This is a genomic window from Niabella drilacis (genome assembly GCF_900101395.1).
In the GTDB taxonomy this organism is placed as follows: Bacteria; Bacteroidota; Bacteroidia; order Chitinophagales; family Chitinophagaceae; genus Niabella; species Niabella drilacis.
Genome location: NZ_FMZO01000007.1, coordinates 1 through 115,343, shown reverse-complemented (window position 1 = coordinate 115,343; position 115,343 = coordinate 1). Strand labels below are relative to the sequence as shown.

The window sequence follows — 115,343 nt, the reverse complement described above, 5'->3', positions numbered from 1 at the left end:
GGTTTCACCATTGGTACCGGTGCAGCTAAGATCAAAAATAGTTTTGCGGTAATGCTTTGCCGGGCCACTGTTCTCCTGCGGGTTATACACCAGGTCCTTTATCACTTTCCGGCCTTTGAATAATTCGTTCAGGAACGCGATCAACAACTCTTTATTGGGTTCAGACCCGAAGATCCTTTTAAAGCCGAAATCTGTTAACGGATCGATAAAACGACCCATGGAGGCCATTTTTGTGTTTTTCATATTAGCCATACTTAAAAATACATATTTTTTAAAATATGACAATTGTTATTTGTGCATCAGGTTGCAACGAAATATCCACGCAGAACGTCTTACCATCCAAAGGGTTGAAAGCTCCGTTATACCCTGTAAAAAACATAACAAATCCTTAAAATAGCGGGCTTTTACAGCCTGCGCAGCCACGGGAAACCGGATTTTGTAAACTTAGGCATTTGTTTTGTTGTTACCGGGCGATATACGGATCTTATTTTCGCAGACCCGTCATTGTTTAATAGAATCCATTTTTATGAATCGATTATGTCTTTTACCGGTTGGGTGTATACTTGCCGCTTTGTTTTTATCCGGTTGCGTCAGCAATAAAAAATTCACGACCCTGCAAACCGATTATCAGAACCTGAACCAGCGCTACCAGGCCAGCCAGGTTGATCTGGCAGAAAGTAAATCAAGGGTTAAAAGCCTTGAAGAACAACTGGAGCAGGAACGGGCCAATAATGCCTCCCTGAAGAAAGCGTTGGCCGCCCTCCAGAGCTCGCTTGACAACAGTATTAATCAAAACACACAGGGTAATGTAAATATTTCCAAACTCGTGGATGAGATCAACTCTTCTAATAAATACATCCAGCACCTGGTAAATGCCAAAAACAAGAGCGATTCGTTGCTGATGGTATTAACCAATAACCTCACGCGTTCTTTAAGCCGGGATGAACTCCGGGATGTAGATGTGAAAGTCCTGAAAGGCGTGGTCTATATTTCACTGGCAGATAACATGCTTTATAAATCCGGAAGCTATGAAATTTCAGACCGTGCAGGGGATATCCTCAGTAAGATCGCCAAGATCATACAGGATTATAAAGACTATGAGGTACTGGTAGAAGGGAATACCGATGATGTGCCGATCAACCGTCCCAATATCCGCAACAACTGGGACCTGAGCTCACTAAGAGCATCGTCGGTTGTGATTGCCCTGCAAACCCAATACGGCATCGATCCCAAACGGCTTACTGCCGGCGGCCGTGGAGAGTATAATCCTGTTGCAGATAACACTACAGAAGAAGGTAAGGCCCGCAACCGCAGAACACAGATCATCATCACGCCGAAACTGGATCAGTTCATGGAGCTGATTGACAAGGCCCCGGAAAAAAGCAAAGATACAACACAAACCGCTGCACCGGGAATATAATAAGCTGACATAGATGCGTTATAAAAAATGGTTGTCCTGTTTGGGGCAACCGTTTTTATTTGGGAGTAGTCAGCTGGCAGTTTTCAGTGATCAGTTATCAGTGTACCTTAAACAGCATTCAATCAAATTCAACAATGTTCAGCCACATCAAACGGATTTAGCGTTGAACTTTAAGCAAACACAGGCTTTTTCAGCGCCCTGTGTCAGAATTTGAAAATGCGTGTTTAATATGGAGTATGGAAATGACGCTAACCCAAGCGTTAAACGGATACCTAAATCAGTGGTGTTTTCCCGGTGCCCTGGTAGTATTCAATTTTTGAAAGGAACATTGCGGCCATTTTATCGGCGCGCCATTTTGCTTCTTCCGCAAGAGGGCCATAAAAATAAGCGTCCAGGGTTTCATACCACAGCTTCAGCCAGGTATTGAAATGCTGTGCACCGATCAGGAGTTTCGCATGCGGGGGAAAGGGACTGCCGAAATAGGTATGATTTCCGAGCAGCACGGTTTCCCAGAAGGTATACATTTTTTCCAGGTGCCGGGGCCATTGGTCGCGGATCACCGCATCAAAAACCGGTCCTACCAGCTGATCCTCCCGGATCCTGGTATAAAACTGGTCTACAAGCAGTCGTATATCCCCGATAGTTGTGATCTCCTTTTTTCCTTCTGTCATCTCTAATTCATTGAAAGATATCGTATCAAATAATATAAGGTCCATGCGGCAAACGTGATGATCAGCACCCATATCCACAGCGGGATACTTTGCGGCGTTTCACTCCCTTCGATCAGAAAAGAGCGGGAATCACCTTTGCCATAAGCGTGGATCATCACCGGCAGCACCCCGTCTACCACTTCGTGCTCCCGGATCCCCTCTACTGCTATCGCCGGCCCGTTCCGGACCACAAAGGGTATCTTCCGGATCCCCTCTTTCCCCGAGGGATCCCTGCTTACGATTTTCAGCAGGTGCTCCCCGTCTGCCAGTTTATGCGTATCCAGTTCAAAATTGACGGGCGCTTCCAGTTCCAGTACCGGGTTGGGCGCTTCATCAATAAAAACATAAATGGTACTCTTGTCCATAACAAAGCTACTTATTTAAAAATTGAGCGTTTAATATGATCAGCAGAAGTTTCCCCCGGCCGCAGGATCCACTTCACAGAAAAGAAAAGCGAAACGGCCACAACAGCCGCCACCACTGCTACGATCCACAGGTCCCAGCGGCTTTCCGGACCAGCGCCATGGCTAATGCCCCGCAATAGTTCCGGTTGCCTGCGTTCACAAACCGTGCAAGCCATGGCAATGCTCCCGGGTCCGAAAAAATTACAAAACAATAATATGCAGCGTTTCATTCAACTATTTTTTATTTTACGCTGGCCGGATGGAACCTCCGATGCTTGAAATTTACCCTGTAAAAAATGAAAATTCCAGGCAGACCGGCCTCATGGCGTTTTTAATTTTAACAGGTCAATGATCTTTTTTACTTCTTCAGGTGTTACTTTTTTCCCCTGGTTGCCCCAGCTGCTCCGTTCATGGTTGATAATAGCAGCTACTTCATTTTCGGTAAAACTCATATTGGTGCCTACTGCAGGCATTACCCCGTATTCCGCCCGCGCATCATACCCGTCCATGATAATACCAACATATTTTTCCAGGTCATCACCGGTTACCACCGGGCTTCCTTTAAGCGGCGGAAAAGCACCGGGAAGCCCCTCCCCGTTCTCCTGGTGACAGGTTTGACAGTTCGCTGCGTATAATGCTTTGCCATCCGCCGCCGGAGCTTCGCCCCCTGCCGCTTTTTTGAGTTCCTTCTTATATAAAAATTCAGGGCTCACGGTATTTTGCGGCAGTGCCGCCTGTTTAAGCGACTGCAGGTAAGCCAGCAGGTACAGGGCATCCTTTGTTGCCACCACCTTCTCATCCCCGTTCAGGTAAGCAGCCGGCACATTAACGATCACATCCGATTTCCCCGGATCTTTCTTCCGTTCAAATAACCAGGGATAAGCAGGCATCACCGACTCTTTTACCACGATACGGGGATTGAAGAGGTGCACCAGGTTCCAGTCTTTGCCCGGTTGCCGGACGCCCACATTGGTCAGGTCCGGCCCGGTGCGTTCTGTTCCCATTAAGGTAGCGGTATTGCGCCAGAAATCGGTACGAACATTGGCGGCATAGTCTGCTGCCAGCCCGGGGCGGTCGCCCCATATCCTGTCCATATCAATGTTCCGCACCTGCTGGGTATGGCAGGCCACACAGCCGTTGGCAATATAGATCCCTTTGCCGATGCGGGCTTCCCTGCTCAGCGCAGGCGCACCCGGCAAGGGCCGGTTCCGTTCCTGATTAGAAAGGGCAGGAATGACCGCCACCATTATAGTAAGCCCCACAAAAAAAAGGGCCGCATTTGAAAACAAAATTTTATGATTATCGAGCATGCTCATCTTACCTGGAATTAAATATTATAAAATCATGAGGCCGCCGCCTCATCTCTCAACCGGCTCAGGGCCGCATCCCGGACATCCGGAAGGGCATTCCCCGGCACATACATCCGGTACATATTATAGGCAAAAACAAGATGGGAGCCCCACATGAGGCTTCCGCCCACCGCCCGCCATACCCAGTACGGCGCCATTCCCTTTACCGTTTCAATAAAAGGCACGCCATTCAACCACGCAACTCCCCTGAGTGTACTTCCATACATTAACGGGATGATGTAAAACAAGAGGCCGATCAGGGCCAGCCAGAAATGGATACCCACGCTGATCTGCGGGGGTTCTTTTCCCGTAAGCCTTGGCACAATGGCATAAATAGCCGCCCAGAGGAAAAAACAAATGATCCCGTACATGGTCATATGTGAATGCGCTACCGTAAAATCAGTAAAATGCCAGATCAGGTTAGTGGTACGGAAAGCCTCCGCCGTTCCCTGCAGGGAGCCGGTGAAATAAAAGATGATCCCGACCAGGAAAAAAGGAAGCGTATAACTGGAATTCACCTTACTCCAGGCTCCCTTAAAGGTCATAAGGAAGTTGGTAGTACCGGCAATAACAGGGATGGCCATACCGGCGCTCCCCACAATGGCCACGGTTTGCAGCCACCAGGGAATAGCACTGAATACAAAATGGTGGGTACCAATCAGCGTATAAAACAGGATCTGGGTCCAGAAGGCCAGTATCCCCAGGCTGTAGGAATAAATGGGCTGATTTAATTGCTGGGGCAGGAAGTAATAAACAATACCGAGGGTGAACAGCATGAACCACATACCCACTCCCTGGTGCATATAGTAGCCCTGTATGATCGTTTCGCCCAGGCCGTTCTGCCAGATGGGGATATAGGCTACCAGCACGATCGTGATCGCAAAGATAACCGAAGCCACAATATACCAGTTGGCAATATAAATTTCCCGTGTGGTACGATGGGCGATGGTCTGGTAAAAATTCCACAGGGTAAGGATCAGCCCCAGGGCAAACAGCGCCATCACCGGCCAAATGTATTCCCGGTACTCTCCCCCGCCATTATTGACCCCCGCCATCAGGAAAAGGGTTCCCGATACAACAGATGCATTGATCAGCCAAAGAGCATACCAGCCGGTTTTTAAACTATACAGTTTTACATTACTGACCCGCGGTACTACATAATACCCCAGTCCCAGCATGGCCAGGGAGGCCCATCCCCAAAACACCGCATTGGTATGCACGGGGCGCAGGCGTCCAAAACTCAGCCAGCTGACATGATCTGCATCCGGCGCAATAAATTTAATCCCTATATACTCGCCCACACTGGTGCCAAACAGCAGCCAGAATACAGAACACCCCAGGTACCACAATACCAGTCTGGAAAGGGCCGGATCAATATCCGGGCGTTTTTGCGCCCTTTTTTTTGCCGCCACGATGGGCAGGCCGCCGGGGTCGTTGATCTGCAACAGTCCCCTCCGGTCCTCGGCAGGACCTGCACCGGAAAGCAGGGTTTCCTCAGGCAAAGGGCCCGGTTCCGGACCGTGCTTTTCCAGGAGCTGCTCCAGGCTTTCTTCCGGCAGATCTTTCAAATATGCCGCCAGGCGGTCTGCATCCTTTAGCCGCTGTTTGTTCCGGAACTGCCGGAGCACCCTTTGCATCTTCACATATAAGAGTACCAATCCCAGCAGCACCGGTAATGCCAGCAGCAGGATCGTTATCATAACACCGGTTTCGCTGAGCAGAGAGCTGCTGCCGGTTACATTCTGTGCAGAAAGACCCGCCGGGGCCAGCAATGCGCCTGCCAATAATACCAGCAGACAGGACATGCTGCCCTTCTTTTTTTTGAGTGCAATGAGCTCCTGCAACTGTTCCCGGGTAAAACGCTGCAGCCAGGCTTCGGGACGGACCCTCTGAGCCTCAGACGCGCCGGGGCGGGAGGCTGCCCGGATCTTCCGGATCTTTTGCCGCATGAGCAATGCGATACCCAATAATGCCAGAACGATAAACAGCAGCAGGGCCGCCCATACCGATGGGTCAGAAAAGGAAAAGGAATAGGGAAGCCCGCTATCGGCGCTTGCAGCCAATGGCGCTGAAATTAAAAAAAGCAGGGATAGTCCCAGCCAACCGAAGACCGGCATCTGTTTCATAAACGTCAATATTAGATATAAATACCTTTTTATCTTTTATAGATCAAAAAAATCATCCCCGCCTCAGGAAGGTTTCATTACGATCCAGCTTTTCGATAAACTCACCCAGCTTTGCATTTTCCAGCATCGTCTGTATTTCCTTGCGTACTTTTTTGAACTTGAAATGAATGGGACATGGATTGGTTTCCGAGCATTGCTTTAATCCCAGTCCGCAGCCCAGGAACAGCTGATCACCATCCACGATCTTCACAATATCGGCCAGGGACCGGTTCAGGGATGCTTCTTCCAGGTAAAACCCGCCTGTGGGACCTTTCATGGACTCCACCAGCCCCTTGCGGCTCAGCTCCTGGAGGATCTTTGCAATAAAATGCTCAGGGGAATCAATACCAGCAGCGATCTGCCTGATGCCCACGCGACTTCCATTCCGGGTTTGCTGTGCAATGTAGATCATTGCCCGTATTGCATATTCGCAGGTCTTTGAAAACATCTGTGCTGCAAAGCTATGTGATTTTAATAAAAGATAAAAATATCTTCTATTGTTTTTTGTATCTTTAGACAGCCGTTCCGATCTGAGCCCGCGTAAAATACAGGATGGATGGCTCCCATCCCGGCCAGAAGGATCATCCAGGCAGGAATAAGCGCAGAAAAGAACCTATCAACGGGGATCCATCGGCAGGTTTACCCGGCGGAATGCAAAAGTCAGTACCGGGAAAGTGCTGTTTAAAAACAGCTTCCCGGGCGGGATCAGGAGCAGGGATGGAAACACGGTTTTGTAACAAAGTTCCCCGCTGATGCTGCCGGCAGAACACCTGCTAAAATAAAAAATTATGCACGCAACGATTACCATCAAAAGAGTGTATGAAGCACCGGCTGAAAATGACGGTTTCCGGGTACTGGTAGACCGCCTTTGGCCCAGAGGCATCAGGAAAGCGGATGTGGCAATAGACGAATGGCAAAAAGAACTGGCCCCCTCTACGGAATTGCGGAAATGGTTTAACCATGATCCTGAAAAATGGACGGGCTTTCAAAAGAAATACGAAGCAGAACTCCGGGACAACCCGGCGTTGGATTCTTTTTTAAAATCGCTGGGCAAGCACAAAAAGATCACGTTGCTGTATGCAGCAAAAGACGAGCAACATAACCAGGCGGTGGTATTGCAGGAGGTGTTAAGAAAACATCTTTAGCCTTCCAGGTTCCAGGCCTGATCAGGTTTTATGCCCATGGCGCTGTTCTTCATTCAGGTTCAGAGTTCAGGCTTAGCTTTTTTTGTACTGAAAGATTTTGCCCTTTAAACCTATTGTATCAGCAGCAACCAACCTCTATTCCTGGCAACGGGTATTTTTTCCCCCACCTTAAAGCTCCTGGCATCCTGGAACTTTTTAACAGCAGGCGCGGTAATGGTTGCTTTGGCGGGGTCGATGCCCAGTTGCTCCCAATTAATCTTCAACAGCACATCTGTATCCGTTTCAGCCCAGCTGGCAATAGATACCAGTGCCTTTCCATTTCTTTTATAAACGGTGGCCTTTACTGCGGCCTGATCCGTTTTTACCGGGCTGTTGCTGACCCAGTAACCGATCATTTTTGAGCCCTGCATACCGAAATCATCCCAGAGCTTCCAGATACCTGTAGGATCAGCGTTCTCCGTCCAGGGGATCCGGCAGGTCATACCGTATACCATGCCCCGCCAGGCATTGCCGCCATCCTGCAGCATCTCTCCCATTAACCCAAAAGGGATGCCGCTCACTTCTGTTAAAAAGAAATCCGGACTGTTATTTTCATAATCGAAATACTCCCCAAACCACAAACGGTTCAGGTAAGGAAAATGCTCCATATACAGATTGGCACTGTTAATGAACCCATCACTCTTATTGTATTGATTTGCGGAATGCAGGTCGATGATGCCCGGGTGTCCGTTGGCGGTTAAAACACGTTTGATCCGCTTCATGGTGATCCGGTCAAAGGCCACGTCATCCAGGTAGATGCCATCGATCCCTACCTTATTGGTGAGCCAGTTCATACCTTCCACATAATAATTATGCCAGCGGCTCATACCACTGTTGATGATGGCCGCATCCTTTACACCGGGAACAAACCAGGCTGCGATATAGTCGGCCCCCACATGCTCCTGTAACCAGCGGAATCCGCCGCCCTTACCGGGCGAATATACCTCATGTCCCAGGCTGCGTAAGGGGAACAGTTCATATGCGTGATTGGAAAGCTCCCGCACCGTATTGTATATCTTTACCTTTAAACCATTTTCATGCGCCTGGTCGATATAGCGCTTCATCTTCTGCCACTCGATAAAAGGATAGTTGATCCAGGGGTTGATGGCATTTCCATGATGAATGTTCACTACCGTAGCGCCGATATCCTTTATTTTGCTGATGCTGTCATAGCGATGATAGAACCGGGTGGCCCATTGAAAATCGGTATTCAGTGTATGAAAGGGAGTGATCAGCAGGTTAAAATTGAAATAAAGCGTATCACCTTTTTTCATGCTGCGTGCCCCGGTATAATTATCGGCAAGGATCGACTTTCCTTTTTGTGCGATGATGATGCCGCCTTTATGATCGTTGCCCCAGGACGCCGGAAGCAGCAGGGGCTTCTGCAGATAAAAATTCGTATTCAGCGGGCGTACATAGTTTTCGTCGCGCAGACTGTATTGCAAACCTGCATTGACCGCACCTACCCAAACACCATCCTGGTTTTTATTGGCCACGTCCCAGTTCCAGGAAAGACTGTCGGGCCGTAAGCGCCCTTTTTCCCCAAGGCCCATCAGGTAGGTAGCCGCTTCCCTGGTAAAAGGGATGTGCAGGTTGATGTTCCTGAAATCCACATCCTGCAATGCGGTTACTTTTACCGTATACGAAAGGAACCCGTCAAACTCAAGGGAGGCCGCTATATCCATTTGAACTGAAGGGCTTACGTTGGTTGCCGTCCAGGCCACGGTACCAGGCTCCTGCCGGGTATAGTGCACTCCCTTGCTTTTAAATTTAAGGTCCTTGCCGTCTGCTCCCGTAAAATGAAAATGCAGTGGTTCTGTAACAATATTATTTGGCTCCGTCTTCAGCTCCGTCATCTCCTCTGTAAAAAAAGTTTGCAGCTGTGCAGGAAGACCCGAGGAATCAACAATTACCCGCCGCCCCAGTAAATCGATCCGGTTATCTTTCACCGCCAGAGGTGTATAAGGGGCAATTACCGTGTTTTCCTGGGCCAGTGTTGAGTTGAGCCAGTGCAGGCGTGTTTGCTCCCACGGTTCCCCGATATTGCCTTCTTTGGCCCTCGCAGCGGCAACGGTCACCTGCACGGGAACCCGGGTTTCTGCAGCACCAGCGGCATTTACAACCGCCTGGCCCCTGTATACGCCGGGCCTGCTATTCGCAGGTATCTCTACAAGACACCAAAGGGGCTGCAGGCTGTCTTTAGCAACCTGCACCATTTTTGTGAACGGTTTTCCTGTGTAATCCACCCCCCCGGTATTGATACAACTCATACCGGAAGCGGGAATTACATTGCCCTTTCCGTCCTTCAGATCGGAGAAATGAACCGTAAGGTCCTCCAGGGCCTTCAGGGCATACACAGCCAGCTGAAAGGAATAATGCTCACCCTGCATTGCGCTGCCTTTAAAGTCTTTTACGGCGCCCCGCTGTACCCAGCGATAAGGCAACTGTGCAAACAGCTTAACAGGATATTGCCGGTCTTCCGGAAAAACCACGTAGTCGGACCGGCGGTATTTTCCCAATAAAGTACGGGTTTCAGCAGCCGTTGCCGTAACCTCCATCGGGTAAAAGCTGTTAAACGCATCACTTGATTCAAAGGCCACTACCGGTGCATTTACCGCAAGCTGCGCCGGAAGTGTGCGCAGCCATGCCGCAGATGCTGTTTGCTCCGGTTCCAGGTAATGAACAGTAGGATAATTAGGCGAACCGGAATTTTTTGAAACGAGGTAATACAGATAGTACCGCCCCTTGCCGGAAACCGGTTCAAAAAGAAGCGTTCCTTTTTCATTATTAACCGTCACTACTTTTACATTGCGGACCTTTGCACCCGTGCGTGCATCCTGTACAATGATCCTTTTCCCTTCAGGATTGAGATCCCGTCTCCGCCATTCCACTGTTGTTTTGGCTACGTTTCCCACCCCGTTAAATTGTACAACCACCCGGTGATCACCCAGAGAATCCGTGTTCCAGCTATTATTTCCGGAAATATATTCAGGCCGCTGGGCATCCACGCTACCAAAAGCAAGGATCGCAAGCAATAACAGACAATACTTCATGTGTAAGCACTTTGATCTGACAAATCTATAAAAAATGCGATACCGCTACCCATTCTTTTTTGCGCAACCGTTTGTGTAGGATGCCACTGAGACTCAGAAACACTGATTTTTCATTTCCCTTTCCCCCCATCCACAACTGCGGAGGATCAGGAACAGAAGTCCAACGCCTTTTGTGTTTTGTTTGAGCCCGGTCCGGTTTATATCCGGTGTGAATGTACATGCTCAAATCTTCAATTGCGCAAATTCCGAAGCGGTGACATCCGCCCGGACGACAGCTCAATTTTTATTGACAAAATCTTTCAGGTAGGAGCAGCGTGTAAGTGTTTCCTTATAAAACCGGGTATCCGCATATTCCTTTTGGTACTGTACAAAAAGAGGATTCTTTTTAAATTCCCTGTAATATGCTTTTAGTTTCTGATCGTAGAGATCATAGTTATAGTTAAAGTCTCCGTATTGGGGCTTCCGTAATTCCTTCTGGCTGCATTTAGCCATCATGAACAGGCATTTTGCTTTTAGTTCCGGGTCCGTGGCCATTTTCAATGCCTTTTCAAAACAGTCCTTTGCCCGGTAGCAGCCATAATAATCTTTTTCAAATGCTGTTGCCTGCGGCGGAACCACGTACCCGTCTGCACCGCTCCTGTAAAAAGTAGCCAGTTCCCATGCGTAGCCGTAATACGTAATATTATAATACCCCAGTCCCAGTTTATACAGGGCCTGCGCATCACCCGGCTGAGCCAGCAGGCTCTTCATTGTTTTTGCATAAGCCAGTTTTGTAGTGGTTACCCCATCGCCGGGCAGGCGCTCTTCCTGGTCGTACAACAACTCCTTAAACGGATCTTTTTCGATAAGCGTACGCTCCTCTTTACCCAGCCAGCCGATAGCTTTATCGTAGTTATACTCCCGCAGGTAAGCCGTACCGATATAGTCCGCCACTCCCTTACGGTTGAGTGTATTTATCTTCAGCAGGAACGATTCAAACGGAGTGAATTTTTCCCCGGTAAGAAAACCATACAGCGCTTCTGCCTGTGGAATGCTGAAGGAGTCTCTTACGTAATTAATAGCATCCGGGTATACCCAAAGGGCCTTATCCGCAGCACCATAAGCCAGTACCATCCGGTTGGTCTGGCCCTGCGCTGCATAACGTGCGGCTATTACATCCACCATTACGTTCTTAAAGAAGTTGCGCCACTGATATTGCTCCAGGCCCGTTTCTGCCTGTTGCTTCTCCTGCTCTGCCTTCTTCCATAGCCATTGCAATGAAGACAATACCTTCTGCTCAGCAGCCGCATCCAGCCGGGCGTTTTCATTGATCGAAACCAGCAGGCTGGTCAGCATCCATTGATCTTCCAGTTGCGGAGATCGTTTTATTTTTTTAGCCGCGGCTAAAAGACGGTTGGCATTTTTATAGTCTTTCAGCATGCAGGAAATATATGCTGCGCCGATGGGATATAATGCATGCTCCCGGTATTTCCGGTCGCCGGCAATATCCTCAAGGGTTTTTACAAATGCCTCCAGCTCCTCGGTCTCTTTGGGAGAAAAGGAGCCCAGGGTTGCCCGTATCCCTTTTTGCTGCACGGCAGCATTGCTCATTCCAAAGGGTTGCAGAAAAGCCATTTCTACCTTATTGATCTCACGCACCACGAGTGCAGGCATTATCTCCATCCCCGGATTGAGCTGGTGGATCTCCGACAAAACGGCAATATCGGGCGCGTCATTATTCAGGCTGTATAAAGCCAGCATCCCGGCTTTTTCCTTACTGTTCTTACAAAGTGAAAGATAGGTTTTGCGAAACCGGGCTTCATCAGGAACCGCCCAGGCGAAGCTGTTAAAATTGGCAATCTTTTTTATATCCGTTGCATTAAAGATCTGTGAAAAGATATAGGCCGCCTCCGGCCTGCGGCCGAGCTGGTAAAGCGCGCCGGCTTTTAACCCGAGACTCAAAGATTGCAGCACACCGGTGGTTGGATTCTTACTTACCAGCTCATCATAGTACCTGATCGCATCTGTATACTGATGATTATAGTGTGCCAGCCGTACCACCTGGTACCCGTATTTTAACTGGAACAGGGGCGTTTTGGCTGCTTTAAACAGCTGCACCCCGTTTTTCAGCAGCCCGTTCATTTTGATGCTGTCCCTGGGTGTGGCATCCCAGCTGTTGTACTCCCGCGTTACATAGGGCTCCACCTGCTTTGCATACATCAGGTACCCCAGCGCCTCCAGGTCTTTATGTTCCAGGAAGAACCGGGTCATCCCGTTGTTTTTAACGGAATCGGGAAGCGTGAGGGGTTTGCCTTCCTCTATATGGTAATAGAGTGCCGACAGGTCCTTACGGTCAAATTGCATCACAAATGCATGGGCCTCTTTCTGTGTAACACGGTCGCCGGTAAAGGCACACCACTCTTTTACCACTGCTTCAGCCGTGGCAGGCCGTTCACTGTCATCCCTTAGAAATTGCAGATCGGCAAAATAAAAAGGTGCATAATTGGGCGTTTCTGCTGCATACCGGTTAAAAAAAGAAGTAAATGAGCTATAAGCATCTTCCACATCTGCGCAGCTGAATATATTATTGGGAACCATAAGGAACAAACAGCTAACGCAGGCTGTTATAGATGCTTTCCAGTTCATACAGGGAATATTTATTTAAAGTTAATGAATCGAGATGATACAGGGCTACGCTCAGCTTCCGGCCGCCGAGCTTTCCGGATAGCAACCGCCCCACGGCGTTTACTGTGGCCGCATCGCTCCGCTCCGGTCTAAGGAACTGCCCGGTTTTTATAAGCCGCCCTCCCAGCAATGTATCTTTTAGAACACGGTACCCCGTTCCGGATCTTTCCAGGGCGGGAGCGCCGCCGGGTGATATATCCGCATTCCGGATCAGCCCTGCATACGCTCCTTTATCAAAGACAACCACCCAGGAAAATAACGGCAGGCCGGCATCCAGCGGCAGGGGGTAGGTAGCAACACGCTGAATATAGCGCCGGAATTCCTGCGCATCGATGATCGAGTTCTTTACAGCTGCCTGTTGCAGGTCACCCATATTATAGCACATCAGCAATCCCCTGTCAACAGGAGGAACACCGGAAGATTGCCGGTATTTTACCTGGTGCAGGCGGATGGTGGCCGCTATCCTTTTGCCCCTATTCAGCTCCCTGACGGTACGAAGGAACTGAAAATAACGGTCGCGGGTAGCGCCGGACCAATCGCAGTCGACCTGTAGTTCGGGGTAGCTGCCAAACCCGTTTTGCTCCGCAAGTTTACCCGCCAGGCTGGTAATATTTTTTGCCAGCTGAACGATCTGCATGCTATCCTGTTCATAAAAACATTCATTGGTAATAAACACTGCGGGTATGATCTTTTTTTGCAGCAGCCAGGCCGTATCCTTTACCAGTAACCTGGCGGCCGGCTCCGGGGCCTTGCTGGTTTTATTCCATACCACATCAAACAGTTTGAGGTAAAGCGTGGTAACGCCCAAACTATCTGCACGTCGTTTTTCATAGGAGGTAGGAGCAAAAATGCTTTTCCAGTAATAGAAAGCCCGCTCCGTTTCCCGGTGTTGACGGCTGTTCTTGCAGGCTGTAAAACAAAGCGCCAGCATGAAAAAAAAGGCTATGGGTTTCCACATGCTACTTCCAGTTGCTGCAAATGTAGGGAGATTCGGCATGCCGGCGGTCTGCAAGCAGCTCCTGGCATTCAGCGTTTAGCCGGCTGCCAATGGCAGATAACGGATGGCTGATGGCCGAAGGCCGATGCTATCTTTCCATTTATAACCAATAATCGCCATTTGCTTATTTTCAGCAAAAACCGTGGCTTTATTAGTTAGCTTTGCGCTATGTTTTCAGGCAGGCAACGGTACTGGTGGTTCCAGATGATCGGATGGGGAGGGCTCTTCCTCATTCACCTCTTCTTTGCCTGGTTCTATGGAAAGTTTGACACTCCGGAGGACCGCATCCTGTTTTTTACCCGTGCCCTCAGCTTTGTGGTTATCGGGGTGATCCTGACCCATCTGATGCGCATGTTTATCCTCCGGCTGCATCTCCTCGGGCATAACTGGGGGCTGCAATTGCTCAACTTTATCCTGCTTTCGATCATTACTGCCTCTATCTGCAGCATTATCGAACAGCAGGTCTACAAACAGTTTGAACTGTTTACACAACGGGAAATTGATGTATTAAAGCGCAGAGGGATCTGGCTGGTTTCTTTCAACAATATGATCTCCTGGTTTATTTACATGTTTATCTGGAATGCGATCTATATCATCTATCATTATACCCGCGATTACCAGCAGCAGCAGATCGATACCCTTCAGCTTAAATCACTGGTGCGCGAACTGGAGCTTAAAACTATTAAATCCAATATCAACCCTCATTTTATTTTTAATGCGCTGAACAGTATCCGGGCGCTGGTAGATGAAAATCCCGGCCGTGCACGCGAGGCGATCACCGAACTGAGCAACATCCTGCGCAGCAGTATCACCATGCATAAAACAGAATCGGTAACCCTCAAAAACGAGCTGGCTATTATTGAGGATTACCTGGCGCTGGAGCAGGTCCGCTTTGAAGACCGGCTGGCAGTAAGTTATGATATTGACAGCAACACCCTCGAAAAACAGATACCGCCGATGATGCTGCAAATGCTGGTAGAGAACGCCATCAAACACGGCATCAGCCGCGAAGTGCAGGGAGGCCTGGTCTATATTGCTGCAAGGCTCAGCAATAACCTTATTGAGCTTTGTGTACAGAACACCGGTAAGCTTACAGCAGAGAAAGAGGACACCGGCTTTGGCCTGAACAGTATCCGCGACCGGCTAAAGCTGCTATATCCCGGGCGCAGCGGTTTTGAGATCCGCCAGCTGAACCCGGAGACCGTTGAGGCAAAGATCGAGCTGCCCGCTTAAATAATAAAAGCAACCTCAATTATAAAGAAACAGGATGAAACATATGCGTACCATAATCATTGATGACGAGCGCCTGGCGCGTACCGAGTTAAAAAAGCTGCTGCACGAATTCCCGGAGATCGAGGTGATTGACGAAGCCGGCAACGCAGAAGAAGGTATGCGCAAGATCAATACCCAACAGCCGGACCTCATCTTCCTGGACATACAGATGCCCGGCAAATCGGGTTTCGAAATGCTGGAAGAGCTGGAGTACACACCACTGGTCATTTTTACGACCGCATATGATGAATACGCCCTGAGGGCCTTTGAAGTAAATGCGCTGGATTACCTGTTAAAGCCGGTCGATTCAAAACGGCTGGAAGATGCCATAAAAAAGCTGAACCTGCCGGACTATGAGGAGAGTGAAGCCGCTTCTTTTACCAACCACGAGGTCCTCAATGAGAACAGCCAGGTATTTGTGAAGGACGGTGACCGCTGCTGGTTCGTACGCTTAAGCGATATCCGTCTTTTTGAAAGCGTGGGCAACTATGCCAAGGTCTTTTTCGGAACGAATAAGCCGCTTATCTTAAAATCGCTGAACGCGCTTGAAGAACGGCTCGATCCCAAAGCCTTTTTCAGGGCTAACCGGAAACATATCATTAACCTCCGGATGATCGAAAAAATAGAACCGTACTTCAATAACGGCCTGCTGATCGAATTAAAAGACGGGGAAAAGATCGAGGTTAGCCGGAGACAGGCCGTAAAGTTTAAGGAGATGATGAGTCTTTGAATAGTTCCAGGTTCAATGTTTCAGGTTCAACGTTAGATCCGTGTGCGTGCCTCAATGTTTTATTGATATTATGTTCTAAAAGCTGAAGACTGATCGCTGAAAGCTGATCACAGGAAACCGCTCCTCCGGCAGGCTGTACAGGCCAAGGAAATGATGCGCCTGTAAACGGCTTCAGATCATTTTCACATCTTCAAATTTTCACATTTCACCGAATGCACGGCATCACTGATCTCTTTAATAAGGGAGGGCGCTTTTTCAATAGCATTGCCTACTACGATCACATCTGCCCCGGCCCTGCAATTGAGGCAGGCCTTTTCGGGGTCGGTGATGCCGCCTCCCACGATCAGGGGCACTTCGATATTTTCCGCAACAGAACGGATCATGGATTCCGTGATCGGGTTCTTTGCCCCGCTTCCCGCATCCATGTAAATCAGCTTCATCCCCAGCATTTCACCGGCCATAGCCGTGCAAAGCGCAATATCGTTTTTATCAGCAGGAACGGGTGCGGCATTACTGATATACGAAACCGTGGTGGGGGCGCCGCCATCCACAACAATATAGCCGGTAGGTATTACTTCCAGCCCGCTCTTCTTTACAAAGGGCGCCGAAACCACATGCTGACCAATCAGTAATTCGGGGTTCCGGCCGGAGATCAGGGAAAGATAAAGCAAGGCATCTGCAAATCTGCTTACCTGTGAAGGGCTTCCCGGAAATAATACCACGGGGATCCGCGTAAGGGATTTGATCTTGCGGATCACTTCATCCAGGTGCGTAGAAAGGACCAGGCTTCCTCCCACAAAAAAATAGTCTACCCCTGCGGCCTCCGATAGATCCACCAGGCTATTCAATGAAGAAGGGTCTACAGCATCAGGATCCAGCAACACTGCAAAAGACTTTTGCAGGTTCAACTTCTTTTCCACCAGGTCACTATAAATATTCATCTTCATCAGGAAGGAGGTTTCTGCAAAAATGCAGAAGTTTTTTCAGAAAACGCCACTGAAGCGCTGAAACGATGAATCACGGTACAATTCTGCAGCAATTTATAGATAGCTTTCCAGTTCCCCCGGAGATGCAATCACCCGGATCTTTTCCCAGGGATCTTCGTAGAGGAAACCCTCTTCATACATTTTCCGGATATGCATCAGCAGGTGGGTGTAATAATCGCTGGTGTTCAGCACAAAGAGGGTCTTATCATGAATGGCCAGGTTATTCCAGGTGATCATCTCAAAAAACTCATCCAGGGTACCGTAGCCGCCGGGCAGGATCACCGCAGCATCACAGAGCTCATACATCTTCCTTTTACGGGTATGCATGTCCGGCACAATTTCCAGCTGGGTAAGGCCCTTGTGCGACCGTTCCCGGTCGGCCAGCAGCTGGGGAATGACCCCGATGGCCGTTCCTCCGCCCGCGAGTACCGCGTTGGCAATGGTACCCATTAACCCTACATTTCCACCACCATAAACAAGCGTTAAACCACGGGCCGCCATAATAGCGCCCAATTCCGCTGTATGCGTTGTAAACAGTGGATCCAGCCCCTCTTTTGACCCGCAAAAAACCGCAAGCGATTTTATCCCCATGATTCGATACTTTTACTGCAAAAGGAACTCAATTTTCCCTATCTTCAAAAATAAATTTAGGTGAACCCAGGCATATACAGGATACCGCCTTGTTTGGTTTTTGACAACTTGACAAGAAAAACATAACTTTGTTTAAAAGACCGGTATGGAAACGATGAGCGTAGGAGATTTTAAAAGCCGTTTTTCAGAAGTGCTTAAAAAAGTGATGGCTGGAAAAGAAATAGGTATTGCGTATGGCAAGAAAAAGAACGTGGTTGCCAAACTGGTACCTGAAATCGAATCAAAACAAAAAAGAAAGATTGGTATCCTCGAAGGGAAAGCAACGGTTACATTTACCAAAGATGCAAAATTATCTGAATCCGATTTTATAGGTCTATGACTTACCTGCTGGATACACACTACATACTCTGGGCAATTGCCGAAACAAAAATGATACCGGCCCGTGTTAAAACGGTACTCACAGACCCCAAAAATACGATTTTAGTAAGCGCCATTAGTTTTTGGGAAATAGCACTTAAATTCCGGCTGGGGAAATTAAAACTGGACGGGGTCCGTCCGGAAGGCATTCCTTTGCTTTGTGAACAAATGGGGTTTGTATGTATTCCGTTAACTGCAGCTGTAAGCAGCGGCTATCATCAATTGACAGAAGACTATCATAAGGATCCATTTGATCGCATGCTGATATGGCAGGCGATCGTTAATAATTATATTTTAGTGAGCTCCGATAAAGAGGTCAAAAAATACAGCCATGCGGGGCTGAAGATCTTATGACTTACAGCTGCCGTTTAAAAATAAATTTTTAGTTCAACACAAGCATTATCAATGAGCGCAGGTTTTTTATTTTCGATCGTTATCGCCTACTTTATCTTACTGCTGGCAGTAGCCTGGAAAACCAGTAAGAACAGTAACAATGAATCGTTTTTTATCGGCAACCGCAACAGTAACTGGATGCTGGTGGCCTTTGGGATGATCGGTACATCCCTGAGCGGTGTTACCTTTGTAAGCGTACCCGGCGCTGTTGGCAGGGATGGGTTTGGCTATATGCAGGTAGTGCTGGGCTATATGATCGGTTACCTCCTGATCGCCTATGTGTTGCTACCCCTGTATTACCGGTTAAAACTCACTTCCATTTACGGATACCTGAAAACCCGGATGGGTATGCTATCCTATAAAACCGGAGCCTGGTTCTTTATTATCTCCCGGCTGGTAGGGGCCACAGCACGGTTATACCTGGTGGTCCATATCCTGCAGATCACCATTCTCGACAGCTTTGGCATCCCCTTTTGGGTGTCAACCCTTATTATCCTTGTAATGATCATCCTTTATACTTTTGAAGGGGGCGTAAAAACTATCGTATGGACCGACACGCTGCAAACCTCCTGTATGCTGCTGGGATTGATCATCTGCACTATTTACCTGCTCAATCATATGAATATGGGGGTGGGTGAAAGCCTGGAAGCCATGCGCAGCAGCGGGCTTTCCAAAATCTTTAAGACCGATCCCTCCAGAAGTGATTTCTTTGTGAAACAGATCCTGGCCGGCGCCTTCATTACGCTGAGCATGACGGGTATTGACCAGGAAATGATGCAAAAAAGTATTTCTGTTACCAACCTGAAGGACTCAAAAAAGAACATGGTTTCACTGGCCTTTATTATGGTTGTGGTTATCGGCCTGTTCCTCTATCTTGGAGGCTTATTACATTTGTTTGCGGCCCAGGAGCATCTGACCTCCAAAGGAGATGCCCTGTTTCCGGATGTTGCGGTGAATCATATGCCGCCTTATATTTCGATCATCTTTATAGTGGCATTGATCTCTGCCCTGTTTCCCAGTGCAGATGGTGCCATGACGGCCCTTACTTCTTCATTTTGCATTGATATTGCCGGTTTACAGCGCCGTACCGATATGAACGAAACACAAAAGAAACGGTTCCGCCAGAAAGTGCACCTGCTGGTGGCCCTCTCCTTCCTGCTGCTGGTACTCATGTTTTACTGGATCAATGACAACAGCATGATCGGCATCATCCTGAAACTGGCGGGGTATACTTACGGCCCGCTGCTGGGTCTCTTCGCCTTCGGTATTTTTACAAAGCGCCGGCCGGATGATCGCTGGGTACCGGTTGTTTGTTTTATAGCTCCCATTATTTGTTTTTTTATTGATTATTACACAAATGAAAAAGGCCTTTTCGGAGATTTCAAAATAGGGCTGGAACTGATAATAATTAACGGTGCACTTACGTTTATAGGACTGTTGACTATTTCGAAGCCCGTTTCAGATCTTTCACAGCTGGAACAGGATTCGGTTCACTAATGACCAATAAACAGGGATGGAATTATTACCCATTGAATTAGAGCAGTTTGCATTAAACTTTTCGACGCCCCCCGATCCTTTGCGACAGGAAGTGGAAGCTTATACCCGGCAAAACCATGCAGAACCGCATATGCTGAGCGGGCCGGTACAGGGGAAGCTGCTGGAGATGATCAGCCATATGATCCGCCCGCGGCGTATCCTGGAGGTCGGAACCTTTACAGGTTACAGTGCGTTGTGCCTGGCCGAAGGACTAACAAACGACGGTGAGCTGCACACCATTGAGTTCCGGGAAGAAACGGCAGCCATTGCACACAATTTTTTTCAAAAATCAGCGTTATATCCCAAAATAAAACTGCACGTGGGCAACGCGCTGAACATTATTCCGACCCTGAATGAATCCTGGGACCTGGTCTTTATCGACGCCGATAAACCGGGCTATATCGATTATTTTAAGCTCGTATTGCCTGCCGTTCGGAAAAATGGCTTTATATTAGCGGACAATATTTTTTTCCACGGGCAGGTTTTCACCCAGGTTCCAAAGGGAAAAAGCGCAAAGGCCATCAAGGCGTTTAACGATTTTGTCCATCACAATGATGACATTGACAAGCTGGTTCTGACCATCAGAGACGGGCTTTATTTATTGCGAAAATTGTAATTGATTTTGATGATGCGGAAATTATTTTTGGCTGCGGCCCTGTTCATAACGATTACTGCTACTGCACAACAATCAGATAAAGTTGTGGCCTATATCCAGCAATACCGGGGTATTGCCATGCAGGAAATGCAGCGGACCGGTGTACCGGCAGCTATTAAACTGGCCCAGGCCATCCTGGAATCCAATGCAGGCGACGGAGACCTGGCCCTGCGTTCCAACAATCACTTTGGCATTAAATGCAAAACCGGCTACACAGGCCCCTATGTATTGCATGATGACGACCGGCCACAGGAGCGTTTCATAAAATACGAGCATCCCGAAGCCTCTTTCCGCGACCATTCTGATTTTTTAAAAGGGCGCGACCGTTATGCGTTCCTTTTTGAGCTGGACCCAACAGACTATAAGGCATGGGCCAATGGTTTAAAGAAAGCCGGTTATGCCACCAATCCCAAATACCCGCAACTCCTGATCGGGTTGATCGAACGTTATAACCTGGAAGACTATACGCTGATTGCGATGGGTAAAAAAGAAATGCCCCCGGAGCTGAAGGCAACATTTGCCGTAGTAAATGAAGCGCGGGAAGAAGCGGTACCGGTAAAAAAGGCCAAACAGTACCCCCAGGGCGATTTTATGATCAACCAGACAAAGGTGATCTTTGCTAAACAGGGCACTGCTTTTGAAGCCATTGCCACCCGGTACAATATTCCGCTAAACCGCCTGTTCCTTTACAATGACCTGCAGGAGCACCAGGCGCCGCAACAGGATGCGCTGGTATTTTTGCAATTGAAAAGAACGGAGAGCCCCAAAGCCTTCCATGAAGTAGAAGCGGGAGAAACCCTTTACGATATTGCCCAGGAAGAGGGCGTTCGCCTGGAGTCATTGCTCAAATATAATAATCTTACGAAGTTTGCCTCCCCGGCAATCGGGTCTAAGCTATATTTGCAGGATATGGGTACCGGCAAAAATGCTGTTGCCAAAAACAATCCGTAGCGCATGGCAGATATTACCGTACACGACAAACGTTTCTCCGTTTACCTGTCGGAAGCAACATTACAAGAACGCATTCAAGAACTGGCAGCCGCCATTAATACGGATTATGCCGGGCAAAAGGTCTATTTCCTGGCCATCCTGAATGGCTCCTTTATGTTTGCTGCTGATTTTTTCAAATACCTGACCATCGAAAGCGAGATCTGCTTTATCAAGCTTGTTTCCTATAAAGGTTTAAAATCTACGGGGGATGTTACTACCGCCATCGGGCTGGAGGAAGACCTGCACGGGAAAAACGTGGTGATCCTTGAAGACATTATCGACACCGGGAAGACCCTGCATTTTTTCCTGCCACAACTCCGGCACCAGCAGCCCAGCTCGCTGAAGATCGTGGCACTGCTGCATAAGGCAGAAATGACCAGATACGAAGTCCCCATTGACTATACAGGTTTTGTGATCCCCAATAAATTTGTGGTAGGTTATGGCCTTGACTACGACGGGCTGGGAAGAAATTACAAAGATATTTACCAGCTGGCGGAAGGATAATGGAATGCTTTTCAGGCCACAAAGAAGGCATTAAAGCTCACAGAAGGCACAGATTTACACAGATGATCTTAAACCGGCAAACAATATTTTCTGTGATAATCCGCGTAATCCGTGCACACAGATCCCAACATCTCCCTGACCTGCATAAAAAGACCTTCGTGCTTCTTTGAGCCTCCGTGACTTTATGGCGGAACCCACCCACTATTTATTTGCCTGCTGGCGGAAAAGTAATGGAATGCTTTTAGGCCACAAAGCAGGCATTAAAGCTCACAGAATGTACAGATTTACACAGATGATCTTAAACCGGCAAACAATATTTTCTGTGATAATCCGCGTAATCCGTGCACACAGATCCCAACATCTCCCTGGCCTGCAAAGAAAGACCTTCGTGCTTCTTTGAGCCTTCGTGACTTTGTGGCGGAACCCACCCACTATTTATTTGCCTGCTGCATAGGATTGGAGCCGGTGCTTTGTCCGCGCGCGGCACCCGCTTTCTGTGCAAAGGCTTTAAATCTTGTTGGGGCAGGTATCTCGTTCCAGACATTATTGCTTTCATTAATATCTGCCGTTTCCCGGAACGGATCAAGCCGTATACCGCTCACTTCTTTGTTTTTTACAAACAGTTTACTTACTGTTTTTTCGTTATGCCGCCAGACCTGGGCCGGGATACGATCTACCTGCCGGGTCCCATCTTTAAATGTCCATTCAACAATAATGGGCATCACCATTCCCCCTTTATTGGAAAATACCAGCTCATAAAAATACTTACCTGCAAATCGTTGTTTTGCCTCGGGACTAAGCACATCCACGGTTGGCGCGGTTTCTACGGTAAACGTCCTGGTAGAGTCATAGGGCTCCTGCCCCCGTACATAGCGCCAGTAAAAATCGCGTGCCTCCTTATCCTCATCGGTATAAAAAGTGATCCTCCGGTCTTCCCGGTTGCGTATTTTCGAAATATCATCAAACTCCGGTGCCTGGGGAGCGTCGGGCTTTTTTACCTCCTTTTTTGTCTTCGGCACCGCTGCGTCCACATCGGCCCTTGCAAACTTAACAGAATCGAGGGAGATGTCTACCGGGTCAATGCTGTAGAACCATCCTCTCCAGAACCAGTCAAGGTCTTCGGCACTGGCATCCTCCATCGTGCGGAAGAGATCTGCCGGCGTGGGATGCTTAAAGGCCCAGCGGCGGGCATATTCTTTAAAGGCAAAGTCAAACAGTTCCCGTCCCATAATGGTTTCACGCAGGATATTTAACCCTGTGGCAGGTTTTGCATAAGCATTGGGGCCAAATTGCACAATGTTTTCAGAATTGGTCATAATGGGCTCCAGCTGGTCCTTTGGCAGTTTCATATAATCGACGATGGTCCAGGCCGGCCCGCGTTTGCTGGGAAATTTATTATCCCATAATTCCTCCGTCAGGTATTGTACAAAGGTATTCAGGCCCTCATCCATCCAGGTCCACTGGCGTTCATCACTGTTTACGATCATCGGGAAAAAGTTATGCCCTACCTCATGGATCACTACGCCCAGCATTCCATTTTTTGTGGCCTCGCTATACGTTCCATCCTTTTCGGTGCGTCCGTAATTAAAGCAGATCATGGGGTATTCCATCCCGTTGGCAGCCTCTACACTCTGGGCTACGGGGTAGGGATAGGGGATGGTAAACGCGGAGTAGGTCTTTATCGTATGTGCCACGGCCCGGGTCGAAAACCTGCGGTAAAGGCCATAGGCTTCCTTTCCATAAAAGCTCATGCACATGATCTTTTTACCGTTCACCAGCTGCGGCATGCCATCCCAGATGTATTTCCGGGAAGAGGTCCAGGCAAAATCCCGCACATTATCGGCTTTAAAATGCCAGGTTTTTGTTTTCGTACTCTTTGTTTTTTCTGCCGCCTTTGCCTCTTCCAGGGTCACAATTTCCACCGGTTCTTTGGCTACCGTTGCCTTCTGGTACCGCGCCAGCTGTGCAGGTGTCAGCACCTGTGCATAGTTCTGGCATTCGCCCGTGCTGCCTACGATATGATCTGCCGGTACAGTCATCTGCACATCAAAATTACCAAAGGTCAGCGCGAACTCCCCCCTGCCGGTAAACTGGTGATTTTGCCAACCCTGGAAATCGCTGTACACACATACCCGGGGATACCATTGTGTAATCGTATAGAGACTGTTCCCGTCTTCGGGAAATAATTCGTATCCGCCCCGGCCGCCCAGCGTTACCCGATCCGGTATCTTATAGGACCACTCTACCTTAAACTGGAACCGCTGGCCGGGTTTCAGCGGTACCGGCAGGTCCACCCGCATCATCGTTTTATTAATAGTATAAGGCAGCGCTTTCCCGGCCATATCCGTTATGGAGCGGATCTTGTGCCCATACCCGTTGTCCGGCCCGGAAGCTTCCTCCAGCGCGGTCAGCGACTTGTCGGTAAGGGTTGCCGGAAGCGTGCTTTTGCCCTGGTAATTGGCATTATCCTTATTGCTGTGTTCGTTTTCATCCAGCTGCAGCCACAGGTAGGTCAGCACATCCGGAGAATTATTGAAATAATTCAGGGTTTCATTGCCCGTAAGCTTTTGCGCTTTTTCATCCAGTATACAACGGATGGTGTAATCGCAACGCTGCTGCCAGTATTTGGGCCCCGGCGCACCACTGGCCGTGCGGTATTCATTCGGGGTAGGAAGGATGGTTCCCAATTGCTCGAACTTGTTCCCGTGATTGCTGCCGGGATTGTTCCGGATATCCTGGGCAGGGCTGGTTACAAATGAAAAACAGGCAACAACAAACAGAATTCTTCTCATGTAGGTAATTTATGATAATGACGGAACCCGCTCCAGCGCCATCTTTAATGAAAGGATGAATACCAGTGCGGATACTGCGAAAATATATATTCTTTGCGGAATTTTCAGACCCCCTGTCACCAGCTTTGTCAGCAGCAGGACCACCAGCACCACGATCACCTGCCCGGCTTCCAGCCCCAGGTTAAAGCCCAGCAGGCCGGTCCCAACCGACTCATCACTGGCCAGCATCATCCGGATGGTATTGGCAAATCCCAGGCCATGGATGAGTCCGAAAAACAGGGCCAGGAAATAATTGGCATTGATTTGCCTGGGTTTGTGCTGCCGCAGGACATTCCACAAGGCAGTTAATACAATGGTCACCGGTATTAAAAATTCTACCCAGGATGAAGCAACCCTGATCACATTGAAAACACTGAGCGCCAGTGTTAATGAATGACCTATGGTAAAGGCTGTTACCAGGATCAATACCCGCTTCCAGTCCCGGAAAGTATAAATAACAGCCAGGGCGATGATGAATAGCTGATGATCCAGCGCGTCCTGGCTGATGATATGCTTCCACCCCTCTGTAAAATAAAACCAAAAGCTGCTCATACGGATCCGCAAAAATTTTATGCTGCCAACCATCAAATATAATTTACCATCTTCACATAATATCCCTTTATTTGTATTAATGGCAAATACCCCCTATAAAAGGAACAGCATCCTGGTACTGCTGGCCGTTCTGCTGCTGACGGGCTTTGCCCGGGCGGTATGGCACCCTTTTCATGTAAGTGCTTCAGAAATCGAATACAACAGCAAAACAAAACGCCTGGAGATCAGTACGAAGATCTTTACCGATGATTTTGAATCCGTGCTTGCCCGGGTTTATAAAACACCCGTGGACTTCAGCAACAAATCCAGGAAATCCGCGCTGGATGAGCTGGTGGCCAGATACATCACCACTCATTTAAGCATCCGGAGTAACGGGCAGGTGCAGCGGCTGAAGTTCTTTGGCTGGGAAGTGGATCATGAAGCTGTTTATGTATATACTACCGCAGACGCCACCACCTTCAGCACCCGTAATATCACTGTTGAAAATACCATCCTTTATGATCTTTTCGGGGACCAGGTGAATATTGTACACTTTATTGTGAATGGCACCCGGAAAAGCAATAAACTGGCTTACCCGGAACGGAAGCTGGAGATTCGCTTTTAAAACGATCAGCAGTCTGTGATCTGCTTTCAGTTGATCTTGCAAGTGTAAAATGGACCTGACGTCAAACCTTGAACATTAAGCCTTAAACAAATTTTGAAACTGCTGTCATTAATATTCTACCGCTGATCCCTGAGCGCTGATAAAAAAGCTGATGGCTGACCACTGATGGCTAATTGCCAAAAGCGTGTTACATTTGGGTCCTAAGTACAGGTACATGAATGTAAAGAACAGTTCCGGTTTATGGGTAGCCCTGCTGGGTGGTGTTTTACTATGGGCCGGCTGGCCTTCTTCTCCTCTTACGTTGCTGCTCTTTGTTGCCTGGGTGCCCCTGCTGCACCTGGCGGAAACAACCAGCTCCTGGAAAAGATTCTTTGGGTTATCCTATATCAGTTTACTGATCTGGAATATACTTACTACCTGGTGGATAACCAAAGCCAGCATTCCCGGCGGGATCAGCGCCTTCCTTGCCAACAGCCTTATCATGTGTCTTCCCTGGCTGGCTTACTTTTTTACCCGGAAATTTCTGAACCGGCTTATTGCCGGGCTGTCCCTGATCGTTTACTGGATGACCTTTGAATGGATGCACCTGAACTGGGAGCTGAGCTGGCCCTGGCTTACCCTTGGAAATGCTTTTGCCCTGCATCCCAACTGGGTACAATGGTATGAATATACCGGCGTTGCCGGTGGCAGCCTCTGGATCCTGCTCAGCAATGTGCTTGTGCACAACGTATTCCTCCGCTACCAGGAAGAGGGCCGTAGCCCGGGTTATTTTAAGCTGGCTGCCGCCTGGGTGCTTACCTTAGGGGTACCCGTCATCCTTTCTGTACTCACCAAACAAAACCTGACGCTCGAACATAATAAATACAATGTTGTAATCGTCCAGCCTAACTATGATCCATGGGACACCAAGTTTGCCGCGGGAAAGGAGGAAATGCAGCTGCAGGAACTCATTGCTTTATCGCAAAAACAAATGGACGCTAACACCGCGCTGGTCGTATGGCCGGAAACCGCGGTTCCCTATGCTGTACTGGAAGACCAGCTGAAAGAAAACCGGTTCCTGACGCCGCTCTGGGCATTTTTGAGGGATTACCCGCATATGAACCTGCTGACAGGTCTTGAAGGCCGCAGGTTGTTTCCCACACGGGTTAGCCGGTATGCCCAGAAGCTTCCGGATGGCGGCTTTGTTGAAGGATATAACAGCGCCGCTCTCTTTGACAGCGCTACAATACAGATCTACCATAAATCAAAGCTGGTGCCGGGACCGGAAGTCCTGCCCGCCTTTCTTGGTTTTATGGGGCCCCTGTTTGAAAAATTCGGAGGTACTATGGGAGGCTACGCCCGCGATACAACCGGGCGGGTGCTGCAAACAGCCAACCATACTTTCAATATTACACCTGCCATTTGCTATGAAAGCATTTACGGGGGGTATCTGTCAACGTTCAACCAGAAAGGCGCCAACCTGATCTGCGTGATCACCAATGACGGATGGTGGGGCAACACTCCCGGCTACCGGCAACACATGCAATATGCACGCCTGCGTGCTATTGAAAGCCGCAAATGGGTGGCCCGCAGTGCCAATACCGGTATCAGCTGTTTTATTGACCCGTACGGCAATATCATACAACAGCTCCCCTGGAACCGGAAGGGAGTGCTGAAACAGACGGTTGCGGCCTTTGTATCAGAAACTTTTTATACCCGGCACGGAGACTGGCTTTTTTGCATGGCCGCAATAGCAGCCCTGGCATTCTTATTGTTCCTTCTTTATAAAACATTTTTTCGAAAAAGACAATCCACTCAAAAAACTTCCTGATGGGTACAAAAACAATCCATATTAATGACAGCATTATCCATTACACCGTTGAAGGGATCGGACGCCCGGTGGTGCTGCTGCATGGCTTTGGCGAGGACGGCACGGTTTGGGACAACCAGGTCGAATACCTGCGGCACAACTACCAGGTGATCGTACCGGACATTCCCGGAAGCGGCCAGTCCGAACTGACCGATGATGTCAGCATGGAAGGTATTGCCGATATGGTCCGGCAGATCATAGATGCGGAAGAACTTGAATCAGTAGTGCTGATCGGGCATAGTATGGGAGGATATGCCACGCTGGCTTTTGCAGAACGCTATTCCCATTTGCTGGACGGTTTTGGCCTGTTTCACTCCACCGGCGCAGCCGACACAGAAGAAAAAAAAGAAACACGGCGCAAAGGCATTGTATTTATTGAAAAGAACGGGGCTGATGCCTTTCTGAAAACAACGATCCCCAACTTATTTTCGGAACGTACAAAAAATACGGATCCTGATCTTGTTAAAAATTTTACCGCTGCGCTTCCTTCTTTCTCAAAAACGGCTTTAAAAAGCTATTATGAAGCCATGATCGCAAGGCCTGAACGGATCGACCTGTTCTCAAAGACCGAGTTGCCCGTATTATTCATTATCGGTGAACAGGATTCGGTCATCTCTTTTGAAGATATCCTCAAGCAGGCGTCCATGCCCAGGGTCTCCTGCATTCACATCCTGCATCAATCCGGTCATATGGGCATGCTGGAAGAAGCGGGGAAGGCCAATGCGGCCATTGAAGCGTTCCTGATGGAGCTGAAGCAGTGAAGAGGCAATAGTGAATAGGGAGCGGATCGTGCAGGTATAAACCAACAAATATGAATAAAACCGTTTTTATAACAGGCGCAACGGCTGGCTTTGGTGAGGCCTGCGCAAAGAAATTTGCGGCTAACCACTATAACGTTATCATTACCGGCCGGAGAAAGGAGCGCCTGGAGCAACTGGCGGAATCGCTGGCCACCGCACACGCTGTTGAGGTGTTGCCCCTTACATTCGATGTGCGGGATCGCGGGCAGGTGGCCGCGTCCATCAGCACGCTGCCCGATGCATGGAAACGGATCGACGTATTGATCAACAATGCGGGCCTGGCTGCAGGAAAAGACGACTTTGACAAAGCCAGCCTGGACGACTGGGATACCATGGTGGATACCAACCTGAAGGGATTTGCCTATGTGGCCCAGGCCATCTCCCGGCTGATGATCCCGCACAAGCGCGGACATATCATTAACCTGGGATCCGTGGCAGCCAAACAGGTGTACAGCCAGGGCAATATGTATTGCGCCACCAAACATGCCGTAGACGCGCTCTCCCGGGCCATGCGCATCGACCTGCTGCCCCACCATATTAAGGTAACCGCCATTCACCCCGGGGCGGCGGATACAGAGTTCTCTATGGTCCGCTTTAAAGGAAACCGTATTGTCGCCGATAAGGTATATGACGGGTTGATCCCCCTGGTTGCCGCCGATGTAGCGGAAACTATTTTTTACTGTACCACGCTTCCGGATCATGTTTGTATCAACGACCTGGTGATCAGCTGCACACAGCAGGCCGACTGTTTTTATTACGACCGGGAATAAGACTTTAGCCGGAAACCGTCGGCTTTCGGATATCAGTCCGTTACCAGGTATTAGTGCGATGCCCATCCGGCATGAAACCGCGCCGGACCTAAAACGTTAACAGGTCTGACGGAAACACTTCCCCAGCATTCAGTACCTTTGCATATTAAACATTTATTCTATTGGCAATCAAATTTGGTGTAGCGGGCAGTGGCAGCTGGGCAACAGCGCTGGTAAAAATATTAACCGATAACGGGCATAAGGTAAACTGGTGCCTGCGCAGTGAAACAGCGATCGGGTTTATCAAGCAGCGGCATCACAATCCCAAACACCTTACATCCGCTGTACTCAATACAAGATCCCTGTATTTAACAACAGATCTGCCTGCGGTCATTGAACGCTCGGAAGTGCTCATTCTTGCCATGCCCTCTGCCTACGTGGCGGAAAGCCTGCAGGAGCTGGGCCCCGGTGCGCTCAAAGGCAAAAAGATCCTCTCTGCCATAAAAGGCATCCTTCCCGGGGAGAACATCCTGCTGAATGAATACCTTGAACGGTATTTTGATGTTTCCCTGAAAGACTATTTTGCCGTGCTGGGCCCCTGCCATGCAGAAGAAGTAGCAGCTGAAAAGCTCTCTTATCTTACGTTTTCCGGTGTGGATGAGCTCATGTCTGCAAAGATTGCCGGGCATTTCAAATCACCATTTATCAATACGGTGGTCAATACCGATATCCTGGGGGTGCAATATGCCGCAGTATTAAAAAACATTTATGCACTGGGGGCCGGTATTGCACACGGGCTGGATTACGGTGATAATTTCCAGAGCGTATATATTGCCAACAGTGCGGATGAAATGGCCGGCTTTTTAAGAAAATTCGGGGCAGAACACATCGTGGTAGGGGAGCATACCGATGTTGATGACCCTGAAAAAAAATACGCCAATTATTCGGCTTCCGTATACCTGGGGGATCTTCTCGTAACCTGCTACTCGCTGCACAGCCGGAACCGTACTTTTGGCAACATGATCGGGAAAGGATACAGCGTGCAGGCAGCACAACTGGAACTGCGCATGGTAGCCGAGGGCTATAATGCGGCCAAATGTATTTATAATACCAACAGGTCGCTGAAAGCGGAAATGCCGATCGCCGAAACGATCTACAACATCCTATGGGAGGGCTTACCCCCTGCAAAAGGGTTCGAAAAAATTGAAGGTTTTCTTATCTGATTCTTTTTGCCACTGAGGCTCAGAAATATTGCTTTTCTTATTCCCTTTTCCGGGCATATATCGCAATGGAAACCTAAAAGTATCCGTGCTTCAGTGGCAATCCCCCAGGCCTTGGCAAACTGCGCGATTTTCATTATATTGGCAAAGCATCCGATTGTTTATTTTAATGTTTTGCATATGTCTATGACGGTATTTCCAAACGGTTTTGACTCCTGGCAGAAAACCCATTTTGAGGTTGTGGAAGCTCTTTGTTACCTGCGGGATATTGAAGAGCCCAGCCAGCATAAAAGTTTCAGCGAAATGCTGAACCGCAGCGCCACGGAAGAATTGTACCAGCTGGCCCGCGAGCTGACCGATAAATTTGAAGAAGCCACGAAAGGACAACCCCGGGACCGGACGCTTTTTGAAGAGATCGAAGAATTTGTGGCCAGGGAGGTAAAAGAGCGGGCCGGTGAAAGATAAAATACCGGATGAGATGTTAGACGTTAGATATTAGACAATGGACAAGAAGCCGTTTTGAGCAGGTCAATAGTCAAAGGAGCCCCATCATAAAATAGTGGTCATTCTCCGGACCCGTGAAAGATAAAATACTAAATAAGGAATCAATCCCGGAATGCGCCCGAATGTTCGGGAAACCATCGACCATTGACTATTGACCATTAACATTGGTTAGATCCGTATTGCTTGCGGGATCTCATTTCCTTTTCAAATTGAATATGCTTCATTGCTTATTTTATTTCTTAAAGCAATAAGCCCCGGCAGATAACTACCGGGGCCACAACTATAAACTATACACCCAAACTCCGCTCCCGTATTACAACGGGATTGAATTTTCACAGGAATCAGTCTGGTTTTTTACCATCCAGGAAGGTGTTAATGGTATTGATCTGACCCTGATTTTTATCATCGGAGCTCACTTCAAACTTACTATAGTAGCTTTCGATATGATTGGAGTTGTCCTGCAATTCCATGTTACGGCGGATATAGGCCGGTACCGTTTCATATTCGTTGTTGGGATCACTGCCGTTCACATTAAAAGAAAGGTTGCGTAGCTTTTGCAGCCGCTCTACCTGTTTGCGTTTCTGCAATTGCATTTCTTCCTCCGGGCTCAATTGTAATTGCACGGGTTTTTCTTTTTCGAAATGGTTCACCGGCATTGCAACCTCGTCCCGCTGCAGGTCTGTTTTTTCCACCAGCTCCATTTTTTCTTCAACAGGATTGGATACCGGCGTATTTGCTACAGGCTCTTCTCTTTTGGGCTCGGCATAAATATTAGAAGGCTTGGCCAGGTAGCTGCGTATACCTACCCCTGCAGAATGATCCTGTTCGGGTCCGGTGGCTGCCACCGGCTGCTCCAGGACCCGGTCTTCGCTGGGCATTGCGGGGGAAAGGAACGCCTGCTCCTCTTCTGCCACAATCTCCACGGTCACTTCCTTAACCACTTCCGGTTCGGCTGTCGCTCCTATTTTTTCATTGTCCTCTGCCGACAAAGTGTAGTGCACATCAGCAGTCTCTTTCCCAAAACCCAGGTCTGCCATATCTTCCAGCGTTGGCATGGGTGCATCAAAAAACTGCGGCTCGTCCACCAGCTTGGGCATCATGGGATCCACCTGCAATCCCAGGCTTTTTTCGGCTTCTTTCAGCTCATGTTCCGCTACTTCCGGAGCTTCTACTCTGGGAGCGATCTTCGGTGCGGTGTTTTCCTGTGGTGTCAGGGTCATTACGATCTTTCCTTCGTCCTGTTCTTCTTTTTTCAAAACCGGTTTTACGAACGGGTCTTTATTTTCAAAACCGGTTGCGATCAGTGTAATACCGATCTCATCACCCAGTGAATTATCGTAACCGAGACCCAGGATCACATCGGTGTTTTCCCCGGCCTGGCTTAATAAATGAGCCTGGATCACTTCCACTTCGTCCATCGTAAATTCCGAATCGCCTTCTGCAGAATTGATATTGATCAGGATCCATTTAGCCCCGCGAATATCATTGTCATTCAGCAACGGAGAGTTCAGCGCCTCTTCAATCGCGCGCTGCGCACGGTTTTCGCCGGAAGAGGTAGCGCTACCCAAAATAGCAACCCCGCCGTTCTTCATCACCGTGCATACATCCGCAAAGTCTACGTTGATCTGCCCGGTGCTGTTGATCACATCAGTAATACATTTTGCTGCGGTTGCCAGAACATTATCTGCTTTTTCAAAAGCTTCGCGCATTTTCAGGTTGCCGAACTGGTGCCGCAATTTATCGTTGCTGATCACCAGCAGGGTATCTACATATTGCTTCAGGATCTTGATCCCTTCCTCTGCCTGCTTATGGCGTTTTTTACCCTCATAAGCAAAGGGCATGGTCACAATCCCAACCGTAAGCACCCCAAGATCCTTACAGATCTTTGCGATGATCGGAGCACCACCGGTTCCGGTACCTCCACCCATTCCGGCCGTAATGAATGCCATCTTAGTATTTACTTCCACGATACGCTTGATCTCCTCCAGCGACTCCTCGGTTGCCTGGCGGCCGATCTCGGGGTTGGCACCGGCTCCCAGTCCGGATGTAAGCTGCGGGCCAAGCTGGATCCGGTTCGGGATCTGGCTGTTTGAAAGTGCCTGGGCATCTGTGTTACAAATAATGAAGTTTACTCCGTCGATGTTTTGACTGAACATGTGGTTAACAGCATTACCGCCGCCGCCACCTACTCCGATCACTTTGATGATCGAGGACTGTTCTTTAGGTAGATCAAAATGTATCATCTTTTAAAAATTTGTGGTTTCCCTTCCATGAAAACCTGTTTGTAAATGGGTTAATTATAGTTGTTGTTTGTTGTTGTGCTTATAAATGGCCGTCTTCTTCTTCCTTGAAGATATCGATGATGCCATTTTTAAATTTGTCCCAGAAATTTTTCAGGGGTTGTCTTTTTTCTACAGTAGCCGCCGCCACATTTTCTTCCGCCACCAGTACTTCAGCTTCCATACCTGCGGCAGGTGCTCCCTGCTTGATCAGGTCCTGTGGCACAGGAATATTGATGAAACTTTTTTCAAACACCTTCCGGTTGTTTTCAAAATCATCATAGCCTTTAAGGATCAGCCCCAGACAGGTAGAGTAGGTGGGTTTAGCCAGTTCTTCGATATGCCCCGCTGCCAGGTGCTCATTGGGCAGACCGATCCGCGCCGGCAGGCCAGTAACATATTCGGTCAACTGGATCAGGTGGCGCAGCTGGGATCCGCCACCGGTCAGCACGATCCCCCCATTTAACTGGCGGTTGTCCATACCGATCTGTTTCAGGTGGTAGGTTACAAAGTCCAGGATCTCGCTCATCCGGGCCTGGATGATATTGGCCAGGTTCTTGACACTGATCTCTTTTGCGGGCATTCCGCGTAACCCCGGTATGGTAATGTAAGCATTGGCCTTTGCTTCATTGGCCAGGGCGCTTCCAAACTGGGTCTTCATTTGTTCTGCCTGGCTTTTTAATACGCCCAAACCGGTTTTAATATCATTGGTGATATTTTCTCCGGCAAAAGGGATCACAGCCGTATGACGCAATACACCGTCTGCGAAAACGGCCAGGTCGGTAGTACCTCCGCCAATATCCACAATGGCCACGCCTGCTTCCAGGTCCTCCTGACCCATTACTGCTGCGGCAGATGCCAGCGGCTGCAATACGAGGTCTTTGGTGTATAAGCCTGCTTTTTCCACACTGCGGTTAATATTCCGGATGGCGTTCTTATCGCCGGTAATGATATGGAAGTTGGCCCCCAGTTTTACGCCGCTGTATCCGATCGGCCGTACAATATTGGGCATGTTATCAATCGTATATTCCTGGGGGATCACATCAATGATCTGGTCACCTGCAGGAATATAGGTTTTATACTGCTTGCTGATCAGCAGATCCACCTCCGCCTGCGAGATCTCTTCTTCCTCGCTCTCGCGCACGATATCGCCGCGGGTCTGTAAACTTTTTATGTGATGACCGGCAATACCTACATAGACCTCGCCGATATTCAGGTTCGGGTTTAACGATAAACAGTTCTCCAACGCCATTTTAATAGCCTTGATCGTTTCATCGATATTCAAAACCTGGCCATGTTTTACCCCGTTGGAGTTTGCTTTACCAAAGCCAAGGATTTCCAGTTTTCCAAATTCGTTTTTGCGCCCGGCAATAACAGCAATCTTGGTGGTTCCAATGTCCAGTCCTACGATAATGGGTTGTTCAGGATTCATATATTTCGTTTTTAGTTGTTCTTTTTAGCGGATGTTTTCTTTGTTGCAACTTTTTTCTCAGCGCTTTTTTGCTTTGACGGTGCTGTCTTTTTTATAACGGCCTTGTCCCTGGCTGTTGTTTTTTTGTTATCCGCAGCTTTCGATACGGGTTTGCGGGAAATGTCTTTTTTAACAGGCTGCTTTCCCCCTGTTTTTGCTGCCGGTTTCGGATCTGCGCTGTTCCTGTGCGTTTCTTTTTTGGCAGCAGGAACTTTTGGACCGGCCACTTTTTTTACAGCTGCGGGAACGGCAGCAGGGAGTGCCGCTGGCTTTACGTCATCTTTTCCGGCCATTGCCGCCAGGGTATCTGCCCCCTCCTCATCACTGACCGGCAATGCATACAGCCCCGCTGCATCGGCAGAAGTATCGGCAGCCGGCAAACGGAGGCCCGGTACTACCTGTGCCACCTCTATCAGGTCATTGGCCTTGCGCGACTGCTGCAGCAACTCCTCAATATTTTTGCGAAACTGTAATGAATCCAGCTTCGAGTCATCTCCTCTGACCCCCACTACCTGTCCGTTGTACTGCACATCGATCCGCTTATACTTATCAAAGCCGGTCCGCTTCAGTACCTGGTCATAAAACAGGTACAGGCGGTGAAATTTGGAGGCAATATCGCTGCCATCGCCCAGGTCAACCCGGTGATTCCCCACTACCGGTATCATTTCCATATTCCAGCAGTCGCTGCCGCATTTGCGGATATCGATCTGCGACACCTGGGATACCCAGAAAGAATCGGTGTTAATAAAAGAGGCTGCAGCGATCATATTTTCAAGCAGCGTGCTATCCGCTGCCTTCATAACTTTCGGATTCGGATAACCGGTAAACACCGGAACATCCAGAGAGGTCTTATCCGAAAGAGGGATCTGCTTTCCTGCCTCATCCATATAGAACGACTGGCCGTTAGCCGTAAATACCCGCGCCAGTGGTTTGCGTTCCGTAACGTTCACCCGGAGGATATCCTTATTATCAAAATACAGTTCTGCATTGTATACCCAGGCGCTCTGCTCCAGCAGGTCTTCAATACGGGGGAGGTTAAAGCCACTTTTCCGTTGCCCCTTTATGGTCCCTCCCGAAGCTTCTTTCAAAAGCTTTACGATCTGCTCTTCGGAAGTAAACAAACTTCCCCCGCCCTGCGCTCCGCGGATATGGATCTCGTATCCCCTGCAGTTGCTTCCATCCTGCGCACGCATGGCAGCAGCGATCAGTGTAAACATACCGGCCCCCACACCCAGCCACATGAGTGTCAGCAACATTCTTTTTATAGCTCTTTTCCTGCTCACTTTCTATTTAATAAACGATCTTTTACAGGTGCCACCATCTTATCAATATCACCGGCTCCTGCCGTAATGATCACTTCGCCAAACTCCTGTTCCCTGTTTTTTGAAAAATCATCTTCCACCCATTTCAGCAATGCCTCCTTTGTCATCAGCACAGGATCTGCCCCCTCCATCAATTCAGCAATGGTATTGCTTTCGACTCCGGGTATCGGTTGTTCCCGCGCAGGATAAACAGGCAGTAAAACCGTCCTGTTTACCGTGCTCAAAACAGCAGCAAAATCCTGGGCAAAATCCTTTGTACGGCTGTACAAATGCGGCTGGAAAATTAACGTACATTTCTTTTGAGGAAACAGGGTTTTTACACTATTTATCAACGCCTTCAACTCCTCCGGGTGATGTGCATAATCATCGATAAAAACAAGGTTTTTTTCTTTGATGATGTATTCAAACCGGCGCTTTACCCCTTTGAACGACGCTACTGCTGTTCTTATCTTTTCCGGGTCAATATTTAAAGAGCCTGCCACTGCAATTGCGGCTACCATGTTCTCAATATTATGCATGCCGCCCATGTTCAGCTGCAGCCCCTCTATCAGCTGCGCCGGCAGCACTACATCAAATACATACCCGCCATCCTGTATTTTGATATTGGCCGCATAAATATTGGCGCTATCGTTTTGCAAACTGTACTGCCACATCCGCTCGGCCTTCAATTCCCGGCCAATACCAAGCTTCCGGATCAGCAGCCCTCCTCTTTTTAACCGCTGTGCAAAATCGGCAAAGGCCTGCCGCACCTGCTCTGCAGAACCATAAATATCCAGGTGGTCCGGATCAATGGCGGTCACTACGGCAATATCCGGGCTGAGCTTTAAAAAGCTGCGGTCGTATTCATCCGCTTCAATCACACAAACATCCTTTTCGCTGCTCCAGAAATTGGTATCGTAGTTGGCCGAAATACCGCCAAGAAAGGCATTGCATCCATACCCGCTGTCGCGCAGTAAATGCGCGATCATGGTAGTGGTCGTCGTTTTACCATGCGTGCCTGCCACACATATATTGAAAGAACTTTCTGTTATCTTTTGTAATACTTCACTCCGCTTCATTACCGGGTATCCGCCGGTCTTATAATTGTTCAGCTCCTGATGATCCGCCGGTATCGCGGGCGTAAACACGATCCAGTCTGCATCCCGGGGCGCCCGTTCCGGGTTGTCTTCATAATGTACCGGTATGCCCTCGTTTACCAGGGCCTTTGTCAAGGCCGTTTCCGTTTTATCGTACCCGCTTACAGCGATGCCCTTTGAATGAAAATAACGTGCAAGGGCACTCATTCCAATCCCCCCGATCCCGATGAAGTACACCCGTTTTATAGTTTCTATTTTCTTTTCCTGCACGTTATATGGTTTTTAAAATTTCGTTGGCAACCCGCTCGTCTGCATCGGTAACCGACAATGTTGCCAGCACCCCGCTCATATACTTGCGGGTAGCTTCATCCTTTGCCAGTTCGATCACCTTGCCAATGGCCGTATCCTTTGCCGCCTCATCCTTTACCAGCCAGGCTGCGCCTTTGTTCACCAGCTGCAGCGCATTCACTGTCTGATGATCCTCCGTTGCAAAAGGGTACGGCACAAAGATGACGGGCTTTTGTGCCACACAGATCTCCGCAACGGTCATAGCACCGGCCCTCGCCATGATGATATCGGCTGCCGCATAGGCATACTGCATTTCCGTTATAAATTCATTTGCCCATATCTCCTTATGCGCTACAGCGATCTCCATGGCTTCTTTCGACAATGTTTTCCCTGTTTGCCAGATCAGCTGCAGTCCTGCCTTCAGCAGTTCATCCACATGGGCTGCCACAGCTTCATTAACAGAGCGTGCCCCCAGGCTGCCCCCTACCACCAGCACGGTGATCTTATCCGGCGACAATGAAAAGTACTGTAATGCCGTCTCCCGGCTGATGTTCATGGTTGCAATAGACTGCCGCACGGGGTTACCGGTGATCAGGATCCGGTCGGCCGGGAAGAATTTTTCCATACCGTCCGTTGCCGTAAATACTTTTGTAGCATTTTTACCCAACAGGATATTGGCCTTACCGGCAAATGAATTGGATTCATGAATAAATGTGGGGATCCTTTTAGACTGGGCGTATTTCAATACCGGGAAGGTAGAATATCCCCCCACGCCAATGACTGCATCCGGCCGGAAGGCTTTAAAGATCTTTCTCACCTGGAAGAAGCTCTTCACCAGCTTGAACGGCAAGGCTATATTTTTTATCAAAGAGCTGCGGTTAAACCCCGCTATATCCAATCCCTCGATAGCATAGCCGGCCTGGGGCACTTTCTCCATTTCCATTTTCCCCTTTGCGCCTACAAACAGGATCTGTATCGACGGATCTTTCCGCTGCAGGGCATTGGCAATGGCAATGGCAGGGAAAATATGTCCCCCCGTTCCACCACCTGCTATGATCAATTTCTTATGCATCTGTTTTTTCTGCAATAGCTACTTCCACTACTTCTTCCGGGGCTTCCTCCACTGCCGGCCGGGGCCGGTCCAGGTTTTCCACGTTCCGGGATACGCTCAAAATAATTCCAATGGCCAGGCAGGTAAACAGGAAACTGGACCCGCCCATACTTACCAGCGGCAGGGTTACCCCGGTTACAGGGAACAGGTTTACCGTTACCGCCATATTGGCCACCGCCTGAATGGCCAGGGTAAAACTCAGCCCCAGCGCCAGGAAGGCTCCAAAGGCAAACGGACATCTCTTAAAGATCCGTATGCAGCGATACAGGAATACGATATAAATGAAAAGAATAAACGCCCCACCGATCAGTCCATACTCTTCAATAATAATGGCAAAGATGAAATCATTATATGCCTGGGGAAGATAATCTCTTGTAGTGCTGTTACCCGGTCCCACACCCACAAAGCCGCCTTTTGCAATAGCGATCTTGGCCTGGTTTACCTGGTACATTTCATCATTGTCCGCTTCCTTGCCTCCGTAAATAAAATTTTCAACACGCCCGATCCAGGTATCCACCCTTGTGGTCAGTCCGCCGGTGGCTTTTTTTACAGCCTGTGTGGTTTCTGTGGTGTCAATATCTTTGCCGCTCTTGTGCCGTACCATGGCCGCCATAACCAGCATGATCATCGGTATCAATGCCAGGCCTACTACCAGCAACAGGTGCTTTACACTTGCCCGGCCGATGAACAATAACATCATGCAGCTGGCGCCCAGCAACAGGGCGGTTGATAAATTGGCCGGTGCAATCAGCAAACAGGTGATCCCGATGGGGATGACAACCGGCAGAAATCCTTTTTTAAAACTCTTGATCACCTGTTGTTTCCTGCTCAGCAAACGCGCCAGGTACATAAACAACGCCAGCTTTGCCAGGTCGGAGGTCTGCATGGTCATATTGATGAGCGGCACCCGGATCCACCGGCTGCCTTCATTCATTTTTACCCCGAAGAATAAGGTATAAGCCAGCAGCGGGATACTGAGTATAAAAAGGATCCGCGCTACTTTTGAGTAGATGGTATAGTTGACCCGGTGCGCAAAATAAACCGTAGCAAACCCCGCCAGGATAAAAAACACCTGTTTAAACAGAAAGAACTCCGTGTTTCCCTTATAATTTTTATATGCGAGGGAACCGGTGGCGCTGTATACCGCCAGCAGGGATACCAGCGTAAGCAGTACCACCAGCGCCCAGATCACTTTATCGCCCCGGGCATGCTGATCCAGCCCACCCTTCCAGCTCCTGCTAACGGCTGCTTTTTCTTCCGTTGCTATTTCCGCGGTTGTATCCATTTGCCAAATGCAATTTTATAATTCAATTACGGCACGCTTGAACTGCGTACCCCGGTCTTCATAATTCTTAAACAGGTCAAAGCTGGCACAGGCAGGGCTCAATAATACCACATCACCTTTTTCTGCATGGGCAAAAGCAGCGCCCACAGCCTCTGCCGCGCTGGCCGTATCAATGATCACCGGCACGCTTTCCTTAAACGCCGCATGGATCTTTGTATTGTCCACACCCAGGCAAATGATGGCTTTTACCTTTTCTTTTACAAGTTCTTCCATCAATGCATAATCATTTCCCTTATCCACACCGCCCAATATAAGCACGGTGGGCTTTTCCATACTTTCCAGCGCATACCAGGTGGAGTTCACATTTGTGGCCTTGCTATCGTTGATGAATTCAACCCCCCTGATGGTGGCTACATGCTCCATGCGATGCTCCAGGTTCTGAAACGTCTGTACCGCTTCCCGGATCTTTTCTTTCCGGATATCCATTGTTGCTGCTGTAACGCATGCCGCCATAGTGTTATACTGGTTGTGTTTACCTTTTAGTGTAAAGTCATAAATACTCATATTCATGAAATCTTCACCCGTTCTTACATACATATCGCCATCCTTGATAAAAGCCGCGTTATTTTCTCTTTCCATGCTAATCGGTAGTTGAATTGATTGAATATTGAATTTGTCTGTTGATTCCTTGGTTACCGGGTCATCTGCGTTGTATATGAAATAATCTGTTTCCAGCTGGTTCTTTACAATGCGGAACTTGCTCTTTATATAATTTTCGAATTTGTATTCATAGCGATCCAGGTGATCCTCTGTAATATTGGTCAGCACGGCTATATGCGGCCGGAACCTGTCAATATCATCCAGCTGAAAACTGCTTACTTCCACTACATAAACCGGCCTGGGGTCAATGGCCACCTGTTTTGCAAAAGAGGTGCCGATGTTACCCACCAGCGCAGCATCCAGCCCTCCTACCCGGCAGATATGGTGGATCAGTGAAGTGGTGGTTGTTTTTCCGTTGCTTCCCGTGATGGCAATGATCCGGCTATTGCCCGCAAACCGGTAAGCCAGCTCTATTTCGCTGATCACCGGGATGGCGCCGGCCCTTATTTTTTTTACCAGTTCATTCTTCTCCGGTATACCGGGGCTTTTTACCACTTCATCCGCAGCCAGCACCCGTTCTTCGGTATGTCCGCCTTCCTCCCATTCGATGCCAGCCTGCTGCAGTTCGCTGCGGTATATTTCCTTCAAAGAACCACCATCGGATAAAAAAACGGCATACCCCTGCTGTTTCGCAAGCAACGCTGCTCCCACACCGCTTTCACCACCGCCCAGTATAACCAGTTTTTTTGCCATTGCTTACCGCAGCTTTAGGGTTACAATACATACTACCACCAATAAGATCTGCACGATCCAGAACCTTGTTACGATCTTTGCTTCATGATAACCCAGTTTCTGGTAATGATGGTGCAGCGGGCTCATCAGGAAGATCCTGCGCCCCTCTCCATACTTCTTCTTGGTATATTTGAAATAGGTTACCTGCAATGTTACGCTCAGCAATTCCACAAAGAACACCCCGCAGAAGATCGGGATCAGCAATTCCTTATGAACAATAATAGCGATGGACGCAATGATCCCTCCCAGCGTTAAACTGCCGGTATCGCCCATAAACACCTGGGCCGGGTAAGAATTATACCAGAGGAAGCCCACACAGGCCCCGATCATGGCCGCCAGGAAAATAGACAACTCACCCAGGTTGGGGATATACATAATATTCAGGTAATCCGCAAAATTGAAGTTTCCGCTGGCGTAGGCGAAGATCCCCAGCAACACACCAATCAGCGCGGAAGTGCCCGTAGCCAGCCCATCCAGCCCATCGGTGATATTGGCGCCATTGGACACCGCCGTAATGATAAAGACCACGATCAGTATATACAACACCCATGCGTAGTCCTTCAGCGCCTTGGGTAAAAAAATAGCGTAGTCAAGTTCATGGTTCTTCACAAACGGGATGGTGGTAATGGGCGCTTTGGTGGCTACAAAATGCTTGGTCCGGTTGTTCACGGTTTTGGTAATCACTTCCGTCTGAGCGGCATCGGGGGTTCCTATATATTCCCGCCAGATCTTCACATTACTGTTAAAGTATAATACGGAGCCTACGGTAATACCCAGCACTACCTGTCCAAAGATCTTAAACCATCCCGCCAGGCCGTCTTTATCCTGCTTCTTATAGGCCTCTCCTTTTTCACGGGCAATACGCTTGGCCCTTAGCTTCAGGTAGTCATCCAGGAAACCGATCGCTCCCAGCCAGATCGTTGCAAACAACATCAGCAGGATATAAACGGTATTCAGCCGGGCAAAGAGCAGGGTGGGCACCAGGATACCAAGGATAATGATCACACCACCCATGGTGGGCGTTCCCTTTTTTGCCTGCTCACCGGCCAGGCCCAGGTCCCTTACAGATTCGCCCACCAGCTTGCGGCGCAGCATATTAATAAGCCGTTTACCAAATATCAAAGTGATGGTAAGCGCCAGCAACACCGCCATCATCACCCGGAATGTGATAAACTCCATCAGGTTCCGACCGGGAAAGTTGATGCCGTTTTGCTTAAACCACTCAAATAAATGATATAACATACTTAATTAATGTGCTAATTTGTTTGTTCGAAAACGGGTCAATGTCCAACACAAACCCTTTAACTGTTCCACTTACTTCTCCAACAACTCAAAAACCTCCCGTAATACCTCCCGGTCATCAAAGTGGGTCCTTACCCCGCTTGCCTCCTGGTAGGTCTCATGCCCCTTGCCTGCCACCAGCACAATATCTGATGGGCTGGCAAGACTGATCGCGGTTTTGATCGCTTCTCTTCTGTCTGTGATGGACAGGCATTTTCTCCTGCTGCCCGCAGGCACACCGGCCTCCATATCTTTTATGATCTCCTGCGGATCCTCATTTCTCGGATTATCACTGGTAAAAATGACCTTATCGCTATACTCGCAGGCCACCTCTGCCATTACCGGCCGTTTGGTCCTGTCCCTGTTGCCCCCGCAGCCAACTACCGTAATAATCTGCTCAAACCCTTTTCTTAATTTCTTAATAGTTGCCAGCACGTTCAGCAATGCATCCGGTGTGTGTGCATAGTCCACGATCCCGATCACATTCGACCGGGGGGAGATCAGGTATTCAAACCTTCCGGCGGCACCATTCAGAACGCTCAGGGCCTGCAGCACGGCTACCTTGTCCTCCCCCAGGCAAACCGCCGCGCCATATACTGCCAGAAGGTTATAGGCATTAAACTCACCGATCAGGCGAAAATGCACTTCCTGCTCGTCCACCATCATGTGTAGGCCCATGATACTGTTATCCAGGATTTTTCCCTTGAAATCGCTGGTGGTTCTCAGGCTGTAGGTCTTTACGGAAGCCCGGGTATTTTGTACCATCACCATGCCCCGCCTGTCATCCACATTGGTCAGAGCAAATGCCTCCTTCGGCAATTGATCAAAGAAGGATTTTTTTACCCGGATGTATTCATCAAAAGTTTTATGATAATCAAGGTGATCATGTGTAATGTTGCTGAAGAGCGCTCCTGCAAACTGCAGCCCCCCGATGCGGTGCTGGTGAATGGCATGTGAGCTCACTTCCATAAATGCATAGTCGCAGCCCTCCTCTACCATCCTGCCCAACAGGGCGTTCAGGCTTACCGGGTCCGGCGTGGTATGCGTGGCCTCAAGCGTTGCCGCACCAATACGGTTCTGAACCGTGCTGATCAAACCGCAGGCAAAACCCAGGCTGCTGAACAACTGGTACAGCAGGGTTGCAATGGTCGTTTTTCCATTAGTACCTGTTACACCCACCAGTTTCAGCCGCGCAGAGGGCTGCCCATAAAAATTATGGGCTATAATACCGGCCGCAGCCGCACTATCCGCCACCTGTACATATACAACACCCGGGCTCCGCTGTTCCGGAAGGGTTTCACAAACCACTGCAACGGCGCCGTTCTGAACAGCATTGTCAATGAACCGGTGCCCGTCGGATCCGCCCCGCACCGCCACAAAAACCGCCCCGGGCTTTATATTCCGGGAGTCGATGGCTACCGCATTTACATCCACAGCCGTACTGCCCTGTACGGCCTGCAATGGGGTCTTATATAATATATCCTGTAACTGCACCTGTTTTATTTATGCCAGATTTAAAATCACTGCCTGTCCTTTTGCAAAAGAAGATCCCGGGGCAATCGACTGCCCCTGTACCTTTCCGTTACCCTGTATCTTCACGCGCAGCCCCATCTGTTCCAGCAGATGGATCGCGTCCCTGAGCCCCATACCCTTTACACTGGGCATAACGTTGGTACGCACCATGTTACCGGCGATCACCGGCTTAAATTTTTTCGCATACATCGTTGCCCAACGGCTGGCCTCCAGCGAATCTACAAAGGGTACATTCAGGATCCCCAGCACATTCTTGATCGCCTTTGCGCTGCCCGCATAAAAGTAGCTGGTGCTGTCCTTTGTACCTTCATAGCTTTTGGGGGTCTTACGCTCCACATACATGGAGTATACTTTTGTAGCGATCTCCCGGAATACCGGGGCCGCCAGCTGCCCGCCATAATACAAACCTGCACCGGCCCGGGTCCGGATCACCACAATACAGGTATACTGGGGATGCTCTGCCGGGAAATAACCGGCAAAAGAAGCCTGGTAAATGCCGTGGCCGTACTTGGTATTTCCGTCGGCCACATGCGCCGTTCCCGTTTTGCCGGCAATCTTAAAAGGTACCCCTTCAAATACTTTTTTACCGGATCCTTCGGTAACCACCAGTTCCAGGCTTTTTTTTGCGGCCTTTATTGTAGAAGGTTTTGCTATTTCCTCCTCCAGTACCCGGGGCTCCATCTGTTTTACAACCACTCCTTTATTCCGGATGCTGTTCACCAGGTAGGGGCTAACCATCTTCCCGTTATTGGCAATGGCATTGTACAATGTCAATAATTGCATAGGGCTGATCTGTATCGCATAGCCAAAGCTCATAGTGATCAGGTTCATCAGCCCGCCATGATCCTTTTGCAACGGGGCAATACTGGGCGCAGGAACAGCACTCAGATCAATCGTCGATTTCTTATCCAGGTGGTATTTGGCCAGGTATTGTTTAAATTCTTCCGGGTCCTTCCCAAAGGCTTTCATCCCCACTTTTCCCATCCCGATATTGGAACTGTGCGCAATGCATTCCTCGATCGTCAATACCGGCCTGGGCATAGCATGGGCATCTGTAACGATCCGCGGCCCTACCTGCATGCGGGCGGCGCCCCCTACCTCAAACAGGTCTCCGGGTTTTGAAGTGCCTTTATCCAATGCCGCCAGGAACGTAGCTATTTTAACCGTGGAGCCGGGCTCTGTTACCCGCAGCGCGTAATTATCATTTTCCCAGTAGGTAGTGTCATTTGCGTTCCGGCCCAGGTTGGCAATAGCCTTTATCTTGCCCGTTTGGGTTTCCATTAAGATGGCAGTGCCATATTCTGCATGGATCGACTGTAACATCCGCAACAATGCCGTTTCGGCAATATCCTGCATGTTCACATCCAGGGTTGTGTAAATATCCCTTCCGTCTTCCGGTTCTACCTGAAAGCCTTCCACCGGTACTGCTCCGCCGGAGATATAGCGCACTACCCGCTGGCCGTTCTGACCGTTCAGCAGGCTATCATAGCTCATCTCCAGGCCCACGTTCATCTTTTTTACCTTTCCCTCGCTGTTCACATATTCGCGGCTGAGCCCGATGGTCCGGTTGGCCAGCAACCCAAAAGGAGCGATCCGTTTACTGGTCTCTTCCACAATGATGCCGCTTTTATTCTTTCCCAAACGGATCAGCGGAAAGCCACGCAATGTTTTATAATCTTCAAAGGAGATCTTCTTTTTCAGCGAATAGTAGCGACTTCCTTTTTTATACGCCTCATCAAATTCCTTCCTGTATTGCCTGGCCGTTTTGTCTTTAAAATAATCAGCCATGGCTGTTGCAAAAGAATCGATGTTTTCTTTATATACTTTTCCATCCTTCAGGCGCAGCCCCTCAGCCATAAAGTCCATATATATATCAAACTGCGGCAGGGAAGTGCTGAGCATCTGCCCGTCCTCACTAAAGATGGTGCCCCGGTCAGCGTTGATCTCTACGATCTTCTGGTGCATACTATCGCCCATGCTCCGCCAGTGCGCCCCCTGCACCTGCTGGATAACGGTAGCCCGTCCCAGTACCAGTATACAAAGCAGCACGATCCCTATAAAACAGAGATACACCCGCCACAATATGTCTTTCTTGATCTCCAATGCCTCTTAATATTTATGTATGGTTTGCATATATTCTTCCAGTGAATCCTTCAACACATAAGGCGACTCCTGTAGCTCGTTCAACCCAAGCGGCTGTAATGCCTTTGCCAGTTCGCTGGGCTTACTGCGGAACATCACCTCGCTCTTCAGACTCTTGTATTCCCATTGGAGCTCCTTTACCTCTTTTGCCGTAGCATTGATCTTACGAACCGTTTTATCGGCCATATGCCCGTTATAAATGTAAACGACCGCCAAAAAAGCCAGGTAAAACAGGAAGGGCACCTGCTTTACAATGGACTGGTAATTCAGCAACTTCTTCCAGTTCCACCTGGATTCTTTTTCTTTCTTTTCTGTCAATTTTTATTTTTTCAGCTTTTGTACTTCTATGATCTTCCTTGTGTCACTCCCTTCAGGGCCTGAACCAGTTATGAGCTATCAGGTTTCAGCTATCAGTTATCAGATGCTGTGTTAAACAATGTTCAATCTCCTTCACCCGTCAGTAGTCAGTGAGAAGTGAAATGGAACAGTGTCAACCTTAAACTCAACCCTGAAACATCAAACTTCAAATCCGCCGGTTAGCAGTGAGAAGTGAGATGAAACGGCGTCAAACCTCAAACCCGCTCGGCCACCCGCAGCTTTGCACTTCTTGATCTTGAATTATTCTTCAGCTCTTCCGCACCGGCGGTTACCGGCTTACGGGTAATGAGCCGGAACACTTTTTCGGTGGTGTGCTGCACAAACGGGTTTTCTTCTTTTTCTTCAAAACTCCCATCCCTGAAAAACTGTTTTACCAACCGGTCTTCCAGCGAATGAAAAGTGATGACCGCAATACGACCGCCCGGTTTTACTACTTCTTTTGCCTGTTCCAGCAGTTCTTTCAGCGCCTCCAGCTCCTGGTTCACTTCAATACGCAGAGCCTGAAAAACCTGGGCAAAATATTTGTTCGGGTTCCCTTTTACCACCGGTCGCAACGCATTTTTAAAGGCATCAATGGTTTTTAGCGATACCTGGCCTCTTACTTCAACAATGGTGCGGGCAAGCGTGCGGGCATTGGTAACCTCTCCGTATTTTTCAAACAACTTGTGCAACTGCAGTTCCGTATAGGTTTGCAGGATGTCAAAAGCTGTTACCGGCTGCCGGCGGTCCATCCGCATGTCCATGTCGGCATTGAACCGGATACTGAACCCCCGTTCCGCCTCATCAAACTGATGGCTGCTTACACCCAGGTCGGCAAGCACCCCGTCAACCTCATGGATATCATGAAGACGGAGAAAACGTTTCAGGTGCCGGAAATTCTGCGGAATGAACAGCACCCGCGGATCATCCGGTATATTCTGAACTGCATCAGCGTCCTGGTCAAATGCCACCAGCCGCCCGTTTTTCCCCAGTTGCTGTAAAAGGGCCGCCGAGTGACCACCGCCACCAAAAGTGGCATCCACATAAGTGCCGCCGGGTTTAATATCGAGCCCCGCGATGGTTTCATGCAGTAATACAGGAATGTGATAGGAGTCGTGCTGGTCAGTTGACAAATTGATAGGCGTTCTTACATTTTTATTCTTTGTCATAACCTGTCAACTTTAAAACTTGTTAACTTTAAAAACCCATTTGCTACAACCCTCCCATGACCTGGCCGGCCAGGTCGCTGAATGCATCCGGTGAAAATGAGTCAAAGAACTCTTTGTATTTAGTAGTGTTCCAAATCTCCATACGGTTACCCGCCGGTACCAGCACAATATCCTTTTCCAGTGCTGCATATTCTTTAAGGGTGGCCGGTAATAACAATCTTCCGGCGGTATCAGGTTCCACAAGGGTAGCTCCATTCAAAAAGTAACGCTTAAATGCCCGTACCTTGGGATCAAAATCATTCAACCCGTTTATTTTTTCCGCCAGCGGACTCCAGGTGCTGAGCGGGTAAAGACTTAAACATTTTTCAAACCCCCTGTTAAGGACAAAACGGTCCGCATCCTCCGGTTGCAGCTGCTTTCTGAAACCAGCCGGCAAAAGGAAGCGTCCTTTTGAATCTACTGTTGCCTCGAATTCTCCGAGAAAACCTGTCATAAACCGGGAGACTTTAATTATTTACTAAACTTAACACAAAATAACACTTTTTCCCACTTACATACCAAATTTCGCGCAAATTCATTTATCCACAAATTGAAATAGCCTGAAATGCAGTACTGTATTAAGTTTCATCGATTTTAACGACTGTTTGGGGGCTTTGACTGTGGATATAATGTGAATACATGTGGAAAACCCACACAAACACCCGGAAAAGATGTGCAATATTACAGGTAATTCCGAAGAAAAACACTCTTTATATTACTATGTATCAGCAATTTGAATAAATAACCAGGAAACGGCCGGAAGCGCATTAACTTATCCACATTTTTCAAAAAAAAGACAGGTTCCGGGAAGCCGGTGGGCAAAATCCCTGTTCCCGGCTCCGGGTATGGAGCATACAAACAATCGTTCAAATTTGTAAAAAAGCAACCGGGAAGAATATTCTAATAAAAGAGGGGTAAAATAAAGTTGAGGCGGCCTTGCCGGCACCGGAACGGACGAAGCGCATAAAGAAGCACCTAGCGGGTCTGCCTCAGGAAAACGATCAGGTCGTAATTATCTGCCATCCGGATCCGGCTTTTTATAACCACACCCGTTGCGCCCATGTTTCTTTTCATGAACATTTTTTTTTGCATCAGCGTGCCAAGCGCGGCCCCTCCCTCCCTGGTTGATACCATAAAATCCGGGTACCTGCACTGCTTAAAATAAAACTCAACCGCATTTTTATCGGCTACAGGACCAAAATACTGATCTGTAAAACCCTGGTGCTTTTCGCTGTAAACAGATACATTGCCCTCACCGAAATCCGTTGCAACCACAAAATACTCCTGCTTGAAAAAGCTGTTCAGCAGGACACCAAGAGAGGTTATAGCCATGAACTTCGTTTTCTGTAAATGCCCGTTATGCGCGTTTATGACCAGCTTTCCATCGGGGACCTGTGCAGCGATCCTCCGGATATTCTCAAACATATAATGATCCCGCACTTCAAAATCATTTTTACCGAACCGGTACCGGTAAGCCACATCAATCTGCTGCTCCAGCAACGCGCCATAGTACCTGCAGGCCGCTGTTGGGCAACCTGCTGCCAGTTTCTTTGCCACCGGCTTCAGGTCTTCAAAATCCGCCTTTGCCAGGTTCTTATACCCCACCCCTGCATCCCCCGCAAAGCGGTCCAGCACTTTTTTCTCGTCCTCTGTAAATGCCATCAGTGGCTGGATCTTTTTAATGATCCCATAAAAACCTCTTACTTCCGCCCCGTAAATATGCACCCGGTCGGCTTCCGTTTTGTCCTTATTAAAATTGCGCAGCCATTGTAGCAGCTCCCTGTTGGAGAGCATTGGCCTCACACCACCGATGTAATCTATAGTATCCGCACGGCCATTGATGTAATCATCCAGCTTTTCGGCGGCCAGCAGGTCACCCTCATCCACGATGGCCTTCACCTTCATTTCCGAAACCAGGAAACGCAGCATCCGGCGTTTACACTGATTGAAGGCGGCGGTTCCATGAGTGCTTTCCCCGAGCCCGATAACACGCGCGCTCCCGATCATTGTCTTCAGGCAGGCAAGATCTTCCGGATCCCCTTCCTGTTCCAGCGTTTTAACCGGGTATGCTGCTTTATCCAAAGCCTGAACGACCTCCTTCATATTCAGCTGGGTCAGCCCCGGCAAACAAATCGGAAAAAGCATCAACAACAGGTAATATTTTTTCATACTGCGGGTTTTAGATAACAGGTCCTGCACATGCACACAAAAAGCATAACAGGCTGGTACCGGAACGTCAAAAGCCGGAATTGGCCGTCATTTTTAGCGCAACAATGGTTACTTTTGCAAACTAATTTAAGCACAATTAATGAAAGAATATAAAAGGACCTTAATTACAGCAGCCCTGCCCTATGCCAACGGACCCGTGCATATTGGTCACCTGGCGGGCTGTTATATTCCGGCTGATATTTACGCGCGTTACCTGAGAGCACAGAAAAAGGATGTAAAGTTCATCGGGGGCAGCGACGAACATGGCGTGCCCATCACCATCAGGGCTATGAAGGAAGGTGTAAGCCCGCAGGATATTGTTGACAAATACCATGCGCAGATCAAAGACAGCTTTGAGCAGATGGGCATTTCATTTGATATTTATTCCCGCACGTCCAACCCCGTGCACCATCAAACGGCAGCCGACTTTTTTAAAGTGCTTTATGATAAAGGACTGTTTGAAGAACGGGAAACGGAACAATACTATGACGAAAAAACCAACACGTTTTTAGCAGACCGCTATATTACCGGTACCTGCCCTGTATGCGGCAACCCGGGCGCCTTTGGCGATCAATGTGAAAAATGCGGCAGCAGCTTATCGCCGGAGCAGCTGATCAACCCGCGCAGCACACTCAGCGATGCCATCCCCGTAAAGAAAAAAACAAAGCACTGGTATTTTCCCCTGCAGCACTATGAAACATGGCTGAAGGAATGGATCCTGGAGGACCATAAAGAATGGAAGGCGAACGTATATGGCCAATGCAAAAGCTGGCTGGATAACGGCTTGCAGCCAAGGGCGATGACCCGCGACAGCAACTGGGGCATTAAGGTACCCCTTCCGGATGCTGAAGGAAAAGTATTATATGTGTGGTTCGACGCCCCTATCGGTTATATCTCCGCCACCAAAGAGCTTACCGATCAATGGGCCGATTACTGGTGCCGGGAGGATACCCGCCTGGTACATTTCATAGGAAAAGACAATATCGTTTTTCACTGTATCATATTTCCGGCCATGTTAAAAGCACATGGCAATTTTGTGTTGCCGGACAATGTGCCCGCTAATGAATTCCTCAACATCGAGGGCCAGAAGGTATCTACCAGCCGCAACTGGGCGGTTTGGGTACACGAGTATGTAAAAGACTTTCCCGGATGTGAAGATGCCCTGCGTTACGTATTGTGCAGCAACGCCCCCGAAACCAAGGATAACGATTTTACCTGGAAGGATTTCCAGGACCGGATCAATAATGAACTGGTATCTATTTTCGGGAATTTTGTAAACCGCACTTTTGTGCTGATGCATAAGCTTTGCAACGGTAAGGTACCCAAACTGCATACAGAATTACTGGACGATGCCGATAAGACCCTCATCTCCGATATTCAGCAGGCAGAAGCGAAGGTACAAACAGCTTTGGAGCACTTCCGCTTCCGCGATGCCCTTTTTGAGGTGATCGATCTCAGCCGTAAGGGTAATAAATATATGCAGGAAAAAGAGCCCTGGATCCTGGCCAAACAACTGAAGGCCGACAACCCGGAAAGCGCAGTGCTGCAGCAGCGGATCGACAACTGTCTGCATCTTTGTCTGCAGCTGACCGCAAATCTTGCCATTCTGATCAACCCATTCCTGCCCGCAACCGCATTAAAAATGCTGCATATGATGAAGGTGGTGGAACGCATGCTGGATTGGGAAAACGCCGGGAAGATCAACCTGCTGAGCGTGGGTTATGCGCTGCGTGCACCGGAGTTATTGTTCCGGAAGATCGAAGATGCAGAAATAGAAGCACAACTGCAAAAACTGAGGGCAGGCAGCGAACAGGCAGCTGTCAGCAGTCAGGCACCAGCTGTTACCGATCAGCAATCACCGGATCACAAACTGCAGATCTCAGATCTCAAATCTGAAATCACTTTTGATGATTTTGCCAGGATCGACCTGCGTGCCGGAACGATCCTCAGCGCTGCAAAAGTTGAAAAAGCCGATAAACTGCTAAAACTGGAGATCGACCTGGGCTTTGAACAACGGACCATCGTTTCGGGCATTGCACTGCACTTTGCACCGGAAACATTGCCGGGCAAAAAAGTAGTGGTCGTAGCCAACCTGGCTCCCCGCAAAATGAGGGGTATCGAAAGCAATGGGATGATCCTGATGGCGGAGGATGCGGAAGGCAAACTGGTATTTGTTGCCGCCGACGAAAAAGCGCCCAACGGTGTAGCAATCAGCTAAAAAACGGGGGAGCCGCCGAAACACAGAAACACTGAATCTTCTGTGTTTCAGCGCTTCAGCAGCGACCAACAAAAAACATTATTAAAACGTTGATATTTATACTTTTATTTAGCAAAGCCATTCCGCATTTTTTCGCTATTTTTAAGTATAAACCAACAAAATTTTGAAGACCAGGATCCGTCTGAAAGACCTACCACGCCTGAACCTCCGGTTCAGGAGAAGGCGGTACCGCTTTTGGCTTATCGTTCTCGGGATCGTTGCAACGGTAGTCACTGCCTTTAATTTCTGGTTTATCGACCATGCAGAATCTGCACTGGAGCAGATCGTGGAACGGCAATCGAAGGGCCGGCTCAAACTCAAGGTTGACAAGTTCCGGTTTAACTGGATCAAAAACAGGATCGAGCTGCAGCAGGCCCTGTTTTACTCCACCGACAGTTCCGCAAGATCACTTTACAACGTTAACGTAAAACGGATCACGATAAAAGCCCGTGGCTTCCTGCCCCTGTTGTTTAAAAAGCAGATCCTTATTGACTCCATCCATCTTTATACGCCGGCGGTAACGATTACCCGGCTGAACCGGCGGGCCAGGCGGGCCGACAGGAACAAGGGAGGCCCCGGGAATGCCGCAGACGAAAAATTTTCCGTAGCGCTGGAAATGGGGAAAGTATCCAATTCCATTAACGATGCCATTAACGAACTGAAGATCAACCGGTTTATTCTTGATGATGGCAGCCTTTCACTGATCGACAATACCCGGCCACAGGAAACCCCCTTTGTGGTCAATAAGATCGATATGCGGCTGAATGGCCTCCAGGTAGACAGCACCACCAGCAGGAAAAACAGTAACTCCGGCGAAAAGATCCCTTTTACCGACGAGATCTACATACGCTCACATGACCAGAACATTATTTTCCCCGGCAACAGGTATATGCTGAGCTTTAAGAACTTTAAGTTCACCCTGCAGGATCAGCGTGTGGAGTTTGACAGCTGTACCATCCGGGGCACCAAAGATGACAGCTCCAAAAGTGCTTTCAAGATCTATTTTGACAAGCTCCGGCTCACCAACATCAATTTTGACACCCTTTATCATGAAGAAGTAGTGCAGGCTGATTCGGTTTACAGTACCAATCCCAATATTTTCCTGGACATCGACAGCGACCAGAAGACAGCACGGCACAACAACAAAAAGATCCAGAAGATCGACGACCTGCTCCAGCAGTTGTTCGGGGATGTTATGCTCAATTATGTCATTGTGCAGAACGCCGGCATCAACATCAACACCATCCGGAAAGGAAAGGTCAATACCTTTAGTTCGAGCCACAACAATTTCGAGTTACAGGGTCTGATGATCCGCCAGAGCTTTGACCAGATGGTAAAAGTGGACAAATTCCTGATGACACTGCACAACTATGAAACGCGCCTGCAGGATGGAAGATACGCGCTGGCCTTTGACAGCATCCAGTTCCTGAATGATGCGATCAACCTGACAAAATTTTCATTCAAAGAATACGACAGGGGAAAGCTGGTCAACAATATCCAAATGCCCCGCTTCGAGCTCCGTGGCCTGTCCTGGGAATCGTTATTATACGACAACTTTTTCAGCGCCGGCAGCGCATTGTTCCTCAACCCGGAAATCGAGTATTCGCTAAGATCCCCGGGAACAAAAAAAGATAAAAGCATCTTTCATACCCTCAGTAATATCGGCTCTGTAATGAACCTGGATGCCCTAAGCATCCAGAATGGCGACATCCGCCTTAACCTTGGGAAAAATGCAACACTCAACCTCGTCAATGCCAACCTTTCGGTTATGCCGGATGAGCTGACCGCTTCCCGCAAGGTAAAACACATCCGGCATTCGATCAAAGTCTTCAATTTTAACAAAGGCTTGTTCAAAAAAGGGGCGCTTTCGGTAACACTGAACCAGGCCGCCCTGGACAAGAACAAGGGCATCAGGGCCGCCAGCATGGCCGTACAGGGCAACAGCATCCAGGCTGCAATAACCGATGCCCGGATCGGAGACCTGATCCTGGACAGCACCAATCAACGGCTATCCATCTTTGGCATCCGGTGGCAAAATGCCGACATCCGTGTCAACAAACAATCCCCTTCAGAAAAGGCTCCCAGGAAAAGAGCCCTGAATCATCTTCTGATCAATGATCTTGACGGTAAAAATACGACCCTCCGGATCCATAACGTACACCAGGATATCAGCGGGCACTTTCAATCGCTTGCCGTAAAAGAGCTGCGCAAAAACAAACATGCCGATATCATTGTAAAAGGGCTTGCACTTAAGGGGAGCAATTTGCTGGTAACAATGCCCGGGCAGCGCATGACAGCCGGGCAGCTTATGGTAAACGACACCACCACCAGTACCTTACATAATTTTGTATTTGAAAAAACAACAGGAACGGATTCCATCCGGGTAAAAATTCCGCAAATAACCTTCGTTCCCTATATGAACCGTATCATCAACGGAACACTGCAGTTGCAAACGCTTACACTTGCGGATCCGGATATAAGCGGGCACTTTGAAAAAAAAGAGGACAGCCGGCCGGAAGAAAAAAAGCAGATGCCGGAGATCCTCCTCGGTGATGTATTATTACAGCGGCCTAAGCTGGAGCTTCGTTTTGTCAATAAAAAAAATGAGGCCAGCACCGTCCGTTGGGATGGTGTACCAGAGAACAGCTACCTGCGGATCCACGAGCTGACCGCTAACCACAGCCAGCTCCTCAATATTGGACAGCTGCAGGCCTACCTGACCAACTTTGAGTTTTTGAATAACAGCAACGGGAACCGTTTTGCCACCAATTATAACAAACTGAATATAACGCTCGACCAGTTAAAAGCGGGTAAAAACGACGCTGGTACGCTGGACTGGAGCACATTGCTGAGTGTACACTCCATGGATCAGCTGGTATTTGACAGCCTGGGAAAAAAGAATGCAGTCCTCAAACTGGATACGGGGGAAGTACGGAATATCGCCCTCAATTCCAGGGACCTCCGGAATATAGGAGCAGTGATCCGGGCAAGCGATCAGCTTTACATCGGCAATGCCACCGGCAGTTATACCACTGCTAAAAACAGGCTGCACTGGTATAACTTCAATTTTAACAAGGGCTTTTTCAAGGTCGACTCCTTCAACCTGGCGCCGGTCCAAAGCATCGGAGATTACCAGAAAGCAAAGGCCTTTAACGAAGATTATCTCACATTGAACACCGGAACGATCAGCGGCGGCCCCTTCGACAACCAGGCCTATGGCTCCGATAGTATTCTTAAAATTGGTGCACTGCATGCAGACGCGGTAAAGCTACTCTCCTTTAAAGACAAAACACAGCCGGACACTGCAAAAAAATACAAAGGGCTGCCGGTTAAACAGATACTGAACATCCCCATCCGGATCAATATAGACACCGTTGGTATTTCCAATGCCTATGTGGAATACCGGGAGATCAACCCGGTTACCAACAAGCTGGGGATCATTCCGGTAAACAACCTGAACGCATTATTGTATCCTGTACGGAACTATGGGCTCCGGCCTTCCGACAGCCTTTACATCTGCGCACAGGCAGATGTGCTTGGCGCATTAAGTACCCGTTTATCAGTACAGCAATCCTACACAGACAGCCTGGAGCGGTTTCGCATGCAATTACATACCGGCCCGCTGGACCTGAAAAAATGGAACCAGTCCCTGCTTCCGTTAGTAAGCGCTGAAGTATTGCGGGGGCAGCTGGACAGCCTGGACATGACCGGCCTGGGTAATGAAGACTATTCCAGCGGATCAATGCGCATGTATTACCAGGGATTAAAACTGAGACTGATGAACAGGAAGGACCAAAGCACCCAGCGCTTTTCTGACAAACTCATCAGCTGGGCCGCCAATGCACTCATTCTCCGGAAAAATAATAAGGGCAAAAATGCGCCGGTGTTCTTTGAGCGGCTGAAAGACAAATCGCCCATTAATTTCCTGATCAAATCGGCCCTGGAAGGTATTAAATCCAGCATCGGGATACCGGGTGTCAGGGGAAAGGAACGCAGGTATATACGAAAGACGAAACATTGAGTTGCGGGCACGCCAGTGGTCCGCCTTCGGTTATCGGGCATTTTGAAGTGGTGGATGCACCACCCGGATCGCTGAAATCCCGGGCAACAGATTTTATGGAATATTTTTTTGCAGGAAGATGGCTACCCCCGAAGGGTCAATATTCTTCCGCAGGATGCGCCCCTTTGAATCAATCAACAAATTAAAAGGAATAAACTGTATCCCATATCGGAGGGCGTTGGCAGAACTAAAGGAAGACTCCAGATCCGAAACATGCAGCCAATTTTCCAGGCGGTCTTTTTGAATGGCAGCGTTCCACTCCACCGCATACTGATCCAGGGATACGCCCAATATCGCAAACCCTTTATTTTTATATTGCCGCAGCATCGCATTCCACCGGGGATTTTGCGCCCTGCACGGCACACACCAGGAAGCCCAAAACTCAACGAGCGTATATTTATAATCAACAGGGTTGTAGTTTAATATTTTTGACCCGGGCGTTTTCCCGGACGGCAATGCAAATGGATCCCCTTCTTTCAAATTTACTCCGTTAAGGGCAGCGATCTTTAACTTCATATTTTCATAATAGCTGCTTTTGATGGCCCTTCCGGTCATCTTACCCATGATCTGCTGGTAGCTACCCAGGTGCTCCGCTAAATTGGCACTGTCGATATCCAGGATAGCAAGCGCCGCAATCGGGCTTCCGGGATGCTTCATTGCAAAAGCTCTTTTCGCCTTTAACAGGGCCGCATAATTATTTTGATGGTTCTGCCTTTTGGCTTCCCTTTCAAACTCACTATAAATCTTGTCAGGAAGCGTACTTCTCTGATACAAGCTATCCATAATTTTATAGACAGACCGTTTGTTATACTGTTCGTTCAGCTTTACGATCTTCTCATATAGTTCAGCATCCCTGGCGTTTGAGCTGATATTCAGCCCGAAGAGATCGGATCTAAAATTATCATATTGTTTGTAGTTCAAGATCTTCTGAACGGTCAACCCCTTAACGGGTGTCAGAACGTATGAATCAGATTGACCCGGATCCAAATAAATATATGTAAATAATGTTGCCGCAGGATGATCATTTTTCAAAAGTTTGATACCCCCATCTTTTGATCTGAAGTAAATGGGAGCGCTTCCTTTTTCCAGAGGATAGCCAATCCCAATGGGATATTCTCCGGCTTCAATATTTTCCAGCCAAATATCCAGCTTCCCTTTATTTAGAGGAGTGTCTATTTTCAATGGCATTATAAACATTCTGGCGCCCGGCAGATCAGGAAAACTTCCGGTAAGATGCACCCGTTTATATTCCTGGGCCGAGGCCCCGGAACTGACCAGCCAAAACAGTGGTACTAAAATAACTGCCAGACGATAATATCTCTTATTCATACGCTTCCGCTAATTGGCTAAATACAGCATCCGCCGGAAAGTTTTGCGGGATACACAGACCAAACTCCCCCGGCCCGCCAAGGGAACATCAAACATCAGCTGCCGGTGCTACTATGAACACCATAAACCCAATAGTGGTGGTATGCATTCAGCCCTGGGCGCACAAAACATTGAGCACCGGAACCTTGAAACAATAAGCATCAAAAATCACTTCCGTTTCAGCTTTGCGATCAGGGCCGTTACAGCCGGCCGCTGCAGCAGTGCCGGTTCAATTTCCAGGATCTTTTTCAATTGGCGGGGAGCTTTTACCAGCCCCTCTTCCAGCTCCACCAGCGCCTGCTTCGATTGTCCCATACCAAAATAGAAAAGCGCCCTGTAATAATAGAATAATGGTTTATCAGCACCAATCCGCAGGACGGCATTCTCAATCTGCTCCAGGCCCTGGCCAAACTGTTCCGCCTTATAAAGGCAGATGATCAGCGCCTCCCAGCCCATCAGTTGTTTCGGGCGCAGCCGCACCACGTTTAAAAAATATTGCAGTGCTTCCTTTTCCAGTCCCAGCGCCAGCTTGCTTTGCCCCATCAGCAACAGGTATTCCGGCATATTATTCTTGATCTTCAGCGCAGCCTCCAGTTGACGGATGCACAGCTCAAATTTATCTTCTTTATAATAGGTAAGCGCCATTTTATACAGCAAAGCCCCCTTATCGTCATTAAGATGTGAAGCTTTGCGAAAGTAGAACCGGGCCTGGGCGTAATTTTTCAGTTTTTCATAACAATACCCGATCGCCTCGTAGATCACATCCTCCGGTTTGGCCAGTTCCAGCACCCGCTCCAGGTATTCTATGGCGTCCTTATACTTGCGGAGCCGGATATAAGCATCCCCGATATTCCGGTAGGCATAATCAAATTTTTCATCAATAGCGATGGCGTATTTATAGGCATCAATTGCCTTTTCGTACAGTTTAATTCCCTGGTAGGCCGCACCCAAATTGAACCAGGCCAGTTCACAATAGGGAAACTCGTTGATGATCTTCTGATGCAGTTCGATACTTTCCGCATTCCGGCCGGTATAGTCCGTCCAGAAACAGATCTTATACAAGGCCTCTTCATTAGCCGGTTCCAGCTCCAGGATCCATTTCAGGCAGTCAAAGACTTTATCAAAGCTCTCATAGTCATCATATACGTCTGCCAGTTCAAAGAGCAGCTCTATTTTTTCATCTCCTTCAAAAAGCGTCAGCGCTTCTTCCAGGAGCACTACGGCCTCTTCCTGCCGGTCAAGGGCCAGCAGCGCCTCCGTTCTTAAAATATAAATATCAATATTGTTCCCGTCAAATATCGAAGCCTTATCCAGTAATTCGAGGGCCACATCGTAGGCCCGGTTATTTAAAACGAGGTCGGCTTTCTTTATCAGTAACCCTGCCGAATACGGAAACTGCTCCATTGCCGTTTCTGTGGCCTGCAGTGCCTTCTTAAACGCCTCGCGGGACTCAAAATAGTTGATAATCCGTTCAAACTCCTCTTCTTCAAGATAGGATGCCGAGCGCCCTGTTTTCAGATTTTCATAGCGTTGTAATAATTCTTCTATATCCTCCTTGCGCTCCTCGCTCTGATGCGAATACTCTCTCATATCTGCTCATTTATTTATTATCAAAACCACAAAATCCACTAATTTGTTTCAATATAGTAAAATAATACTATTTCCACCCCTCATAAGTTATCCTCCTGTGTGTAAAACTTTCTTATAAGAGGCTTTTGCCGGCACTTTTGTTGCATTTTATATAAAACGCTACAAATCAATAATATGAAAAAAATCATACCCTTAAAAAGGTTTAAAAATTCTCTAACCCGTTCCGGAATACGATTATCTGATATTCATATAAAGGGTTTTCTGGTTAAAAAAAAATTAAAATTTTCGATTCTTACAATTATATTATACCTTTGTATCAGTTTAAATTATTAAAGACATAAAAAAATGTTGAAAACCTTCTTACTTACTGTGCTTTTTGTCCTGGCTGTAGGGGGTGTTTCGTTTGCAACTGAAAATACCGCTACAGATGTTGATCATGGGAAAGACAAACCGAAAAGCGGTTATGTAGTTGCTGAAAATAAATTTGAAAAGCAACTTTCATCTTTTTCCCTGAGATCTGATTACCAGTTCAGAGGAGACCGGGTACTTACGAACACAAGCACAACCAATAACAATTATATTAACCTGAATACTTCTATTTCTTACCAGAAAGGAGCCAATACCTATATGGTACCTTACAAAAAGAAAGTGATATTAAACCGGTTTACCTTCAACCCGAACGAATCGGTGAGGAACCTGTACCGATAATTACCGGAAGTAGAATCGTTATAAGAAACTGAATCGCTCCTTCATCAGGGAGCGATTTTTTTTACAGAACGGGTCTCCCGCAGATATTTCTTCCGGATCACATCCTGCACATTGATCCCTGACAGTTTACTCTCCAGCCAGCTGATCACATCCAGGTAGGCAAAAGCCCTTGCCTCCAGGCGGTTACTTTGATATTTTTTGAGTTTCGTCAGCAGCTTCTCAAATTCCGGCCGGATGGTTTTTGCGTTGAACCGGAATGCATTCCGGAGGAAACGGAACATTTCTTCCTCTACTTTGCTGAGGTTCTCCATCTTTGCCATGTACCGGTATACCGATTTGATCAGGTATTCCAGCAGATCAAAATTACCCAGCTCATAGTGGGCGATCAGGTGCAGCAAACGGGAATAACATTGCAGATCGGTTCTCAGGTCATCTTTCTGATGGATGATCCGGTTCAGGTAATCAATAGCCTTTTTGTTATTGCCGCTTCCAAAATACAGGCAGGCGATCTTATAATAAAACACCATTACCCGGTGCCGGTCAAGGTACCTCCCATGCTCCACCAGCATCTCCTCCAGGTAGGGCACCATCTTCAATCCCCTGTGAAACGTGCCTTCCAGGAAATGCAGGTTAATCACCGCTGTATACAGGTACACATACCCCGTGATCCGGTTATTGTTGTTATCCTGTACCAGCGGGGTTTGCACAAAATGCTTGAATTTTTTGATACAGGCAGCCAGCCCTTCATGGTTCATCAGGTCAAAGTGGGCGCTCATCAGGTTATGCACTCCCTTGATATACATTGTTGTTTCAACAGCGATCATATGCGGAGCGGCCTCAAAAGTATCTACCCATTTCTGGCAATACCGGTAAAACATCAGGAAATCCAGCTTTATAAATGCATACCAGGCATAGCTTTGATAGTAATATTGCTTTTCATAAAAGCCGTCCAGCTGAGCAACATTCCGGGGGAGGCTTTTTTCAAAAAAAAGTTTGGCCGTCTTCACATCATTCTCATTACGGGCGTGCCCGTTCTGGATGTACCAGCTGTACAATTGCAATGCGAGATTGGAGAGGCTATTGATATGCGCCAGTTTTTCCACGATGCTGTCCGCCTCTTCCGCCAGTTCGTCTGCCCGGCTCTGGATGCTCCGGGTTATGTAGAGGCCTTCTATTTTCTTTTCAAAAAACAATGCCTGCTGCAAATAGGTCAGCTGATGGTAGGTGCGGGCAAATTCCTTGGTTTTATCCAGCACTTTCAGGGTCTGCAGGTAAAGCCCCTTGTTAAACAGGATGCGGGCACTATCCATCATTTCCCGCAGCTGCATGTCTACATTCTTGTCATCCCGGATGATCCTCAGGCTTCCCAGTATCTGCTTATACAGCAGTGCTTTGGTATTGGAGAGCTGTTGCTTGCTTACAGAGGGCACCCGTTTCAGCACCTGTTTTTCGTCGTATTCCGTCAATTTATCCAGGGCATTAAAAAGCTGCATGCTTTTGAGCGATTCAGCACCGGAGTTACGCCCCGCAAAAAGCTTCAGGTTCCGCTTTTCTGATTTTTCCAGCGATTTTATCAATTGAAATAACGCGTCTGTCGACCTACTGGGCATCGTAATTTACTCCTTCTTTTAATAATGATTATCAATCAATTATAATTCATCAATTCCCTTTATTCAATGTAAGTAGTTCCACAAATTGGTTTCGGATTTTTATAATATAGGATTATTTTTAAGGATATTACAAGAAACCTCATCCTGATGTTGTGGATTAGGTATTGAAAATAACAATTCTAAATTAAATAAACGAATTATGGCGGATAACAAGGTTTTTATTTTTGACACTACATTAAGAGACGGTGAGCAGGTTCCCGGTTGTAAACTGAATACCGAAGAGAAAATCAAACTGGCGCTGAAACTGGAGGCTCTTGGCGTAGACATCATTGAAGCCGGTTTTCCCATTTCAAGCCCTGGTGATTTTGCTTCGGTGGAAGAGATCTCAAAAGTGATTAAAAATGCTACCGTATGCGGGCTTACCCGCGCGGTACAGAAGGACATTGAAGTAGCGGCAGCGGCACTGAAGCCGGCTGTGCGCCCCCGGATCCATACCGGTATCGGTTCTTCCGACAATCATATCAAATACAAATTCAATACCACCCGCGAAAACATCATTGAGCGGGCGGTTGCAGCGGTAAAACTGGCCCGGAACCTGGTTCCGGATGTGGAGTTCTTTGCGGAGGATGCCGGCCGTGCCGACCTGCAGTTCCTGGCCCGGCTGGTGGAAGCCGTAATTGGCGCCGGCGCCACCGTAGTGAATATTCCCGACACCACAGGTTCCTGCCTGCCGCACCAGTATGCGGAAAAATTCAGTTACCTGCTGAACCATGTGGCCAATGCCGACAAAGCTATTTTCTCCTGCCACTGTCATAACGACCTGGGGCTGGCCACTGCCAATTCAATAGCGGGAGCTATTGCCGGCGCCCGGCAAATCGAATGTACCATCAATGGCATTGGAGAACGTGCCGGTAATACTTCCCTGGAAGAAGTGGTGATGGCCATAAAGAAGCATCCCGAGCTCGATCTTTATACGGGCGTGGATACCACTCAATTGCTGCCCATGAGCCATTTGGTGGCAGAAACCATGCGGATGGTTGTCCAGCCGAATAAGGCCGTCGTCGGTGACAATGCTTTTTCCCATTCTTCCGGTATTCACCAGGATGGCTTTTTGAAAGAAGCAACCACTTACGAGATCATTGCTCCGCATGAAGTAGGTGCCGATACCTCCCGCATTGTACTCACCGCCCGCAGCGGCCGCAGTGCACTGGCCTACCGGTTCAAAAACCTGGGATACGAATTTGACCGGAACCAGGTGGATGAGCTCTACCAGCAATTCCTGAATGTTGCCGATGCAAAAAAAGAAGTGGGCGATGAGGATTTAAAAGAAATGGCCGATAAAGTAAAAACAACCGCTTAGGTTTTGATACCCGATGGAAGCGTATTGTAGCATCATATTAAACAATGTAACGGCTCAACAGGCCGGGGACCTTCTATTGGATCAGATCAGTTTTACCCTGCATGCGGGTGAACACCTCGCTATATTTGGCGCCAGCGGCAGCGGAAAATCCCTGCTGGCACAGGCGCTCAAAGGATCCCTGCCGCACACCGGCAGTATCGGATATAAACGGGCCGGCCGGCCGGTACACCCGGTTATCGCCTATATACCCGCAGCCCATCCGCTCAAAAACCATACGGCATCCACCGGGGACGTAGTAACCCTTACCGGGGCCCTGTTAAAAAAAGGGAAGGCCGCCGAGGTTGCACAATGGCTTGAGCGATTTCAGCTTACCCGGCAAGCTCACACTCCTTTAACCCGGCTGTCCTACGGAGAACTAAAAAAAATGCAGGTGATCGGTCATCTGCTCACCCACCCCGAGATCCTGATCCTCGACCGCGTTTTTACCGGGCTGGATGTAAAGAGCCGGAAAGTGTTGCATACGGTAATCAATCAATTGTCGACCGAAGGGGTGACCATCATTTTAATTACAGACCGGCATGAACTGCCGGCAAGCATTACCCATTTCGTAGAAATGTCGGAGGGCGCCGTGATCAATTATGCACCGGTGGAAAAGCTGGGTTTTATGACATCCCTGCTGCCCCGGGAGCCGGATGCCCCACTCCCCCTGCTGAAAAAGGCCTATCACATAGGCCCCCTCATTGCCATGAAACAGGTAAACATCCGCAGCGGTAATAACCTCCTGCTCAACAACATCAACTGGCAGGTGAACAACGGGGAGTGCTGGCTTATCAAAGGACATAACGGAGCGGGAAAATCGACCCTGCTCAGTCTTATAAACGGCGATAACCCGCAGGCTTACACCCAGCAGATCTCTTTATTTGGGAGAAAAAGAGGAAGCGGGGAAAGTGTTTGGGACATCAAACGCCGCATTGGCTTTGTATCGCCGGAGCTGCAGCTTTTTTTTGACCGGGACATTTCTGTTTTCCAGGCAGTGGGCTCGGGCTTCTTCGATACGATCGGCCTCTTCAGAAAACTGGATGAAACGCAGACCCAGAAAGTGCAGGAATGGCTTTCCTTTTTTTCGTTACAGGACAAAGCACATCATCCGATGACCGCACTTTCCGGTGGAGAACAGCGGCTCGTATTGATTGCAAGGGCCCTGATCAAAGCCCCATTGATGCTGGCGCTGGATGGCCCCTGCCAGGGGCTGGATGATAACCAGTCGCGGATGGTGGTGCGGCTGCTGGAGCGGATCCATGCGGAAACCGGGATGACCTTGCTATTTGTCAGCCACTACGAAGACGAGGTCCCATCCTGTGTAAAACATATTATGGAACTGGAGAACGGCCATCCCACACTTTATAAAAAAGTGGCCCGTCCTGCCTTCGCTGCATCAAAGAAATATACATTAACCCACAGGGTATCATAAAATGAAAAAGAACATCGCGATCATAGAAGAAGCGGGGGCCGCCGGTGAAGTGAATGCGCAGGTGGAGAAGGTTATTCGGGCTGTTGCCGAACAATATGATCATTATTTTGACATTGCGCCTATCAGCCACGAAACGGTAAACCAGGAACTGTCGGCACCATTGCAGCAATCCGCATCCTGGCACGATGCGGTCCTGTTCAGCAGTATAGCTTCGCAGCATTTTATTGATGAAATCCTTCCCCTGCTGGTGATCGTGCAACCCGTTACTGTTTATCCGTCCCTGCAGCACCTGTCGCCGCTAAAGCCCAAATACAGCGAAGGGCTCAACCTGTTATTATACCAGCAACAGGACCCCGGAGCAGATGAAAACGACCGGCTCCGGATCGCACAATCGGCATTGCAGCAGGCAATCAACCGCAGGAAAAAGATCACGGTGATCGTACACCCTCAAGACCATACAGAACAACCCTGGCCGGCCATTTTTGAAAAAGCCGGAACTGCGTTCAAAGAGATCAGTATTGAAACCATCCCCGTACAGGAAGCCTGGGACCGGATGCTGCAGCAGCCCGCAGGGTTTGATACGCTGGTTGCAGGAGCAGCAGCAGGAGGCTACCTTTTCAGCCAGGCCGCTGCTATCACCGGGGCCCGGTTCATGATCCCATCCGTTCGGGTAGCCGATACCATCCCGTTCTTCGGCCCGGCATTTGGGTTCGACCATCAGCAGGCGAGCGCCCGGAATCAATCCAACCCTGTGGGCGCCATCCTTTCTGTGGCCATGATGATGGATTACTTCAACCTGCATGAAGAAGCCCTGATCATCCGTACAGCGGTCAGCTGGACGCTGTTACATGGGTTTGTATCAAAAGATATCGACTCGGTGAACAATTATTCAACCGGTACGATCGGTGACCTGATCAGTGACTTTATACGGGGCACGATCCCCGGATTTGCCAAGGGGGAAAATATGGCGTTGCAAAAGTCAACGATCATATAACCCGGCTTTGTAGTTCTTTTATATATGCATTATTTTTTCCCGGCTGCAGCTTAAAGGGCTTTGCCGCAGATAGACCGCAGTTGTATTTGCCTGCTATCGGGTTATCAGCGGATCTGCATCGTTTAGCCATGCACCCCGGCAAAAGAAAAAATTTTGATCACAACAAATGAGGCTTTATATTCGCAGAAAGCTCCTTCGTTTTATGATCGGCAATCAATATAACAATGTTTCTTTTCTCCGCAACGTTATCGCGGTGATCGTCATTGTCATTACCTGCCATCAGGGAGGAGGGTTGATTCTATAAAACAAACGAATTTTTAAATAGGACCCGCCTCTGATAAAGGCGGGTTTTTTATTGCATCAAAAAATTATATCATTAACACATTAAGTAAAACGGCATGACAGAGTTAAACAAGTATTCCAAAACCATTACCCAGGATCCCACGCAGCCTGCTGCACAGGCGCAGTTATACGCGCTTGGCTTAACAGAAGAAGATCTGAAAAAAGCCCAGGTCGGGATCGTCAGCATGGGCTACGACGGCAATCCCTGCAACATGCACCTGAACGGCCTGGCCCAGGAGGTAAAGGACGCTGTTTGGAAACAGGACCTGGTGGGCTTAACCTTTCATACCATCGGGGTAAGCGACGGAATGAGCAATGGTACCGACGGAATGCGTTACTCACTGGTCAGCCGCGATGTTATTGCCGATTCTATTGAAACCGTATGTGGGGCGCAATACTATGATGGCCTCATCACAGTACCGGGGTGCGACAAAAATATGCCCGGCTCCATTATTGCCATGGGCCGGCTGAACAGGCCATCCATCATGGTATATGGCGGCACCATTGCCCCGGGGCATTATAAAGGCCAGGATCTGAACATTGTTTCAGCCTTTGAGGCCCTGGGTCAGAAGATTGCCGGGCAACTTGACGAGGCCGATTTTATGGGCATTGTAAAGAACAGCTGCCCCGGCGCCGGCGCCTGCGGTGGTATGTATACCGCCAATACCATGGCTTCTGCCATTGAAGCGATGGGCATGAGCCTCCCCTATTCCAGCAGCAACCCGGCGCTTAGTGAGGAGAAAAAACAGGAATGTGCGGCCGCAGGTAAAGCCATCCGCCTGCTGCTGGAAAGAGACATCAAACCCCGCGATATCATGACCCGCCAGGCATTTGAAAACGCCATTGTCGTGATCATGGTACTGGGAGGAAGCACCAACGCCGTATTGCATTTGCTGGCAATGGCCCGCAGTGTGGATGTTCCGCTGACGCAGGACGATTTTCAGGCCATCAGCGACCGTATACCCGTGCTTGCCGATTTCAAGCCCAGCGGTAAGTACCTGATGGAGGACCTGCATAAAAAAGGCGGCGTACCCGCAGTAATGAAATACCTGTTGCAGAAAGGATTGATCGATGGCAGTTGTTTAACCGTTACCGGTAAAACGATCGCCGAGAACCTGGAAAATGTTCCGGACCTGGATTTTGAGAACCAGGACATCATCCACCCGCTCGAAAATCCGCTGAAAGCCACCGGACACCTGCAGATCCTTTATGGTAACCTTGCCGAAAAGGGAAGCGTTGCCAAGATCAGCGGTAAAGAAGGCGAAATATTTACAGGCCCTGCCCGTGTGTTTGACGGAGAAAAGAACCTGATCGCAGGGATCTCCAGTGGTAAGGTAAAAGCCGGCGACGTGGTTGTTATTAAAAACGAAGGGCCCAAAGGCGCTCCCGGCATGCCCGAAATGCTGAAGCCCACTTCCGCCATCATCGGCGCGGGCCTTGGAAAAAGTGTAGCCCTGATCACCGACGGCCGCTTCAGTGGCGGCACCCATGGATTTGTAGTAGGGCATGTAACTCCCGAAGCCTTTGAGGGCGGCCTGATCGGCTTTGTAAAAGACGATGATATCATTGAAATTGATGCCGTTAACAATACGCTCATGCTTAAGGTGCCGGACGAGGAAATTGCAGCGCGCAGAGAGGGCTGGCAACAGCCGCCGCTGAAAGTAAACAGGGGTATACTTTATAAATACGCCAAACTGGTAAAAGATGCATCTGAAGGCTGCGTAACGGATGAAGACTAAAGGACGCATGCCCTGAAGTGCAACAGCAATCACAGGCAAAACCAACAATGGATAAAAAATATTTTACAGAATTGGCTAAGTTTAACCGGGTGGGTACCGGGCAGGTATGCTCCTGGTTACAGCAGATCAGCGATGAACAATGGCTTCGCCCCGTTGTGAGCAGCTTTAACAGTATACACGATACCGTGCTGCACATGATCAACGCAGAAGATGCCTGGCTGCAGCGGTTTAGAAAAGAAAACCTGGTGCGTTTTGATCAACGTTTTACCGGTACCCGGCAGGAGCTGCTGGAGCTCTGGCAGCAAACCTCGCAGCAGTTAAGCGATTGGGTAGCCGCTTTTGATGAAACAAAATTAAGAGCCCCCTTCACCTACAGGCGCTTTAACGGGCAGGAGTATACATCGCTTTACTACCAGGTAATCGCCCATGTCGTCAACCACGCCACGTATCATCGTGGCCAACTGGTAACCCTGTTGCGGCAGGTAGGTTTTACCGGGGTACAATCAACCGATCTGATCGGGTTTTACAGGGTGTAAATACAGGTCTATAAAATATTCGATAATAATCAAAATCAACGATATGGAAACAATCCAGATAAAAGATACAGCAGAAGAAAACAAAGCTAAAAAAGCCGATACAACAATTCAACCCGGCAGCACCATCACCGGAAGCCAGGCCGTACTGGAGGCCCTCATCGCAGAGGGAGTATCCACCATTTTTGGATACCCGGGTGGCGCTATCATGCCCATTTATGACGCCTTATATGATTATACCAGCAAGCTGGAGCATATCCTGGTGCGGCATGAGCAGGGAGGCATTCATGCAGCCCAGGGTTTTGCACGCACCAGCGGTAAAACCGGCGTAGTGTTTGCCACCAGCGGACCAGGCGCCACCAATCTTGTAACAGGGCTTGCTGATGCACAGATCGACTCCACCCCCCTGGTATGCATCACCGGCCAGGTATTTGCCCACCTGCTGGGAACCGATGCCTTCCAGGAAACCGACGTGATCAACGTGACCATGCCGGTAACCAAGTGGAACTACCAGGTTACAGATGCCAACGAGATACCGAATGTGCTGGCAAAGGCGTTCTATATTGCCCAAAGCGGCCGCCCCGGCCCGGTGCTGGTAGACATTACCAAGAATGCCCAGCTCCAGCAGTTTGAATACCCCGGTTACCAGCAATGCCATCATGTACGCAGCTACCGGCCCAAGCCGATCGTGCGTAAAGAGTATATTACTGAAGCCGCAAAGCTGATCAACAGCGCCCAAAAACCGTTTGTGATCTTTGGCCAGGGCGTAATCCTGGGCGGCGCCGAAAATGAATTCAAAGCCTTTATTGAAAAAGGGAACCTGCCGGCAGCCTGGACCATTATGGGAGAAAGCGCACTGCCCACGGATCATCCGCTGGGTATGGGTATGTTGGGAATGCATGGCAATTACGGGCCGAATGTCCTGACCAATGAATGCGATGTACTCATTGCCGTAGGTATGCGGTTTGATGACCGGGTTACCGGCCGCCTGGATAAATATGCCAAACAGGCCAAAGTAATCCATTTGGATATAGACCCTGCAGAAGTAGATAAAAATGTAAAAGCCACGGTACCGGTTTGGGGCGATTGTAAGGAAACCCTGCCCCTGCTCACGGCTCTTATTGATCAGAAAGACAACAGCAGCTGGCTAAGCGAATTTGCCCGGTATGCCGCGGAAGAGGACAAAGAATGCATTCAACCGGAAATGCATCCTGCAGGTGATGTAATGTCGATGGCTGAAGTAATGGAGGCGCTGAATGAGTTGACCAGGGGCGACGCAGTTATTGTAACCGATGTGGGTCAGCACCAGATGGTGGCCTGCCGTTACGCAAAATTCAACCAAACCAGGAGCAATGTAACCTCCGGCGGATTGGGTACCATGGGCTTTGGTTTGCCCGCGGCCATTGGCGCCAAATATGGCGCGCCGGACCGGACCGTAGTGGCCATCATCGGCGACGGAGGTTTTCAAATGACCTTACAGGAGCTGGGAACCATCATGCAGTTTGGAGCAGCCGTAAAGATCCTGATCCTGAACAACGAGTTCCTCGGGATGGTGCGCCAGTGGCAGCAGCTGTTCCACGACCGGCGGTATTCCTTTGTAAATATTACCAGTCCGGACTTTGTGGCGCTGGCAAAATCCTACGGTATCGAAGGACAGACGATCGACCAGCGTACCCATCTGAAAGCCGCGCTGAAAGCGATGCTGGACCATGACGGTGCATATTTACTCGAAGTAAAAGTAGGTAAAGAAAATAATGTATTTCCCATGGTACCGCAAGGCAGCAGTGTGGCGGAGATCCGGCTGAAATAATTTATGGTTTGAGGTTTATTGCTTAGCGTTTGGTGAACACCCATAACAAGCTATACGTATAAATAAAAAATAGGCGTATCTTTATAGAAACAATTTTTATGACCACAAAATTGAACTTAACAATAGAAGAAAGTGTTGCGGCTAAAATAAAGTTGTATGCGGAAAAGCAAAAAACATCCGTATCAAGGATAGCGGAGGAATATTTCGCAAAATTGGTAAGCGATAAAAAAACAACCGGAAAATCTTTTGTAGAAAAATATGCCGGTATCATCAGTGATATCAAAATTGAGGATATTGACAAAGAAAGGGATAACTATCTAAAAGAAAAATATGGCATATAGCGTATTCCTTGACACAAATATTGTAGTCGATTTCTTTTTGCCGGACCGGAATGGGCATAAATATGCAGTAGCCATCATTGAAGCCTCTGAGAAAATGGTACTGAAAGCCTGTTTTTCAGAATCCGTACTCAACACGACAACCTATTTAATCAGAAAAAGTATTTATGCCCGGGAATTTAAAAAGGCAATGCTTGAATTCAATACGTTTATTAAAGTACTTCCTTGCTCTAATAAGACCGTTGAGCATGCTTATCATCATGCCAAAAACGACCTGGAGGACGCAGTATTATATCAAATAGCTTTAGAAGGAAAAATGGATTACTTCATCACTTCAAACATGAAAGATTTAAAGAAACTGGAGCAGTCTTCGTTGCCGGTGGTTACAGCAAAAGAACTGCTTACAATCATAGCTTAATGTATTTAGCATGATAACTGAAATTGCAATATTGAATATTATTCCGGGAATGGAGCATGATTTTTTAGCTTCCTTCGAGAAAGCGAAAAGCATCATTAGCTCCATGAAAGGATACTTGCAACATGAGTTACTGAAGTCAGTGGAAGAAGCAGATAAATATATATTGATCGTACGCTGGCAAACCCCGGAGGATCATACAGAAGGGTTTAGGAAAAGCGCGGCATACCAGCAATGGAAAATGCTGCTGCATCATTTTTATGCCCCGTTCCCCGTAGTGGAACATTATCAAAGAACCGGTAAAGCAGCATGACAGACAAGGTAACCATAAATCTTCCCGTTCAATATGAGGCCATCGCGCTCAAAACAAAAGCGCTGGGTTTTGACATGCCTTCCGATCTGCAAACCGGGAGCCTGTTAAGGACCCTGGCCGCCTCCAAACCGGGTGGCCGGATCCTGGAACTGGGCACGGGTACGGGTCTGGCAACCTCCTGGATACTGAGCGGAATGGACACTGGCACGGCACTGGTTTCCGTTGACAACAACGAACTGCTGATCAGCGTGGCACAGGAACAGCTAAAGGACGACCGGATCGAATTTGTATGTGCTGATGGGTACGAATGGATCACCACTTACAATGGAGCGACCTTTGATCTCATATTTGCCGATGCCATGCCCGGGAAATACGATCTTTTTGAAGAAACATTCGCATTATTAAAGACCGGGGGCATTTATTTGATTGACGATATGCTGCCCCAGCCCAACTGGCCGGAAGGACATGCTGAACGAGTCGCCGGCTTCATTAAAATGCTGGAGCTGCGGGGGGACCTTGTCCTGACAAAGCTCAACTGGTCTACCGGAATCATTATCGCTGTAAAAAAATAAGAAATAACAAATCAGAAATAAGAAATAACAATGAAACAACAATATACCATAACCGTTTACGCGGAAGACCAGATTGGTCTGCTGGCCCGCATTACGATTATTTTTTCCCGGCGGAAAATCAATATCGACAGTCTGAACACCTCTTCATCCGAGATCCCCGGCATTCACCGGTTCAACATTGTAATTGACGAAACAGAAGAAGTGGTAAAGAAACTATGCAAGCAGATAGAAAAACAGGTTGAGGTACTAAAGGCGTACTACAACCTGAACAGCGAGATCATCTGGCAGGAGCTGGCCCTGTATAAAGTACCCACCAACCAGGTAACCGAAAAAATGATCGTGGAGCGCGTGCTGCGGGAATACGGTGCGCGGGTTGTTTCCATCAATAACGACTATACTGTTTTTGAATGTACCGGGCATCGCGAAGAAACCGATAAACTGGTAAAGCTGTTTGAAGAATACGGGCTGATCGAATTTGTGCGCGGAGCCCGCGTAGCCATCATTAAGAGCAGTGAGGGCTTTCATAAAAAGATCAAGGAATTTGAAGCCCGGGAACCAGGGGAAGAAGTAGTGGAAAATGAGTTCCTGAATGAGCAGGACAAGGTTTTCAGCATGTAATCCTTTATATGACCGGAGAAAAGACCATACCTGTTCTGCGCATCTTTGATTATGATAAGGCCATAGAATTCTACGTACACTGGCTGGGTTTCACCGTTGTTTGGGAGCACCGCTTCGAAGAAAACACGCCCGTTTACATGGAAGTAGCTAAAGCCGGTATCACCCTGCACCTGAGCGAGCACCATGGGGACGGCACACCGGGCACGCAGGTTTTCATCTGGTGCAGCGGGCTAAAGGAGTATCATAGCGAACTCACCGGCAAACAGTACAAGTATAACCGCCCGGGGCTGGAAAAGACCTTTTATGATTCCTGGTGCGTTACGGTCAATGATCCCTTTAACAATAAGATATCCTTTAACGAAAAAATATCCACGGATAAAAATTAACGCATGTACACACTTAAGATCATCGACAGTATCCGGCAGAAAGCCATCAGCCTTATAAAAGCGACCCCTCTTGAGGTGCTCAACCAGGTACCTGCCGGCTTCAACAATAACATTATCTGGAATTTCGGTCACCTGGTGGTAAGCGGTTACGGCCTGGTATTTAAAGTTACACAGGTAGACCCCGGGTTCGTCATTCCCCTGCTGGATGCTTATAAAAAGGGCAGCAGGCCCGCTGCTCCTGCTACTCAGCAGGAGGTCGATGAGCTGATAGCGTTGTCCGGCACCTTTACGTTAGCCGTAAAAGAGGCCCTTGATGCCAACCGCTTCCGGGAAATCAGCACGTACACCACCGACACGTTCGGAGTGCCGGTTACCACCATCGAAGAAATGCTGATAACAGTAGCTGCGCATGACACCCTGCACTGGCAATCGATGCGGGACTATGCACGAATTTTCAATCCGTAATTACTAAATACCCAATAACAAACCCGGGATCTGAAATCTCAATTTCCGGATCTCAATTCTCAAAATCGTAAATACTAAATATCAAATAACAATGGCAAATTACTTTAACACACTACCCCTGAGGGAACAGCTAAACCAACTGGGCGTTTGCGAATTCATGAGCAACGATGAGTTCCTGGATGGCGTGGATGCATTAAAAGGGAAAAAAATCGTGATCGTTGGTTGCGGCGCTCAGGGCCTGAACCAGGGCTTAAACTTAAGAGATAGTGGTCTGGATGTTTCTTACGCTTTACGTAAAGAAGCCATAGAGGAAAAAAGAGCCAGCTGGAAAAATGCAACCGATAACAATTTTAACGTAGGCACATACGAAGAACTGATCCCCGGGGCAGACCTGGTGATCAACCTGACTCCCGACAAACAGCATACCAGCGTGGTAAGCGCCGTTATGCCGTTGATGAAGCAGGGCGCAACCCTGTCTTATTCCCATGGCTTCAACATCGTTGAAGAAGGTATTCAGATCCGTAAAGATCTGACCGTAATTATGGTGGCGCCTAAAAGCCCCGGAAGTGAAGTAAGAGCCGAGTACCTGCGGGGCTTTGGCGTACCCACACTGATTGCGGTACACCCCGAAAACGACCCTGAAGGAAAAGGACTGGAGCAGGCAAAAGCTTACTGTGTAGGTACAGGCGGCCACCGTGCGGGCGTATTGCGGTCTTCTTTTGTAGCCGAAGTAAAATCAGACCTGATGGGCGAGCAAACCATCCTCTGCGGTCTGCTGCAAACCGGCTCTATCCTCTCTTTCGACAAAATGCTCGAAAAAGGGATCGACGCAGGTTATGCTTCCAAACTGGTACAATACGGTGTAGAGGTGATCACCGAAGCGTTGAAGCATGGTGGTGTTACCGGTATGATGGACCGCTTAAGCAACCCTGCAAAGATCAAAGCCTTCCGGATCTCAGAAGAACTGAAAACCATTATGCGCCCCTTGTTCCAGAAGCACCAGGACGATATCATGAGTGGCGAGTTCAGCCGTATTATGATGGAAGACTGGGCCAACGGGGATGCCAACCTGCTGAAGTGGAGAGCGGAGACCGGCGAAACTGCATTTGAAAAAACACCGGCGGGCGATGTAAAGATCGGGGACCAGGAATATTTTGATAATTACACACTGATGGCAGCCTTTATCAAAGCCGGGGTGGAACTGGCTTTTGAAACCATGGTGGAAGCCGGCATTAAACCGGAGTCTGCATACTATGAATCCTTACACGAAACCCCGCTCATTGCCAATACCATTGCACGGAAAAAACTGTTTGAAATGAACCGGGTTATTTCCGACACTGCAGAGTATGGCTGTTACCTGTTTGACCAGGCATGCAAGCCATTACTGGCCGATTTCATGAAAACGGTGGACACCGACCTGGTGGGTAAGAATTTCAACGAAGGAAAAGACGGCGCTGTGGATAACCAGGAACTGGTAGAGGTAAACGAAGCACTTCGCTCCCATCCCGTAGAGCTGGTAGGAACGGTATTGCGCAAAGCAATGACCGCCATGAAGGCGATCAAAACAGCGTAACGGCCGCAACAATAAGACCTAAAAAGACCTATAGGGTTTTCCGCCACAGCGGACGGGTTAAACCTTATAGGTCTTATTTATTTTAAAAAATTTCATCCTTGAGCTTAGTTAACATAAAAGATCTGTCCGTGTGCTATGGTGCCAAAACCGTGCTGCACAACATATCGCTTGTGGTGAACCCGGGCGAGGGCTGGGTCATCAGAGGCGAAAGCGGCAGCGGAAAAACCACGCTGGGAAGGACGATCGCGGGAAGCGTAAGACATTCCGGTGATGTCACCATCCATTTCAACACACAAAGCCCCCTGCCTGCAACAACGCTTTTTGTAGAAAGCTGGTACCGCTTTACCAACCTGGAAGGCGACCGGAATTTTTACTATCAGCAGCGATACAATCACCAGCAAAGAAGGGATACCGTTACCATTGCAAGGGAACTGGAATTGTTTGGCAAAGAACATGCATTAAACAATGTCCGTTTACAGGAGCTGATCGCCACACTGGATTACACCCGGGTATTAGATGAACAGCTTTTTGAAATATCCAGCGGGGAGCATAAAAAGCTGCAACTGATCAAAGCCCTGTGGCTGCACCCGCAATTACTGATCATTGATCAACCTTATACGGGACTTGATGTAAAATCGCGCGGACGGCTCAACGAACTCCTGAATGCATATACCGGCAATGGCGGCACCCTGATCCTGATCAGTAATGACACGGAGCTCCCCGCCTGTGTTAATCGTTTTGCGATGCTGAAGGACGGCCGTCTTTCAACAGATGAAACAGCGTTCCGGTTCGAAGAAAAAGTATTAAAACCTCTTCCCCATTTTTTAAAAGAGCCGCCGCAGTACACCACACAGACATTGATCCACATGAAAGACATTCATGTGCGCTATGACGATAAGCAGGTGCTGTCCAACATTCAATGGCAGGTGAACGCCGGAGACCGGTGGTTGCTCCAGGGGCACAATGGCTCCGGAAAATCTACCCTCCTGAGCCTGATAACCGGCGATCATCCCCAGGCTTATGCCAATGATATCAAATTATTTGGCGTACAGCGCGGCGGCGGAGAAAGCATCTGGGATATCAAGAGGAGGATCGGCCTGATCTCCCCTGAACTGCACTGGTATTTTGATGCAAACGCCACCGTTCTACAAAGTCTTGCCTCCGGCTTCTTTGACAGCAACGGCCTTTACCGGCAATTGCGGTACATGCAGAAACAACAACTGGATGAGCTCCTGAAATTCCTGGACCTCTATGATGTAAAAAATGAGCTCCTGACCACGCTCCCGCTCGGTAAACAGCGGCTGGCATTATTAGGGCGCACCATTATTAAAAACCCGCAACTCCTGGTTTTGGACGAGCCCTGCCAGGGGCTGGACCAGCAGCAAACGCAATACTTCAATAAACTGGTAGACGAGATCAGCAGGAACGGCGTCACCATCATTTATGTAGGTCATTTTGAAACGCAGCTACCCGCATGCATTACGCATAAGCTGGTTTTGGAAAATGGCAGATCAATCGAAAACAACCGCATCGCAACACAATCGCGGTAGTCATTTAAACATCTTTACAACCATGCAGGCAACATCCATACACCTCAATTTTCCCGAAGCCACTGCGCGCATTAAAGATGTAGTAACGCATACGCCCTTACAGCTTAATATCAATCTTTCCAGGAAATACGCCTGCAATGTATACTTAAAAAGAGAGGATCTGCAGATCGTTCGCTCCTATAAATTGCGGGGCGCCTTTAATATGATCCAGTCCCTCAGCCCGGAGGATCTGAAAAAAGGTATTGTTTGCGCCAGTGCGGGCAATCATGCGCAGGGTGTTGCCTACAGCTGCAACCGCCTGAATGTAAAAGGGGTGATCTTCATGCCCAGCATTACGCCCAACCAGAAGATCGAGCAAACAAAGATGTTCGGCGAAGCCAATATTGAGATCGTCCTTACCGGGGATACTTTCGATGACTGTGCCGCCGCCGCAAAGATCTACACGGAAGAAAACGGGATGATCTTTATTCCTCCTTTTGATCATGAGCGCATCATTGAAGGGCAAGGTACGGTGGGCGTAGAAATATGGAACGACCTGAAGAAGATCGATCATATCATCATACCCAATGGAGGAGGCGGACTCTGTGCAGGTGTAAGCACCTATATCAAATCAGTAAGTCCGCATACAAAGATCACCGGCGCTGAACCCGAAGGCGCGCCATCTATGACCCAGGCATTGAAAAGCGGCGGACCGGTAGAGCTGAAAACCATCGACCGCTTTGTAGACGGTGCTGCTGTAAAAAAAGTAGGCCAGCTTACCTATGAGCTCTGCAGGGCACACCTCGATGAAATGCGCCTGGTACCGGAAGGAAAGATCTGCAGTACCATTCTGCAACTGTATAACAAAGATGCCATCGTAGCAGAACCGGCCGGCGCATTATCCATCGCCGCACTGGAATTTATGCAGGAAGAAATTAAAGGGAAGAACGTAGTATGCATTGTAAGCGGCAGCAACAATGATATCGACCGGATGCAGGAGATAAAAGAACGCAGCCTGCAATACGAAGGGCTGAAACACTATTTCCTCGTAAACTTTGCGCAACGCCCGGGCGCCTTAAAGGAGTTTGTAAACGATGTACTGGGGCCACATGATGATATCACCCGTTTTGAATACATGCAAAAAACCAATAAGGAAAGCGGGCCGGCACTGATCGGCATTGAGCTGAAGCACCGGGAAGATTACCATCCCCTGATCCAAAACCTGGAAAGAACACAGATCGAATTTACCGAGCTCAATAAGGATAATACACTCTTCAGTTATCTTGTATAACTGCGTATGATATTGGGGGCTCACAGACGGCACAAATTGACGCGGATTTTTCCGGCACGCCATTGTTGTTTTTCTTTGAATCTTTGGACACCCCCTTGAAGTGCTTTTTAAATTGAGGGCTTCATTTTGTGCAGCGTCATCTTCCATGCACCACCGGCATACTGGATCCATTTAGCATTTTTAGTAACCGCAGCAAACCAGTGAAGCGGGAATCACACAGAAGAAATAACCACATCGCAAAAGTCCCGGCGGCCTCAACATCCAGCGGCAAAAGGCGCATTGTATAAAAACCAGGTGCCGTTACCGAATGATGCTTCAAAATACGGAGAAGCATTTAATCTGATAAAACAAAAGATTTTTTATTCCTGCTGACAAAGGGCTGTCACTGCCCGGTTTTAGCTTTGATCTATAAAACAAAAATAACATGACAACAACAGCAATCCAACAAAGTGCCGTAATCGGGAAAGAGCAATTGCTTAAGCATTGGCAGGGACACCGTAACCTGACCCGCAGGGTTATTGAAGCATTCCCGGAAAAAGAATTGTTTGAATTTTCCGTTGCGGGTATGCGTCCGTTCTCTGACCTGGCCATCGAAATGCTGTCGATCGGTGGTCCGGCGTTAAAAGCCATTGCAGAGCGGGCCGCTACACCTTACACAGAAGAAGGCATTGTACCCAAAACCAAAGAAGACCTGCTGAAATTATGGGATGCCGAAACAGCAACCATCAATACTTATTTTGACCAGATCCCCGAAGAAGATTTTTCGGAAACCTTTAACCTGTTTGGCCAGTATGAATTTCCTATTTACCAGAACATCCTGTACTTTATCGACAATGAAATTCATCATCGCGGGCAGGGTTATGTGTACCTGCGGGCGTTGAACATTCAGCCACCGTTCTTCTGGGAGCGTTAACAGCCAAGGGACACGGGCGCTTTTATACAGTGCTCCTGCGTTCACCGCAGTTCCTGAAATAATTGCCACAGGTAGCACAGGCGGGGTTCCGGGAAATCTCCCCTGTACCTGTGGTTTTGTATGTCAGCGCTCCTCCAGGTTTTTCATTTGTTTTGCTACTATTGAGCGCACACACTCCTTTAAAGACGCAGGCTCCAGGATCCTTGCATAGTCCCCAAAGCTCATGAACCAGCGGGCAAAATCGCTTTCGGGATAGCGGCTCATAAAGGTCATCTCGATGCCCGCAGCGGTGGTCTTTTCTTCCGTAAACCCATGATATTTTTTATTCCATTCCAGGTGACGGGCGATCTTCGGATCAATGACAATGCGCACTTTTGTACGGGGCCCTTCCTGGGGCTGCGTCAGGAAATCTTTTAGTTCCGGGTGCTCTTTAACAAAAGGGATTTCCGTTCTTTTGATGCCCTGGATCCGGTCGGTACGGAAACGGCGGTAATCCTTTCGGAGGTGGCAATACGCCATAAGGTACCAGAACTCATGTTCATGAAATACCCCAACCGGCTCTATCCGCCTCAGTTCCGGCTCTCCGGACTCCAGCTTTTTATACCGGACTTCCACCTGCTCCTTCCGGGCAAGGCTGTCAAACAATACAGACATTGCCTCCGGCACTTTTTCGTTAAAAATGCGCTGTCCCTGCCGCACCAGCACCTGCTCTTCAATGGAAGATATCCAGTCCTTATCCGCCATCCGCAATACCGCTTTCATCTTTGCAATGGCTGAAGCAAAATGATCACCCAGCCGTTTGTCAATAAACTTCTGCATTAATTTTTCAGCAGCCACAAAACTGGAGGCTTCCTCCCGGGTAAACATCACCGGCGGCAACCGGTAGCCTTCCACCAGTTCATAGCCGATGCCCGCTTCGCTGGCAATAGGAACACCGGCCGTTTGCAAACTCCGGATATCCCGGTAGATCGTACGTAAACTCACGCGAAACCGGTCGGCCAGGTCCTGGGCTTTTACGACACGCCTCGATTGCAGCTGTATAAGAATAGCCACAATACGGTCAAATTTGTTCATGCTTTCAAAAGACATAGATGTTACATTCTAAACAAGGAATATGCGCCCGGCCGGCCCGTTATGCGTGCAGCACCTCCTGTATATGTTTTTTCATATTGTTGACCATTTGCTCCAGCGGCAAATCATCCGCATCCGTACCAAAGGGATTTTCTATCGACTCGGCTATCAGCTCCAGCGATGCCAGTACATAAAAAATAAAAGGCACTGCCGCCACCACAAAATAACCCATCGAAAATACAAAACCCACCGGCAGCGTAAATACATATACCACTATAAATTTTTTTATAAAGGAACTGTAGGAGTAGGGGATCGGCGTATTTTTAATACGTTCGCAGGCGCCCGCCACATCGGTGAGCGACTGCAGCTCATTGTTAAGCACGATAAGCTGATCACCCGAGATCTTTCCCTCCCGGTATAAGCCCGTAACATACCGGACGATCATGGACGCCACCTGGTTTGGCCCATGCTTTTTTTCGAGGTCCAGCTCCGGGTGCGCAGCTTTGTCCAGCATAAAAGTGGTATAATCTGAACGCAGAAAGCCGAACAAGGTTTGTGAAAACAATGGGATAGATTTCCGGAAAAAATGGCGGCTTGCCTTGTCCTCCTTCGGAAGAAAAGCATCCAGCTTTATGGCCATCAACCTGCACACGTTGGTCAGCGTTCCCCATTGCCGGCGGGCCTCCCACCAGCGGTCGTATGCCGTATTGGTCCGGAATACCAGCAGCAGGGACAACGCAAATCCCAGCAGGTTATGTACCATATTGATATTCTTCAACCAGCTTTTTTCAGATAGTTTCAGAAACTCCAGCTCCAGGTAGGCTATTCCCCACGAGAGCAATGCCATAAGGATCAGGTACGGGAATAATTTCCGGAACGTATCCGATTTATGAAGATAAAAAACTGATTTAAACCACTCTTTGGAATTATAGATCGTCATATTTAAGTGTCAATATTAAAAGCCCGCTCCCACGCGAAGCGCTGTATCATTTTTCCTGTATTTAAACGGCGGGTACTTCCCGTTCAACGGCCCCGCTCCTTTTTCCTGTTGATGCTGATGAGCGTTATACACCCCAGGATCGCCGCCAGTACCGAGGCCACGAGGATGGCCAGCTTTGCCTCCGCTACCATCAGCGGATCATCAAAGGAAAGCAGGCTTATAAATATCGACATGGTGAACCCGATGCCTGCCAGCAAACCCAGCCCGATCATGTGCAACCAGCCCGCCTGCCTGGGCAGTTTTCCTATCTTCAATTGAACACCGATCCAGGTTGAAAAAAAGATACCGGCACATTTTCCTGCAATAAGGCCAATGATGATGCCCAGGCCCAGCGGCCCGGCCAACCCGCTCAACATGGAAGCTTCAAACCTGATATTGGTATTGGCCAGCGCAAAAAGCGGTATTATAAAAAAGTTGACTGGTTTGGTTAAGGCATGTTCCAGTTTTTCGAGCGGCGACTGCTCAGCGCCTGGCGTAGTGGGCAGGGTCATGGCCACCAACACGCCGGCAATGGTAGCGTGGATACCGGAGTGATGCACAAAATACCACACGAGCACACCCGGCACCAGGTACCACATGAGCCGTTTAAACTTTAACCGGTTAAAAACGATCAATAAAATCATTACGGCGCCGGCATATAAAAGATAATTAAGATGGATCTCCGACGAATAAAACAACGCGATCACCAGGATGGCGATCAGGTCGTCCACGATCGCCAGGGCGGCCAGGAATATCTTCAGACTGCCGGGTACCTTTTTCCCAAGCAGGGTAATGGCGGCCAGGGCAAACGCAATATCCGTAGCCATCGGGATGCCCCAGCCCGGGGCCGTATGGGTTCCCTTGTTCAACACTGCAAAAATCACCGCCGGCAATACAGCTCCGCCAAAAGCTGCAATTACGGGAAGCAGGGCTTTTTGAGGTGATGAAAGTTCTCCTTCCACCATTTCCCGCTTGATCTCCAGCCCCACCAGCAAAAAGAAGATCGCCATCAGGCCATCGTTGATCCAGTGCAGGATCGGGAACCGGAGGCCAATACTGCTGTTCTCCCAGCCTATGTAGGTCTGAAGCCAGCTTTCGAAAGCGCGGCCGGCCGGAACGTTGGCGATGATCAGCGAAAGCAGCACACATCCGATCAGAATAATTCCGCCTACGGAATTAGAACGAACGTATTTTTTGAAGGTGTCTAAATTGATCCTTTTCAGCATAGCCCCTAAAATTACGAATTGCATTTTTTAATTTCCTATTTCGCGTTTCTTATTTCTCTTTTCAATCCTAACTTTGAACGATGTTCGACTTCAGGTTACAGGTATTTCATGCGGTTGCACGGCGGCTTAATTTTACACGCGCTGCCGAAGAAATGTTCATTTCCCAGCCGGCGGCAACCAAACATATACAGGAGATTGAGCAATACTTTAAAACCAAATTATTCGAACGGAACGGCTCAAAGATCGCGCTGACCGAAGCAGGAAAAACACTGCTGCGGTATACAGAGGAACTATTCAGTATTTACCGGAAAATGGAGTTGGAGATCCATTCCTTTGCAGAACAACATAAAGGGATGCTGAGGATCGGCGCCAGCACCACTATTGCCGAATACCTGCTGCCGCCCGCCCTGGCCGCTTTCAAAAACCGGTACCGGGATCTGTCCATTGTCCTCTCCGGCGGCAACACCGAACATATTGAGCAGCTGCTGCAAAGAAATGAGATCGACTTTGGCATGATCGAAGGGCAGCCTAAAAACAGCCTGTTCAAATATACTCCTTTTACAAAGGACGAGATCGTACTGGTTGCATCCGGAAAAAACCCGGTTACCAAAAAGCAAAAGATAACACTAAAGGAGCTCCAGGCGCTTCCCATGGTACTCCGGGAACCCGGCTCCGGCACCCTGGAGATCATCACCAAACACCTGAAATCAAAAGGCATCCGGCTTTCGCAGCTCAACCGGGAAATACAGCTGGAAAGTTCAGAAAGTATTAAATCCTATATTGCCAACTCACAGGCGGTATCATTTCTTTCCATTCACACGGTGCTCAGGGAACTGAACAGTAATGAACTCGCTATCGTTGATGTGCAGGGACTGGATATTGAACGTCAATTCCAGTTCGTACAACTGCATAGCGGGGCGGCAAGCATCCCGGTCTTTTTTATGAATTTTATCCGGCACTATAATTTTAAGTAGCCTCCTTATTTCCAGGCATCATCCACTGCACGCAAAAATAAAGCGCGAAAGCCACCACCAGCAATATCAGGCCGGTGGCGGTCCATAATACATTAAATCCGAAATCGCTTGCCACCCGGGTTCCGAGATAGGGCGTAATGATAAAAGAGATCGCAACAGCCATTCCATTCAACCCCATATAGGCTCCCCGGTTTCCCTTTCCGGATCGCATGGCCGTTATGGCGGACATGAAGGGAAGTACCAGGATCTCTGCCAGGCTCAGCACGGTAATGGATAGCAGTATCACCCAAACCCGGTGATCGAGTATCAGCATAGAATAGGCCACTGCCGTTCCCAGCGCGCCAAATAAAAGCGTGGCAGCGGGTGTGAGTTTTTTTTCGGCAAAGTTCACCAGCAACATCTCCATCACCACGATCACAAAACCGCTGTATCCAAGTATATAGCCGATCGTTGTCTGGTCCAGGGCGGCCACATCCCGGTAAAACAACGGCAGGGTGTTAAAGAACTGGAAGAAACAAACAGAAAAAATACCACAAAAAACAGAGTATACAACAAAGGGTAGATCCCTGTATGCAGAAGCCTCTTTGAGCATACCGGTTCCCTTTATCTGTTTTTCCTGCAGCTTCCCGGCCTGGCGAAACCGCATCGACCGCTTCTTAAAAAACCGTACGTATACCACCCCTGCAGCGAGGGCCCCCAGCGCATTTACCGCAAATAAAAAGTTATAGGATACTGCAGCCAGGATCCCGCCCAGGGCCGGCCCAATGGAAAAGCCCAGGTTGATGGCCATCCGGTTTAGTGAAAAAGCGCGGGTCAGGTTTTCCGGCGTTGCATACCGGGTAATAGCTACCGAATTGGCAGGTCTGAACGATTCGCTGATCACACTTTGGATAAAGATAATAGCGGCTAATCCATGGACCGTGGTAAAGAACGGGATGACGGCAAACAGCGGAGCGCTTAAGAACAGGCTAAAGCGCTGCACCTTAAATTCCCCGATACGATCGGTGATATAGCCGCCCAGCCAGGAACCCACAACGGAGCCGATCCCGAAAAAACTAAGCACCACCCCGGACTCCTTCAAACTAAAATGCAGATGATCGGTCATATAAACGCCAAGGAAGGGCAATACCATCGACCCGGCCCGGTTGATCAGCATCACCACCGCCAGCATCCAGGCTTCTTTGGACAGGCCTTTAAATGAATTAATATACACACGCAGTATTCCCATAGAAACCGAAAAAGCCTGCGAAGTTACCACATTATCCAGTACATTTGAAAAACGGGGGCATAACCTTTTTGTTAAATCGTTATACGCCGGCAAACCAGGAGTTTCAGTATGCAAAACCAGCATCCTTTCAGGGCTACATTCGCGCACCGGCTACGTGCTATTGACCGGGTATATTTATCACTGATTGCAGGCAGCATCAGCTGTTTGGGCATCAGCTTCGCCGGCATCCCGCTTCTCCTGAATCTTCTTGCCTGCTGGTTTGTTTTTTGCGTTTGTTACCTGTCTTTCTGCTGGTATGTGATCTATACCACCCCACACACCTATATTGTAAAAAGGGCCGCGGTGGAAGACGGGAGCCGGATCTTTGTCTTTATCTTTATCCTGCTGGCCTGTTTTGCCTGTTTGGGTGCAGTGCTGAGCATTGTGATCAACATCGGGCAGAAAAATATCAGCGATCATTTATGGCTTCCTGTATCGATAGCAGCCATGACTGCCTCCTGGCTGCTGGTGCATACTATTTATACGTTCCACTATGCGCATCTTTATTACCAGGATGGCGCAAACGGCAGTGGACTGCATTTTCCGGGAGGAGAAAAACCCGATTACCAGGATTTTGCCTACTATGCACTGTGCATGGGCTGTACCTTCCAGGTTTCAGATGTAGATACCACGTCCAAAAAACTGCGGATGGTAACAATGTATCACGGGCTTATTTCTTTTGCGCTGAACACCTTTTTGGTAGCACTTACTATCAATATTATTTCGGGACTGATCCATTGAATGGTCAGTGGTCAGCTATCAGTTTCCAGTTATCAGCGATTAATGTCCTTTAAATAATATTCAACCACATTCAACAATGTTCAACACGTTAAACCAGGACCCCACCTTGACACTGACAGCGGATACCTGATGGCTTAATTCTCCTGCGCTGATAAGTTGCGTTTGTCCTTCCGGAAATAAACAGGCTCGGGGATCTCCGAGGGATTGAAAGGATTATAAAAATAAATATCCGCATCCCGGTAAAGCCCCAGCTGCTTCTTTAAGCGCCCTGTAAAGTCCTCATAATTTTTCAACGACTCCTTTGTCCAGGCAGCTTCCGCAAGTGCGGCAATACGGGGAAACACCAGGTAGTCCATCCGGTTAAAATTGGTAACGGTCTCCGTCCATAAATTTGCCTGCAGGCCCTGCACCTGTTTCATCTGCTGTTCATTTACCAGGGAGGCCACCTCATAGGAATAGACATCTTTTAACGGGCTATACCCCTTTCCCCATTTTCGCCCCATACGATGCAGGCTGTCCTGAACAAAATCGAAATAATACGGCAAACGCGGACATACCACCACATCATATCCTTTTTCCAGTGCCATTTTTAACTGTGCCGGCTTATCATGCCGCCACCAGAAGATGATGGTTTTCTCTCTGGGCAGGTTCACCTCGGCCATCTCATCCCAGGCCAGCAGTTTCGCGTCCATGCTGTACACAGAATCCGCCATACGTTCCATAAAATAGCGTTCCACCGCCTTCAGGTCCTTCAGCGAATGGGCTTCCATCAGTTGTTTTATTCCCTCGTTCTGCAGCCACTTATCCGTACCAAAACTTACTTCATCACCTCCCAGGTGTATCATCCCCGAGGGGAAGAGCATATTTACCTCGCGCAGGATATTGGTCAGATAAGTGTACGTGCGCGCATTGCCCGGATCGAAGGTAAAATCGGGATGCTGGTCATTTCCGCCCCCGCTGAACTCCGGGTAAGCCCGGTTAGCCGCCGTGGCATGCCCCGGCATATCTATTTCGGGAACCACCGTGATGTTGCGCTGTGCTGCATAATGCACCACATCGGCTATGTCCTGCTGTGTATAATATGCAGCGGCGGCAAGAGGGTCCGTAAAGCTCCCCACACTGCCCAGCAGCGCCAGCCTGGGATAGCGCTTTATTTCCAGCCGCCAGGCCGGCTCATCGGTCAGATGCCAGTGAAAACGGTTCAGCTTGTAAAAAGCCATCCAGTCCAGCAGTTGCAATACCTTTTGCTTTCCCATAAAATGCCGTGACTCATCCAGCATAAAGCCCCGCCAGCGATAACGCGGTGCATCGGATATCTGCCATCCGGCGATAGCGATGGTGCCACTATTATTTTTTTGAACCCGGATCAATTGCAGCAGGCTGGAAATACCGTTGACCACTCCTCCTACCGAGTTGCCGACAATAGAGATCGCCTTGTCCTTAATGCCGAGCGTATACCCTTCGTCACCCTCAATGTTCTTTTTACTCAGTACAAGCAGGATCGTATTTTGACCCGGAACACCGGTTGCTAATCCAAGCGGCAGTAATTCCTTTTTCATCAGTTCCTGCTGCAGATAAGTAGCTGCATCGTTCAGGGATGCATCGCCAACATAAATACGGGTGTACTTATTCAGCACAAATGAACTATTGGTCACGGTTGCTTTAGCCGGAGCCGGAATAACCGGGCAGGCTGTCTGTGCACCGGTCACAACAACGATCATTGAAAAAAGTAAAGCAGCATAGATCTTTTTCATCGCAGAAATTTGATGGCAAGATATGATTTTTAAAGGAGGAGCCATGCCACAGAAGTACTGAGACACAGAAAATAGCACTCCCCCTTGTGCCGGGTATCTTTTTATTCGTTTAAACATTCATGTTTGGCGCGCACCCGGCTTTAAACCGGCTGATCTATCATCGCCCCAGATCACGGGAAAATATGCCCTTAGCAATTGCACTGCCATTGTCCCATTAAAAGTCCTGCCGGTCCTCTGTGCTTCTGCGTTTCAGTGGCAACACTTACATTTTCGCGTCCATTAATTTGCCCGACTTTTTCGCCGGCGCTCCCAGCTGTATGCTGATCACAAACGCTCTTGTAGTCCGGAAGGCCACCGGTAGCAGGATATCGTAGTAGGTATTCTTATCCAGGTCCAATCCCATATCTGAATGCTTTACTTCAAGCCGGCCCCCATTCTGTAACAGGGCAGCCGCAACCGGCACCTGTTTAAAACTCTTTGGAACCGCAATCCGGACAATATTATTTACGGGCCGGTTCAATACCGTCAGGTATAACATGCTGTCCTTTTGGGTAAAACAGCCATAACCGGAAAGCGGGAAATCGGAATGCCGGCCTTCATAAACTGCCGGGGCATTACTCCTGATCCACGCCCCGGTCTCTGCAGCAATCCTGTTTTCCTCCGGTCGCATCCGCCCATTTCCATCAGGTCCGAAATTGATCACAAAATTCCCGTTCATTGAGCGGCTGCGCATCAGCATTTCCAGCAGGTCATCCGTTGTTTTGGTATAGATCCCCGACCAGTCCTTCATATATCCCCACCCGTTCGGAGGAATGGTCATTACACAGTCCCAGTCATTGCCGTCGATCCAGTCAAAATCACCCGGCATCTTCCGCTCCCATCCCTGTTCATAGTCGCCCAGGAGGCGCCCGTTGCTGTCGAAATGGCGCGCCCCGAACTCATCATTGCGAAACCTTGAGCCAATGATCAGCCCCGGGTGTTTATCGCGCAACTCCTTTTCCAGCTGATAGGTGAACACATAGGCGCTCTTCCAGGATGCATCCCAGGTACCATCAAACCACAGTCCTTTTATCTGCGGGTAATTATCCAGGAGTTCCAGCAGCTGGTTGCGGGTATATTGCAGGAACTGATCAAACCGTTTTTTCTCCTCAGGGGTCTTGGGCGTACCACTCATGTAATTGGGATTATTCCATTCCAGCACCGAAAAATACAGGTACACGTCAATGCCCTCTGCGGTGTAGGCATCTACCACCTGCTTTACGATATCTTTTTTATAGGGTGTTGCGGCAATATTATAATCTGAATATTTTGTTGGCCATAATGCAAAGCCATCATGATGTTTGGTTGTAAAGATCATATACCGGGCGCCCATTTCTTTTGCCTGTTTTGCCCAGCGCTTTGCGTCAAAGTCTTTGGGGTTAAATTGCCGGTACAGGTTGTCGTAGATGTGCTTCCAGTCTTTGGGAGCCGTTGGGCCGCCCCAGGACCGGATCCACTCCGAAGCGGCCGCCCCGCCTCTGGCGCTTACGCCCTTCCATTCGTTGCCGGGTATGGCATACAGTCCCCAATGGATGAACTGGCCCAGGCCATAGCTACGGAATGCCTGCATGGCCGCATCGGTACGGTGTGCCGATGTTATCGGACCGTACTGGATCGTTCTTAAACTGTCCGGTTTTTTCTTGGGGCCTGTCCATTGCGCGTTTGCGAATACGGTAAAAATCATCATCCCCGAAAAAAGAAGCACACCCGCCTTTCTACTACTTTTCATTTGCAATTTTTTTTTATTTTCTGATCCATCAATTTTCGCATTTTCAAATCCCTACTGCAATATCCAGGTCATCCTATCTTTTAGTATCTTCCCATTTGCGGCCCCGGTTGCCTCAATTTTATTGATGCCTTTTTTTAATTTTATATTTTCAAAAACCCGGTGTTTGTCATTAACGCCGTTCTTACCTGCAATGCTTTTACCGTTCACTTTAAGCTGCACCTGCTTCAGGTTTGTAAACAATTGCACGCGGGTAACAGCCAGGGTACGGATACTGTCGCGCCGGTTAGCCAGGTACAGCATCGGCTCGGGGTTCCAGTTGGCCTTGTACCAGTAAAAAGCGTCTTTTCTCCTTTTGCGGTCAAAGCTAACCAGGCCCTTTAAATTCCGGGCGTTTACACCTCCCCGGTTCCACATAGGAACTGCAAATTCAAACGTGTTCCATAAATAAGACGCCAGGATATAAGGATGTTTCTCAATAATGGCCCATTGTTGAATATGTGTTTCCGTTTGATAGTTCTCGGGGAAGAACTGCCCGCTTACGGGATTAAGCTTTGACGGGTCGGGCAGGGTATCCGACGACTGGTCCATATTACCATCTGCTCCATATTCCGTTAACATTACTTTATAACCGGGGTACTTTTGCTCAAGACCCAAAGCCCATTTTTCGAGGTCGCCGATCCGGCCCTCATACCAGCCGTAGTAGCGGTTCATTCCCTGTATATCAGCAGCAAGGTTGGCAGGGCGGTCCATTTCGCCATATCCCGAAACCGCGGCTGTATAACGGTCCGGGTCATCAGTCTTGGCAATATCATTCAGCTCCCTCGTAAGCACCGGCACATGTTCATCCGGGGTTTTGGAATATACTTCGTTGTGCATTCCCCAAACATAAATCGAGGGGTGATTCCTGTTCTGCCGCACCAGTTCCGCCATTTGCTGTTTGGCATTCTCACTTTCCTGGTAAGAAGTAGTGTTGACAAAAGGGATCTCAGCCCAGATGAGCAAACCCATTTTATCGGCCAGTGCATACATATCTTCTGCCTGCTGGTAATGGGCCAGCCGGATGGTGGTGGCCCCCATTTCCCGGATAATCTTCATATCTTCTTCATGCTGCTCATGGGAAAGCGCGTTCCCGTACTGCCAGCGGTCCTGGTGCCGCGTAACGCCATACATGGGATATTTCACACCATTTAAATACACCCCGTCTCCTGGCTTTACTTCTATCCGCCGGACGCCGAGTGGCTGTGTAACGGCATCCAGCTCTTTCCCGTTGCGGATCAGCGATGTTGTCAGCGTATACAGGTACGGATCCTTTACCCCGTTCCACAAATGCGGATCTTTTATCTCGAAGGATTGATCTGCATAGGTTGTTCCCTGCGGGCTTACGTCCAAATTCTTACGGACAACGGCAACCTGCCGGCCGCCGGCATCCTTTACCTCGGTTTGCAGCACGATGGCCTGCATGGCTGTTTCCTTATTTTCCAGCTTTGCTTTTACCGTAATTGCGGCGCTCTGCTCCGACACATCTTTTTGCGTAATGTAAATACCCGGCGATGCATAATCGGTAACCGTTATATTTACCGGATCGGTAATAATCATACTTACCGGCCGGTAAATACCTCCATATATCGGGAAGAGGAAATGATTTACAGGGATCACATCCTTACGGGCTGCATTATTGGTTTTTACCAGGATCGTATTTTCCTGTCCATACCGGACAGAATGGGTTATTTCGAAGGAAAAGGCAGCGTAGCTCCCCTTATGTTCTGTAAGATAACGGCCGTTGACGTAAACAGTAGCCACCGATCCCACACCTTCAAACCGGAGGAAGATGCGTCTGCCTTTTAAACTATTTTCAACAATGAACTTCTTTTTATAAAAGGCATCCCCTGTGTAGAAGTTCTTATCCAACTGCATATCGGTACGGTTATAGGTATGTGGTATACTAACCGGGTCCCATTCCGCACTTATATAGCTGGTATCCTTATCAAAACCACCAGGCCCTTTTTTAAATTCCCAGTGGTCATTAAACGTGATGATCCTGCGCGCATTTTGCGCGGAAACCCCGCCTGTCCCGGGCTGAATCAAAGCGGCGGTCATCAATATGCATACTCTGAAAAGGGCCGGCACTACATTCATTCTTGTCATAACTAAAATACAATGAGCAACGTTCAACAACATATAAACAATCAAATACCGCTTAAGGCACGGTGATCAGATCCAGCGGTTGCTGCGGTCCGCGGGTACAAATATACTTGTGCATGAACAAAAAAAGCAGTGCCCGGGCGCCTTTTCAGGATCTCTTTTCATTTACCGCCCGCGCAATCGATTGAACATTCTTTTTATATTTGCAGAAAGCAGTACTATTGATCCAACATGCCTCTTCCTGATTCCAATGCCTGGCTAAAGTACCTGGGCCTTGCAGCCCAATTGCTGGTGATGATCGGCCTGGCCGTTTATGCAGGGCTCTGGCTGGATAAAAAACTCGGGGTTGCCCCGTTGTTCATAATCCTGTTACCTTTGCTGGTTTTGGGAGCTACCTTTTATCAACTTTATAAAGAAACCGTTAAGAAGAAACAATGACTCAGTTTAGTGCCAAAGCCGCTGTGAAAACGCCCATCCGGATCATGATCGCCGTATTTGTGGTGATCAGCGCTCTTTTTATTTTCGGAAAGGCGGAGTTTCAGAAAAACAATGTGGATGCCACTGTGGTGCTTGCGGGCAACCTCCTGCTTTTCCTGATCAGCCTGCTCAATATCCTGCGTTCCGCAAACGCTGCCGACAACCCCAACCCCCACGTTTTTGTACGGGTATTTTACGGTGGATTTGTGATCCGTTTATTTGCCTGCGCCATTGCGGCATTTATCTATATTTACACGCAACAAGGCCGCATCAACAAGCCGGCATTGTTCATCTGCCTGGGCATCTATATTATCTATTCGCTGATTGAAACCACGACCCTGAAGAAAATATTTAATAACAAAAAGAACAATGGCTAAGAAGCAGGTTCCGATGGGGCAGCTGGCAGCTTATCTGCCGGATGATACCTATGAAGCCGTACTGGCCTACCTGGATCATTACAAAGTGCACCTGACCATTGCCAAAAGCCGCTCCTCCGTCCTGGGCGATTACCGGCACCGTATTGCTACCCGGCACCACCGCATCAGCGTGAACGGTAACCTGAACAAATATGCCTTTCTTATTACCCTGCTGCACGAGCTGGCCCACCTGGTTACTTTTGAGCAGCATCAGAACAGGGTCATGGCACATGGACGGGAGTGGAAGCATCACTACGGACTTCTCCTGGCACAATTTCTTGAGAAAAAAGTTTTCCCGGATGATATTGCGGCAGAGCTAAAACGTTCCCTGCACAACCCCGGCGCTTCTACCTGTGCCGAAGAAGGGCTTCAGCGGATCCTGTACCGCTATGATAACCGGAAACAGCACCACTACCTGGTAGAAGAGCTGCCCCCCGGCACCCTGTTTGTCCTGACCGACGGACGTGTTTTTAAGAAGGGGAAAAAGCGCACCAAACGGTTTGAGTGCCTGGAAATGAAAACGGGGAAACTTTATTTATTCAGCCCGGTGTATGAGGTATATGCGCCGCGGGAAGGATAAAATTTGTTCAGGGTTTAATGTTCAAAGTTAGTCCCGGTTTTTACACTTGATGTTGAGTTCTTCGGAGATGCAATGTGGGTTTCGGCTCTCAAATTTTATAGGATATGCATGTTGCTCCGGAAGTAAGATCATTGAGCTGTAACGGTATCCCGCTTTTACATTTAATATTTTACATTGGCTATTTTAAATTCCCGCAGGGAAAGATTCCAGGTTTAAAGTCCAACGTTTCAGTTGGATTGCGTTTCATACTCGCAGATTTGACCATTGACCATGAACGATTGGCCTTGATGCACTGTGCCGGGCATAGTATTTAAGATCCGGTTAGTTAACGTTATCAGCCAGGAAGGAATAGCAAGAATTGAGCAGGAAGAAGCGAAGTGCATTAACCACGCTGAACCTGTTAAACCTGCAACAAACCTTATAGTCTGACTTTTTTAATTTGAGAAATATGAAAATGAAAACCGCACATCAAGCGTGCAAACAGGATCACAACGTGGAACCTTAAGTTTTGAACCGGCCAGCTTTCAGCTGGTACTACTCCACGATCAGCTTTTGCAGCTTCTTCCGGTCGCCTACGATCCAAACGATATCACCCCATTCCAGCACCGTAGAGGATTCCGGGTTCAGGATCCGGTCTTTTTCCTTTTCAATACCTACAACCAGGCCGTTGGTCCGTTCCCGGAGGCCGGAGCCGTGTATGGTCTGGCCCCTGAGCTTTGTATGTTCATCTACCAGTACTTTCTGAAGTACGATATCCTCGATACTCATTTCATCATGCTCCAGTACCTCCCGCGCATCAAAAACCGGTTTAAAGATGGCCAGCTGATCGTCTGTAGCCAGCACGCCCACCCGGTCAAAAGGGAGCAGGCGGTTATTCCTTCCGGGGGTATGAATGATCTGCTCTCCCCGTTTTATATATACAATATTGATCCCGAAGTTTTCGCGCCATTGCAGGTCTTTCAATACAATACCGATAGCCGTTGCCTGCGGGCTTACTTCCATTTCCACAATATGTGCATCCCAGGCTTCCAGGTTGGAACGCATTTCCCGGTTTTTCTGGTGCAGGTTATTTTCTACTGCGTTGGCTTCGGCGGCCACGGTTTCGCGTTCATTAAGGTTACGCATAAAACGCTTTTCCATCCGCTGGTAAAACTTCTGGATCCGGCTGGAGAACAGGATCAGTACCAGCACGGTAAAGGGGATACCAACCAGCAATGCGATCCGGGCCGGCACCAGGGTGTTTACAAATATGGCCATAAACAAAATGCCCATAGCTACCCGCAGCAGTTCTACAATTAACAATGGCCCCCGGTTGTACTTCTTATCTACCCACAACTCCTTATATGCCTGATTTTTGGGTTTGCCCGCCATAAATGCCCAAAAGAAGGGGGCCGCGGCTGCCAGCGAAATAACAAGTATGATACCATTGCGCAGGTAGTTATTGGCTACCCGTTCTTCCACGAAAGGCAGCAGGAAATTTTTGCTTACCAGCAGCAGGGCCACCAGGATGATCGTGTTGGTAAGCAGGATCCTCAGGTAGGTTTTCAAAACGACCCTCCAGTCACTTTCGGCCTGGATCTGTTGCGTGCTGGAGGAATATTTATTGATCTTATTCACCCATTTTTCGGGTAACCGCTTCAGGATAAAGTTATAGATCGGCTCCGAAAACTTGATCAGGTAGGGCGTTGTGAACGTGGTAATAGCAGAAGCCCCTACGGCGATCGGGAACAGGAACTCGGAGATCACACCCAGGGAAAGCCCCAGGGTGGCTACGATAAACGCAAATTCACCGATCTGCGCCATACTCATCCCTACCTGCACTGATTGTTTGAGCGGCTGCCCGGAGATGAGCGCCCCGATGGTGGTGCTGATCATCTTACCAAACAGTGTCAGCAGGGTGATCCAGCAGATCGGTCCGGCATACGTGGCAATAGCTTTGGGATCGATCATCATCCCCACCGAAACAAAGAATACCGCGCCAAACAGGTCCTTTACCGGTTTGATCAGGTGCTCCACTTTTTCGGCAAGCGTTGTTTCTGCAATGATGGACCCCATCACAAAGGCCCCCAGCTCGGCCGAAAAACCTACCTGCGTAGCCAGCACCACCATCCCCAGGCAAAGCCCCAGCGCCAGTATCAGCAGCGTCTCTTCATCCAGCAGCTTCCGGGCTACCCGTAAAAAGGTGGGCAATAAAAAAATGCCCACTATAAACCACATACCGAGGAAAAACAACAGCTTCAAAACAGTAAAAAGGATCTGGCCGCCCTCAAAGTTCTTGGTGACCGCGACGGTCGAAAGCAGCACCATCAGCAGGATCACGACAATATCCTCCACCACCAGCACACCAAAAACAATCCTTGCAAATTGCTTGGTCTTTACCCCCAGTTCATCAAAGGCCCTCAAAATAATGGTAGTGGAGGAACTGGCCAGCATCCCGCCCAGGAACAGGCTGTCCATAGTGGTCCAGCCCATCAGCTTTCCGGCAAAATACCCGCCAACCGTAATAAAGATGATCTCCGTGAACGCGGTAATAGAGGCTGTACCTCCTACCCGTACCAGCTTTTTAAAGCTGAACTCCAGGCCCAGGCTGAACAGGAGGAAGATCACGCCGATCTCCGCCAGCGTTTTTACGTTCTCCTGGTCCACCACATTGGGTGTGAAAATAAAATGCGGACTTACCAGAAAACCAGCAATGATATACCCCAGCACCAGCGGCTGTTTGATCTTTCGGAATAATAAAGTTACAATGGCTCCCGCCATCAGTATCAGCGCCAGGTCCTCGATCAATTTTGGTAAATGCCCCATATATAATATAAATGTTACGGTCTTTCAGTTTGCGCAAAATTTAAGCATTTTCGGGCATAAACGGTAATTATTTTATCATTTTTTGACGGGTGCTGCGGTGCTGCTGTTTTCACGCAGAAGAGGCAGCCTTTAATAAAAGGCCACCTCTTCTGTTCCCGTGCAACATGCCATATAAGGGCGCTATCTTAACAGTTATTCAAACTTATAGTCGTTTTTATTAACATAATAAATCTCAACGGTCCAGTGGCAACCCCGGGTTGTTTGCGACTCCACAAAGATCCTGTAGTCAGAGCTCCCTATAACCTGGCCTCCTTTTTTCTCCCAGCCGCCATTGGAGCCATCGGTCCAGTTTGAAATCACCTTCCATCCTGTAATCAGCCATTCGCCCGAGGGGCTTGTAAATTCATGCTTTTGTTTTTTTGCAAACGCGGAATCTTTCCGGAACTGATCCCGGTGCACCCGCATACCCACATTCGGATTGGAAGCAGCCGTAATGCCCCAGGGGCCCCAAACGCCTTTCCCTTTTTCTGCCGATTGGTGCTTATTGTCAATCTCACTCATATTATCTTTATGCTCCAGGAAAAAATCATACCGGTCCTGTATCGGCTTTAGCTTGTCAGCCATCTCATCGGCCATTTGTTCATAATGGCGCAATAAAGCGGGGTCCTGTACCATGTTTGCTTTATTGGCGTTGGTGCCATTTATAAAATCCTGGAAAAAGCTGCTATAGGGGTTCGTATAAAGGATCGGGAAAGAATTAAACTCCCTGTCCAGTATCTGTTGCTTCCTGAAGAGCTTTTTCAGCCGGATAAAGATGGCCGGCTCAATATCACTTTCTCTTGAAAAGGATGGATCAATGGTGTTATAGTGCTGCAATTTCATGAACGTTGGCCGGGGAGACTGATGCTCTTTAAACCATTGCAGTGCTTTAATAACTTTCTCTGCTGTCCACGGAGCGGAACAGGGGCAGCGCTCTGCATCAACGCCGTTCATGAATACATGGATCTCCATGCGGATATTGTTGCTTTTCAAGCTCGTTTCAAACTCATTGGCACTGTCTGCCTTCAGCATCCCGGGATTACTTACCCCGGCTGATGCCTTGAACCTGTTTAGCTCCGACTTGGTATTAGAAGTGCAGGCATACATCGCAATAAAACTTGATTCACTTTTTATCCCCGCAACAAAATAATCCCCGTAGGTTTTCCGGAATTTATCGGGTGACTCATTCAATAAAGCCGCCGCCCTGTCATTTAATGCATAATTATTATCCTTTTCCTGGGCATACGCATTCTGACGCATTTTGTATTCCGCGATAATGGTCAGGCTGTGTTTTGAAAATTTCACCTTCTTCGTATATTCTGCACCCGCTTTTATATTGACGCCGGCGATGGTTCCCTCTACATTATTTTTGGTGTCAATCATTTGCTCAAAATCTTCCTCCGATTCGATGGAAGTATAGCTTTCCCGTGTATCAATGCTGCCCGGTTTTGTAACTCCAAACGGCAGGATGGACTTTGCCATAATGGAGCCGTCAATGGCATTTACACCCACGCCAAAGTCAGCGCCCTCGTTCCATTCAATGCCTGCAATCACCGATTGCAACTCAGTTTTGTACAGTATCGTTTCCATAAAAATAATTTTTGTTTTTAATAAATAATGGTGCTCAATTCCTTATTCAACGTGGTCTTTTTGCCTACCCGCCCTTCAATGGCATTCAGGTGCTCATTTGTTTTCGTCAGAAAAGAATCTTTTAACAACCGGTAGGTAAGGTTGAATTGTCTTTTATTCTTTTCCTGTGCATCCTGGAAAAAACGGTATCCCCAAACAATACCTTTATCATAAATTTTAACCACTTTATCGCCTGACAATTCGCATACGTATTGGGCAAATGCAACATTCAGATCCTGTTCTAAAAAACCATCTCCTGAAGGGAACGGCATAATTTCCCTGGGAATATCTGCCAACGACGCTGCATTGCCGCCCGAGGTATAGTTCTTAACCGGTTGCGGCATTTTAACTGCTGTAAACGTTACATCCCGCTCTGTATTTCCGCCGTACAGTATCGCCTCCAATGTTGTATTTTGGGGATTGCTGTCAATATTCCATTGGTGCACTCCCGCGTTATACATTCCAGGTGTGCTTGGAAATATCAATTGCAGTATCCGCAATGTAGTATCCTTGGGCGGCTGCGCATCGTTCTTATAAGACACTATAAAATCTCCCCCGTATTGTACCGCATCGCTGGGATAGAAATTCCCCTGTATGGACGGATAAAATTCAAGCGAAAATTTCCTGTCGGCCGATTGCGTTTTATAATATTCTATCATAAAATATCATTTAGTTTCCCTGCCTACTCTGTTCAGTTTTCGGCATCCCTGTTGTTTTGAGGCCTTCAACTATACAAAGATGCAGTTCCAAACAGGCAGGCGTATGCGTAGAAATACCTGTTTTTAAAAAACAGGTATTTCTACCTGCCGGGTTTATTAAGACCGGTCTGCAATCGTGTAGATCCGGTGCTTTACAGCAAATACAACCAGCCCGGCCGTATTGCGGCAGCCCGTTTTCAGGAGTAAATTATTCCGGTGCCCTTCCACTGTACGGGGACTGATAAACAGCTTTGTACCTATTTCAATTGTACTATGCTCCCGGCAAATCAGCTGCAGAATCTCGTTCTCTCTTTCTGAAAGGTGAATGAGAATGTCATTGTTGTTTTTGAAGGCATACGTGTGCGCCTGCACATTGGCTTGTTGAGGGGCTTGCATGGTAAACAGGGGGTTTGAGGGCTGACCCTTTCCGGTCAGTTATTTTATAAAATGGATATCCGGCAGCTATCTCCGGGCTGCAAAAGCATTTGGAGTCCGTTTAAAACTTATTAAATGGTTCCCTCCTGGTTCTTTCGGGCGATCCTTAACGCTTCGGGGACGCCATAGTTGCCTGCCATACCTGTTTCCGAAAACATTCGGGATGCCTTGTTCCGCCCCGGAATGACCACACGGGAAATCCTGTCCATAAAATTTAAACCGGCTTTTACTCCGAACCGTTGAACCGTCTTTTTAAAAGGTATTTATAATGTTTCATATGAGCAGTTATATTATCAGGGCTTTTAAATGTTGTTACAAAAGTAATGTCGGAACAGACCGGGTACAATACCAAAAAGTCGGTAGTGGTCATAAAACAGGAGCGTCGGTTTCTCTGCTCCGGAATCAACGCGAGCTATTGCCTGTTTTTGGGTATTTCAATAATGCTGTTTTATTGTGCATCTTTACAAGGTATATGAAACGATTCCGGCTGCTGTTGGGTATTCCTTCCTGTTTGCTGCTCTGCCTCGCGGGCAGCAGCGGGCCGGCTTTATCCCAGCCGCAACAAAAACCGTTGACCGTTACCAGCCGGGAAACCTATCCCATTGAACAGTATTTGTACTGGATGCAAACAGAACGGCGGCTGCCTGCAGACAGTGCCTTTTACCTGTTGCAACATGGGAAAGGCCGTTTGCTGGCGCCCGGCATCTCTATCAACTCCGGGTTCAGCAGCTATTATTACTGGATGACGTTCACCCTGCAAAATACATCAGGTACCGGCAAAGCCCTTTTCTATCAGTTCAACAACCCCTATATTGACGTCATAGACATTTATCTTAAAACCGGCGGCGGTTTTGAAAAACTGTGGTCCGTGGGGTCTTTGTTTCCCTTTACAACAAGAAACTATCCCTATCATGATTTTGTATTTCCCATAAGTATAGGCGCGGGGCAAAGCGCCACCTACCTGATCATGGCTGAAAAGCGGGGCGAACTATTCAGTACAAAGCCGGAACTCATGAGCGCCCGTCATTTTAAAAAGAAGGAGCAAAACCTTTACCTGGTCTTCGGAACAATTATGGGCATGATGCTCTTTAATATCCTCATCAATATATTCCTCGGCGTTTCATTAAAGGACCGGATCCATTTCCTGTATGCCATCTATGTATCTGTAGCGCTACTATGGTTCTTCAGCAGTATGGGCATCGACTACCAGTTGTTTTTTCCCAACCATCCGGCATGGTTTCAGCAGTCGCAGGGGATCACCGGCGCCGTCACCATGGTGCTGATGGCCCAGTTAGCCACTGTTTTTTTAAAATTAAGGCAGACAAAAACCAGGGTGTATACATTTTTGACCATCACAAAATGGGTATTGATCCTCATTTTGCCCATAAAAATAGGCGTCTATACCGAACTGCCTCTGTATTCGGCAACAAAGAAGATCGTCATGAACATTTACTTGCTTGCAGTTGCCGGCATTGCTTTAGGGATGATATGGGCCGCTATATTGCGCATCCGCCAGGGTTTTAAACCGGCCTGGTTTTTCCTGGCAGCCATGTTTTACCTGGCCTTTAGCATAGCAAAAACCTGTTATATCATTATTGGCCGGGGTGACGTATCCGAGCTGGTATCTCCCCCCACCAATATACAGCAGGGGATCATTATTGAAACCATTATCATTTTCATAGGGATCATTTACCGGTATAACCTGTTCAAAAAAGAAAAAGAAACGCTGCGCCTGGCATTGGCTGGCCAGCAGCTCCAAATGGCACAGCAGATCGTAAATGCGCAAGAAGAGGAACGAAAACGCCTTGCCCAGGATCTGCACGATGATGTGGGCGCCACCTTAAGCTCATTATTGCTGCATATTACCAATCCACCGGAAACAGGGAGGCCGGCAGCGCCGTCTGTACAACAGCACTATGAGCGCAGTACAGCCATTACCCAAAAAGCGCTTACAGATCTCCGGAATATTTCGCATAACTTGTTGCCAAAGGATCTTACGACATTGCACTTATTCCAGGAATTAAAGAACAGGATGGATGTGCTGAACAGCTTTGGCGCTACCCGTTTTGCAATAAGTACCGATGGCGATGATACAAGGCTCAATGAAATGCAGACCGTTACCCTGTACCGGATCATTAACGAGTTGGTGAATAATATCGTAAAACATGCCAAAGCTTCACAGGCCAATATTGACATGACCATTACGGATGAACAAACCACCTTGGTTGTGGAAGACAATGGTATTGGCTTTTTGGAACATAACAAAGCAGCAGGCATCGGGCTAAAGAACATTGGCTCCCGTGTAGCCTTTCTGAACGGGGAAATAAATATTGATACCAACAGGCAGGGCACAACCATTATTATTGTGATACCACTTTAAAAATTTACATGCATGAATCGGACAAGGATCATTATAGCGGACGATCACACACTTTTTGCCGACGGACTGGAACAGATCGTACAGTCACTGGACACATTTGACGTGATCGGCAAAGTAACGGATGGCAAAATGCTGATGCAGAAACTGAATACCGATGTGCCGGACATGATCCTGATGGATGTAAATATGCCTTTTTTAAATGGTATGGAAGCGGCCCAAAAGATCCTGAGCCGGTTTCCTAAAATGAAGATCATTTTCATCAGCATGTACAACAATGCGCAGCTAACCGAACAGGCAAAAAAAATGGGAGCGGCCGGCTTTATTATGAAGGACGTAACGGCGCCGGTACTGAAGGAAGCCATCCTGAATGTGAATAAGGGGTTGACTGCTTTTCCTGTCGCAACAGCGCAGGTCATTGTTCCCGGTTTTCCGGAAGAGGAGGATCCGTTCCTGCTGCGGTACAAATTGTCGCCCCGGGAGCTGGATATTTTGCAGCTGATAAAAGAGGGCAAGGCCTCCAAGCAAATTGCAGGCATACTGGACCTGAGCGTTTACACCGTTGAAACACACCGGAAAAACATACACCGCAAACTACACGTTCAGAGTACCGCTGAGCTGATCGCCCTGGCTCATAAAATGAAATAATAAAATCAGGGGTTACAAATTACAAAACCCTCATCACTTAAAATAGGTATTGCAACGGGGTTCCCAATGATTTAGATTTATTGTATCAAAAGCATACATTCTTTTTTGTGCCGGGTAGGCCCTCGTCCGCAAAGTGACTCATCATTTGCAAAGTCAATCTCCATTTGCAAGGCTGGTTCACCAGGAACCGGATGAGAAAAAGCAATGTACCAGACAGCTCTTGCCCGATTGAACTTTAAATAGTATCATATGCCCCGGAAATTAGGCCTTTTTGACCTCTTAGCGCCACAATACCTGGCCGGAATCCAGCTGCCGCAGCAGGTATCCAGTTACCTGTCGATCCTGGCAGTGGACGAACTGAACAGTTTTTACGACGACAACTTCGTGGTGTACACCGGTACTGCCAGCTTTGAGGATTCCGGCAGCGGCACGGCCGAAGTGGTACATGAAGAGCCCAGCGGAACCCGTTTTACCTGGGAGAAAAAAAACCTCGGGTTCCGGATGATGATCCCGCGGGACGGAGCCGAATTCGTGGATATGGCGGCCAACAGCTCATCAGATGGCAAATTGCCCCAGGTAGCGGCCCTGCTGAACGACCTGCGTCCGCAGCCGGATGCGGATATGGACGTACTGCCGGTTCAGGTGGTCGATTACCCCGCAGTAGCGTTCCGGCTGGAACTGCTGATCGATGTGCTGAATTTTTCGCTGGGCGATACCTGGAAACCCGGCACCATCGACCCCTCCAATAACCGGGTAAAAATTGATCCGGAGCATGCCAGTGAACGGGTAACCATCAGCCTGCCCAAGGTATTGATCAGCTATACGCAAACAGATAATGCCAATGACCTGAACCCCCAGGTAAAAATTGAAAGCTGGGGCGTTGCCGGTTTTGATGCGCCCCAGGACCTGGCCATGGGAGAGCTGATACGGATGCATCCCTCCATTGCCGTGCACCAGAGCGAGCATGTGGCCTTTAGCATCGACCAGGTGGTACTGGACCTGAGCAAGGATGCTACCCCTCCTGAGATCCTGGATCATTTTGGTGTGGATGAGGACTGGACCGGTATTTATATTGGCCAGGCGCTTTTATACTACAGCAACGACCAGGGGCTGGGTTTTAACCTGCGGTTCAAAGACGCCCTGATCTCCTTTGACGGGGAAGTGACCCTGGAAGCGGCCCTGGATCTTTACCTGAATGAAACGCTCAGCAACCTTAGCACAACTCCTGTCTTCTATAACGGCGCACAGCGTGTGAATGGGCTGGTCAGAGGGATCATCGATCCCCCGGTTTCTGTGCTACCTGCAGGGCAGCCCACCGGGAGGATAACGGTACCGCAGGGCACCGTGATGCAACTGGATATATCCGGCGGCATGCCCGCCTATACCATTGAAGTACTGGAAAACGGCACCAATATCTGGAACGGCAGTGCCCGCTCAGCCACTTTTAATACTCCCGGGGACCGCAATGTATTTATTGCCGTTACCGATTCGGCAACCGGTGTCAGCGGGCCGGGCCACAGTTCGGAATACATTAAGGTAACAGTACAGGCGCCATCTGCACCCGCACCGCAGCAGGGTACCAGTGCCGATAACCCGGCTTCTACAGACCCCTTGCAACCGTTGGATCCTTTTAATATTACGGGCAACGACACCAATCATGAACTGGCCATCAGCAGCAGCGGCGAAACCGTAGGGCTTACCGTAAGAGGGCCGGAGCCTTTTTCGTTGACCGTTACCGGTGGCGCCAGCCCCCAGACCTTTACCAACCAGCGCACCGTGCAGCTTACGGTTCCCAATGATACCCATCTTTCGGTAAGTCTCACCTTCCAGGGCAACCCGGGAGGCGCGCTTCCCGTTCAGCCGGAGGCCCTGTTCACCTTCAAACGCCCAACTACCGGATCCGGCGATATGAGTGGTTATACCAGCAACCCGATGAGCACGGACGACAGTATTTTTACCGCTTCCTGGAACAGCATCCGGGCCAACTTCCCCGATGCAGCCGGCATTGCTTCCATTCACCTGGAGGGCTGGGCCAGCAATGATCCCAGCGGCGCTACCGCAGATATCAATCTTTCCGACCGGAGAGCACAGGTGGTAAAAACATTGCTGGAACAACTATATCCCGGCATCACCCCCACCAAACATGCCAACGGGCATTCCGGCCTGCCCTATACACCGGATTCCAATGCATCCAACCGGATGGTGCGCATCACCTTTACTTCGGCGGCTACCGCAGACCATGCCATCACTGCTACCGTCCACCGTCCGGCTTACAATCCCGGCGATCCCCCCCCCGCGCCGGCACCACCAGCGCCCCCGCAGGCGCCCCCCCTGCCCAATTCCATACCACCCGTGCTGAAGCAGCTGGGCATACGGGTAAAAGTAGAACGCAACCGGCTCAGCCTGCTGGAACTGTATGGGAAAATTGATTTTCAAACCGAGATGGAGGACCGCCTGCGGACAGAATCCGGCGAGTCGAACGGGCTGGAGCTGAACAACGGCAACCCCAACGACGGCACCGTCGATTTTAAAATAGGTTACCAGTACGACCAGGCCACCCATGAAACCACGCTGGTCTTTATGCTGAAAAGCGATGCCACTGATACCGACGGGCTATTGCATATGGATAACAATGCAGACCGCACGGATCGTCTCAAAAATATCTTTGGCGCCCTGCTGCTCTTTGCCCCCATTATCAACAGCGCTGCCACCAAAGTAGGGCAAAACACCGATGATGCCGGCGCCTGGATATCGCTGGCCGTAGGGCTGGGTGTACCGGTGGCTATCGGCAGCCTCAACGTATTCCGCACCCGCCGCGTGATCTTATTCGGCGGGGAGGCCCGTACCCGCTTTGTAACACCGGCCGCAGGAGAACCCCTGCGCAGCTTTGATATCGGGCTGGTGTTTGACTATGAGGTACAGTTTGACATTATTTGTGAGCAACTGGGCATCGGCCGCGACCGGCTGCCGGGAGCCGGCGCCCCCCTGCCCCCGCCGCTGCGCGCCCGGTACAAGGCCATCGGTTTTAATCTGAACTATTCCGACACGCCGGCTTATAAAGGACTTACCTACACACCGGTCTTTGATGCCAGCCGCGGGTACGACCTGGACCTGAGCGATCCGTCTTTATTCCGGCTGCCCGATCCATTGGGTCAGCTATTCAATATTGCCGGAGCCCGCATCGCCCGATTCAACCCGGTAACCCTCGAAATCGATTTTGTTATAAAGGTAGACCTGGGCGTAATTACCGTAGACCGGTTCAAGCTCAAAATACCACTGGACCCACCCGGGGTACCACAGATCATTCCCAGCGGCGTGCGGGTCAATATTCCCGGGGTATTGGTAGGCAGCGGGTATGTAGAGATCCTCGACACTACCGTGCAGGTGCCGGTCAACGAAAACAATCCTGATGAGGGGTTCCGGGAAATTCCTGCCAAAGGCGTGCAGGGTGGTCTGGACCTCACCCTGGTGAGCCTGAAGATACGTATTGCCGCCAATGTAGGAGTAGGCACCATCAAGGACCCCGTTACCAAAAGGGAAGCCATCAGTGTTTTTGTAGGACTGCGGGTTGAGTTTCCTACCCCCATTATCCTGGGAGCCACTGGCCTGGGCATCTATGGCTTCCTGGGTGTATTTGCCATGCACTACAAACGCCTCGAACCTGCCGCCGACCCCACAAGCGCCGTGGGGCCTGCATTACGCTGGCTCATTAATGCCGACGGGGATCCTACTAAATTAAAGAACGGCAGTACCGCCCTTTGGGGTATGGCGCTGGACCGCTGGAGTTTTGGCGTTGGCGTTTTACTGGGTACAACAGAAGGAGGTTTCCTCGTTAACCTGCAGGGTATGTTTGTACTGGAGCTGCCCGGACCCCGTATCCTGATCATGGTAAAGGCAAAAATCGTTTCGGTACTTCCTTCCAATCCCGCCCAGCCTGCTACAGAACTGCAGGTAGGCATCATTGGTATTGTAGATATCGACTTCGGGCGCCAGCAGCTGACACTGGGCGTAATGCTTAATTTCAGCATCAAACAGGTGCTCGCTGTTACCCTGCCCATCGAATTGTATTTCAGCTGGAACAATCCCAGCAACTGGCACCTCTGGCTGGGCACAATAGCACAACCGGCCAGCGCCACCATACTGGATATTGTACGCGGTTCGGCCTACCTGATGCTGCAGGGAAACGAGCTGGACTATTCCAAATTCGGCAACCGGGTCCCGGCATTTTTACGCAATAAAAAACTAAACGGCATTGCCATCGCCATTGGCCTGGAAGCCGCGCTGGTGCTGGGTGATGAGAGTGCGGGCGTTTACCTGAAGATAGCCGCGGGCGCGCATTTTGGCGTCAGCTTCAGCCCCTTCCTGGTAGTGGGCACCATGTACTTTGAAGGCAAGCTGCGCCTGGTCATCATCAGTATTGGCGCAAGAGGCAGCTTTGATGTAATGGTAAGCCAGATATCCGGCACCAACGATCTGAAAGTGTATATGCACGGGGAGATCTGCGGCAGCATCGATCTCTTCTTTTTTGAGATCAGTGCCTGCGTGGGCCTTACCATTGGCGACGACAACTACGATGTGGAAGCGCCGCCGCTGATACGCGGGGTGTACCTGCAAAGCTTTAGCCCGGTGCTCACCAGCGGACAGGGCAGTACCAAACCCATTGATGCCAGCCTGGGCAATGCCCACGATCTTGCATCCGGTCCCGTTCCTTCCAACCTGCTCTCCGTTCCCATCGACTCCCTGCCCGTTATCCAGCTGCATGCCGCACCACTGGTAGACGGGAATTTTGCCGCCAGCTCCTTTATACAATCACCGGGCACTTATAGCGGCACCGGGGGCACCATTGCCCTGAGCGATGAAGTACAGGTAACCTACACGCTGACCAGTGTAACCCTTACCGAGAACGGAGCCGGTTACACCGACCCCTCCGGAAAACCACCCAGTGTATGGCGCATCGACCGGCCTAATAATGGCAGTCCAACCGACACCAGCATTGACCTGGCTACTTTCAGCAGAACCCCAACCACGGCTCCTCATGCCGTGGAAAGAAGCACCGAGCTGGATACCAATGTAACCGTTCGCTGGCAGGATGCCTGTAAAAAGCCCGCCCCTCCCGCTCCGGTATTGTTCACCTTCTGTGAACAGACCATCGGCTACTCCTCCAACGGGTGGACACTGACCGGCATCCCCAAACCCGACCCCGACGGTACCGTAAGGCTGAAAGCGGTGAACACTACCCTGCGGGTGGTTGAATCGACCCCCAATAAAAAATTCAGCAGTTTTGATATCCTCATGAGCGAGGCCGGCTATGGCACCTGTAATGCCGCTAAAATACTGGGCATTGACCAGTACAATGTGCAGGTGCCGCCATCAAGGGAGCGGAAATGCTTTAAGCTCACCCGCAGCCGGAAGGAATATGCAGCCAATCCGCTGATCGTGGAAAAAGAGCTGGAGATCTTTAGCGCAGCAGAAAAAAGATCGTTCTATACCACGGCCCGCGGTTTTATAAAACATACGGAACTCAAGCCTTTTGAAAGCCCTTATAAAACACATTTCCGGCTTATAAAGGAACAGATCGGTTTGAGCATCCGCGAATACATGCGCATCGATGTACTAAAAGACCCCGTCAATGAAATAGATTTCACTTTTACCAGCTTTAATACAAAGGCAAAAGAAGAGCCCCGCATGATCTTCTATGCCTATGATGCGGCGGGCAAGCTGGTAGACAAGCAGCTGTTTATCGATAAAAGCCGGAAAGAGGAAACCCATGTGGTATCATTAACAGGCGAAAACATCAAGCACATTATTGTATATAACCGGAACTTTACCGGGCAGTTTTTGCAGCTCTGCTATACCCGTATCCGCAAGCCGGAACTGGATCGTTTCAAAGACATGCTGAAATGCTTCCGCACCCTGCAACTGCCTTATTGCTCAAGACCGGATGAAAAGAAACGGCGGGAGTTTATAGAATGGCTCAAAGACGAGGAGATCAAAAAGTATTATGATTCGGCCGGCAATTGCTGTTATATCCATTTTGAAACCGGCCCCTGCGCATCCATATTATTTTACGGAGGCCTGCTGAACCAGCTAAAGGAATCCACCCAGGCCACACAATTGAGCGAAGCCATTGCCAAACGGATAAAGGTAGAGGAGCTGGATGCCGATGGAAACGTATTGCATACCTACAGCCTTGCAGAGCTGGTGACCGATTACGATGTGGCGTTACCATCAGACATACCCGGCGACTGGCTGAATGCAGGCCTGCCCTGGAGGCCCAAAATGATCCCCACACTGGCCTACCTCAACAGCGGGTTCTTTAACCAGTACCGCAAGATCCTCTTCCTGGTAAAACCCCAAAGCGCGGCAACCACGCGGATCCGCATCTGCGCCTGCGACCGGAGTATCGGTTACCCGCTGTTGCTGGTATCAGCGATTGAAACCCTGCAACTGAGTGAAGTAGCGCAAAATGCCCAGGTGGGCGAAATGCTGCAGACCGAGCAGGAGACCCTTACCGGCTATTTGAACGATAACAGTCCCATTCCGCTGTTAAAACCCGGCAAAGAGTATCGCATTTCTGTAAATTACCATGTAAAGATTGAAACCCGTCAAAAGAAATCAGATCCGTTCAAGGTCAAAAAAGAAGCAAACAAAACACAAAGCTTTGCATTCAGAACCGACGGTAAGCCACCATTACCCCTGGCCCCCTATGTATTGGGCACATCGCCTGTAATGGATGAAGGATTCCATTTTTACAAAGACCCCGTCTGTGTTGTTTTTAATGATAATGCATTCCTGAAGATGTACCAGGCATATGGCAAGCAGCTGAAAGCCGTGATCCGCGGTGCCGACGGACAGCCCGTGTTCCAAAGCCCGGAAATAGTGAGCACCCTGGAAGCAATTCCGGCAACTGTAAAAACACCCTACCGGGAGGCAATTGAAAAGCTCATCGAAGAGGGAAAACTACCCTGCATAGGCGAGATCAGTTTCCCGACGCACGCAATCTATACCCCGCCGTTTGAGTTGAAACCACTGATGCCGTATACTTTTGATCTTGAATTTGACCCTAAAGATCCTGTTGCCGCCGATCAATCGGAGCAACCGTTGTTCCGGCGGGGTTTTAAGACCAGCCGTTATGCCAATCTTGAAGCATTTACAGCCGACCTGCAATCCACAGCGGTCAAACACAAAGCATTGACCGGATCCTTTGCCGGCCTTCCCGCACCGGGCGGCGGCCCGGACCCCGGCGTGCATACGCTTTCGGATATCGATTTTGAAAATATGCTGACGGCTGCTGGCATCGCCCCATCCAACGCAGGCGAGCAAACCGGGTTCACGCTGTGCTGGAGTAACCAGGCGGGCGACTTCGCCCCCTATGCGCTGTTGATCGATGCAGCGGAACCGGTCTGGCGCACCCGGACTGAGGCCGTAAAGAAACCGGTGCTGAACGCGCAGATGACCGAGATTGATCCCAACTTTAAAATTTACGAAAATACCCCGGTGGATAGCATGATCCTGAAGCAAAAAGCGGGGGAGACGGTCATCCTTCAATTTGTAAAATCAACCAGTGGCACCCGCACGCTTGTTGTGTTCAAAAACATTGTCATTCCGCCCGCAGGACTCAGCACTACCGTGAACATAGTACAGCCGGCCAGCGCGTTCTACAACTTCCCCGACAAGACCCTGCCATTGATCACCCTGAACCTTTCGGCAAAGGCTCCCTGGGAGGATTAACCTGCCTGCACCATAAAAACAAGAATCTGAAACCGCAACAATAAAAAATCAAGTTATGTTATTAACGCACCCCGCATTTCAGCTGTTCAGTGCTTCATTAAAAGAAGTAGTGTTGCAGGGCATCTGGCAGAAAGTATTTTTGCCCGCAGCAGGCGGTGACGAGGATGTAAAAAGATCCCGGCTCAGTTTTCCCGGGCAAACAATACCGGTTGCCCTTCGCTGGACCACCCACCCCGAGTTCGGATTTCCCCGCAAACCGTTTAATGTATACCGCAGGCCGGGGCGTTACCCGGCCGGGGGCATCCGGCGCCTGGTAGAAAACAGCGCCCAGGCCGTCAATGTATGGCGCAGTTTCGATTTTCATGAGGAGCTGTTTGTGATGGCCATCAGTTGTGATGTACCCGCCGGACAGTCCCTGGTATTAACGCCCATCGGGCGGGACAATACCCTTATGAAGGCAAAAAAATATACCCTTACCGCGGCAGGTACCGTATTGTTTAAAGCACCGTTCATGACCGGTATCCAATGTGAAGGTATGGGAACAGTAACCAGCCTGGTGGGTGTAACCATGCAAAGCGTACTGAACGCAAGCGACTGGCAGCATATACAGGTGGTAGGCCTGCCCTTCAAAACCGGTGTGGTAGGAGGACTTGGCTACGATGGAGATCCGCAGGGTTTTGTGCCGGCACTTTTAGACGCGGAATCGGCCGCCCGCCTGCGCTTAAAACTGGGCCAATGGCTTTTTATGCCCCCGCCCTCTGTCAGTGCAGCCGATCCCCAATGCCCGGACGTAAACTGGAAGCACCCTGAAGCAAACGACTATCTTAAATTCCTGCAGACAGAACAATTGCCCATGATCAATGATTGTCTTACCAACTGTGACGACTACTCATGGGTACGGGAAACAAGACAGGTCTTTTACAAAAAGGAATACACGGTTGATGGGCTGCATCAGCCCGGAGGAGGACCACCCCAGCCGGCAAAGGCCGTTATACCGGTAGTGAACCATACCTTGCTCTCTGTTACCAACGAAAGTCCCGCCAGCCTGGGACTGGGCTTTGGCACTTACGATTTCCCTTCGATGAAGCAACCGGGCATCGAGACCAATGAATTCAAAATGATGAAGACCTATGCCGCCGCTTCCAGCCAGCAGTTGCTGGGCATGGACTATATGGTAACCGCGGCCTATGTGGTACGGCCTTTTGAAAAATTTGAATTCAGTTTCCTGGAGGATCTGAGCAGGGAACTGGTCTTTGCCGCCCTCAATGATGAGCGCGCGCTCCCCGTTACCCCGGAGCAGCTGGACGCCATCGGCATCCAGTTAAACCGGCCCGAAACCCGGGATGCACCTTATACCCAATCTGTAAAGCTCCGCTGGAACCAGAGTGTAGTGCCGCAGGGCTATGGCACGGCTGCTAACTACAAGGCCGGCAGCAGCACCCAGGTAATGAATGATGCCTATCCTTTCGACAAAGACTGCTATAAGAACTTTTTTACCCCCGTGCCCAAAGTCAACGGAGTAGAACAGGATCCCGGCGATGTAGGCCGCTTCATCATCAATGCAACGGAAGAGCCCATACCCCTTTATGGCAGTGAAACACACAAATACTTTGTGGCCGGCTGGGACGTTTTTGGCCGCTGGAGCGGTTGGTCAAAAAAGAATTTTATGGCAGCGGCCCCGCAACCCCAGCAGCCGGGCATCATGGCCCTGAATCTGGTATTAAGACCGGGCGTGGACCTGTATACGCTGGCGCCCAGCCAGTCGCCTGTACCCTGCCAGTTAGAGATCGAGTTCGGGTGGGATTGGATCGACCGTTCACCATCGGTCATACAGATAGCCGGCACCTTTTTCGACGCTGCGCTTACAGAGCCGCCGCCAGGAGTGCCTTCCTTCTTTGGGTTAAAAACCGGGGATACCACCACCCCTGTTATCGAAGTTCATTTTCCGTTAAACGACCCCACCGTGGTGCCCGTGGTAGCCTCACCGTACCAGATCTCCATTATGCATACCAACGTACCGGCGGTGCCTTCCGATCCCGTGGTAGGCAGCAGCGATGTACCTGCCAATAACCTGGTACGCTATAAACTGATCATCCCCAATATTGATTGCAGCTTCCCGGGCGGCCCGCCTTACCAGGTAGCTTACGCAGCCTATATCCGCGGACTGGAGCGGGTGCGCATCCCCGTAAATGAATACAGCGACTGGAATCCATGGGATATTCCCTTTGACCTGGTGAACCGTAAAAAGATCCAATATACCACGCAAATGGATGATCCCCGCCCGCCGGCAATTACCACGCTGCCTGCAACCGTAAAATTTACAGCCATGCCCGATGCCGCAAAGACCGCACGCGGCAAGCTGACATGGCCCACAGCCACCAATGCCATTGGCTACCATATATGGGAAGCCAGCGAAACTGCCATCAGGGCTACGCTCGACAAACAGTTAAAGCAGGAATTCCCTTCCGACAGCACCAAACACCTCAGACCATTGAGTGAACCGCTGACAGACCGGGCCACCCAGTTAAGAGACCTCCTGGCCCAGCCGAAATACAGTGAGCCCTGCCAGCGCTTTTTCAGCCGTGTCAATAAAGAACCGGTCCTGCAGCCAGCGATTGAGCTCAGCCTGCCCGGATCGGCAGATATTCTTTTCCTGTACCAGGTAAGCAGTGTGAACAGTGCCAACATCGAAAGTAAAAAAAGCAATGTGATCTTTTTTGCAGTGCCGCAGGTTATAGTGCCTGCATCACCGCTGTTACAGGTGCGCCGGTACAAAAAGAAACTGGAATCGGATCCTGTGGGCGAAGGCATCGAGGTAAAAGTTGTGTCCACTATCGGGGAGGAGCCCCTGGGCTACCACCTGTACCGCGTGCGAAAGAAAATTGCCGGAAACGATGTGGGCATGAAGGGACTACCCGTCTACCTGGAAACCGATGCCCAGTGGATCGATACCGAGATCACCTTCCTTAACGGTACGTCTTATAAAGGGAAAAAGATCAACGACCTGGGTGTAAGTAAAAGCTGGCGGCCCTTTGTATACCAGGCCGTGGCCATTGGCAGGGCGGATCCTGAACGTGGACTGTATAGCGGCATCAGCGGGGGCAGCACCACAGAACTGATCTATTTCCCCCCGGATATACCGCCTGCAATTGTTTCGGCAGGCCTGCCGGCCTCCAACGCCTTTTGCACCCGTTTCGAGATCGATACTTCAGCACCCTTTGAAATGCTGGACCTGGGCAAAACCCGGATCGAGATCTTTGAGCTGGACAGTAATAACCAACGGGTCCTGAAAGGAAGCTTTATTGCACACGAGGTTACTGAAGCCGCAACCCCGGTACCCCTTGCCACAAATGCCGGCGCGGCGGATGCACTGCCCGCCATCAGCCATACGCCCGTTAACCATGTCACGGGTATTACCAGATTCAGCCTTTGTGTGAAGGGTTCCCCCGTTAAAATGATTCTCAGGATCACAGATCCCCTCAACCGGTCCGGTGAAATCCAGCTGGAGTCCTGACCGCATTGTTTTGATGAACGTTAAAAAATAGTGTATGCCTTTATTACAAGACCTGACTACGGAGAACCTGAAACAATTTGGTATTGAAGGACTGAGCTTTACTATGCCGGCAACAACCCCCAAATGGGCCGGTGAGAACAGTAATACGCCTTCCATTACATCAGATGGTGATACGCTTACTTTAAACTATACGGCCAATAACTGGCTGGCGCCTTTCAGCGGTATCATCAATAAAGCAGACAGCACCCACCCGCTTTCGTTTAACCTGCAAAAGGCAGACGGCAGCATGGTGCAGGAAGATGGCGCTGTGCTGCGTTTGTTTCCCCAGCAAATACTGCGTATGAAACGCCTGCTGGCTTTAAAATTTGAGCAGGATAATGCCCATAGTTTTGAAAGATCCGCAGGGCAGCCGCTCCGGCAGGTGCCGGCCTTTATCTTTTACAGCGGCAGTGGTGCTGCCGGCGTTACAGAAGGGTATGTTACAGCCGGAGAAGATCTGGGTTTTAATGGCGGCATGGGGTTCTATGATGAGCAGGGATACCTCCTGCACCCCCTGTATGCAGCCAGCCTTGTAAAAAGCCTGCTGGGATTATACCCTGTACTGAACATCGACAACACGCTCAGCAACCAGCTGGATGCCATCATAGGCAGCACGGGCAGCCAAATGATACGACTGGTAACGGCCGACGGGATGCCTTACAGCGGTGATCATATTGAAGGGCTTACCGCGGTGAACGCAGCCATTGGCCTGTTCACCATCGATACCTATTCCGGAAGTGATACCAGCCTCAAAGGTGAACTGCGGCGCCAGGCTGCCACGGCCGCCTCCGGTAATTTTCCACCGGCAAAAGCAGCGCGTTTTTTTATGGGCAATATTACCTATTGCCGCATGGCTGATACAGTTCCGCTGGTAACATTCCCTGCGGGCCTTGGGGCCAACACGCCCGCCCATGATTTCTTTACCGTTAAAGTGGTCGAAACCGAAAAATACCTGCTGGGCGATGCCAACAGCAGTTTTAACGGCACCCAGCTGGAGCCCAAACCATTTATACGCCTGCACCAGAACGTTTCACTGTTGCCAACAGGTAATCATTTAATGGGCCGGCTGCAAACGATCTTTACTCCACCCCTCACAGAAGGTTTATGTGCCGCCACCGCAATAGACGGTACATTGCCCTTTCCTGCAGATGAAAACAATGTTCTTTGGCCACAGTTCCCTTCTGTTGGCAGCGTTACCGCCGATAACAGTTTCCCAGCCTTGTTAAAAAATGAGATCAAAACCAACAGCCGCGCCGACTTTATACCTGCAAATGGCGGCGGTCAGCCAACCGATATCCGGCTAAAGCTTACCGGTATCCCGGCAGGAGCCGCCCTGCGCGTGTATAACCGGGTATTCCTGACCGATGCCATTATAAAAAGAGGCGATGGTGCCGGCGGTATTTGTACCTCCACCGTAGCCCCGTTTACCGGCCGTACCCTGGATGGAGAGCTGGACCTGGTCCTCACCGATCCGCTCGGTTTAAAACGGCCCGATGGCACGGTTACCGTACCCACCAACCCCGAATTGACCTTCGACCTCATGATCAACTTAAATGATGGCGTCAATAAACGCCTCTACGGGGCCATTACCCTGCCGGTACAATCGGCAGCCGTAACCCTTCCTCCGGCCCAACCCAACAATGCCATCCAGCCGCTTGCAAAAAAAGGCATCTGCACAGCCGCCATCCTGGGGCTCAATACAACATCCGTCACTTCGGTTGATTTCAGCAGCTTTGAAAATTTTGTCAATAGCATCCTTACGCTTTGTACTGATACCCAACCCCGCGATGCCTGCCGGCTGCCTACCATGGCAAGAAGAGACCTGCTGGCGGCCTCACTAAAAGCCGGTAACTGGCAGGCATTGATCAGCGGCGGCTCCATTACCGCGGCACTCCACAACGCCCTGCAGGACCGGGGCTGCCCGGGAACACCGGGCGGAAAAGAAACCAGCAATACCGGGCTCTACACCCAGCAGGGGCAGCTGGCCTATGACATCGGGCGGATGGCATTCAGAAGAACCACGGGGTTTTACGACCGCATCGTACAGCTGGCTGATGCCAACTGGAACGAACCCGCCGCAGCCCCTGTGCCGGGCGAAACCGAAACGCCCGGCGCCGCCAACGGAACCGTATGCGGTGCTGTTTTGCAAAACATAGCCCCTTATTGCGAAACCCCGGAACTGGCCTTATTAAAAGCCATCATTGAGCCTAATATCAGCAGCATACCGGCCAGCTTTGACGACCTCGTAAATCTTGTAACAGGCTGGATCAATAATATCAATACCGGCGCATTGCCTGCGTTGCTGGGCACAGCAGCCGGACGGCTGAAAACAGAGCTGGTCAACCGGCTCAATACGCTTAAAGATAACAATGCACTGGCCGAAAGCGATAAAGAGCGCCTGTATAATGAACTGAAACGCGAGCTGAGCGCCTCCTGCTACGGCCGGCGGGACACACAATGGGCATTGCAGGAAGCGATCCGGAATGCCCGCCAGTTTATCTATATCGAAACCCCGGGCTTCAGCTTTACGCAGGGCTCCCAGTCGGCCGGTTATACGGTGGACCTGGTGCAGGAGCTGCAGGACCAGTTAGCCGCAAAACCCGGGCTGAAACTGATCCTCTGTACACCGCGTCAGCCAGATTTTGCAAAAAAATATGATCAATGGATCCGAAGTGAAATAAAAGAGCGGTTTTCCATTATCAACAATCTGCCGGTTAAGCAGATAGTGGCCTTTCACCCAATTGGTTTCCCCGGCCGCCCCTCCAACCTGGAGCAAACGGTAGTCATCGCAGATGATGTATGGGCACTCGCGGGCAGCAGCGCCCTCCGGCGGCGGGGGCTTACGTTTGATGGCAGCAGCGATGTGGTAGTGACCGATCTGCAGCAATCGAACGGAAGCTCCCCATTGATCAAAGACCTGCGTATCGGGTTGATGAAGCAGCGGCTCGGCATTCCCGGTAATGATACCACCAGCAGCCGCGCCCTTCAGTTACAAAACATACGCACTGCGTTCAAGATGATCCGGGAAACACTGGTGGCAGGCGGGCTCGGCAAAATAGAACGCCTGTGGAACGGCCATGAAGAGGGTATTGCCTATTCGGATCCGACCATTGACAGGGAGCTGGCAAATCCTGACGGGCTGGAATTTAATACGTTGAGCGCCGCAGTATATACCATCTTTACCGATCTGGCACTGTAGTTAAGGTCAGTTCTTCTTTCCCCATTGAACCCGTAGGAATTAACCTGGCGTATATGCAATGACTGCCCGGATACACTTCTGCCAGCAATCATCATCATTCCCATTTGATGGGAGCAACAACTAATAATAAGCCGGCATCAAAATTATTTCTTTTCCCGGTCAGTGAGGACACTGACCGTGGCGTGGGCCGTGGTTTGTGTCCTCACCAATGCTATTAAAATAAGGCGTATAATCACCTTATGGGGAAAAACGCCTTATTTTGTGTTTGAAAACTAAAATATATGTCAAAAGTAACAAAATCTGAAGGAGCGCGCAGTAGCGAAGGCTCTAAAAAAAATCTTTTCTTTTGTTGAGCGCCCCGTTCTGGATAAGCAATATCTTAACCGTTCGGTTGATTTTACCCGTAACACCAAACTTAGCTTTTCATCCATTGTCCTGAAGATTGTTCATGGTTTTACCGATTCTGTGGAGTATGAACTATCTGCGTTTTTACCCCG

General features: G+C 49.1%; 89 protein-coding genes (1 of these 89 running past the window's edge). 46 read left to right on the top strand and 43 right to left on the bottom strand.

Annotation, left to right across the window (positions count from 1 at the left end):
• Positions 1–252, bottom strand: partial view of a PD-(D/E)XK nuclease family transposase gene (locus tag BLS44_RS13935; RefSeq protein WP_090390707.1) — the 5' portion only. The gene continues 27 nt to the left of window position 1, outside the view; only the first 252 of its 279 coding nucleotides appear in the window; the start codon lies at positions 250–252; the stop codon falls past the left edge of the window.
• A gap of 274 nt (positions 253–526) precedes the next feature.
• On the opposite strand from BLS44_RS13935, the gene BLS44_RS13930 reads away from it, so the two are divergent.
• Positions 527–1,420 (top strand): OmpA/MotB family protein, encoded by an 894-nt coding sequence (locus BLS44_RS13930; RefSeq protein ID WP_090390706.1) that lies wholly within the window; start codon positions 527–529, stop codon positions 1,418–1,420.
• Between the two features lie 272 nt (positions 1,421–1,692).
• Here the strand turns inward: BLS44_RS13930 and BLS44_RS13925 are convergent, their stop codons facing one another.
• From BLS44_RS13925 to BLS44_RS13900, 6 genes are all read right to left on the bottom strand, one after another.
• Positions 1,693–2,091, bottom strand: a complete 399-nt coding sequence (locus tag BLS44_RS13925) for a group III truncated hemoglobin (protein ID WP_090390705.1) — start codon at positions 2,089–2,091, stop codon at positions 1,693–1,695.
• Positions 2,092–2,093: 2 nt separating this feature from the next.
• A complete protein-coding gene (locus BLS44_RS13920) occupies positions 2,094–2,495 on the bottom strand; it encodes a cytochrome C (RefSeq protein ID WP_090390704.1) in 402 nt (133 codons plus the stop codon).
• Between the two features lie 11 nt (positions 2,496–2,506).
• Complete coding sequence (locus tag BLS44_RS13915) at positions 2,507–2,764, bottom strand: hypothetical protein (protein WP_090390703.1); 258 nt, start codon at positions 2,762–2,764, stop codon at positions 2,507–2,509.
• Between the two features lie 90 nt (positions 2,765–2,854).
• Positions 2,855–3,850, bottom strand: a complete 996-nt coding sequence (locus BLS44_RS13910; protein ID WP_090390702.1) for a cbb3-type cytochrome c oxidase subunit II — start codon at positions 3,848–3,850, stop codon at positions 2,855–2,857.
• 26 nt (positions 3,851–3,876) lie between these two features.
• Positions 3,877–6,009: a cbb3-type cytochrome c oxidase subunit I gene (locus tag BLS44_RS13905; RefSeq protein ID WP_090390701.1), complete on the bottom strand. Its 2,133-nt coding sequence runs from the start codon at positions 6,007–6,009 to the stop codon at positions 3,877–3,879.
• 52 nt (positions 6,010–6,061) lie between these two features.
• Positions 6,062–6,496, bottom strand: a complete 435-nt coding sequence (locus BLS44_RS13900; protein WP_090390700.1) for an RrF2 family transcriptional regulator — start codon at positions 6,494–6,496, stop codon at positions 6,062–6,064.
• Positions 6,497–6,836: 340 nt separating this feature from the next.
• Here BLS44_RS13900 and BLS44_RS13895 point away from each other — a divergent pair, with 340 nt between their 5' ends.
• On the top strand, positions 6,837–7,193 hold the full coding sequence (locus tag BLS44_RS13895; protein ID WP_090390699.1) for a DUF488 domain-containing protein: 357 nt from the start codon (positions 6,837–6,839) through the stop codon (positions 7,191–7,193).
• A gap of 110 nt (positions 7,194–7,303) precedes the next feature.
• Here the strand turns inward: BLS44_RS13895 and BLS44_RS13890 are convergent, their stop codons facing one another.
• From BLS44_RS13890 to BLS44_RS13880, 3 genes are all read right to left on the bottom strand, one after another.
• Positions 7,304–10,285: a glycoside hydrolase domain-containing protein gene (locus BLS44_RS13890; protein WP_090390698.1), complete on the bottom strand. Its 2,982-nt coding sequence runs from the start codon at positions 10,283–10,285 to the stop codon at positions 7,304–7,306.
• 276 nt (positions 10,286–10,561) lie between these two features.
• Positions 10,562–12,910: a hypothetical protein gene (locus BLS44_RS13885; protein WP_143019768.1), complete on the bottom strand. Its 2,349-nt coding sequence runs from the start codon at positions 12,908–12,910 to the stop codon at positions 10,562–10,564.
• Positions 12,876–13,907 (bottom strand): hypothetical protein, encoded by a 1,032-nt coding sequence (locus tag BLS44_RS13880; protein ID WP_090390696.1) that lies wholly within the window; start codon positions 13,905–13,907, stop codon positions 12,876–12,878. The genes BLS44_RS13885 and BLS44_RS13880 overlap by 35 nt, the downstream gene beginning before the upstream one ends.
• A 207-nt stretch (positions 13,908–14,114) precedes the next feature.
• Between BLS44_RS13880 and BLS44_RS13875 the strand changes: the two genes are divergently transcribed.
• Positions 14,115–15,179, top strand: coding sequence for a sensor histidine kinase (locus tag BLS44_RS13875; RefSeq protein ID WP_090390695.1), 1,065 nt, complete (start codon positions 14,115–14,117; stop codon positions 15,177–15,179).
• 34 nt (positions 15,180–15,213) lie between these two features.
• On the top strand, positions 15,214–15,948 hold the full coding sequence (locus tag BLS44_RS13870) for a LytR/AlgR family response regulator transcription factor (RefSeq protein ID WP_090390694.1): 735 nt from the start codon (positions 15,214–15,216) through the stop codon (positions 15,946–15,948).
• A 182-nt stretch (positions 15,949–16,130) separates the two neighbouring features.
• On the opposite strand, the gene BLS44_RS13865 is transcribed toward BLS44_RS13870, so the two are convergent.
• Together BLS44_RS13865 and BLS44_RS13860 are read right to left on the bottom strand one after the other, a co-directional pair.
• Positions 16,131–16,895 carry a phosphoglycerol geranylgeranyltransferase gene (locus BLS44_RS13865; RefSeq protein ID WP_090390693.1) on the bottom strand — a complete coding sequence of 255 codons (765 nt, stop codon included), beginning with the start codon at positions 16,893–16,895 and terminating at the stop codon, positions 16,131–16,133.
• Between the two features lie 93 nt (positions 16,896–16,988).
• Positions 16,989–17,525 (bottom strand): LOG family protein, encoded by a 537-nt coding sequence (locus BLS44_RS13860; protein ID WP_090390692.1) that lies wholly within the window; start codon positions 17,523–17,525, stop codon positions 16,989–16,991.
• Between the two features lie 145 nt (positions 17,526–17,670).
• Between BLS44_RS13860 and BLS44_RS13855 the strand changes: the two genes are divergently transcribed.
• From BLS44_RS13855 to hpt, 6 genes are read left to right on the top strand one after another with little or no spacing between them, the layout of a single operon-like run.
• Positions 17,671–17,904, top strand: a complete 234-nt coding sequence (locus BLS44_RS13855; RefSeq protein ID WP_218127757.1) for a type II toxin-antitoxin system Phd/YefM family antitoxin — start codon at positions 17,671–17,673, stop codon at positions 17,902–17,904.
• Positions 17,901–18,296, top strand: a complete 396-nt coding sequence (locus BLS44_RS13850; protein WP_090390691.1) for a type II toxin-antitoxin system VapC family toxin — start codon at positions 17,901–17,903, stop codon at positions 18,294–18,296. Before BLS44_RS13855 ends, BLS44_RS13850 begins: the two co-directional genes overlap by 4 nt.
• A 51-nt stretch (positions 18,297–18,347) precedes the next feature.
• Complete coding sequence (locus BLS44_RS13845) at positions 18,348–19,832, top strand: sodium:solute symporter (protein WP_090390690.1); 1,485 nt, start codon at positions 18,348–18,350, stop codon at positions 19,830–19,832.
• Between the two features lie 16 nt (positions 19,833–19,848).
• Positions 19,849–20,487, top strand: a complete 639-nt coding sequence (locus BLS44_RS13840) for an O-methyltransferase (protein ID WP_090390689.1) — start codon at positions 19,849–19,851, stop codon at positions 20,485–20,487.
• A 9-nt stretch (positions 20,488–20,496) separates the two neighbouring features.
• A complete protein-coding gene (locus tag BLS44_RS13835) occupies positions 20,497–21,477 on the top strand; it encodes a glucosaminidase domain-containing protein (RefSeq protein WP_143019767.1) in 981 nt (326 codons plus the stop codon).
• A 3-nt stretch (positions 21,478–21,480) separates the two neighbouring features.
• Complete coding sequence (gene hpt / locus BLS44_RS13830) at positions 21,481–22,020, top strand: hypoxanthine phosphoribosyltransferase (RefSeq protein ID WP_090390687.1); 540 nt, start codon at positions 21,481–21,483, stop codon at positions 22,018–22,020.
• A 431-nt stretch (positions 22,021–22,451) separates the two neighbouring features.
• On the opposite strand, the gene BLS44_RS13825 is transcribed toward hpt, so the two are convergent.
• Entirely contained in the window at positions 22,452–24,812 is a 2,361-nt protein-coding gene (locus BLS44_RS13825; RefSeq protein ID WP_090390686.1) for a M1 family metallopeptidase, read from the bottom strand.
• Positions 24,813–24,821: 9 nt separating this feature from the next.
• Positions 24,822–25,403 (bottom strand): HupE/UreJ family protein, encoded by a 582-nt coding sequence (locus BLS44_RS13820; RefSeq protein WP_090390835.1) that lies wholly within the window; start codon positions 25,401–25,403, stop codon positions 24,822–24,824.
• Positions 25,404–25,482: 79 nt separating this feature from the next.
• Between BLS44_RS13820 and BLS44_RS13815 the strand changes: the two genes are divergently transcribed.
• The 6 genes from BLS44_RS13815 to BLS44_RS26240 all read left to right on the top strand — a co-directional run bounded on the left by BLS44_RS13815 (position 25,483) and on the right by BLS44_RS26240 (position 31,090).
• Positions 25,483–26,007, top strand: coding sequence for a DUF6702 family protein (locus BLS44_RS13815; protein WP_245729216.1), 525 nt, complete (start codon positions 25,483–25,485; stop codon positions 26,005–26,007).
• A 214-nt stretch (positions 26,008–26,221) separates the two neighbouring features.
• Positions 26,222–27,817, top strand: coding sequence for an apolipoprotein N-acyltransferase (gene lnt / locus BLS44_RS13810; RefSeq protein WP_090390684.1), 1,596 nt, complete (start codon positions 26,222–26,224; stop codon positions 27,815–27,817).
• Positions 27,817–28,617 (top strand): alpha/beta fold hydrolase, encoded by an 801-nt coding sequence (locus tag BLS44_RS13805; RefSeq protein WP_090390683.1) that lies wholly within the window; start codon positions 27,817–27,819, stop codon positions 28,615–28,617. Before lnt ends, BLS44_RS13805 begins: the two co-directional genes overlap by 1 nt.
• Positions 28,618–28,667: 50 nt before the next feature.
• A complete protein-coding gene (locus BLS44_RS13800) occupies positions 28,668–29,426 on the top strand; it encodes an SDR family NAD(P)-dependent oxidoreductase (RefSeq protein ID WP_090390682.1) in 759 nt (252 codons plus the stop codon).
• Positions 29,427–29,587: 161 nt separating this feature from the next.
• Positions 29,588–30,628 carry an NAD(P)H-dependent glycerol-3-phosphate dehydrogenase gene (locus BLS44_RS13795; RefSeq protein WP_090390681.1) on the top strand — a complete coding sequence of 347 codons (1,041 nt, stop codon included), beginning with the start codon at positions 29,588–29,590 and terminating at the stop codon, positions 30,626–30,628.
• A gap of 177 nt (positions 30,629–30,805) precedes the next feature.
• Entirely contained in the window at positions 30,806–31,090 is a 285-nt protein-coding gene (locus BLS44_RS26240) for a hypothetical protein (RefSeq protein WP_176954416.1), read from the top strand.
• A 380-nt stretch (positions 31,091–31,470) separates the two neighbouring features.
• Here BLS44_RS26240 and ftsZ read toward each other — a convergent pair whose 3' ends face one another.
• The 14 genes from ftsZ to BLS44_RS13720 all read right to left on the bottom strand — a co-directional run bounded on the left by ftsZ (position 31,471) and on the right by BLS44_RS13720 (position 50,043).
• Positions 31,471–33,372: a cell division protein FtsZ gene (gene ftsZ / locus BLS44_RS13785; RefSeq protein WP_090390679.1), complete on the bottom strand. Its 1,902-nt coding sequence runs from the start codon at positions 33,370–33,372 to the stop codon at positions 31,471–31,473.
• Between the two features lie 79 nt (positions 33,373–33,451).
• Entirely contained in the window at positions 33,452–34,840 is a 1,389-nt protein-coding gene (ftsA, locus tag BLS44_RS13780; protein WP_090390678.1) for a cell division protein FtsA, read from the bottom strand.
• An 11-nt stretch (positions 34,841–34,851) separates the two neighbouring features.
• Complete coding sequence (locus tag BLS44_RS13775) at positions 34,852–36,162, bottom strand: cell division protein FtsQ/DivIB (protein ID WP_245729215.1); 1,311 nt, start codon at positions 36,160–36,162, stop codon at positions 34,852–34,854.
• Positions 36,159–37,547 (bottom strand): UDP-N-acetylmuramate--L-alanine ligase, encoded by a 1,389-nt coding sequence (murC, locus tag BLS44_RS13770; protein WP_090390676.1) that lies wholly within the window; start codon positions 37,545–37,547, stop codon positions 36,159–36,161. The genes BLS44_RS13775 and murC overlap by 4 nt, the downstream gene beginning before the upstream one ends.
• 1 nt (position 37,548) lies before the next feature.
• Complete coding sequence (gene murG / locus BLS44_RS13765) at positions 37,549–38,637, bottom strand: undecaprenyldiphospho-muramoylpentapeptide beta-N-acetylglucosaminyltransferase (protein ID WP_090390675.1); 1,089 nt, start codon at positions 38,635–38,637, stop codon at positions 37,549–37,551.
• On the bottom strand, positions 38,630–39,961 hold the full coding sequence (locus BLS44_RS13760; RefSeq protein WP_090390674.1) for an FtsW/RodA/SpoVE family cell cycle protein: 1,332 nt from the start codon (positions 39,959–39,961) through the stop codon (positions 38,630–38,632). The genes murG and BLS44_RS13760 overlap by 8 nt, the downstream gene beginning before the upstream one ends.
• Before the next feature lie 15 nt (positions 39,962–39,976).
• A complete protein-coding gene (murD, locus tag BLS44_RS13755) occupies positions 39,977–41,314 on the bottom strand; it encodes a UDP-N-acetylmuramoyl-L-alanine--D-glutamate ligase (RefSeq protein ID WP_090390673.1) in 1,338 nt (445 codons plus the stop codon).
• A gap of 3 nt (positions 41,315–41,317) precedes the next feature.
• Positions 41,318–42,595: a phospho-N-acetylmuramoyl-pentapeptide-transferase gene (gene mraY / locus BLS44_RS13750; RefSeq protein ID WP_090390672.1), complete on the bottom strand. Its 1,278-nt coding sequence runs from the start codon at positions 42,593–42,595 to the stop codon at positions 41,318–41,320.
• Positions 42,596–42,667: 72 nt separating this feature from the next.
• A complete protein-coding gene (locus BLS44_RS13745; protein ID WP_090390671.1) occupies positions 42,668–44,128 on the bottom strand; it encodes a UDP-N-acetylmuramoyl-L-alanyl-D-glutamate--2,6-diaminopimelate ligase in 1,461 nt (486 codons plus the stop codon).
• Between the two features lie 9 nt (positions 44,129–44,137).
• On the bottom strand, positions 44,138–46,270 hold the full coding sequence (locus BLS44_RS13740) for a penicillin-binding protein (protein ID WP_245729214.1): 2,133 nt from the start codon (positions 46,268–46,270) through the stop codon (positions 44,138–44,140).
• A gap of 6 nt (positions 46,271–46,276) precedes the next feature.
• The gene (locus BLS44_RS13735; RefSeq protein WP_090390670.1) at positions 46,277–46,627 is read right to left on the bottom strand and encodes an FtsL-like putative cell division protein; all 351 of its coding nucleotides are present in this window, start codon (positions 46,625–46,627) and stop codon (positions 46,277–46,279) included.
• 254 nt (positions 46,628–46,881) lie between these two features.
• On the bottom strand, positions 46,882–47,835 hold the full coding sequence (gene rsmH, locus BLS44_RS13730) for a 16S rRNA (cytosine(1402)-N(4))-methyltransferase RsmH (RefSeq protein ID WP_090390669.1): 954 nt from the start codon (positions 47,833–47,835) through the stop codon (positions 46,882–46,884).
• 43 nt (positions 47,836–47,878) lie between these two features.
• Entirely contained in the window at positions 47,879–48,328 is a 450-nt protein-coding gene (gene mraZ, locus BLS44_RS13725; RefSeq protein ID WP_090390668.1) for a division/cell wall cluster transcriptional repressor MraZ, read from the bottom strand.
• A gap of 521 nt (positions 48,329–48,849) precedes the next feature.
• On the bottom strand, positions 48,850–50,043 hold the full coding sequence (locus BLS44_RS13720; RefSeq protein ID WP_143019765.1) for an erythromycin esterase family protein: 1,194 nt from the start codon (positions 50,041–50,043) through the stop codon (positions 48,850–48,852).
• A gap of 139 nt (positions 50,044–50,182) precedes the next feature.
• Between BLS44_RS13720 and metG the strand changes: the two genes are divergently transcribed.
• A complete protein-coding gene (metG, locus tag BLS44_RS13715) occupies positions 50,183–52,300 on the top strand; it encodes a methionine--tRNA ligase (protein WP_090390666.1) in 2,118 nt (705 codons plus the stop codon).
• A 163-nt stretch (positions 52,301–52,463) separates the two neighbouring features.
• The gene (locus BLS44_RS13710) at positions 52,464–56,360 is read left to right on the top strand and encodes a hypothetical protein (protein ID WP_090390665.1); all 3,897 of its coding nucleotides are present in this window, start codon (positions 52,464–52,466) and stop codon (positions 56,358–56,360) included.
• A gap of 93 nt (positions 56,361–56,453) precedes the next feature.
• Here BLS44_RS13710 and BLS44_RS13705 read toward each other — a convergent pair whose 3' ends face one another.
• Together BLS44_RS13705 and BLS44_RS13700 are read right to left on the bottom strand one after the other, a co-directional pair.
• Positions 56,454–57,728 carry a TlpA family protein disulfide reductase gene (locus tag BLS44_RS13705; protein WP_090390664.1) on the bottom strand — a complete coding sequence of 425 codons (1,275 nt, stop codon included), beginning with the start codon at positions 57,726–57,728 and terminating at the stop codon, positions 56,454–56,456.
• A 207-nt stretch (positions 57,729–57,935) separates the two neighbouring features.
• Positions 57,936–59,357, bottom strand: a complete 1,422-nt coding sequence (locus BLS44_RS13700) for a tetratricopeptide repeat protein (protein WP_090390663.1) — start codon at positions 59,355–59,357, stop codon at positions 57,936–57,938.
• Positions 59,358–59,702: 345 nt separating this feature from the next.
• On the opposite strand from BLS44_RS13700, the gene BLS44_RS13695 reads away from it, so the two are divergent.
• On the top strand, positions 59,703–60,065 hold the full coding sequence (locus BLS44_RS13695; RefSeq protein WP_090390662.1) for a hypothetical protein: 363 nt from the start codon (positions 59,703–59,705) through the stop codon (positions 60,063–60,065).
• 44 nt (positions 60,066–60,109) lie between these two features.
• Here the strand turns inward: BLS44_RS13695 and BLS44_RS13690 are convergent, their stop codons facing one another.
• Entirely contained in the window at positions 60,110–61,675 is a 1,566-nt protein-coding gene (locus BLS44_RS13690; protein ID WP_090390661.1) for a hypothetical protein, read from the bottom strand.
• Between the two features lie 199 nt (positions 61,676–61,874).
• On the opposite strand from BLS44_RS13690, the gene BLS44_RS13685 reads away from it, so the two are divergent.
• From BLS44_RS13685 to BLS44_RS13600, 17 genes are all read left to right on the top strand, one after another.
• Positions 61,875–63,035: a 2-isopropylmalate synthase gene (locus BLS44_RS13685; protein ID WP_090390660.1), complete on the top strand. Its 1,161-nt coding sequence runs from the start codon at positions 61,875–61,877 to the stop codon at positions 63,033–63,035.
• Positions 63,036–63,048: 13 nt separating this feature from the next.
• Positions 63,049–64,506, top strand: a complete 1,458-nt coding sequence (locus BLS44_RS13680; RefSeq protein ID WP_090390659.1) for an ATP-binding cassette domain-containing protein — start codon at positions 63,049–63,051, stop codon at positions 64,504–64,506.
• A 1-nt stretch (position 64,507) separates the two neighbouring features.
• A complete protein-coding gene (locus BLS44_RS13675; protein WP_090390658.1) occupies positions 64,508–65,500 on the top strand; it encodes an isocitrate/isopropylmalate family dehydrogenase in 993 nt (330 codons plus the stop codon).
• Positions 65,501–65,898: 398 nt separating this feature from the next.
• On the top strand, positions 65,899–67,581 hold the full coding sequence (gene ilvD / locus BLS44_RS13670; RefSeq protein WP_090390657.1) for a dihydroxy-acid dehydratase: 1,683 nt from the start codon (positions 65,899–65,901) through the stop codon (positions 67,579–67,581).
• A gap of 47 nt (positions 67,582–67,628) precedes the next feature.
• Positions 67,629–68,117 (top strand): DinB family protein, encoded by a 489-nt coding sequence (locus BLS44_RS13665; RefSeq protein ID WP_090390656.1) that lies wholly within the window; start codon positions 67,629–67,631, stop codon positions 68,115–68,117.
• 43 nt (positions 68,118–68,160) lie between these two features.
• Positions 68,161–69,924, top strand: a complete 1,764-nt coding sequence (gene ilvB, locus BLS44_RS13660; protein WP_090390655.1) for a biosynthetic-type acetolactate synthase large subunit — start codon at positions 68,161–68,163, stop codon at positions 69,922–69,924.
• Between the two features lie 98 nt (positions 69,925–70,022).
• Positions 70,023–70,265: a DUF6364 family protein gene (locus BLS44_RS13655; RefSeq protein ID WP_090390654.1), complete on the top strand. Its 243-nt coding sequence runs from the start codon at positions 70,023–70,025 to the stop codon at positions 70,263–70,265.
• Positions 70,255–70,680 (top strand): type II toxin-antitoxin system VapC family toxin, encoded by a 426-nt coding sequence (locus BLS44_RS13650; protein ID WP_090390653.1) that lies wholly within the window; start codon positions 70,255–70,257, stop codon positions 70,678–70,680. Before BLS44_RS13655 ends, BLS44_RS13650 begins: the two co-directional genes overlap by 11 nt.
• Before the next feature lie 10 nt (positions 70,681–70,690).
• Positions 70,691–70,990: an antibiotic biosynthesis monooxygenase family protein gene (locus BLS44_RS13645; protein ID WP_090390652.1), complete on the top strand. Its 300-nt coding sequence runs from the start codon at positions 70,691–70,693 to the stop codon at positions 70,988–70,990.
• Entirely contained in the window at positions 70,987–71,562 is a 576-nt protein-coding gene (locus BLS44_RS13640; protein WP_090390651.1) for an O-methyltransferase, read from the top strand. The genes BLS44_RS13645 and BLS44_RS13640 overlap by 4 nt, the downstream gene beginning before the upstream one ends.
• 30 nt (positions 71,563–71,592) lie before the next feature.
• The gene (ilvN, locus tag BLS44_RS13635) at positions 71,593–72,180 is read left to right on the top strand and encodes an acetolactate synthase small subunit (RefSeq protein ID WP_090390650.1); all 588 of its coding nucleotides are present in this window, start codon (positions 71,593–71,595) and stop codon (positions 72,178–72,180) included.
• Between the two features lie 8 nt (positions 72,181–72,188).
• Positions 72,189–72,566, top strand: a complete 378-nt coding sequence (locus BLS44_RS13630) for a glyoxalase superfamily protein (protein ID WP_090390649.1) — start codon at positions 72,189–72,191, stop codon at positions 72,564–72,566.
• Between the two features lie 3 nt (positions 72,567–72,569).
• The gene (locus BLS44_RS13625) at positions 72,570–73,031 is read left to right on the top strand and encodes a DinB family protein (RefSeq protein ID WP_090390648.1); all 462 of its coding nucleotides are present in this window, start codon (positions 72,570–72,572) and stop codon (positions 73,029–73,031) included.
• 91 nt (positions 73,032–73,122) lie between these two features.
• A complete protein-coding gene (ilvC, locus tag BLS44_RS13620; RefSeq protein ID WP_090390647.1) occupies positions 73,123–74,604 on the top strand; it encodes a ketol-acid reductoisomerase in 1,482 nt (493 codons plus the stop codon).
• Positions 74,605–74,702: 98 nt separating this feature from the next.
• The gene (locus BLS44_RS13615) at positions 74,703–76,154 is read left to right on the top strand and encodes an ATP-binding cassette domain-containing protein (RefSeq protein ID WP_245729213.1); all 1,452 of its coding nucleotides are present in this window, start codon (positions 74,703–74,705) and stop codon (positions 76,152–76,154) included.
• Entirely contained in the window at positions 76,108–77,424 is a 1,317-nt protein-coding gene (gene ilvA, locus BLS44_RS13610) for a threonine ammonia-lyase IlvA (RefSeq protein ID WP_262492857.1), read from the top strand. The genes BLS44_RS13615 and ilvA overlap by 47 nt, the downstream gene beginning before the upstream one ends.
• Before the next feature lie 424 nt (positions 77,425–77,848).
• On the top strand, positions 77,849–78,337 hold the full coding sequence (locus BLS44_RS13600; protein ID WP_090390643.1) for a DinB family protein: 489 nt from the start codon (positions 77,849–77,851) through the stop codon (positions 78,335–78,337).
• Between the two features lie 123 nt (positions 78,338–78,460).
• On the opposite strand, the gene BLS44_RS13595 is transcribed toward BLS44_RS13600, so the two are convergent.
• From BLS44_RS13595 to nhaA, 3 genes are all read right to left on the bottom strand, one after another.
• The gene (locus tag BLS44_RS13595) at positions 78,461–79,426 is read right to left on the bottom strand and encodes a helix-turn-helix transcriptional regulator (protein ID WP_090390642.1); all 966 of its coding nucleotides are present in this window, start codon (positions 79,424–79,426) and stop codon (positions 78,461–78,463) included.
• Positions 79,427–79,469: 43 nt separating this feature from the next.
• Positions 79,470–80,348: a bestrophin family protein gene (locus BLS44_RS13590; RefSeq protein ID WP_090390641.1), complete on the bottom strand. Its 879-nt coding sequence runs from the start codon at positions 80,346–80,348 to the stop codon at positions 79,470–79,472.
• 83 nt (positions 80,349–80,431) lie between these two features.
• A complete protein-coding gene (nhaA, locus tag BLS44_RS13585; RefSeq protein ID WP_218127756.1) occupies positions 80,432–81,637 on the bottom strand; it encodes a Na+/H+ antiporter NhaA in 1,206 nt (401 codons plus the stop codon).
• 56 nt (positions 81,638–81,693) lie between these two features.
• On the opposite strand from nhaA, the gene BLS44_RS13580 reads away from it, so the two are divergent.
• Entirely contained in the window at positions 81,694–82,587 is an 894-nt protein-coding gene (locus BLS44_RS13580) for a LysR family transcriptional regulator (protein ID WP_090390640.1), read from the top strand.
• Here the strand turns inward: BLS44_RS13580 and BLS44_RS13575 are convergent.
• Positions 82,580–83,845, bottom strand: coding sequence for an MFS transporter (locus BLS44_RS13575; protein WP_218127755.1), 1,266 nt, complete (start codon positions 83,843–83,845; stop codon positions 82,580–82,582). The genes BLS44_RS13580 and BLS44_RS13575 overlap by 8 nt on opposite strands.
• Before the next feature lie 78 nt (positions 83,846–83,923).
• Between BLS44_RS13575 and BLS44_RS13570 the strand changes: the two genes are divergently transcribed.
• Positions 83,924–84,595, top strand: coding sequence for a DUF1345 domain-containing protein (locus tag BLS44_RS13570; RefSeq protein WP_245729212.1), 672 nt, complete (start codon positions 83,924–83,926; stop codon positions 84,593–84,595).
• A gap of 134 nt (positions 84,596–84,729) precedes the next feature.
• On the opposite strand, the gene BLS44_RS13565 is transcribed toward BLS44_RS13570, so the two are convergent.
• From BLS44_RS13565 to BLS44_RS13555, 3 genes are all read right to left on the bottom strand, one after another.
• Positions 84,730–86,349, bottom strand: coding sequence for a beta-N-acetylhexosaminidase (locus tag BLS44_RS13565; protein WP_176954415.1), 1,620 nt, complete (start codon positions 86,347–86,349; stop codon positions 84,730–84,732).
• A 262-nt stretch (positions 86,350–86,611) separates the two neighbouring features.
• On the bottom strand, positions 86,612–88,117 hold the full coding sequence (locus BLS44_RS13560) for an alpha-L-fucosidase (protein ID WP_090390638.1): 1,506 nt from the start codon (positions 88,115–88,117) through the stop codon (positions 86,612–86,614).
• A gap of 51 nt (positions 88,118–88,168) precedes the next feature.
• Positions 88,169–90,262: a glycoside hydrolase family 2 protein gene (locus BLS44_RS13555; RefSeq protein ID WP_245729211.1), complete on the bottom strand. Its 2,094-nt coding sequence runs from the start codon at positions 90,260–90,262 to the stop codon at positions 88,169–88,171.
• Between the two features lie 228 nt (positions 90,263–90,490).
• Here BLS44_RS13555 and BLS44_RS13550 point away from each other — a divergent pair, with 228 nt between their 5' ends.
• Genes BLS44_RS13550 through BLS44_RS13540 form a run of 3 tightly spaced genes read left to right on the top strand, consistent with a single transcriptional unit; the run spans position 90,491 to position 91,732 of the window.
• Complete coding sequence (locus BLS44_RS13550) at positions 90,491–90,697, top strand: AtpZ/AtpI family protein (protein ID WP_090390636.1); 207 nt, start codon at positions 90,491–90,493, stop codon at positions 90,695–90,697.
• Positions 90,694–91,113: a hypothetical protein gene (locus BLS44_RS13545; protein ID WP_090390635.1), complete on the top strand. Its 420-nt coding sequence runs from the start codon at positions 90,694–90,696 to the stop codon at positions 91,111–91,113. The genes BLS44_RS13550 and BLS44_RS13545 overlap by 4 nt, the downstream gene beginning before the upstream one ends.
• Positions 91,106–91,732, top strand: coding sequence for a SprT-like domain-containing protein (locus BLS44_RS13540; RefSeq protein ID WP_090390634.1), 627 nt, complete (start codon positions 91,106–91,108; stop codon positions 91,730–91,732). The genes BLS44_RS13545 and BLS44_RS13540 overlap by 8 nt, the downstream gene beginning before the upstream one ends.
• A 534-nt stretch (positions 91,733–92,266) precedes the next feature.
• Here BLS44_RS13540 and BLS44_RS13535 read toward each other — a convergent pair.
• The 5 genes from BLS44_RS13535 to BLS44_RS26565 all read right to left on the bottom strand — a co-directional run bounded on the left by BLS44_RS13535 (position 92,267) and on the right by BLS44_RS26565 (position 97,547).
• On the bottom strand, positions 92,267–94,537 hold the full coding sequence (locus BLS44_RS13535; RefSeq protein WP_090390633.1) for a monovalent cation:proton antiporter family protein: 2,271 nt from the start codon (positions 94,535–94,537) through the stop codon (positions 92,267–92,269).
• A 192-nt stretch (positions 94,538–94,729) separates the two neighbouring features.
• On the bottom strand, positions 94,730–96,166 hold the full coding sequence (locus tag BLS44_RS13530) for a hypothetical protein (RefSeq protein WP_090390632.1): 1,437 nt from the start codon (positions 96,164–96,166) through the stop codon (positions 94,730–94,732).
• Positions 96,167–96,183: 17 nt separating this feature from the next.
• Positions 96,184–96,864, bottom strand: coding sequence for a hypothetical protein (locus BLS44_RS13525; RefSeq protein WP_090390631.1), 681 nt, complete (start codon positions 96,862–96,864; stop codon positions 96,184–96,186).
• 156 nt (positions 96,865–97,020) lie between these two features.
• Positions 97,021–97,299 carry a response regulator transcription factor gene (locus BLS44_RS13520; RefSeq protein ID WP_090390630.1) on the bottom strand — a complete coding sequence of 93 codons (279 nt, stop codon included), beginning with the start codon at positions 97,297–97,299 and terminating at the stop codon, positions 97,021–97,023.
• 110 nt (positions 97,300–97,409) lie between these two features.
• Positions 97,410–97,547, bottom strand: a complete 138-nt coding sequence (locus tag BLS44_RS26565; protein WP_176954414.1) for a hypothetical protein — start codon at positions 97,545–97,547, stop codon at positions 97,410–97,412.
• 263 nt (positions 97,548–97,810) lie between these two features.
• Here BLS44_RS26565 and BLS44_RS13515 point away from each other — a divergent pair, with 263 nt between their 5' ends.
• From BLS44_RS13515 to BLS44_RS13495, 5 genes are all read left to right on the top strand, one after another.
• Positions 97,811–99,718: a sensor histidine kinase gene (locus BLS44_RS13515; RefSeq protein WP_090390826.1), complete on the top strand. Its 1,908-nt coding sequence runs from the start codon at positions 97,811–97,813 to the stop codon at positions 99,716–99,718.
• A gap of 12 nt (positions 99,719–99,730) precedes the next feature.
• Complete coding sequence (locus BLS44_RS13510; RefSeq protein WP_090390629.1) at positions 99,731–100,363, top strand: response regulator; 633 nt, start codon at positions 99,731–99,733, stop codon at positions 100,361–100,363.
• 249 nt (positions 100,364–100,612) lie between these two features.
• Positions 100,613–108,094 (top strand): DUF6603 domain-containing protein, encoded by a 7,482-nt coding sequence (locus tag BLS44_RS13505; RefSeq protein WP_090390628.1) that lies wholly within the window; start codon positions 100,613–100,615, stop codon positions 108,092–108,094.
• Positions 108,095–108,149: 55 nt separating this feature from the next.
• Entirely contained in the window at positions 108,150–111,608 is a 3,459-nt protein-coding gene (locus tag BLS44_RS13500; protein ID WP_090390627.1) for a hypothetical protein, read from the top strand.
• 34 nt (positions 111,609–111,642) lie between these two features.
• Entirely contained in the window at positions 111,643–114,846 is a 3,204-nt protein-coding gene (locus BLS44_RS13495) for a phospholipase D-like domain-containing protein (protein ID WP_090390626.1), read from the top strand.
• Positions 114,847–115,343: the final 497 nt, after the last annotated feature.

What these genes read in the sequence shown, in the direction of transcription:
- BLS44_RS13690 (WP_090390661.1), bottom strand. Translation starts at nt 61,675, where the DNA reads ATGCCCAGTAGGTCGACAGACGCGTTATTTCAATTGATAAAATCGCTG.
- BLS44_RS13890 (WP_090390698.1), bottom strand. Translation starts at nt 10,285, where the DNA reads ATGAAGTATTGTCTGTTATTGCTTGCGATCCTTGCTTTTGGTAGCGTG.
- BLS44_RS13580 (WP_090390640.1), top strand. Translation starts at nt 81,694, where the DNA reads ATGTTCGACTTCAGGTTACAGGTATTTCATGCGGTTGCACGGCGGCTT.
- ftsA (WP_090390678.1), bottom strand. Translation starts at nt 34,840, where the DNA reads ATGAATCCTGAACAACCCATTATCGTAGGACTGGACATTGGAACCACC.
- BLS44_RS13560 (WP_090390638.1), bottom strand. Translation starts at nt 88,117, where the DNA reads ATGAAAAGTAGTAGAAAGGCGGGTGTGCTTCTTTTTTCGGGGATGATG.
- BLS44_RS13680 (WP_090390659.1), top strand. Translation starts at nt 63,049, where the DNA reads ATGGAAGCGTATTGTAGCATCATATTAAACAATGTAACGGCTCAACAG.
- BLS44_RS13820 (WP_090390835.1), bottom strand. Translation starts at nt 25,403, where the DNA reads ATGAGCAGCTTTTGGTTTTATTTTACAGAGGGGTGGAAGCATATCATC.
- ilvB (WP_090390655.1), top strand. Translation starts at nt 68,161, where the DNA reads ATGGAAACAATCCAGATAAAAGATACAGCAGAAGAAAACAAAGCTAAA.
- BLS44_RS13825 (WP_090390686.1), bottom strand. Translation starts at nt 24,812, where the DNA reads ATGAGAAGAATTCTGTTTGTTGTTGCCTGTTTTTCATTTGTAACCAGC.
- BLS44_RS13805 (WP_090390683.1), top strand. Translation starts at nt 27,817, where the DNA reads ATGGGTACAAAAACAATCCATATTAATGACAGCATTATCCATTACACC.
- BLS44_RS13530 (WP_090390632.1), bottom strand. Translation starts at nt 96,166, where the DNA reads ATGGAAACGATACTGTACAAAACTGAGTTGCAATCGGTGATTGCAGGC.
- mraZ (WP_090390668.1), bottom strand. Translation starts at nt 48,328, where the DNA reads ATGACAGGTTTTCTCGGAGAATTCGAGGCAACAGTAGATTCAAAAGGA.
- hpt (WP_090390687.1), top strand. Translation starts at nt 21,481, where the DNA reads ATGGCAGATATTACCGTACACGACAAACGTTTCTCCGTTTACCTGTCG.
- BLS44_RS13695 (WP_090390662.1), top strand. Translation starts at nt 59,703, where the DNA reads ATGTTGAAAACCTTCTTACTTACTGTGCTTTTTGTCCTGGCTGTAGGG.
- BLS44_RS13570 (WP_245729212.1), top strand. Translation starts at nt 83,924, where the DNA reads ATGCAAAACCAGCATCCTTTCAGGGCTACATTCGCGCACCGGCTACGT.
- BLS44_RS13555 (WP_245729211.1), bottom strand. Translation starts at nt 90,262, where the DNA reads ATGACAAGAATGAATGTAGTGCCGGCCCTTTTCAGAGTATGCATATTG.
- BLS44_RS13645 (WP_090390652.1), top strand. Translation starts at nt 70,691, where the DNA reads ATGATAACTGAAATTGCAATATTGAATATTATTCCGGGAATGGAGCAT.
- BLS44_RS26240 (WP_176954416.1), top strand. Translation starts at nt 30,806, where the DNA reads ATGTCTATGACGGTATTTCCAAACGGTTTTGACTCCTGGCAGAAAACC.
- BLS44_RS13525 (WP_090390631.1), bottom strand. Translation starts at nt 96,864, where the DNA reads ATGATAGAATATTATAAAACGCAATCGGCCGACAGGAAATTTTCGCTT.
- ilvD (WP_090390657.1), top strand. Translation starts at nt 65,899, where the DNA reads ATGACAGAGTTAAACAAGTATTCCAAAACCATTACCCAGGATCCCACG.
- BLS44_RS13550 (WP_090390636.1), top strand. Translation starts at nt 90,491, where the DNA reads ATGCCTCTTCCTGATTCCAATGCCTGGCTAAAGTACCTGGGCCTTGCA.
- BLS44_RS13860 (WP_090390692.1), bottom strand. Translation starts at nt 17,525, where the DNA reads ATGGGGATAAAATCGCTTGCGGTTTTTTGCGGGTCAAAAGAGGGGCTG.
- BLS44_RS13700 (WP_090390663.1), bottom strand. Translation starts at nt 59,357, where the DNA reads ATGAGAGAGTATTCGCATCAGAGCGAGGAGCGCAAGGAGGATATAGAA.
- BLS44_RS13800 (WP_090390682.1), top strand. Translation starts at nt 28,668, where the DNA reads ATGAATAAAACCGTTTTTATAACAGGCGCAACGGCTGGCTTTGGTGAG.
- BLS44_RS13850 (WP_090390691.1), top strand. Translation starts at nt 17,901, where the DNA reads ATGACTTACCTGCTGGATACACACTACATACTCTGGGCAATTGCCGAA.
- BLS44_RS13495 (WP_090390626.1), top strand. Translation starts at nt 111,643, where the DNA reads ATGCCTTTATTACAAGACCTGACTACGGAGAACCTGAAACAATTTGGT.
- murD (WP_090390673.1), bottom strand. Translation starts at nt 41,314, where the DNA reads ATGGCAAAAAAACTGGTTATACTGGGCGGTGGTGAAAGCGGTGTGGGA.
- metG (WP_090390666.1), top strand. Translation starts at nt 50,183, where the DNA reads ATGAAAGAATATAAAAGGACCTTAATTACAGCAGCCCTGCCCTATGCC.
- BLS44_RS13865 (WP_090390693.1), bottom strand. Translation starts at nt 16,895, where the DNA reads ATGAAGATGAATATTTATAGTGACCTGGTGGAAAAGAAGTTGAACCTG.
- BLS44_RS13845 (WP_090390690.1), top strand. Translation starts at nt 18,348, where the DNA reads ATGAGCGCAGGTTTTTTATTTTCGATCGTTATCGCCTACTTTATCTTA.
- BLS44_RS13505 (WP_090390628.1), top strand. Translation starts at nt 100,613, where the DNA reads ATGCCCCGGAAATTAGGCCTTTTTGACCTCTTAGCGCCACAATACCTG.
- BLS44_RS26565 (WP_176954414.1), bottom strand. Translation starts at nt 97,547, where the DNA reads ATGGACAGGATTTCCCGTGTGGTCATTCCGGGGCGGAACAAGGCATCC.
- BLS44_RS13705 (WP_090390664.1), bottom strand. Translation starts at nt 57,728, where the DNA reads ATGAATAAGAGATATTATCGTCTGGCAGTTATTTTAGTACCACTGTTT.
- BLS44_RS13675 (WP_090390658.1), top strand. Translation starts at nt 64,508, where the DNA reads ATGAAAAAGAACATCGCGATCATAGAAGAAGCGGGGGCCGCCGGTGAA.
- BLS44_RS13855 (WP_218127757.1), top strand. Translation starts at nt 17,671, where the DNA reads ATGGAAACGATGAGCGTAGGAGATTTTAAAAGCCGTTTTTCAGAAGTG.
- BLS44_RS13815 (WP_245729216.1), top strand. Translation starts at nt 25,483, where the DNA reads ATGGCAAATACCCCCTATAAAAGGAACAGCATCCTGGTACTGCTGGCC.
- ilvA (WP_262492857.1), top strand. Translation starts at nt 76,108, where the DNA reads ATGGCAGATCAATCGAAAACAACCGCATCGCAACACAATCGCGGTAGT.
- BLS44_RS13910 (WP_090390702.1), bottom strand. Translation starts at nt 3,850, where the DNA reads ATGAGCATGCTCGATAATCATAAAATTTTGTTTTCAAATGCGGCCCTT.
- BLS44_RS13600 (WP_090390643.1), top strand. Translation starts at nt 77,849, where the DNA reads ATGACAACAACAGCAATCCAACAAAGTGCCGTAATCGGGAAAGAGCAA.
- BLS44_RS13920 (WP_090390704.1), bottom strand. Translation starts at nt 2,495, where the DNA reads ATGGACAAGAGTACCATTTATGTTTTTATTGATGAAGCGCCCAACCCG.
- BLS44_RS13930 (WP_090390706.1), top strand. Translation starts at nt 527, where the DNA reads ATGAATCGATTATGTCTTTTACCGGTTGGGTGTATACTTGCCGCTTTG.
- BLS44_RS13840 (WP_090390689.1), top strand. Translation starts at nt 19,849, where the DNA reads ATGGAATTATTACCCATTGAATTAGAGCAGTTTGCATTAAACTTTTCG.
- BLS44_RS13880 (WP_090390696.1), bottom strand. Translation starts at nt 13,907, where the DNA reads ATGTGGAAACCCATAGCCTTTTTTTTCATGCTGGCGCTTTGTTTTACA.
- BLS44_RS13900 (WP_090390700.1), bottom strand. Translation starts at nt 6,496, where the DNA reads ATGTTTTCAAAGACCTGCGAATATGCAATACGGGCAATGATCTACATT.
- BLS44_RS13540 (WP_090390634.1), top strand. Translation starts at nt 91,106, where the DNA reads ATGGCTAAGAAGCAGGTTCCGATGGGGCAGCTGGCAGCTTATCTGCCG.
- BLS44_RS13885 (WP_143019768.1), bottom strand. Translation starts at nt 12,910, where the DNA reads ATGAACTGGAAAGCATCTATAACAGCCTGCGTTAGCTGTTTGTTCCTT.
- nhaA (WP_218127756.1), bottom strand. Translation starts at nt 81,637, where the DNA reads ATGCAATTCGTAATTTTAGGGGCTATGCTGAAAAGGATCAATTTAGAC.
- BLS44_RS13630 (WP_090390649.1), top strand. Translation starts at nt 72,189, where the DNA reads ATGACCGGAGAAAAGACCATACCTGTTCTGCGCATCTTTGATTATGAT.
- BLS44_RS13835 (WP_143019767.1), top strand. Translation starts at nt 20,497, where the DNA reads ATGATGCGGAAATTATTTTTGGCTGCGGCCCTGTTCATAACGATTACT.
- BLS44_RS13870 (WP_090390694.1), top strand. Translation starts at nt 15,214, where the DNA reads ATGAAACATATGCGTACCATAATCATTGATGACGAGCGCCTGGCGCGT.
- BLS44_RS13520 (WP_090390630.1), bottom strand. Translation starts at nt 97,299, where the DNA reads ATGCAAGCCCCTCAACAAGCCAATGTGCAGGCGCACACGTATGCCTTC.
- BLS44_RS13625 (WP_090390648.1), top strand. Translation starts at nt 72,570, where the DNA reads ATGTACACACTTAAGATCATCGACAGTATCCGGCAGAAAGCCATCAGC.
- BLS44_RS13895 (WP_090390699.1), top strand. Translation starts at nt 6,837, where the DNA reads ATGCACGCAACGATTACCATCAAAAGAGTGTATGAAGCACCGGCTGAA.
- BLS44_RS13760 (WP_090390674.1), bottom strand. Translation starts at nt 39,961, where the DNA reads ATGGATACAACCGCGGAAATAGCAACGGAAGAAAAAGCAGCCGTTAGC.
- murG (WP_090390675.1), bottom strand. Translation starts at nt 38,637, where the DNA reads ATGCATAAGAAATTGATCATAGCAGGTGGTGGAACGGGGGGACATATT.
- BLS44_RS13720 (WP_143019765.1), bottom strand. Translation starts at nt 50,043, where the DNA reads ATGAAAAAATATTACCTGTTGTTGATGCTTTTTCCGATTTGTTTGCCG.
- BLS44_RS13685 (WP_090390660.1), top strand. Translation starts at nt 61,875, where the DNA reads ATGGCGGATAACAAGGTTTTTATTTTTGACACTACATTAAGAGACGGT.
- BLS44_RS13915 (WP_090390703.1), bottom strand. Translation starts at nt 2,764, where the DNA reads ATGAAACGCTGCATATTATTGTTTTGTAATTTTTTCGGACCCGGGAGC.
- ilvN (WP_090390650.1), top strand. Translation starts at nt 71,593, where the DNA reads ATGAAACAACAATATACCATAACCGTTTACGCGGAAGACCAGATTGGT.
- BLS44_RS13875 (WP_090390695.1), top strand. Translation starts at nt 14,115, where the DNA reads ATGTTTTCAGGCAGGCAACGGTACTGGTGGTTCCAGATGATCGGATGG.
- rsmH (WP_090390669.1), bottom strand. Translation starts at nt 47,835, where the DNA reads ATGACAAAGAATAAAAATGTAAGAACGCCTATCAATTTGTCAACTGAC.
- BLS44_RS13515 (WP_090390826.1), top strand. Translation starts at nt 97,811, where the DNA reads ATGAAACGATTCCGGCTGCTGTTGGGTATTCCTTCCTGTTTGCTGCTC.
- ilvC (WP_090390647.1), top strand. Translation starts at nt 73,123, where the DNA reads ATGGCAAATTACTTTAACACACTACCCCTGAGGGAACAGCTAAACCAA.
- BLS44_RS13925 (WP_090390705.1), bottom strand. Translation starts at nt 2,091, where the DNA reads ATGACAGAAGGAAAAAAGGAGATCACAACTATCGGGGATATACGACTG.
- BLS44_RS13545 (WP_090390635.1), top strand. Translation starts at nt 90,694, where the DNA reads ATGACTCAGTTTAGTGCCAAAGCCGCTGTGAAAACGCCCATCCGGATC.
- lnt (WP_090390684.1), top strand. Translation starts at nt 26,222, where the DNA reads ATGAATGTAAAGAACAGTTCCGGTTTATGGGTAGCCCTGCTGGGTGGT.
- ftsZ (WP_090390679.1), bottom strand. Translation starts at nt 33,372, where the DNA reads ATGATACATTTTGATCTACCTAAAGAACAGTCCTCGATCATCAAAGTG.
- BLS44_RS13595 (WP_090390642.1), bottom strand. Translation starts at nt 79,426, where the DNA reads ATGTCTTTTGAAAGCATGAACAAATTTGACCGTATTGTGGCTATTCTT.
- BLS44_RS13665 (WP_090390656.1), top strand. Translation starts at nt 67,629, where the DNA reads ATGGATAAAAAATATTTTACAGAATTGGCTAAGTTTAACCGGGTGGGT.
- BLS44_RS13500 (WP_090390627.1), top strand. Translation starts at nt 108,150, where the DNA reads ATGTTATTAACGCACCCCGCATTTCAGCTGTTCAGTGCTTCATTAAAA.
- BLS44_RS13640 (WP_090390651.1), top strand. Translation starts at nt 70,987, where the DNA reads ATGACAGACAAGGTAACCATAAATCTTCCCGTTCAATATGAGGCCATC.
- mraY (WP_090390672.1), bottom strand. Translation starts at nt 42,595, where the DNA reads ATGTTATATCATTTATTTGAGTGGTTTAAGCAAAACGGCATCAACTTT.
- BLS44_RS13590 (WP_090390641.1), bottom strand. Translation starts at nt 80,348, where the DNA reads ATGACGATCTATAATTCCAAAGAGTGGTTTAAATCAGTTTTTTATCTT.
- BLS44_RS13905 (WP_090390701.1), bottom strand. Translation starts at nt 6,009, where the DNA reads ATGAAACAGATGCCGGTCTTCGGTTGGCTGGGACTATCCCTGCTTTTT.
- BLS44_RS13510 (WP_090390629.1), top strand. Translation starts at nt 99,731, where the DNA reads ATGAATCGGACAAGGATCATTATAGCGGACGATCACACACTTTTTGCC.
- BLS44_RS13565 (WP_176954415.1), bottom strand. Translation starts at nt 86,349, where the DNA reads ATGAAAAAGATCTATGCTGCTTTACTTTTTTCAATGATCGTTGTTGTG.
- BLS44_RS13535 (WP_090390633.1), bottom strand. Translation starts at nt 94,537, where the DNA reads ATGGGGCATTTACCAAAATTGATCGAGGACCTGGCGCTGATACTGATG.
- BLS44_RS13650 (WP_090390653.1), top strand. Translation starts at nt 70,255, where the DNA reads ATGGCATATAGCGTATTCCTTGACACAAATATTGTAGTCGATTTCTTT.
- BLS44_RS13655 (WP_090390654.1), top strand. Translation starts at nt 70,023, where the DNA reads ATGACCACAAAATTGAACTTAACAATAGAAGAAAGTGTTGCGGCTAAA.